The organism is Duganella guangzhouensis, assembly GCF_009674535.1.
Taxonomy (GTDB): domain Bacteria; phylum Pseudomonadota; class Gammaproteobacteria; order Burkholderiales; family Burkholderiaceae_D; genus Rugamonas; species Rugamonas guangzhouensis.
On the sequence record NZ_WKJK01000008.1, the window covers coordinates 230136 to 341483 of the forward strand.

Annotated in this window: 112 protein-coding genes and 1 riboswitch (2 of these 113 running past the window's edge); of the genes, 44 read left to right on the forward strand and 68 right to left on the reverse strand. The window is 62.9% G+C overall.

The window, feature by feature from the left end:
* Positions 1-623 carry the 5' portion of an SURF1 family protein gene (locus tag GJ699_RS17005; RefSeq protein WP_371867588.1) on the reverse strand. It extends 109 nt beyond the left edge of the window, so 623 of the gene's 732 nt are visible here — the first part of the coding sequence; it begins with the start codon at positions 621-623; its stop codon lies beyond the left edge, outside the window.
* A gap of 32 nt (positions 624-655) precedes the next feature.
* Here GJ699_RS17005 and GJ699_RS17010 point away from each other — a divergent pair, with 32 nt between their 5' ends.
* Positions 656-862, forward strand: coding sequence for a twin transmembrane helix small protein (locus GJ699_RS17010; protein WP_154378338.1), 207 nt, complete (start codon positions 656-658; stop codon positions 860-862).
* 46 nt (positions 863-908) lie between these two features.
* Here the strand turns inward: GJ699_RS17010 and GJ699_RS17015 are convergent, their stop codons facing one another.
* The 6 genes from GJ699_RS17015 to GJ699_RS17040 form a co-directional block, all read right to left on the reverse strand.
* Positions 909-1769: a cytochrome c oxidase subunit 3 gene (locus GJ699_RS17015; protein ID WP_154378340.1), complete on the reverse strand. Its 861-nt coding sequence runs from the start codon at positions 1767-1769 to the stop codon at positions 909-911.
* A 16-nt stretch (positions 1770-1785) separates the two neighbouring features.
* Positions 1786-1980, reverse strand: coding sequence for a DUF2970 domain-containing protein (locus tag GJ699_RS17020; protein ID WP_154378342.1), 195 nt, complete (start codon positions 1978-1980; stop codon positions 1786-1788).
* Position 1981: 1 nt separating this feature from the next.
* Entirely contained in the window at positions 1982-2521 is a 540-nt protein-coding gene (locus GJ699_RS17025) for a cytochrome c oxidase assembly protein (protein ID WP_154378344.1), read from the reverse strand.
* A 111-nt stretch (positions 2522-2632) separates the two neighbouring features.
* Positions 2633-4231, reverse strand: coding sequence for a cytochrome c oxidase subunit I (ctaD, locus tag GJ699_RS17030; protein WP_154378346.1), 1599 nt, complete (start codon positions 4229-4231; stop codon positions 2633-2635).
* A gap of 15 nt (positions 4232-4246) precedes the next feature.
* Complete coding sequence (coxB, locus tag GJ699_RS17035; protein WP_154378348.1) at positions 4247-5473, reverse strand: cytochrome c oxidase subunit II; 1227 nt, start codon at positions 5471-5473, stop codon at positions 4247-4249.
* Positions 5474-5745: 272 nt separating this feature from the next.
* The gene (locus tag GJ699_RS17040; protein ID WP_154378350.1) at positions 5746-6672 is read right to left on the reverse strand and encodes a methyltransferase domain-containing protein; all 927 of its coding nucleotides are present in this window, start codon (positions 6670-6672) and stop codon (positions 5746-5748) included.
* A gap of 98 nt (positions 6673-6770) precedes the next feature.
* On the opposite strand from GJ699_RS17040, the gene GJ699_RS17045 reads away from it, so the two are divergent.
* The 3 genes from GJ699_RS17045 to GJ699_RS17055 are packed head-to-tail and all read left to right on the forward strand — an operon-like array spanning position 6771 to position 8928.
* Positions 6771-7586 carry a ComF family protein gene (locus GJ699_RS17045; protein WP_154378352.1) on the forward strand — a complete coding sequence of 272 codons (816 nt, stop codon included), beginning with the start codon at positions 6771-6773 and terminating at the stop codon, positions 7584-7586.
* A 19-nt stretch (positions 7587-7605) separates the two neighbouring features.
* Positions 7606-8076 carry a tRNA (uridine(34)/cytosine(34)/5-carboxymethylaminomethyluridine(34)-2'-O)-methyltransferase TrmL gene (gene trmL, locus GJ699_RS17050; RefSeq protein WP_154378354.1) on the forward strand — a complete coding sequence of 157 codons (471 nt, stop codon included), beginning with the start codon at positions 7606-7608 and terminating at the stop codon, positions 8074-8076.
* Between the two features lie 15 nt (positions 8077-8091).
* On the forward strand, positions 8092-8928 hold the full coding sequence (locus GJ699_RS17055; RefSeq protein WP_154378356.1) for a hypothetical protein: 837 nt from the start codon (positions 8092-8094) through the stop codon (positions 8926-8928).
* Here GJ699_RS17055 and GJ699_RS17060 read toward each other — a convergent pair.
* The 5 genes from GJ699_RS17060 to GJ699_RS17080 form a co-directional block, all read right to left on the reverse strand.
* Positions 8877-9863, reverse strand: coding sequence for a DMT family transporter (locus GJ699_RS17060; RefSeq protein ID WP_154378358.1), 987 nt, complete (start codon positions 9861-9863; stop codon positions 8877-8879). The genes GJ699_RS17055 and GJ699_RS17060 overlap by 52 nt on opposite strands.
* A 59-nt stretch (positions 9864-9922) precedes the next feature.
* Positions 9923-10660, reverse strand: a complete 738-nt coding sequence (locus tag GJ699_RS17065; RefSeq protein ID WP_154378360.1) for an AraC family transcriptional regulator — start codon at positions 10658-10660, stop codon at positions 9923-9925.
* A 92-nt stretch (positions 10661-10752) separates the two neighbouring features.
* Entirely contained in the window at positions 10753-11040 is a 288-nt protein-coding gene (locus GJ699_RS17070; protein ID WP_154378362.1) for a hypothetical protein, read from the reverse strand.
* Positions 11037-11516, reverse strand: a complete 480-nt coding sequence (gene rfaE2, locus GJ699_RS17075; protein ID WP_154378364.1) for a D-glycero-beta-D-manno-heptose 1-phosphate adenylyltransferase — start codon at positions 11514-11516, stop codon at positions 11037-11039. Before rfaE2 ends, GJ699_RS17070 begins: the two co-directional genes overlap by 4 nt.
* A 2-nt stretch (positions 11517-11518) precedes the next feature.
* On the reverse strand, positions 11519-12700 hold the full coding sequence (locus GJ699_RS17080; RefSeq protein ID WP_154378366.1) for a PilT/PilU family type 4a pilus ATPase: 1182 nt from the start codon (positions 12698-12700) through the stop codon (positions 11519-11521).
* A 109-nt stretch (positions 12701-12809) separates the two neighbouring features.
* On the opposite strand from GJ699_RS17080, the gene GJ699_RS17085 reads away from it, so the two are divergent.
* From GJ699_RS17085 to GJ699_RS17095, 3 genes are all read left to right on the forward strand, one after another.
* Positions 12810-13745: a hydrogen peroxide-inducible genes activator gene (locus tag GJ699_RS17085; protein WP_154378368.1), complete on the forward strand. Its 936-nt coding sequence runs from the start codon at positions 12810-12812 to the stop codon at positions 13743-13745.
* A 55-nt stretch (positions 13746-13800) separates the two neighbouring features.
* On the forward strand, positions 13801-14655 hold the full coding sequence (gene ubiA, locus GJ699_RS17090; RefSeq protein WP_154378369.1) for a 4-hydroxybenzoate octaprenyltransferase: 855 nt from the start codon (positions 13801-13803) through the stop codon (positions 14653-14655).
* An 86-nt stretch (positions 14656-14741) separates the two neighbouring features.
* A complete protein-coding gene (locus GJ699_RS17095; protein WP_154378370.1) occupies positions 14742-15095 on the forward strand; it encodes an ElaB/YgaM/YqjD family protein in 354 nt (117 codons plus the stop codon).
* Positions 15096-15107: 12 nt separating this feature from the next.
* Here the strand turns inward: GJ699_RS17095 and prfH are convergent, their stop codons facing one another.
* Positions 15108-15734 (reverse strand): peptide chain release factor H, encoded by a 627-nt coding sequence (prfH, locus tag GJ699_RS17100; RefSeq protein ID WP_154378371.1) that lies wholly within the window; start codon positions 15732-15734, stop codon positions 15108-15110.
* A complete protein-coding gene (locus GJ699_RS17105; RefSeq protein WP_154378372.1) occupies positions 15734-16927 on the reverse strand; it encodes an RNA ligase RtcB family protein in 1194 nt (397 codons plus the stop codon). Before GJ699_RS17105 ends, prfH begins: the two co-directional genes overlap by 1 nt.
* 316 nt (positions 16928-17243) lie before the next feature.
* On the opposite strand from GJ699_RS17105, the gene GJ699_RS17110 reads away from it, so the two are divergent.
* The 3 genes from GJ699_RS17110 (at position 17244) to GJ699_RS17120 (ending at position 20592) form a co-directional block, all read left to right on the forward strand.
* A complete protein-coding gene (locus GJ699_RS17110; RefSeq protein WP_154378373.1) occupies positions 17244-18506 on the forward strand; it encodes a parallel beta-helix domain-containing protein in 1263 nt (420 codons plus the stop codon).
* Positions 18503-19624 (forward strand): SO2930 family diheme c-type cytochrome, encoded by a 1122-nt coding sequence (locus GJ699_RS17115; protein WP_154378374.1) that lies wholly within the window; start codon positions 18503-18505, stop codon positions 19622-19624. The genes GJ699_RS17110 and GJ699_RS17115 overlap by 4 nt, the downstream gene beginning before the upstream one ends.
* A 122-nt stretch (positions 19625-19746) precedes the next feature.
* Positions 19747-20592 (forward strand): hypothetical protein, encoded by an 846-nt coding sequence (locus GJ699_RS17120; protein WP_154378375.1) that lies wholly within the window; start codon positions 19747-19749, stop codon positions 20590-20592.
* Position 20593: 1 nt separating this feature from the next.
* Here the strand turns inward: GJ699_RS17120 and proC are convergent, their stop codons facing one another.
* Together proC and GJ699_RS17130 are read right to left on the reverse strand one after the other, a co-directional pair.
* Complete coding sequence (gene proC / locus GJ699_RS17125; protein ID WP_154378376.1) at positions 20594-21415, reverse strand: pyrroline-5-carboxylate reductase; 822 nt, start codon at positions 21413-21415, stop codon at positions 20594-20596.
* A 2-nt stretch (positions 21416-21417) separates the two neighbouring features.
* Entirely contained in the window at positions 21418-22122 is a 705-nt protein-coding gene (locus GJ699_RS17130; protein ID WP_154378377.1) for a YggS family pyridoxal phosphate-dependent enzyme, read from the reverse strand.
* A gap of 60 nt (positions 22123-22182) precedes the next feature.
* On the opposite strand from GJ699_RS17130, the gene GJ699_RS17135 reads away from it, so the two are divergent.
* The 4 genes from GJ699_RS17135 (at position 22183) to GJ699_RS17150 (ending at position 27544) form a co-directional block, all read left to right on the forward strand.
* Positions 22183-23226: a type IV pilus twitching motility protein PilT gene (locus GJ699_RS17135; RefSeq protein WP_154378378.1), complete on the forward strand. Its 1044-nt coding sequence runs from the start codon at positions 22183-22185 to the stop codon at positions 23224-23226.
* A gap of 129 nt (positions 23227-23355) precedes the next feature.
* Positions 23356-24492, forward strand: a complete 1137-nt coding sequence (locus tag GJ699_RS17140; RefSeq protein ID WP_154378379.1) for a PilT/PilU family type 4a pilus ATPase — start codon at positions 23356-23358, stop codon at positions 24490-24492.
* Entirely contained in the window at positions 24492-24977 is a 486-nt protein-coding gene (locus GJ699_RS17145; protein ID WP_154378380.1) for a glutathione peroxidase, read from the forward strand. The genes GJ699_RS17140 and GJ699_RS17145 overlap by 1 nt, the downstream gene beginning before the upstream one ends.
* Before the next feature lie 62 nt (positions 24978-25039).
* Positions 25040-27544 carry a putative bifunctional diguanylate cyclase/phosphodiesterase gene (locus GJ699_RS17150; protein WP_154378382.1) on the forward strand — a complete coding sequence of 835 codons (2505 nt, stop codon included), beginning with the start codon at positions 25040-25042 and terminating at the stop codon, positions 27542-27544.
* Here GJ699_RS17150 and glcF read toward each other — a convergent pair.
* The 3 genes from glcF to GJ699_RS17165 are packed head-to-tail and all read right to left on the reverse strand — an operon-like array spanning position 27536 to position 31360.
* Entirely contained in the window at positions 27536-28777 is a 1242-nt protein-coding gene (gene glcF, locus GJ699_RS17155) for a glycolate oxidase subunit GlcF (RefSeq protein ID WP_154378383.1), read from the reverse strand. The two genes, GJ699_RS17150 and glcF, sit on opposite strands and share 9 nt — an antisense overlap.
* Positions 28767-29867, reverse strand: coding sequence for a glycolate oxidase subunit GlcE (gene glcE, locus GJ699_RS17160; RefSeq protein ID WP_154378384.1), 1101 nt, complete (start codon positions 29865-29867; stop codon positions 28767-28769). Before glcE ends, glcF begins: the two co-directional genes overlap by 11 nt.
* 2 nt (positions 29868-29869) lie before the next feature.
* Positions 29870-31360, reverse strand: coding sequence for an FAD-linked oxidase C-terminal domain-containing protein (locus GJ699_RS17165; protein WP_154378385.1), 1491 nt, complete (start codon positions 31358-31360; stop codon positions 29870-29872).
* 100 nt (positions 31361-31460) lie between these two features.
* Between GJ699_RS17165 and GJ699_RS17170 the strand changes: the two genes are divergently transcribed.
* The 10 genes from GJ699_RS17170 (at position 31461) to GJ699_RS17210 (ending at position 39184) form a co-directional block, all read left to right on the forward strand.
* On the forward strand, positions 31461-32024 hold the full coding sequence (locus GJ699_RS17170) for a DUF2975 domain-containing protein (protein ID WP_195763569.1): 564 nt from the start codon (positions 31461-31463) through the stop codon (positions 32022-32024).
* Positions 32024-32272 carry a helix-turn-helix domain-containing protein gene (locus GJ699_RS17175; RefSeq protein WP_154378387.1) on the forward strand — a complete coding sequence of 83 codons (249 nt, stop codon included), beginning with the start codon at positions 32024-32026 and terminating at the stop codon, positions 32270-32272. Before GJ699_RS17170 ends, GJ699_RS17175 begins: the two co-directional genes overlap by 1 nt.
* A gap of 243 nt (positions 32273-32515) precedes the next feature.
* The gene (locus GJ699_RS34990; RefSeq protein ID WP_267877724.1) at positions 32516-32647 is read left to right on the forward strand and encodes a hypothetical protein; all 132 of its coding nucleotides are present in this window, start codon (positions 32516-32518) and stop codon (positions 32645-32647) included.
* A gap of 81 nt (positions 32648-32728) precedes the next feature.
* Positions 32729-34855: a hypothetical protein gene (locus GJ699_RS17180; RefSeq protein ID WP_154378388.1), complete on the forward strand. Its 2127-nt coding sequence runs from the start codon at positions 32729-32731 to the stop codon at positions 34853-34855.
* A gap of 2 nt (positions 34856-34857) precedes the next feature.
* Complete coding sequence (locus GJ699_RS17185) at positions 34858-35886, forward strand: lysophospholipid acyltransferase family protein (RefSeq protein ID WP_195763570.1); 1029 nt, start codon at positions 34858-34860, stop codon at positions 35884-35886.
* Positions 35874-36527, forward strand: coding sequence for a DUF2987 domain-containing protein (locus GJ699_RS17190; protein WP_154378390.1), 654 nt, complete (start codon positions 35874-35876; stop codon positions 36525-36527). The genes GJ699_RS17185 and GJ699_RS17190 overlap by 13 nt, the downstream gene beginning before the upstream one ends.
* Positions 36524-37384, forward strand: coding sequence for a CPBP family intramembrane glutamic endopeptidase (locus GJ699_RS17195; protein WP_154378391.1), 861 nt, complete (start codon positions 36524-36526; stop codon positions 37382-37384). The genes GJ699_RS17190 and GJ699_RS17195 overlap by 4 nt, the downstream gene beginning before the upstream one ends.
* Positions 37385-37442: 58 nt before the next feature.
* Positions 37443-37592 carry a hypothetical protein gene (locus tag GJ699_RS17200; RefSeq protein WP_154378393.1) on the forward strand — a complete coding sequence of 50 codons (150 nt, stop codon included), beginning with the start codon at positions 37443-37445 and terminating at the stop codon, positions 37590-37592.
* 81 nt (positions 37593-37673) lie between these two features.
* A complete protein-coding gene (locus tag GJ699_RS17205) occupies positions 37674-38576 on the forward strand; it encodes a hypothetical protein (protein ID WP_154378407.1) in 903 nt (300 codons plus the stop codon).
* A 53-nt stretch (positions 38577-38629) separates the two neighbouring features.
* Positions 38630-39184 (forward strand): cob(I)yrinic acid a,c-diamide adenosyltransferase, encoded by a 555-nt coding sequence (locus GJ699_RS17210; RefSeq protein ID WP_154378409.1) that lies wholly within the window; start codon positions 38630-38632, stop codon positions 39182-39184.
* 9 nt (positions 39185-39193) lie between these two features.
* Here the strand turns inward: GJ699_RS17210 and GJ699_RS17215 are convergent, their stop codons facing one another.
* From GJ699_RS17215 to GJ699_RS17230, 4 genes are all read right to left on the reverse strand, one after another.
* Positions 39194-39943 carry a M48 family metalloprotease gene (locus GJ699_RS17215; RefSeq protein WP_154378411.1) on the reverse strand — a complete coding sequence of 250 codons (750 nt, stop codon included), beginning with the start codon at positions 39941-39943 and terminating at the stop codon, positions 39194-39196.
* Positions 39944-40067: 124 nt separating this feature from the next.
* On the reverse strand, positions 40068-41939 hold the full coding sequence (gene dxs / locus GJ699_RS17220; RefSeq protein WP_154378413.1) for a 1-deoxy-D-xylulose-5-phosphate synthase: 1872 nt from the start codon (positions 41937-41939) through the stop codon (positions 40068-40070).
* A complete protein-coding gene (locus GJ699_RS17225; protein ID WP_154378415.1) occupies positions 41940-42830 on the reverse strand; it encodes a polyprenyl synthetase family protein in 891 nt (296 codons plus the stop codon).
* Entirely contained in the window at positions 42827-43090 is a 264-nt protein-coding gene (locus GJ699_RS17230) for an exodeoxyribonuclease VII small subunit (protein ID WP_154378417.1), read from the reverse strand. The genes GJ699_RS17225 and GJ699_RS17230 overlap by 4 nt, the downstream gene beginning before the upstream one ends.
* Before the next feature lie 324 nt (positions 43091-43414).
* Between GJ699_RS17230 and GJ699_RS17235 the strand changes: the two genes are divergently transcribed.
* Genes GJ699_RS17235 through GJ699_RS17245 form a run of 3 tightly spaced genes read left to right on the forward strand, consistent with a single transcriptional unit; the run spans position 43415 to position 46317 of the window.
* Complete coding sequence (locus tag GJ699_RS17235) at positions 43415-44515, forward strand: aromatic ring-hydroxylating oxygenase subunit alpha (protein ID WP_154378419.1); 1101 nt, start codon at positions 43415-43417, stop codon at positions 44513-44515.
* 12 nt (positions 44516-44527) lie between these two features.
* Entirely contained in the window at positions 44528-45451 is a 924-nt protein-coding gene (locus tag GJ699_RS17240) for a DMT family transporter (RefSeq protein ID WP_154378421.1), read from the forward strand.
* An 11-nt stretch (positions 45452-45462) separates the two neighbouring features.
* Entirely contained in the window at positions 45463-46317 is an 855-nt protein-coding gene (locus GJ699_RS17245) for a sulfurtransferase (RefSeq protein ID WP_154378424.1), read from the forward strand.
* Positions 46318-46453: 136 nt separating this feature from the next.
* On the opposite strand, the gene GJ699_RS35325 is transcribed toward GJ699_RS17245, so the two are convergent.
* From GJ699_RS35325 to polA, 5 genes are all read right to left on the reverse strand, one after another.
* A complete protein-coding gene (locus tag GJ699_RS35325) occupies positions 46454-46768 on the reverse strand; it encodes a type II toxin-antitoxin system RelE/ParE family toxin (RefSeq protein WP_154378426.1) in 315 nt (104 codons plus the stop codon).
* On the reverse strand, positions 46740-47021 hold the full coding sequence (locus tag GJ699_RS17255) for a hypothetical protein (protein WP_154378428.1): 282 nt from the start codon (positions 47019-47021) through the stop codon (positions 46740-46742). Before GJ699_RS17255 ends, GJ699_RS35325 begins: the two co-directional genes overlap by 29 nt.
* A 51-nt stretch (positions 47022-47072) precedes the next feature.
* Positions 47073-47777 (reverse strand): ZIP family metal transporter, encoded by a 705-nt coding sequence (locus GJ699_RS17260; protein ID WP_371867589.1) that lies wholly within the window; start codon positions 47775-47777, stop codon positions 47073-47075.
* 164 nt (positions 47778-47941) lie between these two features.
* On the reverse strand, positions 47942-48826 hold the full coding sequence (locus tag GJ699_RS17265) for a dienelactone hydrolase family protein (protein WP_154378432.1): 885 nt from the start codon (positions 48824-48826) through the stop codon (positions 47942-47944).
* 28 nt (positions 48827-48854) lie between these two features.
* A complete protein-coding gene (gene polA, locus GJ699_RS17270) occupies positions 48855-51620 on the reverse strand; it encodes a DNA polymerase I (RefSeq protein WP_154378434.1) in 2766 nt (921 codons plus the stop codon).
* Between the two features lie 229 nt (positions 51621-51849).
* On the opposite strand from polA, the gene GJ699_RS17275 reads away from it, so the two are divergent.
* From GJ699_RS17275 to GJ699_RS17285, 3 genes are read left to right on the forward strand one after another with little or no spacing between them, the layout of a single operon-like run.
* Entirely contained in the window at positions 51850-52260 is a 411-nt protein-coding gene (locus GJ699_RS17275) for a hypothetical protein (protein WP_154378436.1), read from the forward strand.
* A gap of 54 nt (positions 52261-52314) precedes the next feature.
* Positions 52315-53271 carry a homoserine kinase gene (locus GJ699_RS17280; protein ID WP_154378438.1) on the forward strand — a complete coding sequence of 319 codons (957 nt, stop codon included), beginning with the start codon at positions 52315-52317 and terminating at the stop codon, positions 53269-53271.
* Complete coding sequence (locus tag GJ699_RS17285; protein WP_154378440.1) at positions 53271-54050, forward strand: BPSS1780 family membrane protein; 780 nt, start codon at positions 53271-53273, stop codon at positions 54048-54050. The genes GJ699_RS17280 and GJ699_RS17285 overlap by 1 nt, the downstream gene beginning before the upstream one ends.
* Before the next feature lie 75 nt (positions 54051-54125).
* Here GJ699_RS17285 and GJ699_RS17290 read toward each other — a convergent pair whose 3' ends face one another.
* The 11 genes from GJ699_RS17290 to thiC form a co-directional block, all read right to left on the reverse strand.
* On the reverse strand, positions 54126-56426 hold the full coding sequence (locus tag GJ699_RS17290) for a UvrD-helicase domain-containing protein (protein ID WP_154378442.1): 2301 nt from the start codon (positions 56424-56426) through the stop codon (positions 54126-54128).
* Between the two features lie 113 nt (positions 56427-56539).
* A complete protein-coding gene (locus tag GJ699_RS17295; protein WP_154378445.1) occupies positions 56540-58651 on the reverse strand; it encodes a M56 family metallopeptidase in 2112 nt (703 codons plus the stop codon).
* A gap of 120 nt (positions 58652-58771) precedes the next feature.
* Positions 58772-59878, reverse strand: coding sequence for an S-(hydroxymethyl)glutathione dehydrogenase/class III alcohol dehydrogenase (locus tag GJ699_RS17300; RefSeq protein WP_154378447.1), 1107 nt, complete (start codon positions 59876-59878; stop codon positions 58772-58774).
* A 36-nt stretch (positions 59879-59914) separates the two neighbouring features.
* Positions 59915-60847: a Gfo/Idh/MocA family protein gene (locus tag GJ699_RS17305; RefSeq protein WP_154378449.1), complete on the reverse strand. Its 933-nt coding sequence runs from the start codon at positions 60845-60847 to the stop codon at positions 59915-59917.
* 100 nt (positions 60848-60947) lie between these two features.
* Positions 60948-61400: a response regulator gene (locus GJ699_RS17310; RefSeq protein WP_154378451.1), complete on the reverse strand. Its 453-nt coding sequence runs from the start codon at positions 61398-61400 to the stop codon at positions 60948-60950.
* Between the two features lie 204 nt (positions 61401-61604).
* The gene (locus GJ699_RS17315) at positions 61605-62237 is read right to left on the reverse strand and encodes an ANTAR domain-containing response regulator (protein WP_154378453.1); all 633 of its coding nucleotides are present in this window, start codon (positions 62235-62237) and stop codon (positions 61605-61607) included.
* 70 nt (positions 62238-62307) lie between these two features.
* Positions 62308-62925, reverse strand: coding sequence for a thiamine phosphate synthase (thiE, locus tag GJ699_RS17320; protein WP_154378455.1), 618 nt, complete (start codon positions 62923-62925; stop codon positions 62308-62310).
* Between the two features lie 20 nt (positions 62926-62945).
* Positions 62946-63827 (reverse strand): bifunctional hydroxymethylpyrimidine kinase/phosphomethylpyrimidine kinase, encoded by an 882-nt coding sequence (gene thiD / locus GJ699_RS17325; protein WP_154378457.1) that lies wholly within the window; start codon positions 63825-63827, stop codon positions 62946-62948.
* Positions 63824-64603, reverse strand: coding sequence for a thiazole synthase (locus GJ699_RS17330; RefSeq protein ID WP_154378459.1), 780 nt, complete (start codon positions 64601-64603; stop codon positions 63824-63826). The genes thiD and GJ699_RS17330 overlap by 4 nt, the downstream gene beginning before the upstream one ends.
* A gap of 12 nt (positions 64604-64615) precedes the next feature.
* Positions 64616-64819, reverse strand: a complete 204-nt coding sequence (gene thiS, locus GJ699_RS17335) for a sulfur carrier protein ThiS (protein ID WP_154378461.1) — start codon at positions 64817-64819, stop codon at positions 64616-64618.
* Positions 64820-64822: 3 nt separating this feature from the next.
* Positions 64823-66706: a phosphomethylpyrimidine synthase ThiC gene (gene thiC, locus GJ699_RS17340; protein ID WP_154378463.1), complete on the reverse strand. Its 1884-nt coding sequence runs from the start codon at positions 66704-66706 to the stop codon at positions 64823-64825.
* Between the two features lie 76 nt (positions 66707-66782).
* Positions 66783-66885, reverse strand: a riboswitch (TPP riboswitch).
* Between the two features lie 122 nt (positions 66886-67007).
* Between thiC and GJ699_RS17345 the strand changes: the two genes are divergently transcribed.
* Both GJ699_RS17345 and GJ699_RS17350 read left to right on the forward strand, forming a co-directional pair.
* The gene (locus GJ699_RS17345; RefSeq protein WP_154378465.1) at positions 67008-70055 is read left to right on the forward strand and encodes a ligand-binding sensor domain-containing diguanylate cyclase; all 3048 of its coding nucleotides are present in this window, start codon (positions 67008-67010) and stop codon (positions 70053-70055) included.
* Positions 70056-70154: 99 nt separating this feature from the next.
* Positions 70155-70976: a DUF5672 family protein gene (locus tag GJ699_RS17350; RefSeq protein WP_154378467.1), complete on the forward strand. Its 822-nt coding sequence runs from the start codon at positions 70155-70157 to the stop codon at positions 70974-70976.
* Here the strand turns inward: GJ699_RS17350 and GJ699_RS17355 are convergent.
* On the reverse strand, positions 70966-71784 hold the full coding sequence (locus tag GJ699_RS17355; protein WP_154378469.1) for a crotonase/enoyl-CoA hydratase family protein: 819 nt from the start codon (positions 71782-71784) through the stop codon (positions 70966-70968). The genes GJ699_RS17350 and GJ699_RS17355 overlap by 11 nt on opposite strands.
* A 98-nt stretch (positions 71785-71882) precedes the next feature.
* Here GJ699_RS17355 and GJ699_RS17360 point away from each other — a divergent pair, with 98 nt between their 5' ends.
* The 3 genes from GJ699_RS17360 to GJ699_RS17370 are packed head-to-tail and all read left to right on the forward strand — an operon-like array spanning position 71883 to position 75787.
* The gene (locus GJ699_RS17360) at positions 71883-72347 is read left to right on the forward strand and encodes a (2Fe-2S)-binding protein (protein WP_154378471.1); all 465 of its coding nucleotides are present in this window, start codon (positions 71883-71885) and stop codon (positions 72345-72347) included.
* Positions 72348-72357: 10 nt separating this feature from the next.
* Entirely contained in the window at positions 72358-74460 is a 2103-nt protein-coding gene (locus GJ699_RS17365; RefSeq protein ID WP_154378473.1) for a xanthine dehydrogenase family protein molybdopterin-binding subunit, read from the forward strand.
* A 10-nt stretch (positions 74461-74470) separates the two neighbouring features.
* Positions 74471-75787, forward strand: a complete 1317-nt coding sequence (locus GJ699_RS17370) for an amidohydrolase (protein ID WP_154378475.1) — start codon at positions 74471-74473, stop codon at positions 75785-75787.
* Between the two features lie 101 nt (positions 75788-75888).
* Here GJ699_RS17370 and GJ699_RS17380 read toward each other — a convergent pair whose 3' ends face one another.
* A complete protein-coding gene (locus tag GJ699_RS17380; RefSeq protein ID WP_154378479.1) occupies positions 75889-76110 on the reverse strand; it encodes a CopG family transcriptional regulator in 222 nt (73 codons plus the stop codon).
* Positions 76111-76294: 184 nt separating this feature from the next.
* Here GJ699_RS17380 and GJ699_RS17385 point away from each other — a divergent pair, with 184 nt between their 5' ends.
* Complete coding sequence (locus GJ699_RS17385; protein ID WP_154378481.1) at positions 76295-79090, forward strand: valine--tRNA ligase; 2796 nt, start codon at positions 76295-76297, stop codon at positions 79088-79090.
* A 130-nt stretch (positions 79091-79220) separates the two neighbouring features.
* Positions 79221-79940, forward strand: a complete 720-nt coding sequence (locus tag GJ699_RS34615) for a PEP-CTERM sorting domain-containing protein (protein ID WP_229262136.1) — start codon at positions 79221-79223, stop codon at positions 79938-79940.
* Here the strand turns inward: GJ699_RS34615 and GJ699_RS17395 are convergent.
* Positions 79937-80527 carry an ArsR/SmtB family transcription factor gene (locus tag GJ699_RS17395; protein WP_154378483.1) on the reverse strand — a complete coding sequence of 197 codons (591 nt, stop codon included), beginning with the start codon at positions 80525-80527 and terminating at the stop codon, positions 79937-79939. The two genes, GJ699_RS34615 and GJ699_RS17395, sit on opposite strands and share 4 nt — an antisense overlap.
* Before the next feature lie 62 nt (positions 80528-80589).
* Here GJ699_RS17395 and GJ699_RS17400 point away from each other — a divergent pair, with 62 nt between their 5' ends.
* Positions 80590-81810, forward strand: coding sequence for a S41 family peptidase (locus GJ699_RS17400; RefSeq protein WP_154378485.1), 1221 nt, complete (start codon positions 80590-80592; stop codon positions 81808-81810).
* On the opposite strand, the gene GJ699_RS17405 is transcribed toward GJ699_RS17400, so the two are convergent.
* Positions 81811-82770, reverse strand: a complete 960-nt coding sequence (locus GJ699_RS17405; protein ID WP_154378487.1) for a threo-3-hydroxy-L-aspartate ammonia-lyase — start codon at positions 82768-82770, stop codon at positions 81811-81813. It abuts the gene before it with no gap.
* Positions 82771-82788: 18 nt separating this feature from the next.
* Positions 82789-83415 carry a helix-turn-helix transcriptional regulator gene (locus GJ699_RS17410; protein WP_154378493.1) on the reverse strand — a complete coding sequence of 209 codons (627 nt, stop codon included), beginning with the start codon at positions 83413-83415 and terminating at the stop codon, positions 82789-82791.
* Positions 83416-83537: 122 nt separating this feature from the next.
* On the opposite strand from GJ699_RS17410, the gene GJ699_RS17415 reads away from it, so the two are divergent.
* Positions 83538-83978, forward strand: coding sequence for a DUF2147 domain-containing protein (locus GJ699_RS17415; RefSeq protein ID WP_154378495.1), 441 nt, complete (start codon positions 83538-83540; stop codon positions 83976-83978).
* A gap of 4 nt (positions 83979-83982) precedes the next feature.
* Here GJ699_RS17415 and GJ699_RS17420 read toward each other — a convergent pair whose 3' ends face one another.
* Positions 83983-84750, reverse strand: coding sequence for a ThuA domain-containing protein (locus GJ699_RS17420; protein ID WP_154378498.1), 768 nt, complete (start codon positions 84748-84750; stop codon positions 83983-83985).
* A gap of 71 nt (positions 84751-84821) precedes the next feature.
* Between GJ699_RS17420 and GJ699_RS17425 the strand changes: the two genes are divergently transcribed.
* Positions 84822-85199: a YbaN family protein gene (locus tag GJ699_RS17425; RefSeq protein ID WP_154378500.1), complete on the forward strand. Its 378-nt coding sequence runs from the start codon at positions 84822-84824 to the stop codon at positions 85197-85199.
* A 39-nt stretch (positions 85200-85238) separates the two neighbouring features.
* Positions 85239-85583, forward strand: coding sequence for a winged helix-turn-helix domain-containing protein (locus GJ699_RS17430; RefSeq protein ID WP_154378502.1), 345 nt, complete (start codon positions 85239-85241; stop codon positions 85581-85583).
* On the opposite strand, the gene GJ699_RS17435 is transcribed toward GJ699_RS17430, so the two are convergent.
* Positions 85567-86892 carry a DUF2325 domain-containing protein gene (locus GJ699_RS17435; RefSeq protein ID WP_154378504.1) on the reverse strand — a complete coding sequence of 442 codons (1326 nt, stop codon included), beginning with the start codon at positions 86890-86892 and terminating at the stop codon, positions 85567-85569. The genes GJ699_RS17430 and GJ699_RS17435 overlap by 17 nt on opposite strands.
* Before the next feature lie 118 nt (positions 86893-87010).
* Here GJ699_RS17435 and GJ699_RS17440 point away from each other — a divergent pair, with 118 nt between their 5' ends.
* Positions 87011-87541, forward strand: coding sequence for a molybdopterin-dependent oxidoreductase (locus tag GJ699_RS17440; RefSeq protein ID WP_154378506.1), 531 nt, complete (start codon positions 87011-87013; stop codon positions 87539-87541).
* Between the two features lie 7 nt (positions 87542-87548).
* Positions 87549-88319: a glutamine amidotransferase gene (locus GJ699_RS17445; RefSeq protein ID WP_154378508.1), complete on the forward strand. Its 771-nt coding sequence runs from the start codon at positions 87549-87551 to the stop codon at positions 88317-88319.
* Here the strand turns inward: GJ699_RS17445 and GJ699_RS17450 are convergent, their stop codons facing one another.
* From GJ699_RS17450 to GJ699_RS17525, 16 genes are all read right to left on the reverse strand, one after another.
* Positions 88320-89069, reverse strand: a complete 750-nt coding sequence (locus tag GJ699_RS17450; RefSeq protein ID WP_154378510.1) for an SDR family oxidoreductase — start codon at positions 89067-89069, stop codon at positions 88320-88322. It lies immediately after the preceding gene.
* A 90-nt stretch (positions 89070-89159) separates the two neighbouring features.
* Positions 89160-90086: a LysR family transcriptional regulator gene (locus GJ699_RS17455; RefSeq protein WP_154378512.1), complete on the reverse strand. Its 927-nt coding sequence runs from the start codon at positions 90084-90086 to the stop codon at positions 89160-89162.
* On the reverse strand, positions 90079-90540 hold the full coding sequence (locus GJ699_RS17460) for a YaiI/YqxD family protein (protein ID WP_154378514.1): 462 nt from the start codon (positions 90538-90540) through the stop codon (positions 90079-90081). Before GJ699_RS17460 ends, GJ699_RS17455 begins: the two co-directional genes overlap by 8 nt.
* The gene (gene ruvB, locus GJ699_RS17465) at positions 90540-91598 is read right to left on the reverse strand and encodes a Holliday junction branch migration DNA helicase RuvB (RefSeq protein ID WP_154378516.1); all 1059 of its coding nucleotides are present in this window, start codon (positions 91596-91598) and stop codon (positions 90540-90542) included. Before ruvB ends, GJ699_RS17460 begins: the two co-directional genes overlap by 1 nt.
* A 26-nt stretch (positions 91599-91624) precedes the next feature.
* Positions 91625-92524, reverse strand: a complete 900-nt coding sequence (locus GJ699_RS17470) for a LysR family transcriptional regulator (protein ID WP_154378518.1) — start codon at positions 92522-92524, stop codon at positions 91625-91627.
* A 68-nt stretch (positions 92525-92592) separates the two neighbouring features.
* A complete protein-coding gene (locus GJ699_RS17475; RefSeq protein WP_154378520.1) occupies positions 92593-93846 on the reverse strand; it encodes a DUF3138 family protein in 1254 nt (417 codons plus the stop codon).
* Positions 93843-94766: an ABC transporter permease gene (locus tag GJ699_RS17480; RefSeq protein WP_154378522.1), complete on the reverse strand. Its 924-nt coding sequence runs from the start codon at positions 94764-94766 to the stop codon at positions 93843-93845. Before GJ699_RS17480 ends, GJ699_RS17475 begins: the two co-directional genes overlap by 4 nt.
* On the reverse strand, positions 94763-95644 hold the full coding sequence (locus GJ699_RS17485; protein ID WP_154378524.1) for an ABC transporter permease subunit: 882 nt from the start codon (positions 95642-95644) through the stop codon (positions 94763-94765). Before GJ699_RS17485 ends, GJ699_RS17480 begins: the two co-directional genes overlap by 4 nt.
* 9 nt (positions 95645-95653) lie before the next feature.
* Positions 95654-96775 carry an ABC transporter ATP-binding protein gene (locus GJ699_RS17490; protein ID WP_154378526.1) on the reverse strand — a complete coding sequence of 374 codons (1122 nt, stop codon included), beginning with the start codon at positions 96773-96775 and terminating at the stop codon, positions 95654-95656.
* A gap of 25 nt (positions 96776-96800) precedes the next feature.
* Positions 96801-97940 carry a polyamine ABC transporter substrate-binding protein gene (locus tag GJ699_RS17495; RefSeq protein WP_229262137.1) on the reverse strand — a complete coding sequence of 380 codons (1140 nt, stop codon included), beginning with the start codon at positions 97938-97940 and terminating at the stop codon, positions 96801-96803.
* A 71-nt stretch (positions 97941-98011) separates the two neighbouring features.
* The gene (locus GJ699_RS17500) at positions 98012-98350 is read right to left on the reverse strand and encodes a cupin domain-containing protein (protein ID WP_154378528.1); all 339 of its coding nucleotides are present in this window, start codon (positions 98348-98350) and stop codon (positions 98012-98014) included.
* A gap of 13 nt (positions 98351-98363) precedes the next feature.
* Positions 98364-99866, reverse strand: a complete 1503-nt coding sequence (locus GJ699_RS17505) for an aldehyde dehydrogenase family protein (RefSeq protein ID WP_154378530.1) — start codon at positions 99864-99866, stop codon at positions 98364-98366.
* 4 nt (positions 99867-99870) lie between these two features.
* The gene (gene speB / locus GJ699_RS17510) at positions 99871-100827 is read right to left on the reverse strand and encodes an agmatinase (RefSeq protein ID WP_154378532.1); all 957 of its coding nucleotides are present in this window, start codon (positions 100825-100827) and stop codon (positions 99871-99873) included.
* A 117-nt stretch (positions 100828-100944) separates the two neighbouring features.
* The gene (locus GJ699_RS17515) at positions 100945-102336 is read right to left on the reverse strand and encodes an NAD(P)/FAD-dependent oxidoreductase (protein WP_154378534.1); all 1392 of its coding nucleotides are present in this window, start codon (positions 102334-102336) and stop codon (positions 100945-100947) included.
* Between the two features lie 104 nt (positions 102337-102440).
* Entirely contained in the window at positions 102441-103892 is a 1452-nt protein-coding gene (gene gabD / locus GJ699_RS17520) for an NADP-dependent succinate-semialdehyde dehydrogenase (protein ID WP_154378536.1), read from the reverse strand.
* 10 nt (positions 103893-103902) lie between these two features.
* Positions 103903-105168 (reverse strand): 4-aminobutyrate--2-oxoglutarate transaminase, encoded by a 1266-nt coding sequence (locus tag GJ699_RS17525; RefSeq protein ID WP_154378538.1) that lies wholly within the window; start codon positions 105166-105168, stop codon positions 103903-103905.
* Between the two features lie 96 nt (positions 105169-105264).
* On the opposite strand from GJ699_RS17525, the gene pdxR reads away from it, so the two are divergent.
* Complete coding sequence (gene pdxR / locus GJ699_RS17530) at positions 105265-106875, forward strand: MocR-like pyridoxine biosynthesis transcription factor PdxR (RefSeq protein WP_154378540.1); 1611 nt, start codon at positions 105265-105267, stop codon at positions 106873-106875.
* 115 nt (positions 106876-106990) lie between these two features.
* On the opposite strand, the gene GJ699_RS17535 is transcribed toward pdxR, so the two are convergent.
* The 6 genes from GJ699_RS17535 to dusB form a co-directional block, all read right to left on the reverse strand.
* Positions 106991-107689 (reverse strand): phosphoribosyltransferase, encoded by a 699-nt coding sequence (locus tag GJ699_RS17535; protein WP_154378542.1) that lies wholly within the window; start codon positions 107687-107689, stop codon positions 106991-106993.
* A 68-nt stretch (positions 107690-107757) separates the two neighbouring features.
* Positions 107758-108336, reverse strand: a complete 579-nt coding sequence (ruvA, locus tag GJ699_RS17540) for a Holliday junction branch migration protein RuvA (protein WP_154378544.1) — start codon at positions 108334-108336, stop codon at positions 107758-107760.
* Positions 108337-108355: 19 nt separating this feature from the next.
* Positions 108356-108907, reverse strand: a complete 552-nt coding sequence (ruvC, locus tag GJ699_RS17545; RefSeq protein ID WP_154378546.1) for a crossover junction endodeoxyribonuclease RuvC — start codon at positions 108905-108907, stop codon at positions 108356-108358.
* Positions 108908-108978: 71 nt separating this feature from the next.
* Positions 108979-110565, reverse strand: a complete 1587-nt coding sequence (gene purH, locus GJ699_RS17550) for a bifunctional phosphoribosylaminoimidazolecarboxamide formyltransferase/IMP cyclohydrolase (RefSeq protein ID WP_154378548.1) — start codon at positions 110563-110565, stop codon at positions 108979-108981.
* A gap of 90 nt (positions 110566-110655) precedes the next feature.
* Entirely contained in the window at positions 110656-110889 is a 234-nt protein-coding gene (locus GJ699_RS17555) for a helix-turn-helix domain-containing protein (protein ID WP_135199639.1), read from the reverse strand.
* Positions 110890-111002: 113 nt separating this feature from the next.
* A protein-coding gene (gene dusB, locus GJ699_RS17560) for a tRNA dihydrouridine synthase DusB (RefSeq protein WP_371867586.1) crosses the window boundary here: on the reverse strand, positions 111003-111348 show its 3' portion. The gene runs 671 nt beyond the window's last position; the window shows 346 of its 1017 coding nt (coding positions 672-1017); the start codon falls outside the window, past its right edge; it ends in the stop codon at positions 111003-111005.

Consider the following 111348-nt stretch of genomic DNA (forward strand, 5'->3'; position numbering starts at 1 on the left):
GACGGCGCCGGCCAGTCGCGCACCAATTGCACATCGTCGCCGCCCGGCTGCGCCGGCGCGCTTTGCTCGACCACGAACGGTTGCATGGTCAGGCCGCTGTCCTTGGCCAGTTGCAGCGGATCGGCATTCTGCACGATGGCGTTCGGGGTCAGCGTCGGCGTGGCGGCCAGTTCCATCACATGACCGGCATCATGCCGCGCCACGCCCTGCAGCGTGACGGTGCCCTCAGGCGTTTGCAGCGGCGGCAGCTTGTCGCGCACTTGCGGATCGCGCGGCAACCAGCCACGCGCCACCAGCACATGCATATTGGAGCCGGCGAGTTTAAACGGCATCAGCAGATAGAAACCGGCGCGCCCCTGATACGGCCGATTGTCCAGATATACCGGCCAGCCGCGCACGAATTCGCCGCTCAGCATGACGCGGCGCCACGCCACGGCATCGGCCGCCAGCGGCACGCCGTTCAGCGTCAGCGGCGCCGCCTGCGCGCCCAAGGACAGCTTTTGCTGCAGCGCGATCTTTTGCTCGGCGCGGCGGGTCTGCCAGTTACCCAGCTGTATGCCCAGCGTCACCACCAGCGCCGTGGCGACGAAAGGAATCAATTTAAAGCGGAACGCCATTACAATGGAACCTCGATCAAATCGCCACTCCTGATGCCATGAAAATTGCCGTCGCCATCGCGTTCATCCTGATCCTCGGCAGCCTGGGTTCGGCCTGGTTCTTCCTGATGCGCGACAAGGGCCGCAGCAACAACACCGTGCGCGCGCTGGCGCTGCGGGTAGCGTTGTCGATCACGCTGTTCCTGCTGATTCTGCTGGCCTACCGCATGGGCTATATCCACCCCACCGGCATCCGCGTCGGATAAAAAAAGCCGCACCGGAGTGCGGCTTTTGTGCCTGCCATTATAGCGCTTACAGCCAATACACGACGATGTACAGGCCAAGCCAGACCACGTCCACAAAGTGCCAGTACCAGGCCGCGCCTTCAAACGCGAAGTGGTTATCCGGCGTGAAGTGGCCCTTCAGCACGCGGTACAGCACCACCGACAGCATGATCGCGCCCATGGTCACGTGGAAGCCGTGGAAACCGGTCAGCATGAAGAAAGTGGAGCCATAGATGCCCGAGGTCAGCTTCAGGTTCAGTTCGGTGTAAGCGTGGTGATATTCATACGCCTGGAAGCCCATGAATACCGCCCCCAGCAGGATGGTGGCAAACAGCCAGATCGCGGTCTGTGCGCGATGGCCGGCGCGCAGCGCGTGGTGGGCGATGGTCAGCGTCACGCCCGAGGTCAGCAGCAGCGCGGTGTTGATGGTCGGGATCGGGAACGGGCCCATGGTGTGGAATTCTTCCACCGTGCCGGCCGGGCTGGCGCCACCCCAGTGCGGCGCGTAGTCCGGCCAGATGAATTTGTGATCCATATCGCCCAGCCACGGCATGCTGATGGTGCGCGCATAGAACAGTGCGCCGAAGAAGGCGCCGAAGAACATCACCTCGGAGAAGATAAACCAGCTCATCGACCAGCGATAGGAATGGTCGATGCGCTGGCTGTACAAGCCGCCCTCGGATTCCTTGATGGCGTCGCCAAACCAGAAGTACAGCACGATCAGCGTGCCGACGATGCCCAGCAGGTTGGCCACCGGCCCCCACGACACATCGTTGACCCAGGCCGAGGCGCCGGCCATGGTGATCAGCAGGCACAGGCCCGCCAGCAGCGGCCAGCGCGATGGCCCCGGCACGAAATAGTACGGCGCAGCGGCGTTATTTGAACTCATCTTCATCTCCCCATCACTATTTAGCTACTACGAATTTGACGATTGTTATCAGTAACCCTATGAACAGCGCCACCGCCAGCAGCGCCGCGATGATGATGTGTACCGGATTCAGCCCCTGCTGGTCCGCATCGAAATCGCGCTTGCGGCGCAAGCCCACAAACGACCACAGCACAGCCTTCAGCGCATACAGAAAGCCCGGTTTGTCCGCCATCTCAGTTGGCCGCCGTCTTCACCAGCCCGCCGCCAACCTCGAAGAAGGTGTACGACAGCGTGATGGTCTTGACCTCTTTCGGCAGCTTGGGATCGATGTAAAACACCACCGGCATTTGCCGCGCCTCGTTCGCCTTCAGGGTCTGCTGCTGGAAGCAGAAGCACTCCACTTTCTTGAAATACGGCGTCGCGTTCTGCGGCGCATAACTCGGGATCGCCTGCGCATGCATCTCGCGCTTCTGGGTGTTGACCACTTCATACACCACCGTGGTCAGCTCACCCGGATGCACGCTGATGTTGCTCACTGTCGGACGAAAGCGCCACGGTCCCTGCGCATTGCCGTCCAGCTCAACCGTGACGCTGCGGCTCAGGTCCACCTGCGAGTTGACCGGGCGGTCCACCGTGCCATCCTTCTGCGTCAGCACGTTCAAGCCCAGCGCCTCGCAGATCTGGCGGTAGAACGGATTCAGCGCATAGGCAAAGCCGAACATCGCCACCGCGATGATGATCAGCTTGCCCAGCAGCGCGCGATTGGTGCCCATGTCAGCTCAGCCAGATGCGCTTGACAAACACCGACACAAAGAAGAACAGCACCAGCCCGCCCAGCAGCAGAGCGGTGCGGACATTATTCGGCTTGTTCTGGCCGCTCATGATTATTTGAACTCAGGTGGCGTTTCGAACGTATGGAACGGCGCCGGCGACGGCACGGTCCACTCCAGCCCTTCGGCGCCTTCCCATGGCTTGGCTTCCGCCTTTTTACCGCCGCGTATGGTTGGCAGCACCACGAAGAACAGGAAGAACACCTGCGACAGACCGAAACCGAAAGCACCGATCGAGGCGATCATGTTGAAATCGGTGAACTGCGCCGAATAATCGGCGTAGCGGCGCGGCATGCCGGCCAGGCCGAGGAAGTGCATCGGGAAGAAGGTGACGTTGAAGGTAATCAGCGAGGCCCAGAAGTGGGTCTTGCCCAGGAACTCGTTGTACATATGGCCGGTCCATTTCGGCGACCAGTAGTAGAAACCGGCGAACAGCGCGAACAGCGAGCCAGCCACCAGCACGTAGTGGAAGTGCGCCACCACGTAGTAGGTGTCCTGCAACTGGATGTCGATCGGGGTCACCGCCAGGATCAGGCCGGTGAAGCCGCCGATGGTGAACACGAAGATAAAGCCGACCGCGAACAGCATCGGGGTTTCAAACGTCATCGAGCCGCGCCACATGGTGGCGATCCAGTTGAACACTTTGACGCCGGTCGGCACCGCGATCAGCATGGTGGCGTACATGAAGAACAGCTGCGACGTCACCGGCATGCCGGTGGTGAACATGTGGTGCGCCCAGACGATGAAGGATAGGATCGCGATCGACGCGGTGGCGTACACCATCGATGCGTAGCCGAACAGCTGCTTGCGCGCGAACGCCGGCAGGATCTGCGACACGATGCCGAACGCCGGCAGAATCATGATGTACACCTCGGGGTGGCCGAAGAACCAGAAGATGTGCTGGTACATCACCGGATCGCCACCGGCGGCGGCGTTGAAGAAGGTGGTGCCGAAGTGGCGGTCGGTCAGCGTCATGGTGATGGCGCCGGCCAGCACCGGCATCACGGCGATCAGCAGATAGGCGGTGATCAGCCAGGTCCAGCAGAACATCGGCATTTTCATCAGCGTCATGCCGGGCGCGCGCATATTCAGGATGGTGACGATGATGTTGATCGAACCCATGATCGACGAGGCGCCCATCAAGTGCATCGCGAAGATACCCATGTCCATGCCCATGCCCATCTGGGTCGACAGCGGCGCGTACAGGGTCCAGCCGGCGGCGGTGGCGCCGCCCGGCACGAAGAACGAACCGGCCAGCAGCAGCGCGGCCGGCGGCAGCAGCCAGAACGAGAAGTTGTTCATGCGCGCGAACGCCATGTCGGAAGCGCCGATCTGCAACGGAATCATCCAGTTGGCGAAGCCGACGAAGGCCGGCATGATGGCGCCGAACACCATCACCAGACCGTGCATGGTGGTCAGCTGGTTGAAGAATTCAGGCTGGAAGAATTGCAGGCCGGGCTTGAACAGCTCGGTGCGGATCATCAGCGCCAACACGCCGCCGGACAGCAGCATGATGAACGAGAACCACAGGTACAGCGTGCCGATATCCTTGTGGTTGGTGGCGAACAGCCAGCGCGACGGGCCGTGCGGATGGTCATGGTGCGCATGGTCATGACCATGATCGTGACCGTGGTCCAAAGTAGTTGTGCTCATCTGTAACGCTCCTGATTACTTACGTGCAGCCACAACTTCGGCTGGTTGAACGATGTTTTCCTCTGCCTTGTTCGTCCAGCTATTGCGGGTGTAGGTAATGACAGCCGCGATATCCGTATCCGACAGTTGCTTCCATGCTGGCATTTCGGCGGGGAACTTCCCGCTCTTCTTGCCGTTCAGCAGAACGTGGATCTGCTCCGCTTTAGGACCGTTGACCACCGGCGAGCCGTCCAGCGCCGCGAACATGCCCGGCGTGCCGCGGCCATTGGCCTGGTGGCAGACCGCGCAGTTGGTGTTGTAGACTTTTTCGCCCTTGGTTTTCAGCTCATCGATGGTCCAGGTCTTGGTAGGATCGTCGGCCAGCGCCGCCATTTCCTTCTTCTTGGTGTCGACCCAGGTCTTGTAGTCAGCATCGCTGACCACCCGCACCACGATCGGCATGAAGGCGTGTTCTTTGCCGCACAGTTCCGAGCAATAACCACGGAAGGTGCCGGTGTGCTCGGCCTTGAACCAGGTGTCGCGCACGAAGCCCGGAATCGCATCCTGCTTGACCGCGAAGGCCGGGATCGACCACGAGTGGATCACATCGTTGGCGGTGGTGATCAGGCGGATCTTGCGATGCACCGGCACCACCACCTCGTTATCCACTTCCATCAGATAATTGTCGCCGCGCTTCTCGGTCGGCTCGAAGCCGGGCGCGCCCACTTGCGCGCGCGGGGTCGACAGGTTGGACAAGAAGGAAATGCCCTCGCCCTCGCCCTTCAGATAATCGTAGCCCCACTTCCACTGCATGCCGGTGACCTTGATGGTGATGTCGGCGTTGGAAGTGTCCTTCATGCCGACCACGGTGCGGGTAGCCGGCAGCGCCATGCCGATCACGATCAGGAACGGCACGATGGTCCAGGCGATTTCCACTGCGGTGGATTCGTGGAAGGTGGCCGGCTTGTGGCCCAGCGACTTGCGGTGCTTGAAGATGGAATAAAACATCACGCCGAACACGGCGACGAAGATGACCAGGCACACCACCATCATCCAGTTGTGCAGGTCGTAGACTTGGGAAGCGATTTGGGTGGCGGGAGGTTGCAATGTCAATTCGCCGGCGATCGGTCCGCCGGTGCCGCCGGTGGCCGGGCCATAAGTGCCGGCTGTGGTGGCTGCGGTGTCAGCTGCCCACGCTGGAATGCCCGTGGCCAGCACCGCCAGCCCGAGCATCAACGCTTGAAGTCGCTTCGCAAGTATCATGTTTTCCCCAACTGCCCAAGAAATTAAAATATTTTTTTAACGTCTTACCGGCTATCGGTGAACTGAACCGGCGACGCTCCTTAAACAACATCGCATCGGTGCCCTGATGCGCGATTCTGCTTAATGCAACTGCTCGTTCGTGCTCGATGTAACCTGGATTTGCCTAGGCGGCAAAGTTAGTGATTGATTATATAGAACAAAAACGTGGCACATCAAGCAATTAACTATTTCGTTGCCATACGGCTTTACGCCGCATGGCAACATGAAATCCACTACGAGCGCGGCTTGCGCGGCGGATCGAAACGGATAATCGCCTCGCCCTTGGCGGTGACCTTGGGCGCCGGCCGGAAGGCGTGGCCGTAGATAACTTCAAAGGTCAGGCCCAGTTTGCCGTCGCTGCGGCGGCCGCGTTCCAGCGTGTCCAGCATGCGCTGCCAGGCCGCCTTGCCCATCATGCTGCGACGCAACGTGGTGAGCGGATTACCGCCCAGCGCGCGCACATCGGCCAGCAACGCCTGTGGCGTGTCATAGGTCACCGTGATGGTTTCCATGTCCAGCACCGGCGTCGAAAAGCCGGCCTCGACCAATTGATCGCCGAAATCGTGCATATCGACAAACGGCAACACGTGCGGCGCCAGGTCGGCCTCGGCAAACGCGTGGCGCAGCTCGCGCAGCGAATCCGGGCCGAAGCAGGAAAACATCAGCAGACTGTTCACGCGCAGCACGCGGCGCCACTCGGCAAACACCCGATCCGGCTGAGGATGCCAGTGCAGTGCCAGATTGGACCAGACCAGATCCAGCGAGTTCGGTCCCAGCGGCAAATCGGCAAAATCGCCGCACAGCAGGTCGACCCCGCTTTTCGACGGCAACAGCTTGCTCAACAGCTGATTCAGCGATGATTGCCGGGCGCCCGGCCCCTGCGCCGCGCGCAACATCGGCTCGGCCACATCGATGCCAAGGATCTGCGCCGCCGGATATGATTTTTGCAACAAAGGCAAATCGGCACCGGAGCCGCAACCGGCATCCAAAACGCGCGAAGGCGCTATTTTAATCAATTCCAGCCGATCGAACATGCGGGAAGATATCTCGCGGCGCAGGAAATCGGCGGCGGCGACGCGTTCAGGGCGGGAAAACAGCTTGCGCACGCGCTCCAGATCGATCGGCGCGCTCAGTTTCGGGGGATTAGCGGGGACTTGCATGGGTAAACAGGAGTCGTAATGCGATAATGTCGGCAGTGTACATGGTTGCACGCCATCGCGACGACGACCGGGCCGGTTTTCAGCAGCGGGAGCGTGGCATGAATAGCAAGATAGCGATCGCGACAAGCGCCGGCCGCTGGCTGCTGCGGCACCTGCTGCCAGGCGCCTGCGCCCTGTGCGGCGGTGCCAGCGACGCCGCCGTCTGCCCCGGTTGCATCCACCAATGCCTCGCCACCACACGCCCCCGCTGCCCCCGCTGCGCCAACCCACTGCCCAGCCCGTGTCCACTTTCCGGACCTGACCCCGAAGTGGACATGTCCACTCCGGGGTCAGGTCCGGAAATTGAACACGAGCTCGGCGGTTGGCTGAGTTGGCTGTGCGGCGCGTGTCTGGCGGAGCCGCCGGCGTTCGATCGCACGCTGGTGGCGGCCGATTACGCGCTGCCGGTTGATCAGTTGGTGTTGCAGCTGAAGTTTGGTCATCGGCTGGCGCTGGCGCCGCTGTTTGCCGGTCTGCTGCGCGATGTTGCGCTGCGCACGCCGGATCTGGTCCTGCCCGCGCTGCTGTGCCCGGTACCGCTGGGGCCGCGTCGTTTGGCCGAGCGCGGCTACAACCAGGCGCTGGAGATCGCCCGGCCGCTGGCACGCTGCATGGGCGTGGCGCTGCATGCCCGGCTGGTGCTGCGCGTGCAGGATACCGCCGCCCAGAGCAGCGTCGCGCCCGACCAGCGCCAGCAGAACATCGCCGGCGCCTTCGTGGTGCCGGATGCGGCGCTGGTGGCCGGCCGTCACATCGGCGTCGTCGACGATGTGATGACCAGCGGCCACACGCTGAACGAACTGGCGGCCACATTGAAACGCCATGGCGCCGCGCAGGTGAGCAACTTCGTGTTCGCCCGCACGCCGCCACATTGATTTATACAAGGAGAACGCTTTGTTCCACGTCGTCCTGGTCCATCCAGAAATTCCGCCGAACACCGGCAATGTCATCCGCCTGTGCGCCAACACCGGCGCCCAGTTGCATCTGATCGAACCGCTGGGCTTCCCGCTGGAAGACTCCAAACTGAAACGCGCCGGCCTCGATTACCACGAGTACGCCCGCATGAAAGTACACAAGGACTGGGATGCTTTCCTGGCCGCGCTGCAACCCGATCCAAGCCGCATGTTCGCCATGACCACGCACGGCTCGTCGCCGTTCGCGCAATGCCAGTTCCAGCCGGGCGATGTATTCGTGTTCGGCTCCGAAACCGCCGGCCTGCCGGTGGCGCTGCGCGAAAATTTCGCGCCGGCGCAGCGCATCCGCCTGCCGATGCGTCCGGACAACCGCAGCATGAACCTGTCCAATACGGTGGCGGTGGTGGTATTCGAAGCCTGGCGCCAGAACGGCTATGATGGTGGCTCCTGACACCGGAGTCCGTTCATGCGCCGTCTGCTGTCCCTGCTCTGCCTGCTCACCATCAGTCTGCCGCCGGACGCATACGGCCAGCAGCCCACTTATGTGCTGATCGCCGCACTGGGCGACACGTTTAACGTCGTCATCGAAGAGCAAGGCATCGGCTCGAACATGTCGCCCTATAAGCGCACCGCGCTGCCGGTGGCCGACAATCTGCTCAACAAGCTGGTACTGCGCGATCTCGATGCCATGGTGGAGACGGCCTATCCCGGCAGCCAGCGCATCACCATCGCGATGCGGCCGCCGAACCTGCGCACCACGCCACATGAGCAGCGCGGCCAGGCCAGTCTGGACGCCGTGCTCGACTATCTGAAACAGCAGCCGCAGCGGACCGCGTGGGAGCGCGTCATCGTCGTCACGCCCGCTTACCGCGCGCTTGACAAGGATGATATGGCGGCCAATCTGGAAGGCATGGGCTTGTTGCTCAAGCCGCTATGCCAGTCGGCCGACAGCGCCTGCTCCACCAACGCGCGCTCCACCGCCGGCCCGGAGGTGGCGACGCTGAACCACGATACGGTGTACGCCAACAGCTACGCCGCGCCCTACTCCTACATCACGGTGTGGCAGATCGATCCGGCCACGCTGCAGGTGATTTCGCAGCGCACCACCTACAGCAAGCAGAAGATAGCTGACGAGCGCGGCGAACTGCGCGGCGTCCTGCAGGATGAGAACAAGGGTGCGCTGGCGCAGCAGTTGGTCAAGCTGGTCAGCGTGTCGGTGCACGATGCTCTCAAGCGCACCGAATTCACCGGTCACGTCGAGGTGCGCGACGTGCACGAAGTCCCGGCACCGCCGTCGGATTGATGTGGCGCCGGCCGCGCGTGCAGCCATACCGAGCCGGCCACCCCGGCGATCAGCAACACAATCGCCGTCAGCTCCAGAGGACGCGGCATCTGCTGCTGATAAACAAAACCGTACAGCAGGCCGAACAAGGTCTCAAACAACAGCAGTTGCCCGGACAGCGTAACCGGCACGCGCCGGCTGGCGAGATTCCACAGCTGGTTGCCGATCACCGACGCGCCCAGCGCCACCAGGCTGACCACGCTCCAGAAGCGCAACCAATCGCGCATCACGCCGCCCTCGCCCGGCCCGCCGACACCGCCGACCGCCAGCGCGATCACACCCATCGCCAGCGCCACCAAGCCGGTACTCAAGCCATACAGGCCGGACCACTCGGCGCCGCTGTAATGCGGATTCCGCTTGAGAAAGCGCGCGTTATCGACCGCGTACCAAGTCCAGCACAGCAGCGCACCAAACGCGCCCAGCATGCCCAGCGCCACGCGCGGCCAAGCCATCTGCTGTGATGCCGCATGGTTGAACACATCGACGTTGATGCAGACTATGCCCGCCACCACCAGCGCCAGCGGCCAGACCAGCTGACGCAGCGGCAGCGCGCCATGATCGCGCCGTCCCAGCAAGGTCACGCTCAACGGCAGCAGACCGATAATCAGCGACGCTGGCGCCACACCCGCCAGTTGCACGCCGCCCGACAGCAGCAGGTAGTACACGATGTTGCCGGCCAGCGCGTGGCGCAGCAGCACCGCGCAATCGGCCCGCGTCAACCGGCGTAGCAGGCCGCGCAGACGCGGCAACAGCAACACCAGCGTGATCAGCCCATAGGCCAGATAGCGTCCCAGCGCCAGCTCCATCGGCGAAAACGCCGCCAGCCAGCGCGGCATCACAAAGATCGTGCCCCAGAAGGCTCCGGCCGCAAGGCCGCATAACACGCCATACCACATGCTGATTCTCCTTTTGAACAGCATTGTGGCGGCGCACGGCCGATGAGGATTGTGTGGGACTAGCGGATTTTTGTCTGATTCTGCTTGCGGTAGGCCAGCGGTGTGATGTCCATCGCGCGCCGCATAGCATGCGTCAGCGCGCTCTGATCGGCGTAGCCGGCCAAGGTGGCCAGTTGCGCGATCGGCAGCGAGGATTCCACCAGTTGGCGACAGACGTAGCGCAGGCGCATCGCGTTCAGCCAGGCTTGCGGCGTGGTGTCCAGCTCTTCACGGAATACGCGATGCAGGCTGCTGACGCTCATGCAGGCCAGCTTGGCCATGCTGTCGGTATTCCACGGCTGGCCGGGCTGTGCTTCAAAGCGCGTCAACGCGGCTTGCAGGCGCGAGACGGGACGGATGGTTTGCGCCGTCAACGATTCCAGCAGCAACGGTGTCCAGTTGGCCAGCACACCGGCGCTGGCCGAGCCTTGCGCCTGCAGCATGCCCATGAAGTCGACCAGCTTGCTGGTGGCTTCGCTAATCGGTGTGAACGGCCGCTCGGACAATCGGCCCGCAGTTTCGGGCGAAACGGCGGCCAGGTCGAAATCCAGGATCAGCGAGGCATTCGCTTCGTGCGAAAACTGCGTGTGCACCAGGCCCGGCGCGATATAGGCCGCGCGCAACGGATGCAGCAGGCCGCTGTTGCCGTTGATGTCCAGCGTCAGCCGGCCCTTGAGCGGCAGGACCATCTGGGCGTAGTCATGCGCATCCGAGAACGGCGTGTCGTAACTGCGCAGATCGATTTCGTGAGTGGCCATGCCAGCGAGTGTACCGCTAAAGCCCAGCTCGTGTAGAAATGATGGACCTGACCCCGTCTTTTCGCCGCACCTCGCGGAGCGGCCCCTCTTATTTAACGGCGGGCGCCCCACAGGGCGAGCAGGGCCAGCAGGCCGGCGCCGAGCAGGCCGACCAGCAGCGTGGTGGCGGCCATGATGGCGGCGGGGTTGCGCAGGCCGGAGAATTCGGCGGCAAACGCGAGCGCGACGGCGGCGATCAGCTGCGCCGGCAATACGAAGCGCAGGTTGCGGAAGGCCCAAGGATTGTTGCGCAGCCAGAATTTGCGCGCGACCATCAGCGGCGGCCCCCACAACGCCAGCAGGAAGGCCAGCACCGCCACCAGGATCAGGATGATCCTCATTTGAACGAGCGTACCTTGGCCAGCAGCTTGGTGGTCGAACGGTCGTGCTCAAAATCGATGGCGACCGCTTCGCCGCCGTAGGCGATCACGGCTTTGCCTTCGGGGATGGCGTCCATCTGGTAATCGCCGCCCTTGGCGTAGATTTCGGGACGCGCTTGCTGCACCACTTCCAGCGCGGTGTCTTCGTCAAAGTCCACCACCAGGCTGACCGACTCCAGCGACGCCAGCACCGCCATGCGGTCGGCGCAGTTGTTGAGCGGACGGTCGTCGCCCTTGCCCAGTCGCTTGACGGAAGCGTCGGTATTGGCCGCCACCACCAGCGATGCGCCCAGCGCGCGTGCCTGCGCCAGATAGGTGACGTGGCCGCGGTGCAGGATGTCGAATACGCCGTTGGTCAACACCACCGGCTTGGGCAGTGCGGCAACGCGTGCGGCCAGTTCGGCGCGGGTACAAATCTTGTCTTCAAATTGAGGCATGGTCAGGTCTTGGATTCTTCGTCTTCAGGTTTGTCTTCTTCGATGCTCAGCGCGCCAAACGCGCCGCCACCTTCGCTTGGTTCCGCGCGGCCGCCATGCAGCTTGATCTGCAGCCGCAGGCCATTGGCCGAATCGGCGTTGCGCAGCGCTTCTTCGTAGGCGATATAGCCCTTATTATAAAGTTCGAACAGCGCCTGGTCGAAAGTACACATGCCCAGCTCGCGCGACTTGGCCATGATTTCCTTGATCGACTGGAAATTGCCCTTGAAGATCATCTCGGCGATGGTCGGCGTGTTGAGCAGGATTTCAATCGCGGCCTTGCGGCCCTTGCCGTCCTCGGTGCGTATCAAGCGCTGCGACACGATCGCGCGCAGATTCGACGACAGGTCCATCAGCAACTGCGCGCGCCGCTCCTCGGGGAAGAAGTTGATGATGCGGTCCATGGTCTGGTTGGCGTTGTTGGCGTGCAGCGTGCCCAGACACAGGTGCCCGGTCTCGGCAAACGCGATCGCGTGCTCCATGGTTTCGGTGTCGCGGATCTCGCCGATCAGGATCACGTCCGGCGCCTGGCGCAGCGTGTTCTTCAACGCGTTGTGCCATGACAGCGTGTCGACGCCGACTTCGCGGTGCGTGATCAGACAGCCTTTGTTTTTATGCACATATTCGACCGGATCTTCGACCGTGATGATGTGGCCGGCCGAGTTGGCGTTGCGGTGATCGATCATCGCCGCCAGCGTGGTCGACTTGCCGGAGCCGGTGCCGCCCACCACCAGCACCAGGCCGCGCTTGGTCATGATGATGTCCTTGAGGACTTCAGGCAGTTGAAGTTTTTCCAGCGACGGGATCTCGGAGGCAATCGTGCGTATCACCATTGCCACATTCTGCTGCTGCACGTAGACGTTGACGCGGAAGCGGCACACGTCCGGTAGCGAGATGGCAAAGTTGCATTCCAGTTCAGTCTCGAACTCGCGCTGCTGCTTCTCATTCATGATCGACAGCGCCAGCGCGCGCGTCACGCTACCAGTCAGCTTCTGCTGGCTCAGTGGCTTCATCGCGCCTTGCGATTTCATACTCGGTGGGAAGTCGGCCGAAATGAATAAATCCGAACCGCCGGTGTGGTGCATCACCTTCAGCAGCTTGTGCAAATACGCCTGGGCTTCTTCGGGACCAAATGTGGAGGACATACATCGCCTTTCAAGTTTACGCTGCATTATATCGACAGCATTCCGCTACAATAGCTCAACTTGGCGTTCCTTTATTGCATCCCAGCATCGCCTGTGTTCAAATACATTCATGACACTGACCGAACTGAAATATATTGTTGCCGTGGCAAGGGCTAAACACTTCGGACACGCAGCCGAAGCCTGTTATGTCGCCCAGCCTACGCTGTCGGTCGCCATCAAGAAACTGGAAGATGAATTGGGCGTGGTCCTGTTTGAACGGGGCGGCGCCGAAATCTCGGTCACGCCGCTGGGCGCGCAAATCGTCGCCCAGGCCGAGCGCGTGCTCGAACAAACCGCCGCCATCAAGGAACTGGCCAAGCAGAACAAGGATCCGCTGGCTGGCCCGCTGCGTCTGGGTGTGATCTACACCATCGGCCCTTATCTGCTGCCACCGCTGGTCAAGGGCATGATCGACAAAGTGCCGCAGATGCCTTTAATCCTGCAAGAAAACTTCACCGTCAAGCTGCTGGAGATGCTGCGCCAGGGCGAGCTGGACGCCGCCATCATGGCGCTGCCACTGCCCGAGCACGGCATGGCGATGCAAGTGTTGTACGACGAACCGTTTGTGGTGGCGATGCCATCGCAACATCCCTGGACCAAGCGCCGCACCATCCCCGCCGACGACCTCAAGACCGAGAACATGCTGTTGCTCGGTAACGGCCACTGCTTCCGCGATCAGGTGCTGGAAGTGTGTCCGGAAATGGCGCGCTTCTCGGCGCCGGGCAATGGCATGCAGCGTACTTTTGAAGGTTCGTCGCTGGAGACCATCCGCCACATGGTGGCCAGCGGCATCGGCCTGACCGTGCTGCCGCGCGCCTCGGTGCCGGACATGGAGACGCGCGACGGCATGCTGCAATTCCGCGCCTTCGACGAGCCAGCGCCATCGCGCCGCGTGGTGATCGTGTGGCGTAAAAGCTTCACCCGCAAGGCCGCCATCGACGCCGTCTGCGAGGTGGTCGCATCGTGCAACCTGCCCGGCATCACCACCCTCTGCGCTGATCAATGACAGGCGAGCGCAGGATTTGCGATAATCATCGCTTTCCTGTTATTCAACTTGGCATATGAACAAGCTGCCGTTGTACTTCCGCCTGATCCGCCTGGACAAACCTATCGGTACCGTTTTGCTGCTGTGGCCTACGCTGTATGCGATGTGGCTGGCGGCCGACGGCGTGCCGGACTGGCATTTGCTGCTGATCTTCACGCTCGGCACCTTCCTGATGCGCTCCGCAGGCTGCGCCATCAATGACTATGCGGACCAGGATTTCGACAAGCACGTCAAGCGCACCGCGCAGCGGCCCATCACCAGCGGCCGCGTCAGCGGCAAGGAAGCGCTGGCGATCGCGGCGCTGCTGGCGATTATCGCCTTCTGCCTGATCCTGCCGCTGAACGCGCTGACCAAGCAGATGTCGGTGGCGGCGGTGATCATTGCCGGCACCTATCCATATTTCAAACGCTTCTTCGCGATACCGCAGGCGTATCTGGGGATCGCGTTCGGCTTCGGCATTCCGATGGCGTTTGCCGCGATCCAGAATCAAGTACCACCGCTGGCCTGGCTGCTGCTGGTCGGGAATATCTTCTGGACCCTGGCCTACGATACCGAATACGCCATGGTCGATCGCGATGACGACCTGAAGATCGGCATCAAGACCTCGGCCATCACCTTCGGCCGTTACGATGTGGCGATCGTCATGTTCTGCTACGCCATGCACCTGGTGATCCTGCTGCTGTGCGGCTGGCAGCAGGGATTGCGGCTGTGGTTCGTGGCCGGACTGGCGGTGGCGGCCGGCATCGCCTGCTACCACTACACGCTGATTCGCGACCGCGATCGCGACGGCTGCTTCTACGCCTTCCGTCACAACAACTGGCTGGGCGGCGTGATCTTTGCCGGCGTGGTACTCGACTACGCGCTGCGCTGAGCACAATTGAGCGCGCACAAAAAAGAGTCTTCGCCCATACTTACACTGTTTAGCCCATCCCACCGGACAATACAGACGAGGTCACCATGGAACAAACTCCCTTGAACGGCCAGGCGGCCATCGCCGACAGCCAGGCCGCCAGCGCCACCGCCCGCGACAAGCTGATGAATGAGCTGACGCACACCATCAGCGAAGCCGAGAAATGGCTGACGGATAGTGTCGAACAAGCCGGCGGCATCAGCGCCGAAACCCGCGCCCGTTTTGACGATGCGCTCAGCACCGCCAGGAGCGACCTGCGCAAGCTGGAAGACAGCTTCCTGGCCCACAGCCGCAACGCCGCCGACACGGTCGATAGCTACGTGCGCAACAACCCGTGGCAAGCGGCCGGCATCGGCGCCGCCATCGGCGTCGTCCTAGGCCTGCTGATCGCCCGGAAATAACGCTCCAGCATCTCACGACTCAAGCCGCTCGGCAAAGTGACTGCCCATGAAAATCCGCTGGGCGTTGCCGCGCTCCGCCAGCCTGTGCTGGCGATGCCGGAGCTGTCGCTGGCGTTCACGCTCTCCCTCGACCAGTTCGGCCAGTTTGATAGACAGTAATTGCGCAGCAAGCCGCTTATTGGCATGCTGGCTGCGCTGAGACTGCACCTTGACCGAGATGCCCGTCGCCATATGCGTCGCGCGGATCGCGCTGTCAGTCTTGTTGACGTGTTGCCCACCGGGGCCGGAAGCACGTATCGCCTCATAGCGAATTTCCCCCTCGGTCGGCAGTGCATCGGCGCAGCGGAACACAGAGCCCTGCAGGAACCAATTCTTGCGCTTGTGCTGTATCCGATAAGGACTCTGGCACACCCACAAAATACTCCCGCTCCATCGCTGCGCCAGCACGGATGCCGCCTGGCCCTCCAGTTGCAACAGTACCGAACGCAAGGTACCGTTGACCGGTCCTGGCTCCTGCTCCAGCAATTCGATATGCACAGCGCTGGCCTCCGCCTCCTCAAACAGACGGCGCAACGCATGCTGAACGCCGAGGCAGCATTCCGCCGGGCCAGAATTGGCCGATAATTGGAGTACTATCATCAGCAGCACTCCCCTCGTGTTTTATACGTCAGCACCGGCTTACTGCGATACAGCACCCGCACCAGCCCTGCACCCACCAGGCAGGCCAGCACACTGTCAACACGCTTGTATGCCTGCGCCGCCTCCTCATAGATCAGCGCACGGTCATTGCAGATGACTCGCCCTCCCAACGAAGTACGGCTTAACTGCGACGGCGTAGCGCGCGCAATCAAGCGGTCCTTGCATTCGCTCCGCTGCCATTTGCGCCCCGCGCCATGAGCCAGCGACTGCAAACTCACAGCACAATGGTCAGTCAGAGGTTCCAACATGTAGCTGTAATCGTCGCGCGACCCCGGCAACATGACCAGCCCGCAGTCGGAAGGGGTCGCGCCCTTGCGATGCAGCCAGCCCAGTTGATCGTCGATTCGAGCCGGCGTGACCGTGTTGTGATTGACGTCCAGAACCAGCCTCGCCCGGCAGCGCAAGCGATGCAGTATGCGCGCACCGATCAGCGCCCGGTTCAATTCGGCAAACTGTACAGCGGCGGCATGTTGTTGCAGATATGCCTGTGCCGCGATGCCTTCGGGCGCCAGCCCGGAATGGCCAAACGCCGCGACATGGCTGGACAACACAGCCTGCCCCAACCCGCGCGAGCCGCTGTGCACCAGCAACTGCAAACACTTGTGCTCCACGCCGGCGCCACTAACACTATCTGCACATTCGAGCTGATCTATCATCTGTAACTCGGCAAAGTGGTTGCCCCTGCCGATCGTTCCCAGCGAGCGCAGGTGCTCCTGCCCTAAACCCGCTACCGCTAGTGCTTCCGACAGCGCCTCCCTGCGTTCAAGCAGCGATTGATCGGAACCCACCAGCACGGCCCACTCATCGTCATTGACCGGTTGGTCAAGATTGCCAATCTGCTTGTCCAGCTTATCGAGTTTCCCCCTGCCGGCGGGCAAATCCGTCTGCCATAACGCCATGCCGCAACCGATATCGTTGCCGACCAACGCGGGGTAAAAGCGCCCTACACTAAAAAATGCCGCACCGACCGGATAGCCGCGACCGGGATGCAAATCCGGCAGGCCTGCCACCTTCAGCATCCCCGGCAAGCCAGCCGTCGTTGTCAGTTGTTGTACTGCAGCGTCCTCAAGCCACAGGCGAGCGGATGCAATGACCGTCACACGGTCAGAAATCTGTTGAATAAAATTGCCCATAACGGAGCCTTATCCTGAAATGAAATTGAGGATGGGCGTGGCAACGCACCGGCAAAAGATCGCCGCTACGGGTGCGAGAACTTGCGGATGAATTAAATCAGGAAGTCAGCAGACGCCAAGCCCAAGGGGAAGCGGTGATGGTGACGTTTTGCATTGCTATCTCCTTTCTGAATGGGTTGGCCGTGATTGGAGGGACTATGCTAAACCAGATCCAAAAATGCTACAAGTCTTTTAATCTTGCAATCCCAATAAAACTTACTGATATACTAAATCTCGACTAGCGCCTGAATAACAAAAAGTTGAAGGGGGATAGCAGATGAACGGGGCATTACGCGTATTCGCTGTATGTGGTTTCATCGTCGTCCTGCTGGCCGCCTGTAGCAAGACCGACGGCCCGCCGGTGTCGGCGGAAAAGGCCAGCGCCGATGCGGCGTTCCAGAAGAAGCTGCAGGAGCAACTGCTCGACGCCAAGCCCGGCACCGTCATCGAAATCCCCGCCGGCACCTATCACCTCACCTCCGGCCTGTCGCTGCGCGCCGATGGCGTCACCATCCGTGGTGCCGGCATGGAGCAGACCATCCTCTCGTTCAAAGGCCAGGTCACCGGGCCGGAAGGCATGCTGGTCTACGGTAACGGCTTCACCATCGAAAACCTCACCATCGAAGACTCCAAGGGCGATGGCCTGAAGATCAACGACGGCGACACCATCACCATCCGCAAGGTCAAGGTGCAATGGACCGGCGGCCCTAAAGTCACCAACGGCGCCTACGGCATCTACCCGGTCAAAACCAAAAACGTGCTGATCGAGGACAGCGTGGCGATCGGTGCCTCCGACGCCGGCATCTACGTCGGCCAATCCAATGGCGTGATCGTGCGCCGCTCGCGCGCCGAGGGCAATGTGGCCGGCATCGAGATTGAAAACACCGTCAACGCCGATGTCTACGACAACGTCGCCACCAACAACACCGGCGGCATCCTGGTGTTCAACATGCCCAACCTGTCGCAGCCCGGCCATAGCACGCGCGTCTACAAGAACAAGGTCGACAAGAACAACCTTGGCAACTTCGCCGCGCGCGGCACCGCCGTGGCCAGCGTGCCGGCCGGCTCCGGCATCGTCATCAACTCCAACTCCAAGGTGGAGATCTTCGACAACGACGTCACCGACAACCAGACCGCCAACGTCATCATCTCCAGCTACCACTCGACCGGCTACTACACCGAGAAAGGCGTCGCTGCCAATTACGATCCGTATCCAAAAGCGATCTACGTCTACGGCAACCGCTTCAAGGGCGGCGGCGATTCACCCGATGGCCTCGATCTGAAAGCGCTGAAGATCGCCATGTACGGCCTGGGCGGCCACTTCCCCGACGTGATATGGGATGGCTATGTCGACACCAAACTGCTGGTCAAGGGCGCGCTGCCGCCCGAGCAGCGCATCTGCGTGCAGAAGGATGCCGAGGTGCTGAACGCCGACGGTCCCGGCAAATACAAGAACCCCAGCAAGGACGCCGCGCCGTTCCGCTGCGAACTGGCCAAGCTGCCGCCAGTGACCATCACGCAGCTGGCCGCGCAGTCATGAGGTCGTGGTGGTTTGCGGCTGGCGCGCTCGCACTGGCCGCCTGCACGCAAAGCCAGGCGCCGGTCAGCTTCATCGTCGACGGCAATCCCGCCAAGCTCAGCGACTGGCATCTGATGGCCGCCAGCGGCGGCCAGCTGAATCTGAATCAGGGCGTGGTGCCGTATGACCTCAACACCGCGCTGTTCACCGACTACGCGCACAAGCTGCGCACCATCTGGATGCCGAAAGGCCAGAGCGCTACCTACAACGCCGACGCCGCCTTCGATTTCCCGGTCGGCACCATCATCAGCAAAACTTTCTACTACCCGAAAGCAGGCGATGGCAAAGCGGTGCTGGCCAACTACAGCAACGAAGGCCAGCAACTCGATCTGTCGCGGATGCGGCTGATCGAAACCCGGCTGCTGGTGCGCCGCGCCAGTGGCTGGATCGCCCTGCCCTACGTGTGGAACGCCGAGCAGACCGACGCCGTGCTGGCCCGCACCGGCGAACAGATTCCGCTCGACGTACGTCACGAAGATAACAGCAGCAACAAGATCACCTACGTGGTGCCGAACGTGAACCAGTGCGCCTCCTGCCACGTGGCCGATTTGAAAACACACCAGTTCCAGCCTATCGGCCTCAAGGCGCGTCACCTGAACCGCAGCTATACCTACGACGGTGCCAGCGCCAATCAGCTGGATTACCTGGCGCGCATCGGCTACCTGAGCGGACTACCAGCCGATGGCAGCGCCGCCGCGCCGCGCAACGCCAACTGGCACGACACCGCGCAACCATTGGAAGCGCGTGCCCGCGCCTACCTCGACATCAACTGCGCCCACTGTCATAACGACAAGGGCGCGGCCAACACCACCGCGCTGCATCTGAACATGGGCGCGCCAGCCGACCTGCATCTGGGCCTGTGCAAACCGCCGGTGGCGGCCGGCGCCGGCACCGGTGGCCGCAGTCACGACATCGCGCCCGGCCAACCGGACGACTCGATCATGCTGTACCGCCTGAACTCGGCCGAACCGGGCATCATGATGCCGGAACTGGGCCGCAGCTCGGTGCACCGCGAAGGCGTGGCTTTGATACGCGAGTGGATCGCGGCGATGAAGCAGGGCTGCGGAAACAGCTCGTAACATTCCCGATACATACGCGACGCGAAAGTCCCAACGAATATCGTTTTTATTCAAGGTCAGCGCAGCGCGCTTTGCCTACCATCCTTGTTTTCAGGTACACGTAACAACAAGGACGGAGACAAATGACTGACCAACGCACGATGGCCCTGCGCGCCATGCCTGCAATCGCCCTGGCTTTTTGCATCAACGCACACGCACAACAATCCTGGAACGAGACCACCGTCGGCGCGCGCTACGCCAGCGACTTCTACTTTCCCGGCAGCGACGCCAAAGTGGCGCAGAAGATCGCCACTCTGAACACCACCGGCGGCTTCCAGTACGGCGGCTATATGTTCAATGTGGACTATCTGATCTCGGACAGCAACAACCCCGAGGCCAACGGCAACGCCGGTGCACGCGAGATCTACTCGGTGAGCCGGATCAACTGGAGCGCAGCCAAAATCCTCGGCACCCAGTTCGACAACGGCATCGTGCGCGACGTCGGCCTGATGACCGGCTATGACCTGAATACCAAGAATGACGCCTATGCCGCCGCCGGCCGCACCTGGATGATCGGCCCCAGCGTGCAGCTGGCGGTGCCGCGCGGTTACTGGAGCGTGACGGCGGGCTTGAGCAAGGAAACCAACCACAACGGCATCGTCCACGCCGACGTGCACTACGATACCGCGTGGCGCGCCGAAACCAGCTGGATGACGCCATTCGCCATTGGCCCGGCGTCAGTGGTGTTCAAAGGCTTCGTCACCGTGACCGGGCCGAAGGGACTGGACGGCTTCCACGTCCAGACCAAGACCGAAACGCTGGCGCGCACGTCACTGATGTTCGACGTCGGCGCCCTGATGGGCAAGCCGCATTCCTTCTATCTCGGCCCCGGCTATGAGTACTGGAAGAATATGTTCGGCACGCCGGCGACCGAAGCGCCGGGCACCAAGCGTTCGGCGGCGACGCTCAACGCCGAATTCCACTTCTGATTTAAGCAGCACCCAACTCGTCGCCCAGTTCCTTGCCACGGGCCTGGGCGGCCTTGATGGCGGCCACCACGGCGGCCTTGACGCCGCTGGCTTCCATGCTGGTGATGGCGGCATAGGTGGTGCCGCCTTTCGAGGTGACGCGCTCGCGCAGCACCTGCACCGGCTCGGTCGAGCGCGCCGCCAGCTGCGCCGCGCCGCCAAACGTAGCCTGGGCCAACTGCAGCCCCTGCTCCGCGCTCAAGCCCATTTCCGCCGCCGCCTGCTGCATCGCTTCCATGAAATAGAACACATAGGCCGGGCCGCTGCCCGACACCGCGGTGACGGCGTCGATCTTGCTTTCATCGTCCAGCCACACAGTCTGGCCGACCGCGCTGAGGATATCGTCGGCCTGCTTGCGCTGCGCCTCGCTGACCCCGCCGGTGGCCGCCATGCCGGTGATGCCCATGCCAATCAGCGCCGGCGTATTCGGCATGCAGCGCACGATGGCATCGTATCCACCGAGCCAGCGCGCCAGATCAACGCTGCGGATGCCGGCCGCGATCGACACGATCAGCGGCTGCTTCGCCTGGTCCAGCAACGGCAGCAGCTGCGCCGCCACTTCACGCATATTCTGCGGCTTCACCGCCAGCACGATGACGTCGGCGGCGCCCGCCGCCGCATCGGTCGCGCTCGCGGTGCTGACGCCGTACTGCTGGTGCAAACGCGCCAGCGCCTCGGCATTAGGGTCGACCACGTGGATATTGGCGCCCGCCGTCAGTTTGTTCGCCAGTCCCGCGATCAGGGCGGTGGCCATATTGCCGCCGCCGATAAATGCTATTTTCATGTTCAAGCCTTGTTGTAGTTTCGTGCGCCAAAAATAGCGCTGCCCACGCGCACAATGGTGGCGCCCTCGAAGATCGCCGCCCGCATGTCAGCCGACATGCCCATCGACAGCGTATCGAGCGCCAGCCCGTCGGCAAGCAATTGCTCATATAAAATCCGCAGCCGGGCAAACGCCGCCCGCTGCTGCGCGAATTCCACGGCCGGCTCGGGGATCGCCATCAGGCCGCGCAAGGTCAGATTCGGTAACGCCGCGACCTTATGAGCCAGCGCCGCCACTTCTTCCGGGGCGATGCCGCTCTTGCTGGCTTCACCACTGATATTGACTTGCAAACAAATCTGCAGCGGCGGCAGACCGGCCGGCCGCTGCTCCGACAGCCGCTGCGCGATCTTTTCGCGCTCGACTGTATGCACCCAGGCGAAGTTCTCGGCGATCGGGCGCGTCTTGTTGCTTTGAATCGGGCCGATGAAATGCCAGTCCAGCGCCGGCGCCCCGGCTTCCTGCACGGCGCGGATCTTGTCCAGGCCCTCCTGCAGATAATTCTCGCCAAAGGCGCGCTGGCCGGCCTGTACCGCCTCCAGCACCGCCTCCGGACCGAAGGTCTTGGACACCGCCAACAGCTGCACAGCCGCCGCTTCGCGCCCCGCTTCTTGAGCTGTGGAAATAATTGTCGCGGTGATGGCTTGCAAGTTCTGGCGAATCGGGGACATAATCATCGAGTAAAAAGCGTTAAAACGGACCAAACCAACGTCTGGGCACAGGGATTATAAATGGACATTTCCGAACTACTCGCATTCTCCGTCAAGAACAAAGCCTCGGACCTGCACCTGTCGGCCGGGCTGCCGCCGATGATACGGGTGCACGGCGACGTGCGGCGCATCAACCTGCCGCCGCTGGAGCACAAGGATGTGCACGGCATGATCTATGACATCATGAACGATGGCCAGCGCAAGGTCTACGAGGAAATGCTGGAAATCGACTTCTCGTTCGCCATCCCCGGGCTGGCGCGGTTCCGCGTCAACGCCTACAACCAGGAGCGCGGCGCCTCGGCGGTGCTGCGAACGATTCCATCCAAGATCCTCAGCCTGGAAGAACTGAACGCGCCCAAGATCTTCGCCGAATTCGCCCTCAAGCCGCGCGGGCTGGTGCTGGTGACCGGACCGACCGGCTCCGGCAAATCGACCACCCTGGCGGCAATGGTCAACCACCTCAACGAAAATGAATACGGCCACATCCTGACGATTGAAGACCCGATCGAATTCGTCCACGAATCCAAGAAATGCCTGATCAACCAGCGCGAGGTGGGACCGCACACACTGTCGTTCAACAACGCGCTGCGCTCGGCGCTGCGCGAAGACCCGGACTGCATCCTAGTCGGCGAGCTGCGCGACCTGGAAACGATCCGCCTGGCCTTGTCGGCGGCTGAAACGGGCCACCTGGTATTCGGCACGCTGCACACCTCATCGGCGGCCAAGACCATCGACCGCATCGTCGACGTGTTCCCGGCCGACGAAAAGGAAATGGTGCGCGCCATGCTGTCCGAATCGCTGCAAGCCGTAATCTCGCAAACGCTGCTAAAGACCAAAGACGGCAGCGGCCGCGTCGCCGCGCACGAAATCATGGTGGCCACGCCAGCGATCCGCAATCTGATCCGCGAGGCCAAAGTCGCGCAAATGTACTCCGCGATCCAGACCGGCAGCGGCGTCGGCATGCAGACACTGGACCAGAACCTGACCGACCTACTCCGTCGCAACATCATCAGCAGCGCCGCCGCCCGCAGCGCCGCCAAAACCCCGGACAACTTCCCCGGCTAAAACCGGGGCAAAACCTGGGGTCAATCCTCCCAATCACACACGGCCTCTGCCGTAGTGACCTTATACGGCAGAGGCCGTGTGTGATTGGGAGGATTGACCCCGGATTTGCCCCCGTATTAAGGATCTAGTATGGAACGCGATCAGGCTTCTAAATTCATGTTCGACTTGCTGCGCCTGATGCTGGCTAAAAAGGGCTCGGACTTGTTTATTACCGCCGGCTTTCCACCGGCGATCAAGATCGATGGCAAGATGACGCCGGTGTCGTCGCAGGTGCTGACCGCCGCTCATACGCTGGATCTGGCGCGCTCGATCATGAACGATAAGCAGGCGGCGTCGTTCGAGCTGACCAAGGAGGCCAATTTCGCCATCAGCCCCGGCGATCTGGGCCGCTTCCGCGTTTCGGCGTTTGTGCAGATGAGCTCGGTCGGGATGGTGCTGCGGACTATCACCTCGGAGATTCCCAAGCTGGAAGACCTCGGCCTGCCGGAGGTGCTGAAAGAGGTGGTGATGGCCAAGCGCGGCCTGGTCATCATGGTCGGCGCCACCGGCTCGGGCAAGTCGACCACGCTGGCGGCCATGGTCGGCTATCGCAATGAGAACAGCTATGGCCATATCATCACCATCGAAGACCCGGTCGAATACGTCCACCCGCACAAGAACTGCATCATCACCCAGCGCGAGGTCGGCGTCGATACCGATGACTGGGCGGTGGCGCTGAAAAACACGCTGCGCCAGGCGCCGGATGTGATTCAGATCGGTGAGATCCGCGACCGCGAAACCATGGACCACGCGATCGCTTTCGCGGAAACCGGTCACCTGTGCCTGGCCACGCTGCACGCCAACAGCGCCAATCAGGCGCTGGACCGCATCATCAACTTCTTCCCGGAAGAGCGCCGCCAGCAGCTGCTGATGGATCTGTCGCTGAACCTGAAGGGCATGGTCTCGCAACGCCTGATTCCGAAGAAGGAGGACAAAGGCCGCGTGGTGGCCATCGAAATCATGCTGAATTCTCCGCTGATTTCGGATCTGATCTTCAAGGGCCAGGTCCACGAGATCAAGGAACTGATGAAGAAATCGCGCGAACTGGGCATGCAGACGTTTGACCAGTCGCTGTTCGATCTGCACGAGGCAGACCTGATCACCTACGAAGACGCGTTGCGCAACGCCGATTCGGTCAACGACCTACGACTCGCCATCAAGCTGGAAGGCAAGGCCGCGAAGAACCGCGACCTGTCGGCCGGCACCGAACATTTGGGAATCATTTAATGAGCACTATTTTCGATATCAGCGCCGATAGCCTGTCCGGCCAGCCGGTCAACCTGGGGCAATACAAGGGCAAGGTGCTCTTGATCGTCAACACCGCCAGCAAGTGCGGTTTCACGCCGCAGTACAAGGGACTGGAAGCGGTGTACCAGCAGTTCAAGGATCGCGGCGTGGAGGTGCTGGGCTTCCCCTGCAATCAGTTCGGCGCGCAGGAACCGGGCGACGCCGGTGAAATCGGCGCCTTCTGCGAAAAGAACTACGGCGTCACCTTCCCACTGTTCGCCAAGATCGATGTCAATGGCGACAATGCCCACCCGCTGTTCAAGAAGCTGAAGAAGGACGCGCCGGGCATCCTCGGCACCGAGGGCATCAAGTGGAACTTCACCAAATTCCTGATCCGTAAAGACGGCACGGTCTACAACCGCTACGCGCCGACCACCAAGCCGGAAGAGCTGATGGCCGATATCGAAAAGCTGCTGGCCGAATGACGCGCCGCGCCGATTAGCCGCCTATGTCCTTGATGGGGAAAATACTGTCGCCTTGGCTGCGCATGGGGATGTACTCCCGGCTGTTCCTGCCGATCTTCCTGATCATCGCAGTGGTGGTCGGCGTGCGCTTTCACCTGATGCTGGGCTCCGAGACCGCCCATGCGAGCGCCCGCTACCAGAAGAACGCCGATGAATTGGCCGACCATCTGCAACGCACGCTGCAACCCATCCTCGCCGCTCACGACCGCAACGCCATGGATGCCGTGCTGTCGTCGGTGCTGGTGCTCAACGGCGACGTCGGCGCGGTGCGGCTGGACTATGCCGGCGGCCATCTGGAAGCCTTGCGCGGCGCGCGGATGGAGGCACGGTATCCGGACTGGTTCCCGCGCTTCTGCGCGATCAACGCCGTCAACCGCACCGTCAACATCGGCGACGCGGTGCTGGTGCTGTCGCTGGAACCAACGCGGCCGCTCAACGGCGTGTGGCGCAATGTGCTGCAGCAGGCGGTGGTCTCGGCGGTCAACATCGCCATCATCTACACACTACTGACCATCATTATCTTCGCCAACAAGCGCATGTTGCGCCGCCTGGCCGACGCCACCAACCGCTTCCAGGGCGGCGACCATGATGTGCGGCTGCCGGTCAGCGGCACCCTGGAAGCGCGCATGCTGGCGTCGACCTTCAACAATATGGCGCAGCGGGTACAGGCGCTGGTGCACAAGCTGCAGCAAAGTCAGAACGACTTGAGTGCGCAGCTGACCCGCACCCTGCTGGCGCAACAGCAGCTGCAGGTGGAGAAGGATCGCATCGAGGTCACGTTGGCTTCGATCGGCGATGCTGTCATCACCACCGATCTGACCGGGCGCATCGACACCATCAATGAAGTGGCACAGCAGCTCACCGGCTGGGCCGAGTCGCGCGCGCGCGGCATGCAGCTGCACCAGGTGTTTGTACTGGCGAATAACTTCGGCCAGCATTCGCTGTTGAAGGCGATGAAAGCGATTTACGCCGGCGGCGAGGTGGTCAAGGTTGGTAACCAGAGCCTGCGCAATCGCATGGGCGGCATCTGCACCGTGGAGTACACCGCCAACGCCATCCGCACGCCGGGCGGCGAGGTGCAGGGCTCGGTGCTGGTGTTCCGCGACGTGACCGAACGGCGCCAGTTGATGCAGCAGATTTCATGGCAGAGCAATCACGACATCCTGACCGGCCTGCCCAACCGCGCGGCGCTGGCGCTGCGCTTCGAGCAGGAAGTGACGCGCGCGCGTCAGCACAACTATCTGCTGGCGGTGTGTCTGTTCGATCTGGATCACTTCCAGCGGGTGAACGAAAGCCTGGGCCAGGCGGTGGGCGACGAGATTCTGAAGCAGGCCGCAAGCCGCCTGCACGACTTTGCCGGCCAGCGTCATTACGTGGCGCGCCTGGGCGGCGACGAATTCGTGCTGCTGCTGCCGGAGCTGAACGACCGCACCGCCATCGAGTACGCGATCGGCAAGCTGATGGCGGCGCTGGCGCGCGACTATCAGTGCGATGGCAAGGCGGTCGGCATGTCGGCCAGTGTCGGCATCGCGGTCTACACTGGCAATGACATCAGCGCCGACAGCCTGCTGCGTCACGCCGACCAGGCGCTGTATCAGGCCAAGATCACCGGCCGCAATCGGCATCACTTCTTCGATTCGGATCTGGACGAGCAGGTGCGCACCCACCATAACCGCCGCACCGAGGTGCGGGCGGCGGTGCGCGCCAATGAGCTGGTGCTGTACTACCAACCCAAGCTGGATATGCGCAAGGGCCGCATCATTGGCATGGAGGCGCTGGTGCGCTGGGAACATCCGCTGCGCGGCACGGTGTCGCCGGCCGAGTTCCTGCCCATCGTGGAGCACAGCGATGTGATCGTCGATATCGGTGAATGGGTGCTGCGCGAGGCGCTGCGGCAGTTGCAGCTGTGGCGCGCGTTCGATCCGGATTGGGTTATCAGCGTGAATATCGCGGCGCGGCATTTCCAGCGGCCGGATTTTGTCGAGCGGCTGACGGCGATTCTGGGCGAGTTCCCGGAGGTGCCGCCGCATATGCTGGAGCTGGAGATACTGGAGTCGTCGGCGTTGAGCGATATCGCCCATGTGCGCGCCATCATGCTGGACTGTCAGGCGCTGGGCATCAGCTTTGCGCTGGATGATTTCGGCACTGGCTATTCGTCGATGTCGTATCTGAAACGGCTGCCGGCCGACATACTGAAGATTGATCAGAGCTTTGTGCGCAATATGCTGGTGGATCGCGATGATCTGCACCTGGTGAGCGCGGTGATTGGTCTGGCGCGTTCGTTCGGCCTGGGTGTGATTGCCGAGGGCGTGGAGACTATCGAGCATGGCGCCATGCTGATGCGTCTGGGCTGCGATCTGGTGCAGGGTTACGGTATTGCGCGGCCGATGCCGGCCGATGAGGTGCTGTCGTGGGTGGCGCGCTTCGATACCGCGCCGGTGTGGCAGGCGGCGGCTTCTCTGCCGCCTATCGTCACGCTGCACAACGAGCCACCGGCTGGCGGCACCTCGCAGATGGCTTTAATTTAAGGCGCGGTCTATCAGTTCTATCCAGTGCAGCACCGGGGTGTCGGTGCCGGATTGCAGATGGGCGGTGCAGCCGACGTTGGCCGAGACGATGGTGTCCGCGCCAGTGTCGGACAGATTGGCCAGCTTGCGGTCGCGCAGTTGCAGCGAGATTTCCGGTTGCAGCAGCGAGTAGCTGCCAGCCGAGCCGCAGCACAGGTGACTGTCGGCGCACAGCACGACGTCGATGCCAACGGCGCGCAGCACGCCTTCGACCTTGCCGCGGATCTGCTGGCCGTGTTGTAGCGTGCAGGGAGGATGGTAGGCGACGCGGCCTGCTCCGGCCACCCGCGCGCGGCGTGCCAGCTCTTCCTCGAACTCCGGCATGATCTCGCTCAGGTCGCGCGTTAGCGCGGAGATATGCGCGGCCTTGGCGGCGTAGGCGGGATCGTGCGCCAGCAGATGGCCATAATCCTTGACCGTCGCACCGCAGCCGGATGCCGTCATGACGATGGCCTCAACCGCCGCATCGCCGCCCTGCCCGCCCTGCACATACGGCCACCACGCATCGATATTGCGGCGCATGTCGTCCAGCGCGGCCTCATGGTCGTTGAGGTGATGGCGCAGCGCGCCGCAGCATCCGGCCTTGGGCGCGACGATCAGCTGCACGCCCAGCTTATCCAGCACGCGCGCGGTGGCGGCATTGATGTTGGGCGCCATGGCCGGTTGCGCGCAGCCATCCAGCACCAGCATCTTGCGCGCATGCTCGCGCGATGGCCATACCCCGGCACGCTGACGCTGTGGGATCTTGTCCTGCAACGCAGGCGACAGCAAGGGCCGGAAGATCTGCCCCGCGCGCAATGCCGTGCCAAACAACGCCTTGCGTGGCAAGCCCTCCTTCAATACCTTTCGCTTCAAGCGTTCACCCAGCGGACGTTCCACCCGCTGCTCCACCACCTTGCGGCCGATATCCACCAGCCGCCCATACTTCACGCCGGACGGACAGGTGGTCTCGCAATTGCGGCAAGTCAGGCAGCGGTCCAGATGCAGCTGGGTTTTGTCCGTCACCGGCGCGCCCTCCAGCACCTGCTTGATCAGATAGATGCGGCCACGCGGCCCATCCAGCTCATCGCCCAGCAGTTGATAGGTGGGACAGGTCGCCGTACAAAACCCGCAGTGCACGCACGCGCGCAGGATGGCCTCCGCCTCCTCGCCCTCGCGCGTATGCTTGATGAAATCCGCCAGATTAGTCTGCATACATGCGCCCTGGGTTGAAGATCCCGGCCGGATCGAACGATTGCTTCAAACGCCGGTGTATGCCCGCCACCGCCGGCGCCAGCGGATGGAACACGCCCACGCCCTTGTCGCCACCACGGAACAAGGTCGCATGCCCGCCTGCCGCCGCCACACTACGCCGGATCGCATCCGCGCGCACGGCCGCGCCGCCGTCGCGATCGCCGTCACCGCTGTCGCCACCGGCGGCCAGCTTGAGCCAGCGCTGCGCCCCGCCCCACTCGATCAGCTGTTCGCCGCGCAGCACCAGCGCGCTGGCATGCGAAGGCAGCGACATGCGCCACAACACGCCATCGCTGAAGTAGGCATGCGTCTGATCGCGCAACGAGGTCCAAAACGCCGCGCTCTCCGCATCTTCCAGCACCTGCCCACCCAACCGCCGCTGCGCCGCCACCACCGCCGCATCCGCGCCGGAAAGCCGCAGCGTCAACACGCCCTGATGCCAGCAACTGGCCGATACCGGTAACGGCTGCCCGGCCCATTCGTTGAGCCGCTTGAGCGCATCGATCTCGCTCATCTCAAAGCGCAGACTGGCCTCGCGCAACGGCACCGGTAACACCTTCAGCGACACATCCAATATCAGCCCCAGCGTGCCGAGCGATCCCGCCAGCAGGCGCGAAACGTCATAGCCGGCCACATTCTTCATCACCTGCCCGCCAAAGCGCAACGCTTCGCCGCGACCATCCATCAGCAGCGCGCCCAATACGAAGTCGCGCACCGCGCCGGCATTGGCGCGGCGTGGGCCGGATAGCGCACTGGCCACCACACCGCCTGTCGTCGACGCCTCACCAAAGCGCGGTGGCTCAAACGCCAGCATCTGCTGATGCTGCGCCAGCAGCGCTTCGATCTCCACCAGCGGCGTGCCGCAGCGCGCCGTGATCACCAACTCGGTCGGCTCATAGGAAACGATGCCGCTGCAGGCACGCGTGTCCAGTACTTCTCCCTGCAAAGCCTGGCCGTACCAATCCTTGGTGCCGCCGCCGCAAATGCGGAGCGCAGTGCCAGCGGCGCTGGCGGCGCGAATGCGGTCGGAAAAATCTGCGTAGGAAGTCATCGTTAAAAACGCGGAAGATGGGCAAACGGCAGCGCACCGCCACTGACGCGCATCTTGCCGAATTCGGCGCAACGGTGCAGCGTGGGAATCGCCTTGTCGGGATTGAGCAAACCATGCGGATCGAAGCTGCGCTTGACCGAGAAGAACGCCTCCAGCTCGGCCGGCGCAAACTGCACGCACATCGAATCGATCTTCTCGATGCCGACGCCATGCTCGCCGGTGATGGTGCCGCCCACCGCCACGCATAGCGCCAGAATCTCGGCGCCAAAGGCTTCGGCGCGCTGAAACTCGTCCGGAATATTCGCGTTAAACAGGATCAACGGATGCAGGTTGCCGTCACCAGCGTGGAACACGTTGGCGCAGCGCAGGCCATACTTGAGCTCCATCGCAGCGATCCCCGACAACACCTCGCCCAGCCGCTTGCGCGGAATGGTGCCGTCCATGCAGTAGTAGTCCGGCGAGATGCGGCCGGCGGCGGGAAAGGCGTTCTTGCGGCCGGACCAGAACTTCAGCCGCTCCGCCTCCGACTGCGACACCGCGATCGCAATCGCGCCGGCGTTGTTCAGCACCGCCGACATGCGCGCGATTTCCTCCTCCACCTCTTCCACCGTGCCATCGGCCTCGCACAGCAGGATGGCGGCGGCCTCGGTGTCGTAGCCGGCTTTAACAAAAGGCTCCACCATGCGCGACGAAGTCTGGTCCATCATCTCCAGCCCGGCCGGAATGATGCCCGCCGCGATCAGCGCCGCCACCGCGTGACAGCCTTTCACCACCTCGTCGAACGACGCCATGATGACGCGCGCACAGGCTGGCTTGGGCACCAGCTTCACCGTCACCTCGGTGACGATGCCCAGCATGCCCTCGGAGCCGATAAACACCGACAGCAGATCCAGCCCCGGCGCATCCAGCGCCTCGCTGCCCAACTCCACCACCTCGCCATCGATGGTCACCATGCGCACGCGCAGCACGTTGTGCACCGTCAGTCCGTACTTCAAACAATGCACGCCGCCCGAATTCTCGGCCACATTGCCGCCGATGGTGCAGGCGATCTGCGACGAGGGATCGGGCGCGTAGTACAAGCCATGCTGCGCCGCCGCTTCCGAAATCGCCAGATTGCGCACGCCCGGCTGCACCACCGCCGTACGCGAATAAGCATCCATGCGCACGATGCGGTTCAGGCGCGCGGTGGACAGCACCACGCCATCGGCAATCGGCATCGCGCCGCCGGACAAACCGGTGCCGGCGCCGCGCGGTACCACCGGCACGCCGTGTTCGCGGCAAACCTGCAACACCGCCACCACTTGCTGTTCGTTGTCGGGCAACGCCACAATCATCGGCAGTTGGCGGTAAGCGGCCAGGCCATCGCATTCATAAGGGCGGGTATCTTCGGGTTCGGACAGCACGGCCCGCGCCGGCAAGTGCGCGCGCAGGGCGACGGCCAATTGTGCGCGGCGCGCGGCGATGGCGGCGGGATCGGCGTGAATGCTGTGCATGGGCGCTCTGTCTGGCGATGGAATCAGTGAAAGGATTGTACAGGCGTCCGCACCACATCCGCTAGAATGCTGGAAATACGACACTTTTAACATAAACACCATGGCATTCCCTCATCCCGCCCAGAATCACATCCGCTACCTGTGCATGGTGCTGCAAGTGGTGCTGCAGATTTTTCTGGTGGTGCAGGTCTCGTTCTTCATCCTGGCCTGGAGCGCGCCGGTGCCGCTGCAGCCGTTGGGCTGGCACATGCAGGTGCTGCCGGATGGGATGACCGTCGCCGACATGCAGCAACTGCCATCGCTGCAACGCTTGCTGGGCGTGGTGATCGGCCTGCTGCCGCTGGGCTTCCTGGTGTTCGGCGTGATCCGCCTGCGCCAGACGCTGAATGAATTACAACGTGGCGCTATCTTCGCGGCGCGCACCATCGGCTATCTGCGCACCTTTGCCGGCGCCGTGTTTGCGTCGGTCAGCCTGGCCAGCCTGGAACGGCCGTTGCGCGCGATCGCGCTGAATCTGACCTCGGACCACCCAAGCTTCGAAGTGCGGCTCGACGTCACCTCCAACGAAGTGCTGCTGTTGCTGGTGTGCGGCCTGTTCTATCTGATCGCCGCCATCATGCACGAAGGCCGCCGCCTGGGCGAAGAAAACGAAGGCTTCATCTGATGGCCATCATCGTCAACCTGGATGTGATGCTGGCCAAGCGCAAGGTCAAGTCGAAGGAGCTGGCTGCCTTTGTCGGCATCACCGAGCAGAATCTGTCGTTGCTCAAATCCGGCAAGGTGCGCGGCATCCGCTTCACCACGCTGAGCAAGATCTGCGAACGCCTGGCCTGCCAGCCCGGCGACATCCTCGAATGGCGTCCCGACGCCGATGACGGCGCCGACGAAGGCGCCGGCGGCGACGACTTCTAACCCCTGCATCCCGTTCACAAAGAGCACCGCCCGCGCACGCAGGCGGTGCTTTTTTTATGTCCGCACGTCAAGCCGTATAACAAAAAAACAACGGTAAAAAATATCGTAAAACAATAATTAAATATCGATAGACAAAAAATAATGATCGATTTACTATTGTTTCCAGCTGATACGGAAAACCACTGCTGCAGCCAGGTGTTGATCTCACAGCTATTCCAACCTTCACTTTAAAGGAGCTTCAAAATGCAAAACATGGACATCGCCCAAGTGGAATTCGTTGTAGAAGAACTGGAAGCCCGTTTCGAAATGGAAGCCGTGCCAAGTGGCGTTGAATCGCCAGATTGGACCTGCACCTGCTCGATCTCCGACAAGTAATCGGGCGCTGGAAGCAGGGTGGATGCCCGCCCTGCTTCCCTCTTCCCGGCCGCCCTCTTCCCTCTCTCGCAACAGCGCGCCATGACCGCCATCCCCGCACTCAAAACCGGTATCGTGATCTCGCCCTACCAGCCAGCGCCGGGCAGTCAGCAGGAGCGTTTTCTGCTCGAAGTGGAGCAGCACCATTTTCTGATTTCCGCCAAGTCGCGCGCGCTGATCGTCGCGCTGCAGGCATCTCCGGCCAACGCGGCCGAACTCGAACAACACTATCAACAGCACAGCGGCGCCTCGCTGCCGGCCGCCGATTTGCTGGCCCTGGCCCAGCGCACGCTGCCGCCAGCGCTGTTTGCCGATACCCCATCCACGCCGCGCCGCAACCCGTTCACCGTCAGTATCGACCTGCTGTCGCCACGTCGCGCCGGCGTGCTGACCGAAAAACTGACCTGGCTATTCCAGCCACGCCTGGCGTGGCCGCTGGTCGCGCTATTCCTGATGGTGCACGCCTGCGTGCTGCCGGACGCGCTACGCGCGGCGCACAGCAGCTGGTCGGCCAGCAGCGGCGTCACGCTGATCGCACTGCTGCTGTTGAGCGGCTTGATACACGAATTGGGACACAGCACCGCATGCCGCTATTTCAATTGTCCACACGGCGCCATTGGCTTCGGGCTGTATCTGATTTTCCCCGCCTGGTATGCGGACGTCAGCAAAGCCTGGCGGCTACAGCGGCGCCAGCGCGCCGTGGTCGATCTGGGCGGCGTCTATTTCCAGTCCGTGTCGCTGATCGCGGTCGACCTGTATGCGCTGTACAGCGGCGATCCCGGCGCGCTCAAACTGATCTGGATGGTGACCTTCACCATGCTGTTCACCCTCAACCCGGTGTTCAAGTTTGATGGTTACTGGCTGCTGTCAGACCTGAGCGGCCAGCACAATCTGCACCGCCAGGTGCGCGCCGCCGGCGCCGATCTGCTGATGCCCTTGTTCGGCCGCGCGCGCCGTGCGCCGCCATCGCTGCTGCTGCTCACCTACGGCACGCTGAGCACCGCGTATCTGGCGTACTTCGCCAGCTTCCTGTGGCGTGAGGTGGGCCACATGGCGCAGACCCTGCCCGGCGCGCTGAGCGGCAGCCTGCAACGCCTGCAGGCTGCCGGCACCACGCATCTGATCGATGCCGGCTGGTCGCTATGGAGTTTGCTGGGCCAACTGCTGTGGCCCACCGTGATCGCTTCGGCCTGCGCGATGCTGGTGCTGAAGCTGTGCAAGGCGGTGGGCGAACTGCGTCTCGCCATCCACAGCGCCCGCCTGGCGAGCCGTCCCGGCTCCTACACCGAACGCCAGCAGCGCCAGCGCGTGGATGCCAACACCACCCGGCTGGCGGTGAAGGGCATGCAGCAGATCCTCAAGCTGAGTCAGGACGATGCGCTCAGCCATGCCAATGCCGCAGCTGCCGCCTATCAGCAGCTGTGTGACCAGCGGCCGGCCAGCGGCACCGTGGCCGCCGCGCCAGCGCCACTGCTGCGCGATCTGGAGCACGGCCTGACGCAGCATGCCTGTCTGCTGGCCCTGCCGTTCAACATCCCGGCGCTGCAACTGCTGCGACAACTGGCTGCAAGCGAACTGCGTCTGACGGTCATCGGCAATCCAATGCTGGATCAGGTAATGGCGGGACTCGGGCTGCAGCATGTGTCCACGCTCACCACCGGCCAAGCGGTGCGCGAACTGAAACGCGGCCCGCAGCCGCGGCACACGCTGTATATCAGTTTCCCCGAACTGCACGCCAGCAGCGACGGCACCCGCGCCTGGATGCACTTCAACGGCACCCGCTACAGCCGCTCGGTGCTGGAGGGACTCTTGTGCTGCCTCGGCCTGGGCACCTTGTACACGCTGGGCACGGACAATACGCTGGCATCACTGCCGCTAACGCCACAGCAGCCGCGCGAAGCCGGCCGCGCCATTGCCGACATCACCGGCTGGCTGGCTACGCATCTGCAGCAGGCCGCCGCCGCCCGCCCGGATCTGAGCCTGGCCTGGGCCTGGCTGTACCGCGCCAGCGACCTCTATCTGGCGGTGGAACGCGCCGACCAGTTGAAACAGTTGTCGGCCTATGTCGATGCATGGCAGCGCGCCGGCCTGGCGCCGGCGGTCCACGCCGCAGCGCGCGCGCAACTGGCCGCGTGGAGCGCTTCACCATTCCCTACCCAGCGAGGATAAACATGTCGACCCTGCACGAATGGCCGCTGCAATGGCGTTTGCGTCTGGCCCAGGCGCAGTTGAAACTGAGCTTGCTGACCGATGATGAAGGCCAGCGCCAATTCGAACACGCCATCGCATCAGTATTCCCGGCGCTATCCGCCAGCGAACGGCGGCAGCTATATGGCCGCCACCGGCGTTCGATGCGGGCCTTCCACCTGATCCAGTCGCATCTGACCCAATTCGACGCGGCGCAACTGGAAGACTTCATCACGCGCCACGTCCAGGTGGAAGGCGAGTCCTGCCTGGAGCAACTGCGCGACAACGACAAACCAATCATCTTCGTCACGCCGCACTATGGCACTTTCCAGCTGGGCTGCCTCAAGGTGATCCAGCAAATCGGCCGCCGCAAAACCGTCAACGCCTTCTACAACCCGCCGTCGGTGAACCAAAGTTCGGCCGGCTTCGAAGAACTGTTCCAGCGCCTGGGCTACGGCTTCAACACGCTATTCAACGACGACAGCGCCGTACTGCGCGCGCTGCGCGTCCTGCGCCGCGGCGAAGCGCTGACCATGATGCCGGACGTTTTCGACATCAGCGGCCACGCGCTGTATGTTCCCTTTTTCGGCCGTCTGGTGCCGGCCATGGCGGGCACCGCGCTGTTCGCGCTGAAAAGCGAGGCCACCGTGGTGGTCGGCTACAGCTGCCCCGGCCAAGGGCTGGACAGCACGGTGCGGCTGGGCGCACCGCTGACCATCCAACGCAGCGGCAATCTGGAAACCGACATCGCCACCCTCACCGCCGCCATCTTCCGCGACATCGAAGCCCAGATCCGCCGCGCGCCGGAACACTGGATGTATCTACCCAGCCTGGGCGAACTGCTGCAAACCCGTTTGCCGGTGACGCCCGCCACAGCGCAGGACTGGCTGGCCAGGCTGCAGGTGGCGGCGCCGATCTTCAACGCCGCCGTGCCGGAGCTGCCGCAACTGCTGCAAACGCTGGCTTCCCATACCGACCACACGCTGACCAGGAATGCCCCATGCGCCAATTGATCCCCGCCCTGCTGCTGGCCTGCCTGTGCCTGCACGCCGGCGCAGCCGAACGCGAATTGGCCGACTACGCCACGCTGCTGAAGCTGACCCGCCTGGACCGGGTCTATGAATTTCCGCCCGAGCAGCGTAACCATCTGGTCATCCGCGCCAATATGAAACCGCGCAACGCCGCCATCAAGCCGGAAACCGTGCGGCTGACGGTGGACGGCGTGCGCCTGCCGGTCAGCGCCGATGGCGACTTCGAACTGAACGCCGAACCGCAATGGCTGAAGACCAATCCCGTCATCTACACCAGCCTGACGGCGGATGAGAAATCCGCGCTGTCCTTCAGCGCCCGGCCACTGGTGCCGGAAGGACTGAGCTTCAGCTACGCCAGCCTGATGGTCAGCGTGCGCCAGATGAACACCATGATGCGCGCCAGCGCCGGCGCCATGCGCTTCTTCGTGCCGACCTTTAATGGCGTCGAACTGCAATTCGCCGGCGCGCCGGCGGTTGAGCTGCGCACCCGCGATGGCGTGCGCCAGTTGCGTCCCGACGCCCAGTCGCGCATCCGCATCAAGCTGGACGAGACGTTGATGCAAAGCGAAGCGCTGATCGTGATGGCGGCGCGTCCGCTGTCGGCCGACTTCCTGACCGAATGAGCAGCGCGCCGATGCCACCGGCGCGCGGCGCCGGCATACTGAGACACTGGGGCGGCCAGCTGCTGCAACAGTCGTGGGCGCGCATTGTGCTGGGCTGGTGCCTGGTCGGCGTCGCCGCCTATGTGGTGCCGCCGCTGTGGGGACGCGCACCATCGGCGCCATGGCGCCAGCTACAGCCGCTGGTGTGGACCGCGCTGTCGCTGGCGGTCTACTACGCCTACGTGCGGCTGGTGGAACGGCGCCGCGTCAGCGAGCTGGATCTGCACCGCGCCGGACAGGAATGCGCGGCCGGTCTGCTGCTTGGCACGCTGGCCTTCACGCTGGTGATGATGCTGCTGATTGGCTGCGACGCCTACCGCATCCTGGGCTACCGCGACTGGTCGGCGCTGCCGGCGGAACTGCCGCGCTATCTGCAGGACGCCATCACCGAAGAACTGCTGTTCCGCGCCATCCTGTTCCGCATCCTGGAGCAGCGCTGGGGAAGTCTGACGGCGCTGCTGGTGTCGGCGCTGCTGTTTGGCGCGCTCCATCTTGGCAATCCGGGAGCATCGCTGCTGAGCGCCGCCGCCATCGCCATCGAAGCCGGTCTGCTGCTGGCGGCGGCCTACATGCTGACGCGCCGTCTGTGGCTATGCACCGCCATCCACCTGGCCTGGAACTATGTACAGGGCGCGGTGTACTCGGTGGCGGTGTCCGGCACCACCCAGCATGGGTTGCTGATCGGCCGCATGGACGGGCCGGACTGGCTGACCGGCGGCAGCTTCGGCGCCGAAGCCTCGCTGCCGGCGGTGCTGGTCTGCGGCGCGGCCGGCCTGATTTTACTGAGGATGGCACACCGTACCGCAAACGCAGCTTGAAACCTGCACAGGGACGCCGAAAACTGATCAGAGTAGGCACACAACAGAAGGAAACAGCATGGACCTCGTACTGCACAACGTACCTGAAATGAGCGATTACCTCGAACAGAAACTGGCCCTGGTACGGGAGGTGGTGTTCGACCAGATTGAATCGGCGCCGAAAGCGATCAACTGGACCTGCCCGACCGGCGAGCCGATGGAATACTAAGCAGCACCGCATCTTCCGCTTTTCCGATTGTAGTTCGCCCCTGGTTTGCAAAGGCGCTCCGCCGCCTTTGCTTTTTTTACCATGCAAAAATCCCGCACCGTCATGGCGTTGGCCAATCTGCTCAAGCTGGGCATGGCGCGCAGCACCGCCTATGCCCATCTGCGCAAATGGCTGCGCTATCAGCAAACCTTGCTGGTCCATCCAGACATGGATCTGCGCTACCGCTATCACGGACCGGCGCTGCAGCATTGCGGCGCCACGTTGTACATGTCCTGCCACTATGGCGCCTATCCGGTGTTGATCAAGGCGCTGGCCGACGCCTCGCCCAGGCGCACCATCTACTGCTGCATGAGCACCCAGAGCGACCAGCATGCGCAACTGCTGCAAGGTGTGGCGACACTGCACAACATCACCATTCATTTCATCCTGGGCGGCATGGCCCTGCTGAGGGGACTGCGGCGCGCGCAGGCCGAAGGAGCACCGATCTTCGTGCTGATCGACCTGCCGTGGGGCAGCCCGTCGCCCAGCGATACCCGCCACGCTTTCCTGGATGGCCAGATCCTGGCCAAAACCGCGTTGTTCACACTGGCCGAGCGCATGCGGTTGCCGCACCGGCTGCTGTTTGCCGATATCGAAGCCGATGGCCACGTCATCACCGATCTGGGCGCCCTGCCGCAACGCGACTGCCTGCGCGCGCTGGAGCAGCGCATCGTCGCCCATCCGTACTATTTCGATCGCTTGTTCGACCTGCACAAATTCTTCCGCAACCAGCGCACCCACCACGCCTACCTGATGTTCAAGGTGGGGGCCGCACGCTACATCCTTGACGTTGACCGCGACCGCTGCTTCCAACTGCCGCCGGCGGTGCATGCGTTGCTGCGCCAAAGCCAGCGCCGGGACGGGAATTTCGAACAGTTCGACGAACAGGGAGCCACCGGCCAAAGCGCCATCTTCCAGCAGAACAGCCGCCGCATCGCCTGGTAAGCGCGTTTTGCGGTATTCTTCCAGCCTGCACCGATATACGAAAGGCTGAAAAGATGGGCAACCGACTCTCCAAAATCGCCACCCGCACCGGCGACGGCGGCACCACCGGGCTGGGCGACGGCAGCCGCACCGACAAGGACAGCGTGCGCATCGTCGCCATCGGCGAAGTGGACGAACTGAACTCGCATCTCGGCCTGCTGCTGTGCGAAGACATGCCGGCCGATCTGCGCGAGGAACTGGTCAGCATCCAGCACGATCTGTTCGACCTGGGCGGCGAGTTGTGCATCCCCGGCTACCAGATGATCAAGGAAGAACACGTCGAGCGGCTGGACGCGCTGCTGGCCAAGTACAACGCCACGCTGCCGCCGCTGACCGAATTTATTTTGCCGGCCGGCTCGCGCGCGGCGGCGCAGGCGCATGTATGCCGCACCGTGTGCCGTCGCGCCGAACGCGCCATCGTCACGCTGGGCAAGGCCGAGACCATTCACGAACATCCGCGCCAGTACGTGAACCGGCTGTCGGACCTGCTGTTCGTGTTGTCGCGCGTATTGAACCGCTACGCCGGCGGCAGCGACGTGCTGTGGCAGCACGAGCGCAAACGAGGTTAATCGTTCAGATTAGTCGTCGTTGAACAGCAGCGCCATGCCGCGCGCCATGCTGAGGCGCGAGGCGTTGGCCGGATAGGCGCTGGATACCAGCGCCGCCTGCTCGCCCTCGGCCAGCTTGCGGTAGAAGCTGACGATATCGGCCGCCGACCAGCCGGCGCGATGCGCCAGCAGCATGCCCAGTTGATCGGCCTCTGACTCCTGCAGGCTGGATAGCGCCGACAGGCGGATCTGCAGCGACAGATCGCTATCCAGCCGCGCCATTACCACCTCCAGCGGCACGCTGGGCAGACGGTTCAGCAGCATCGCCTCGGAGAAGGTTTCGCGGTGATGTTCGGCCACCGCATGCGCCACTTCGTGGGCCAGCAGCGTCGCCAGCTCGCCATCCGTCAGCGCCAGCTGGCGCACAAAGGCGCTGCCGACCAGGATTTTACCGCCGGCCATGCAGATCGCGTCCACTTCGGAATCACTGGTGGTATGCACTTCCCAACGCCAGTTCGCCGTCTCCGGCTTCAGCGCGACGGCGGCGCGGATCAATTCCGTGCTGATGTAGCGCAGGCGCGCCAGCAGCACGCGGTCCTCATCCAGCTTGCCTTCCGCCGCCAGATCGACCGTGCGGTCGATATAACGCTCCTCCATGCCGGCATCCACCTCCTCCGCGCTGTAGCGCAATTCCTGCGCGCGGCCGGACTCCGGCACCTGCGCGCAGACCGCGCCACAGGCGAGCAGCAAACCGGCCAACAGGGATGCGGATGCATACATGGCAATATAAACGGCATAAACTGTTTATACCAATGTAGGCCACAAAACCGATACATACAAGAAAAATGTCCACCTTCGGGGTCTGACCCCGAAGGTGGACATTTTTTTAGAGCAATGGGGGGAATCAGCCGTTGTTGACCACCAGGCGTGGTTCGCCGCTGGCAAAACGCTGTTTGATGGAGGCGGTGATGCCGGCGGCGTCCAGGCCGACGCTGGCCAGCAGCTTGGCCGGATCGCCATGGTCGATGAATTTGTCCGGCAGGCCAAGCATCAGTACCGGCTTGACGATGCCCTCGGCGGCCAGCGCCTCGGCCACGGCGGCGCCGGCGCCACCCATGATGCAACCCTCTTCCACGGTCACGAAGTAATCGTGGTCGGCGGCCAGCTGTTTCACCAGTTCGACGTCCAGCGGTTTGACGAAGCGCATATTGGCCACGGTGGCGTTCAGCGTCTCGCCGGCGGCCACCGATGGCGCCACCATGGAGCCAAACGCCAGGATGGCGATGCTCTGGCCCGTGCGCTTGATTTCGCCCTTGCCGATTTCAATCGAGGTCAGTTCCGGCTTGATGGCCGCGCCAATGCCGGCGCCGCGTGGATAGCGGATCGCGGCCGGGCCGTTGTAGTGGTAACCGGTGGTCAGCATCTGACGGCATTCGTTTTCGTCCGAGGCGGCCATCACCACCATGTTCGGGATGCAGCGCAGATAAGCCAGATCGTAGTTGCCGGCGTGGGTGGCGCCGTCCGCGCCCACCAGACCGGCGCGGTCCAGCGCAAAGGTCACGTCCAGGTTTTGCAGCGCCACGTCGTGGATCAGTTGATCGTAGGCGCGCTGCAGGAAGGTGGAGTAGATCGCCACCACCGGCTTCAGACCCTCGCAGGCCAGGCCGGCACCAAACGTCACCGAGTGCTGCTCGGCGATGCCGACGTCGAAGTAACGGTCCGGATACTCGTGATTGAAGCGCACCATGCCCGAGCCTTCGCGCATGGCCGGCGTGATGCCAACCAGCTTCTTGTCGGCGGCGGCCATGTCGCACAGCCAGTCGCCAAACACTTCGGTGTAGGTTTTCTTCGACGGCGCGGCGGCCGGCTTGATGCCTTCGGCCGGATTGAACTTGCCGGTGCCGTGGTACAGGATAGGCTCGGCCTCGGCCAGCTTGTAGCCCTGGCCCTTCTTGGTCACCACGTGCAGGAACTGCGGACCCTTCAGGTTCTTGATGTTCTGCAGGGTCGGGATCAGCGAATCCAGATCATGGCCGTCGATCGGGCCGATGTAGTTGAAGCCGAATTCCTCGAACATCGTGGCCGGCACCACCATGCCTTTCGCATGTTCTTCCAGCTTCTTGGCCAGCTCCAGCACCGGTGCCGGCAGCACCGATTTGCCGACGTTCTTGGCGGCGGCGTAGAACTGTCCGGACATCAGGCGCGCCAGGTAGCGGTTCAGCGCGCCCACCGGCGGCGAGATCGACATGTCATTGTCGTTCAGGATCACCAGCAGGTTGACGTCATCCTGCACGCCGGCGTTGTTCAGCGCTTCGAACGCCATACCGGCCGTCATCGAGCCGTCGCCAATAACGGCGATGGCGTGACGATGCTCGCCCTTGATCTTGGCCGCCTGCGCCATGCCCAGCGCGGCCGAAATCGAAGTTGACGAGTGGGCGGTGCCGAAGGTGTCGTACTCGGATTCGTCGCGCTTGGGGAAGCCGGACAGGCCGCCCAGCTGGCGCAGCGTCGACATCTTGTCGCGGCGGCCGGTGAGGATTTTGTGCGAATAAGTCTGGTGACCGACGTCCCACACGATGCGGTCCTGCGGCGTGTTGAACACGTAATGCAGCGCCACCGTCAGCTCGACGGTGCCGAGGTTGGACGACAGGTGACCGCCGGTCTTGGAGACCGAATCCAGCAGGTAGGCGCGCAGTTCGTGCGCCAGCGGCGTCAGTTGGCTGTACGACAGTTTGCGTACGTCGGCCGGGGAATCTATTTTATCGAGCAAGTTCATTTATGCCTTCCGCTGCACGATCAAATCCGCGAGTTCGCGTAATCGCAAAGCTTTTTCACCAAACGGCGCGAGCGCTGCGTGCGCGTCGAGCCGCAATTTTTCCGCCAGCGCGCGCGACGGTTCCAGACCCAGGATCGAGACATAGGTCGGCTTGTTGTCGGCAGCGTCCTTGCCGGCGGTTTTGCCCAGCGTGGCCGAATCGGCGGTGGCGTCCAGCACATCGTCCACCACCTGGAACGCCAGGCCGATGGCGCGCGCATAGACGTTCAGCGCTTCCAGTTCGGCCGCGTCGAGATCCTTGCCGGCCAGCGCGCCCAGCACCACCGAGGCGCGCAGCAGCGCGCCGGTTTTCAGCTGATGCATCTGTTCCAGCTGTTCCAGCGTCAGGCTGATGCCGATGCTATCCAGGTCGATCGCCTGGCCGCCGCACATGCCGGCCGAGCCGGAGGCGGTGGCCAGCAGGCGCACCATCGCCAGCACGCGCGCCGGCGGCACCCCGGAAGCTTCGGACAGCACGGTAAAGGCTTGCGATTGCAGCGCGTCGCCGACCAGCAGCGCGGTCGCTTCGTCGTAAGCCACGTGCACCGTCGGTTTGCCGCGACGCAGCTCATCATCGTCCATGCACGGCATGTCGTCATGCACCAGCGAATAGGCGTGGATCATTTCCACCGCCGCCGCCGCGCGGCTCAAGGTGGCCGCGTCGACGCCGAACAGCGCGCCGGCCGCGTACACCAGCAGCGGACGCACACGCTTGCCGCCGCCCAGCAGCGCATAGCGCATGGCATCGTGCAGCTTGGTCGGGATTACGTCGGGGGCGGGCAGGAAACCGGATAAATCGTTTTCCGATCCGGCCTGCACGGTTTTCATCCAATCGTCGAAGGCGGCGCTCATTGCTCGCCCTCGCCGCTGGCCACGAACGGTTTCAGCATCTCGCCTTCCAGCACCTTGACCTGGGATTCCACTTTTTCCAGCTGGGCGGCGCAGAATTTCACCAGCTCCGAGCCACGCGCATAGGCGGCCACCGAAGCTTCCAGCGGCAATTGGCCTGCCTCCATTTGCGCGACCAGTTGTGCCAGTTCCGCCATCGCTTCTTCAAACGAAGCGGGAGCGAGGGCGGCGGCGGTCGCGTCGGCAGTTAATTTCTTAGACATAGGCATTCAGTTATCTTAGGCACGCTTTGGCAGCTAACAGGCCCGCGCAGTGTAACCCGGTATTTTAGAACAAACCATCTGATCCGGTTGGAACATTGGCGGCCAACACTGGATTTTATCGCACTCGTCCCCATTTGCTGAGCAAGCATGCTGGAATTACAAGTTTTTGCACAAAAAACGAGCACGCCTGGCTGTCCTCTAAGAGTAAAACACGGTATAATCGCCGGTTCTGTCCTAAATACCACCTCAACGCATACGAAATGCGGGTCGTCTTTACGGATTCTGTCTCTTCTTGGTTTGAAATTTTAATTAAGGGGGGTTTGGATGTCCGATCTGGGTACCCACGCCAAGCTAGCGCGGCCAACCGCGCAACTTCCGGTTAACGTCTATTTTGACGAAGCGCTACTGCAGCGCGAAATGCAGCAACTGTTTAAAGCCGGTCCGCGTTATGTCGGACATGAGCTGATGGTGCCGAATGTCGGCGATTACGCGACCCTCGCCGCCGAGAATGAAGGCCGCATGCTGGTGCGTAACGCCCAGGGCATCGAGCTGGTCTCCAATGTCTGCCGCCATCGTCAGGCGCTGATGCTCAACGGGCGTGGCAATACGAATAACATCGTCTGCCCGCTGCACCGCTGGACTTACGACCTCAAAGGCGATCTGATCGGCGCACCGCATTTCCCTGAAACGCCTTGCCTGAACCTGCCCAAGACCCAGCTGCAAAGCTGGAACGGTCTGCTGTTCGAGCAAAATGGCTACAACGTCATGGAAACGCTGAACCAGCTGTCGGTCACCAAAGACCTTGATTTCAGCGGCTATATGCTGGACCACGTCGAAGTCCACAACTGCGACTACAACTGGAAGACCTTCATCGAGGTCTATCTGGAGGATTACCACGTCGAGCCGTTCCACCCCGGCCTGGGCAACTTCGTCAGCTGCGACGATCTGCGTTGGGAATTCGGCAAGGAATACAGCGTGCAGACGGTGGGCGTGCACAAGGGGCTGCAGAAGTCCGGCTCGGACGTCTACCAGCACTGGCAGGAGCAGGTGCTGAAGTTCCGTGGCGGCGAACCGCCGCCATACGGCGCGATCTGGCTGACGCTGTACCCGAACATCATGGTCGAGTGGTATCCGCACGTGCTGATCGTGTCGACCCTGTGGCCGGAAGGTCCGCAGCGCACCCGCAATGTGGTGGAGTTCTACTATCCCGAGGAAATCGTGCTGTTCGAGCGCGAGTTCATCGAGGCCGAACGCGCCGCCTACATGGAAACCTGTATCGAGGACGATGAAATCGGCCTGCGCATGGACCAGGGCCGCAAAGTCCTGCGCGACCGTGGCGAGACCGACGGCGGCCCCTATCAGTCACCGATGGAAGACGGCATGCAACACTTCCATGAGTGGTACAGTAGAAAAATGGATTTATAAGGTTTAAACACGATGCAGTCACTTTGGATGTTGTTTGCGAGTTTCATGTTTGCGGTAATGGGGGTGTGCGTCAAACTGGCCTCCACCGAGTTCTCAACATCCGAATTGGTCATGTACCGGGGCGTGGTCGGCGTGATCGCGCTCGGCAGCATCATCAAACTGTCCGGCGAAACCTTCCGTACCTCGATGCCCGGCGCCCACCTGTGGCGCGGCGTGATCGGCGTGATCTCGCTGTGGCTGTGGTACTACTCGATCGGCCAGCTGCCGCTGGCCACCGCCATGACCCTCAACTACATGTCGCCGATCTGGATCGCGGTGTGGCTGTTTGCCATGGGCTGGTGGCATGCCAAGGGCGACGTCAAATGGCCGCTGATGCTGGCGGTGGGCTGCAGCTTTATCGGCGTCACGCTGCTGCTGCGGCCAGCCTTCCACGCCAACCAGCTGACCCCGGCGCTGATCGCGCTCAGCTCCAGCATGATCACCGCCATGGCCTATATGCAGGTGCGCAAGCTGGGCCTGGCCGGCGAGCCGGAAAACCGGGTGGTGTTCTACTTCACCGTGATGAATCTGGTGGCTGGTATTGTCGGCGTGTTCCTGACCGGTGGCGCCAACGGGCCAGTGTGGCATCCGATCACCAGCGTGCGCAGTGGTTTGCTGTTGCTGGCGATCGGCGTCTGCGCCACCAGCGCGCAAATCGCCATGACCCGCGCCTACCGTCTCGGCAACACGCTGGTGGTGGCCAATCTGCAATACACCGGGATTGTGTTTTCCAGCGTCTGGGGCGTGTTTGTGTTTGGCGACGTGTTCAGCTGGCATAGCTGGGCCGGCATCGGTATCATTCTCGCGTCCGGTATGGCCGCGACGTTCTACAATACGCGCAATACCGACAAAGGCAAGGCCGTTGCCAATACCGATCCCATCGCCAGCGAAGTCTAAGGAACCCGTACATGCATACCACCCTGATCGACGCCGTAACCCTGTCCCAACATCTGAATGATCCGAAATGGGTCATCCTCGATTGCCGCCACGACTTGATGAACCCGAACGCCGGCATCGACAGCTTTGCCATCGGCCATATCGCCGGCGCGCAGTTTGCCAATGTGGATACGGATTTGTCCGGCGCCAAGGTGGGTGTGGACGGCAAGTTCCTCGGCCGCCATCCGCTGCCGGGCCGTGCCGCCCTGCTGGAAACGCTGCGCGGCTGGGGCATCAGCGACGATAGCCAGGTGGTGGCCTACGATGCGCACGGCGGCATGTTCGCGGCGCGGCTGTGGTGGCTGCTGCGCTGGGTCGGACACCCGGCGGTGGCGGTGCTGGACGGCGGCCTGGTGGCATGGCAGGCGGCTGGCCTGCCGATGGTCACACACGCCGAACGCCGCACGCCCGGCACCATCAGCGAGCGCACCCCGCTGGTATCGACCGTGAGCGCCGACGATGTGGTGGCCAATCTGTCCTCCCAAGCCCGCACCGTGGTGGACGCGCGCGCCAACGACCGCTATCGCGGCGAGAATGAAACCATCGACCCGGTGGGCGGCCACATCCCCGGCGCCAAGAACCGCTTCTTCAAGGACAACCTGAACGCCGACGGCCGCTTCAAGGACGCGGCCCAGTTGAAAACCGAATTCGCGCCGCTGTTCAGCGATGCATCGCAAGCCATCATGCAATGCGGCTCCGGCGTCACCGCCTGTCACAACCTGCTGGCCCTGGAAATCGCCGGCCTGCCCGGCGCCGCGCTGTACCCCGGCTCGTGGAGCGAATGGGTAGGCCACCCAAGCCGCCCGGTGGCGACTGGCGCCAATTAAGATTGACGCCTCGATGTGCGGAATTGTGCGGCCCGCCTTAAAGTTCTTCTGCACTGATATCGATGAGCGCAGCCAAATGCTCAAGACGCAGGTGGTCCGAAGCAGATAGGGCTGCCAACGCGGCAGCTAGTGTGCGCTATGGCCTTGCTGGCGGCAACATTCTCGTTTGCCGTGCCCAGCGGATAATCCGGATCTCGACTTTAGTGACGCGATAGTCGATGACATGGCCGGTTTTCGGGATAGGGAATCGCCTTAACCCGCGTTTTACCAGCGTTCCTATGTCTGGCTGAATTTGGATAAGAGCCAGCGCACTGGCCACACGACCAGTAACAAGATCCGCTGCATGTCGGTCCTGTGCAGCGATATAGCTAAGCGAGTTCGAGTATCCAACTCGCGCACGGGGCGACCAGCGAACTGGCAGGCTACCCTGTTTTGCGTTTTGGTTTGCCATAAGTGGCAACCAATGCGCGGGCTTCCGCCATCACCTCAGCATTGTCAATGCCGGGATTTTCCTTGAAGTATTCCTCTGCCTCAAGATCCGCATCAATGCTGTCTTCGACGTCATCAAAACCGTATTGCCAGACTTCCGGCCAGAGGTCTTCGGGACTCAGCTTCGCCAGCGCGGCCAGCCGTTCAAGACGGGCTCGGTCTTCAGGCGAAAGGGCCGCCAGGGCGGCGGCTTGTTTTTGCAGGCGGGAGTTCATCTTGCCATCATACTCCGCGCGCGGTTGACGGCAAGTTGAGGCGGCGCAGGCTTAGTGGTGGTGGCCGACCAGGAACACGACGATGGCGACGCCGGCGGCGATCAGCAGTACTTGCGGGATCGATTCGCGCAAGGTGGCGCGGCGCTGCATCTGCGGCATCAAATCGCTGACGGCGATGTAGATGAAGCCGGACGACGCAAACACCAGCACATACGGAATCAAACTGCTGGCGCGGTCCAGCGTGTAATAACCCAGCAAACCACCGGCGATCGCCAGCAAGCTACACAGCAGGTTGTACACGTAAGCGCGGGTGCGCGAGAAGCCGGCGTTCAGCAGCACGATGAAGTCGCCGATTTCCTGCGGAATTTCGTGGGCGATGATGGCCAGCCCGGTCACCAGCCCCAGCTCGGGATTGGCCAGGAAGGCGGCCGCGATCAGGATGCCATCGGTGAAATTGTGCATGCCATCGCCCACCAGGATCATCCAGCCAGCCTTGCCCGCCTCCATCTTGTCGTGGCCATGATGATGGTGGTGGCCATCATGCTCGTGATGATGCGAATGTCGCAAGATGGCCAGTTTCTCAAGCAGGAAGAACGCCAACAGCCCGCCCAGCAGCGTGGCGAACAGGCTGTGCGGACTGGCCTGCGATTCAAACGCTTCCGGCAGCGCGTGCAGCAGCGAGGTCGACAGCATGATGCCAACCGACAGGCTGACCATGCGCTCGACCACTTTGGACAGCAGCGTAAACGAGAACACGGCCGCCGCAGTGATGCTCACTACGCCAGCCAGTGTGGTCGCCAATAGGATGGAGATGAGTACGGGATCGATGTTATAGCCTCTGGTACCTGGAGCCGTGCACGCCGCTGCGCAGGCCGGGGCGCTATTTTACCGTCCGGCCCGCTTTTTTGCTGAAAAACCCCTCAGAGCACGCCGTTTTGGCGGAACCACGCCAGAGTACGGCCCCAGCCATCCTTGGCATCGGCCTCGACGTAGCTGGCACGATAGTCGGCGTGGAAGGCATGGCCGGAGTTTGGATAGATGACAAAAGTCGACTTGTTCGGCCCCTTGGCCAGCGCCGCTTTCATGACTTCGATCGATTCCTGCGAGATGCCGGTGTCCTTGCCGCCATACAGGCCCAGCACCGGAACGGTCAGAGTGCCAGCAACATCGATTGGGTGCCTGGGAAAGTTGGGGGTGCTGTCCCCCATCAGCCGGCCATACCAGGCCACGCCGGCCTTGATCGATGGATTGTGCGCGGCGTACAGCCAGGTGATGCGGCCGCCCCAGCAGAAGCCGGTGATGGCGATCTTGTCGGCGTTGCCGCCGTTGGCCTTGGCCCAGGCCACCACCGCGTCGAGGTCGGTGAACACTTGCGCGTCCGGCGTGTTGGCGATGATGCCTTTCTGCAGCTCGGCAATCGAGGTCACCCTGGTCGGGTCGCCCTGGCGGATGAACAGGTCCGGCGCCAGCGCCAGGTAGCCCTGTTTGGCGAAGCGGCGCGCGACGTCGGCAATGTGCTCGTGCAAGCCGAAGATTTCGGAAATCACCAATATCACCGGCAGATTGGTCTTGCCTTCCGGCTGAGCGCGGTACACCGGCACATTCTGGCCGTTGACGTTGATCTGGATGACGCCGGCGGTCAGGCCGGCGGTGTCGGTCTTGATGACGGTCTGCGCCGCCACCGGCAGCGCGGCGGCGGCAAAGCCGGTGCCGATTGCCGCCTTCAGGAAGTCGCGGCGGTCCACGCCTTCCGATACGCCGGTCTTACCCAGCAAACTCTCTGCATCCCGTATCAAATCATCCATGCACATCCTCCTTAGTCTGCCGAGACGCTCAATGCGCCTCTTCCCAATTCTTGCCGACGCCAACTTCCGCCAGCAGCGGCACTTTCAGTTGCGCCACGCCGGCCATCAGTTCCGGCAGCTTTTGCTTGACCAGCTCCAGCTCGGCGTCCGGAACTTCCAGCACCAGCTCGTCGTGCACCTGCATGATCATGCGCGTACCCAACTTTTCCGCCTCCAGCCAACCCTGCACCGCCACCATGGCCAGCTTGATCAGGTCGGCCGCCGTGCCCTGCATCGGCGCGTTGATCGCCGCGCGTTCGGCGCCCTGGCGACGCGGACCGTTCGGCGAATTGATCTCGGGCAGCCACAGGCGGCGGCCGAACACCGTCTCGACATAGCCGCGCGCCTTGGCTTGCAGGCGGGTGTCGTCCATATACTGTTTGACGCCGGCAAAGCGCGCGAAGTAGCGCTCGATATAGCTCTGCGCCGCGCCGCGTTCGATGCCCAGATTGCTGGCCAGGCCAAACGCGCTCATGCCGTAGATCAGGCCGAAGTTGATGACCTTGGCGTAGCGGCGCTGCTCGCTCTCAACCGCCTCCGGCGCCACGCCGAAAATCTCGGACGCGGTGGCGCGGTGAATGTCGACGCCGTCGGCAAACGCGCGCAGCATGGCGGCATCTTCCGAGATGTGCGCCATGATGCGCAGCTCGATCTGCGAATAGTCGGCCGACACAATGTGCGAACCGGCCGGCGCCACAAACGCTTCGCGGATGCGGCGGCCCTCGGCGGTACGCACCGGAATGTTCTGCAAGTTAGGATCGTTGGACGCCAGACGGCCCGTCACCGCCACCGCCTGCGCGTAGTTGGTGTGCACGCGGCCGGTGGTGGCGTTGATCCCTTTCGGCAGCTTGTCGGTATAAGTCGATTTCAGCTTGGACAGGCTGCGGTATTCCAGCAGCACTTTCGGCAGCGGATAATCCTCGGCCAGCTTTTGCAGCACTTCCTCGTCGGTGGATGGCGCGCCGCTTGGGGTTTTCTTCACCACCGGCAGCTTCAGCTTCTCGAAGAAGATTTCGCCGATCTGCTTGGGCGAGCCCAGGTTGAACGGCTGTTCGGCCAGTTCATGCGCCTTGGCTTCCAGCTCGACAATGCGCTTGGCCAGTTCGGACGATTGCTGCTCCAGCAGGCCGGCATCGATCTGCACGCCGTTGCGCTCGATCTTTTGCAGCACCACCGAGGTCGGCAGTTCGATGTGACGGTAGATGTAGTTCAGCTTTTCATCCGGCTCGACTTCACCGATCATGGCCTGGTGCAAGCGCAGCGTGATATCCGCGTCTTCCGCCGCATAAGCGGTGGCACGGTCGATCGCGACCTGGTCGAAGGTAATCATGCTGGCGCCCTTGCCGCACACGTCCACGAAGGGAATCGTGGTGTGGTTCAAGTGGCGCAGCGCCAGGCTGTCCATATCGTGCGTGCGGTGCGATTCAAACACATACGATTCCAGCAGCGTATCGTGATGGATGCCTTGCAGCGACACGCCATGGTTGGCGAAGATGTGGCTGTCGTACTTGAGGTTCTGGCCGACTTTCAGCTTGGTCGCGTCTTCCAGCCAAGGCTTCAGCTTGGCCAGCACATGCTCGCGCTCCAGCTGCTGCGGCACGCCCTGGTAGGCGTGCGCCACCGGGATATAGCACGCCTCGCCAGCCTTGACCGACAGCGAGATGCCAACCAGCTGTGCCGTCATCGGCTCCAGCGAGGTGGTTTCGGTGTCGACGGCGGTCAGCTCGGCGGCGTTGATGCGCGCGATCCACTGGTCCAGCTGCTCATCGGTGAACACGGTTTCGTAATTGGTGGCGACCGGTTCGGCAAACAGGTCGCCGGTGGCGGACACGACGCCGCCGGCCGGCACCTCGGCGGCGGCCTTGGCCGTGGCGGGCGCAGCGCCCGCAGCGTTAGCCGAGCCCAGCTCGCGCAGCAGCGTCTTGAAGCCGTACTTGCCGAAGAAGGCCAGCAACGCTTCCTTGTCCTCGTCGCGCGCGGTCAGCGATTCGTTGATCGACACCATGTGAGCACTCAGATCGCAATCCAGTTTCACGGTAATCAGCTCACGGCCCTTGGGCAGCCATTCCAGCGCATCGCGCAGGTTCTGGCCGACGGCGCCGCTAATCTTGTCGGCGTTGGCGATGACGCCATCCAGCGAGTCATACGCGGTCAGCCATTTGAGCGCCGTCTTCGGACCGCACTTGTTCACGCCCGGCACGTTGTCGACGGTGTCGCCGATCAAGGTCAGGTAATCGATGATGCGGTTAGGCGGCACGCCGAACTTGGCCAGCACGCCAGCCTCGTCCATTTTCTCGTTGGTCATGGTGTTGATCAGCATGACCTGGTTGTTGACCAGCTGCGCCAGATCCTTGTCGCCGGTGGACACCACCACATTCATGCCGGCCTTGGCGGCGTCAACCGACAGCGTGCCGATCACGTCATCCGCCTCCACGCCCTCCACCATCAGAATCGGCCAACCCATGGCCTTGACCGCCTCGTGAATCGGCTCGATCTGCAGGCGCAGGTCGTCCGGCATCGAAGCGCGGGTGGCCTTATATTCCGGGTACATATCATCGCGGAAGGTCTTGCCCTTGGCGTCGAACACACAGGCGATGTAGGCGGCCGGGAAATCCGCGCGCAGGCGGCGCAGCATATTGACCATGCCGTGCATGGCGCCGGTCGGATGGCCATCCGGGCTGCGCAGGTCGGGCAGCGCGTGGAAAGCGCGGTAAAGATAGCTGGAGCCGTCTACTAACAACAGGGTATTTTGCATAGGGTACTGAATATGGAGATGAGGGGCGCCAACAACAATGGCAACTTTGCCACGGGCGCGAATAGCGCATTATCGCAGGTTTTGGCCCGGCTCCGCCTGCCTTGCCACGTTTCCATAATGGCAATGACACGCCTCTATCCAATGGGAAAGCACAGCGATGCGTGTCTGTTTGTTACAATGGACCATACATAAAAATTCTGCGGCTTTTACACTGCTAAGGCGACCCATCATGAAGCGCTCTTCTCTCCTCTGGCCTACCCTCGTCCTGACCCTCAGCGCCCACACGGCGCTGGCCCAGTCGACGCCGAGCCAGGCTCCGCCAAAACTGGAAAAAATCGAGGAAGTGGCGGACGATGGCGTCACCATCAGCTCCAAGCAACAATCCGAGAACAAAATCACCGAACGCCGCGACAACAACGGCAATGTGGTCGAAGCCACCGTCAAAAGCGGTCCCAGCACTTACACCGTGAAGCCGAATCATCCGGTGGGCGCCTCGCTGCCCGGCGACATGACCAGCGGTAACCAGCGCGGCCCGATGTGGACCGTGCTGGAATTCGACCTCGGCAAGAAGAAAAAGAAAACCCCGGAAGAGGAAGCAGCACCGGACGCCAACGTGCCGCCGCCGCCCACGGTCAAATAACACCCCTGCCCGTCGGCACGCGTCGGCGGACTCATCGAACTCATTCATTCTCACATGGCAGTCTTTACTCCGGTATCGCTGGACGATGTCACCCAGTGGATCACCCAATTCCCGCTCGGCAAAGCGCTTGAGCTCAAAGGCATTAGCTCCGGCATTGAAAACAGCAACTTCTTTCTGACGACCGAGCGTGGTGAGTATGTACTCACCATCTTCGAGAACCTGTCGTTCGAACAGCTGCCGTTCTACCTCAACCTGATGCGCCATCTGGCCGATCGCGGCGTGCTGGTGCCGGCGCCGGTCGCCAACCACCAGGGCGAACTGATTACCGCGCTGCACGGCAAGCCGGCCTCCATCGTCAGCAAGCTGGAAGGCAGCTCGCAGATGGAGCCGCAAGCGGTGCACTGCGACGCCGTTGGCGCCATGCTGGCCAATATGCACCTGGCTGGCCGCGATTACCCGCTGCGGCAGCCGAATCTGCGCGGTCTGGAATGGTGGCATGAGACCACGCCGCTGGTACTGCCGTACATCCCGGAAGACAAGGCACAGTTGCTGAAAGCCGAAGTGCACTATCAGGAAACGTTTGCCGCCTGCGATCATTACAAGCAGCTGCAAGTCGGCCCGGTCCACGCCGACCTGTTCCGCAACAACGTGATGTTCGACGGCGAACGCCTGACCGGCTTCTTCGACTTCTACTTCGCCGGCTGCGACACCTGGCTGTTCGACGTCGCCGTCACCGTCAACGACTGGTGCATCGATCTCGACACCGGTGTGCTGGATGAAGTGCGGGTGCGCGCCATGCTGGACGCCTACCACGCCGTGCGGCCGTTCACCGCAGCCGAACAGCACGCCTGGCAGACCATGCTGCGCGCCGGCGCGCTACGCTTCTGGCTGTCGCGCCTGTATGACTTCTACCGTCCGCGCGAAGCCGAGATGCTGACGCCGCACGATCCGGCCCACTTCGAGCGCATTCTGCGCGAACGCATCGCCACGCCGGCGCCAGGACTGTTCTGATGGATAAGCTGCCCGCACGCACCGGCTGGCTCTGGGTCAAACAGGGACTGGACGTATTCCGCAAGCAGCCCGGCGCGCTGATGGCGCTGCTGTTCAGCTGCATGTTCCTGTCGATGATCGCGGCCGTGCTGCCGATCGTGGGCGGCTTGCTGCCATCGCTGCTGGCGCCGCTGTTCAGCGTCGCCCTGCTGCAAGCCTGTGCTGACGTCGACCAGGGCAAGCGCGCGCTGCCCTTCCTGGTCGCGATCGGCTTCAAGAAACCGATGCGGCGACCGCTGCTGCAACTGGGCGGTCTGTACGTGGCGTTGACGGTGGCCACGCTGGTGGTGCTGCGCCTGATGGGCGATGACATCTTCGCGCAGTTGGCCTCCTCCGACCAGGTGGTGCGCCTGGACCGCGACATGCTGGAAAATCTGCGCCTGCCGCTGCTGGTGTCGTCGCTGGTGTATCTGATCGGCTGGATGCTGCTGTGCCTGGCGGCACCGCTGATCTACTGGCAGAAGATGGCGGTGGGTAAAGCGCTGTTCTTCAGCGTGGTGACGGTGGGACGCGAATTCAAAGCCTTCATCACGGCGGCGGTGATGCTGTATCTGTTGTGCCAGGTGCTGACCTTGGTGCCGTTGCTGCTGCTCGGCCTGCCGAGCGTGGCGGTGGCGCTGCTGTTCGGCATTGTGTTGATGATGATGATGCTGGTGCACTGCACGCTGTACGCCAGCTACCGCCAGATCTTCGGCACGCCCCCGGCATCGCCGGAGGCGCTCAACCTGAATAAACCATAATGCCGTCGTCCCGGCGAAAGCCGGGACCCATGGAACGCTTGCTCAGCATGGATCCCGGCTTTCGCCGGGACGACGTCAGATCCGGTCCAGCTTGGCGATGCTGAGGTCCAGCACCTTCATGCCGGCGGCGCCGAAGTTGATCTGAGCGCGGGCATTATTGCCGCTGCCTTCGATATTCACAATCACGCCCTCGCCAAACTTGGCGTGGGCCACCGATTCCCCGATCCGCCAACCACCCCCGGTGGAGATCGCCTTGGCGGCGAACTTCTGCGCAATCGCATTATCCGAACCCACCAGCGGCGCCTCGTCCCAGGCCGACTTGCGGCCGCCGAACCAGCTCTGCTGCACCTTCGGCGTCAGCCACTTCAGCGCATCTTCCGGCAACTCCTCAAAGAAGCGTGACTTCATGTTGTAGCGAGTCTGACCATGCAGCATGCGAGTCTGCGCAAAGCTCAGGTACAGACGCTGGCGCGCGCGCGTAATCGCCACATACATCAGGCGACGCTCCTCTTCCACCCCATCATGCTCGCGCGAGCTGCTCTCGTGCGGGAACAAGCCCTCTTCCAGACCGGTGATGAAGACATTGTTGAACTCCAGCCCCTTGGCCGAGTGCACCGTCATCATCTGCACCGCCTCCTGGCCGATGGTGGCCTGATTGTCGCCCGCCTCCAGCGAAGCATGCGACAGGAAGGCCGACAGCGGCGACATCACCGTCGCCAGCGGCGCATCGGCATCCAGGATCTCAAAGCCATCCTCATTGACCACGGCGGTGCCGGACGACGCCTGCGCCTGCGGTCCCAGATGCGCCGGCGCGCCCTGGCCATAGCCCTCTTCCGACAGGAATTGGGTGGCGGCGCTGACCATCTGCTCCAAGTTTTCGATGCGGTCGGCGCCTTCTTTTTCAGTGGCATAGTGCGACAGCAGCGTCGATTGCTCCAGCACGATGCGCACCAGTTCCGGCAACGCCATCTGCTGCGTCTCGAAACGGGTGCCCTCGATCAGCTTGACGAAGCCGGCCAGCGAAGTGCCAGCCTTGCCGGTGACATACGGCACGGCCGCGTACAGCGACACCCGATACTGATCGGCCGCCGCCTGCAGCGTCTCGATCGAGCGCACACCAATGCCGCGCGCAGGGAAATTCACCACGCGCAGGAAGGCCGAATCGTTGTGCGGATTGTCCATCAGTTGCAGATAGGCGATCGCATGCTTGACCTCGGCGCGCTGGAAGTAGCGCAGGCCGCCATACACATGGTACGGAATGCCGGCCGAGAACAGCGCATGCTCGATCACGCGCGACTGTGCATTGGAGCGGTACAGCACCGCGATCTCGCTGCGCGAGGCGCCATCGTGGATCAGATTCTTGGTTTCCTCGATAATCCACGACGCTTCGGACAGGTCCGAATTGGCTTCGTAGACGCGCAGCTGCTCGCCGTGGCCGGCGTCGGTGCGCAGATTCTTGCCCAGACGCTTGCTGTTATTGGCGATCAGCACGTTGGCGGCGTCCAGGATGTGACCGTGCGAGCGGTAATTCTGCTCCAGCTTGATCAGATTCTTGACGTTGAACTCGCGCTCGAAGGCGCTCATATTGCCCACATTGGCACCACGGAAGGCGTAAATCGACTGGTCATCGTCACCAACCGCGAACAGCACGCCGCCCTGCTGGCCGCCATGACCGGAGAGCAGCTTCAGCCATTTGTACTGCAGATCATTGGTATCCTGGAACTCGTCGACCAGAATGTGCTGGAAGCGCTGCTGATAATGCTCGCGCAGCGGCTGGTTGCGACTCAGCAGCTCATAGGTGCGCAGCAGCAGTTCGGCGAAGTCGACCACGCCTTCGCGCTGGCACTGATCGTCGTACAGCTGGTACAGCTCGACCTTCTTGCGCTCATCCGCGTTGTACGGCTCGATATCGTGCGCACGCAGCCCCTGGTCCTTGGCGCCGTTGATGAAGTACATCACATCCTTGGGCGGGAACTTCTCGTCATCGACGTTCTGCGCCTTCAGCAGGCGCTTGATGGCCGACAGCTGATCCTGCGTATCCAGAATCTGGAACGTCTGCGGCAGCGCGGCATCGCGATGATGGGTGCGCAGCAAACGGTTGCACAGGCCGTGGAAAGTACCGATCCACATGCCACGCGTATTAATCGGCAACATCGCGGACAAGCGGGTCAGCATCTCCTTGGCGGCCTTATTGGTGAAGGTCACCGCCAGGATGCCGGAAGGCGACACTTGGCCGGTCTGAATCAGCCAGGCGATACGGGTCGTCAGAACGCGGGTTTTACCGGAGCCGGCACCGGCCAGAATCAGCGCGCTTTGCGCCGGCAAGGTCACAGCGGCGAGCTGTTCCTCGTTGAGGTTGTGAAGAAGATTTTGCATCCCGTGATTATACCGGCACCCGGGGCCAATCCTCCCAAAGCTACACGGGCTCTACCTTAGCGGAACGCTACGGTAGAGCCCGTGTAGCTTTGGGAGGATTGACCCCGGTTTTTTTAAGCGGATGGCGCGGGAACGGCGCTGCCGTTTTTCAGGCTTTCGTTCATGATGGCGCGGATGGTGCGCTCGGCGTTGCGTACGGCGTCGATATGCTGCATGTTGAGCTTGGCCATTTGCGCGCTCAGCTCGCCCATCGGACGGGCGGCTTCGGCGATGCGTTTGTTCAGCTCATCCAGCGGGTGGTTTTGGGCGCGCAGTTTTTCCATTTTGGCGGACAGTTGGCGTTGTTGCTCAGCCATTTGCTGGCGCAGCGGTTCCATCTGGCGCTGCAGGCTGGCCTGCTTTTCGTGGAAGGCGCGGATTTTCTCCGGGCTGCTGTCGGCACCCAGTTCGCGGCTGGCGGCTTCCTCAATGCGGCGGGCCAGGCTTTCCTGGGTTTGAGCCAGTTGCTCTATCTTGCGGCGGTGTACTTCTGCTTCCTGGTTGGCTTGCTTGCTGAACTCGCCCGCTTCCTTGCCGATCTGGGAGGCGGTGGCGTCCAGGATCTTGCCTTGGGCGTCGAGTTTCTTGCCCTGTTCGTCCATCTGCGCGTCCAGGCGGCTAACGCCTACCCACGCGTCGTCGATGCGGGCCAGTGCCGAGGCGTCGCGCAGCACGTAGGTTTTGTCGCCGTCGCGGAACCATAGGAAGTCGCCTTTGACGCTGTCACGCAGCTGGGCCACTTGTTTGATGTCCTTGCTGGTGGCGGATACCATCATGCTGTCGCGGTTGGCGCGGACGATGGCGTAGCCGCTGCGGGTGCCGTCGAACTGGCTCGGACGTTTGGCATTTTCTTTCGCCAGGGCGGCGCGCACTTCGCTGCTGACCGGATGCGGCGCCGGGGCCGGCGATGGCGCGGCAGCAGGCTCGGGGGCGGCAGCAGGAGCGGCCAAGGCAGCTGGTGCGGCTGGTGCGGCTGGCTCTACCGGGGCAACCGGAGCAACTGGAGCAACGGGCGGTACCGGCGGTACCGGCGCCACCAGATCCGGCACCGGCGGCGCTTCGACAGCGTCCACGGCCGGCGCGGCGTCCGCCGGCGCGGCCGGGATGGCAGGCGGCGCCGGTGGTGCGACAGGATCGGCCAGCGCTGGAATCGCTGGCGGTGCGGGCGGTTCCGGTGGCTGTGGTGCGGCATGAGCATAGAAGACGGCGCCAGCCGCCAGCAAGCCGGCCAGCGGCATGGCGATTTTCCAGCTGACCGGTTCTACATCAGGACGCAGCAGGCGTTTGATACGAGACATGAGATTTCCTCCGTGAGCCGCGTGGGCTAGTTGTGTGGTGTCGAACTGAAATTGATCCAGTTGCGACAGGGCTTGCGCCAGCTTGTGCGGCTGGCCGAGCATACCCACGGCCAGGTCGTCGGCGATTTGTTCCCGCTCGATCCGTATCCTGCGCGATATAGCCCAAACACTAGGGTGATAGAACAGCACGACCTCGATCGCGCTTTGTATGAGGTTGACCAGGTAGTCATGTCGTTTGACGTGCGCCAGCTCGTGCGCCAGCAGCGCTTCCAGCAGATCGGCCGGCATGCCGGTGATCAGCGCCGCCGGCACCAGCACGATCGGCTTCCAGCAGCCGGCGGTGATCGGGCTGTCGAGCTGCTCGGCCACGCCCAGCCGCACATGGAACTCGATGCCGAAGCGGCAGGCCAGCGTCGACAGGCGGCGCTGCCAGTAGGGATTGCTTGTATATTGATCGGCGCGGGTACGCTCTGCCACCCACTTGAGGCCCAGCGCCAGCCGCAAGGCCATCAGCGCCGCGCCCGCCAGCCACAGGCCGACCACCCACGGCAGTTGCCGGCGCAGCAGGTCTTTGAAGCCGTCCAGTACGCTGTCGTTGAAGACGCCGGCAGTGCTGTCGCTGGCGCCGGAAACCGCCACGGTCTGCACGCTGCCGCCGACGTCGGCTGCCACACGCAGATCGGCCAATTGCACGATGATGCTGGACAGCGGCAGCGCCGCGCACAGCAGCATGCCGCCGCAGGCAACGGCGTAACGCGTCTGCGGACGCGCCTTGCGCAGCAGGTGCATGGCGAGCGTGACGCCCCAGCCAATCAGCAGTCCCTGCCAGATAAAGTGCAACAGTGCCCAGCCTACGGCGGACACCATGGCTGGCAGCATGCTATTCATCGCCGCTGCCCACCGTGAAATTGAGAAGAGTAACCATGCCGCCCTCCAAGTCGATGGATGTAGAATAAATTATCTAGATTGCGATGTCTAGAAATTTTTTTCTACATCCATCCCGGTGGCTTAGTAGACCACCACCGAGCGGATCGACTCGCCGGACTTCATCAGGTCGAAGCCTTGGTTGATGTCTTCCAGCTTCAAATGGTGAGTAATCAGATCGTCGATATTCAGCTTGCCTTCCATATACCAGTCGACGATCTTCGGCACATCGGTGCGGCCACGGGCGCCACCAAACGCCGAGCCCTTCCACTCGCGCCCCGTCACCAGCTGGAACGGACGCGTGGAAATCTCCTGCCCGGCCGCCGCCACGCCGATGATGATCGACTTGCCCCAACCCTTGTGGCAGCACTCCAGCGCCTGCCGCATCAGCGTGGTATTGCCGACGCACTCGAAGCTGTAATCAGCGCCGCCATCGGTCAGCTGGATAATATGGTCAACCACATTCTCCACCTGGCTCGGGTTGATGAAATGGGTCATGCCGAACTTGCGCGCCATCTCTTCGCGCGCCGGGTTGATGTCAACGCCAATGATCTTGTCCGCGCCCACCATCTTGGCCGCCTGGATCACATTCAGACCGATGCCGCCCAAGCCGAACACCACCACATTGGCGCCCGCCTCAACTTTGGCGGTGAACAGCACCGCGCCCACGCCAGTCGTGACGCCGCAACCGATGTAGCAAACCTTGTCGAACGGCGCATCCTCACGGATCTTGGCCAGCGCGATTTCCGGCACCACGATGTAATTGGAGAAGGTGGAAGTGCCCATGTAATGAAACACCGGCTTGCCGTCGATGGAGAAACGGCTGGTGGCATCCGGCATCAAGCCGCGCCCTTGAGTGGAGCGGATCGCCTGACACAGATTGGTTTTGCGCGACAAACAGAATTTGCATTGGCGGCATTCCGGCGTGTACAGCGGAATGACGTGATCGTCTTTCTTCAGAGATTTGACGCCGGGACCAACGTCCACCACCACGCCCGCGCCCTCGTGGCCCAGAATGGCCGGGAAGATCCCTTCCGGATCGGCGCCGGACAGGGTGTAGTAATCCGTGTGACAGATGCCGGTGGCCTTGATCTCGACCAGCACCTCGCCCTCGCGCGGGCCACCCAGTTCGACTTCTTCGATCGTCAGGGGCTGGCCCGCTTGCCATGCAACGGCTGCTTTGGTTTTCATGATGCTCCTTTCGTGGTGGAGCACCATGATAGCGCATCAGTCGTGGAAGGCGTCCACCACTTTACGCTGGCCCAGCATGAAGCCATCGGCCACGTGGCGCAGCGGCGAAACATCGACGTCCGACTTGCCGGCGCGGATCAGCGACGAGAAGCGCTGGTACAGCGACGGGTACTCGGCTTCCTTCTCCAGCGCCTGCTCGGCGCCGTTGATCCACAGGCGCGCGCCGCCATCGGCCAGGCGCACTTCGCCCTGGGCGGTAGTGACGATGATGTCCCAGCTTTGCTTGCCGGTCTGGCGCCAGTCGAACTCGGCGTGCACCTTGACGCCATCGGCATCCTGGAAGTGCAGGTCGGCGGCGATCGGCGCGTCGCGGTTTTCAGGGAATTCCAGCGAGGCCTTGGTCAGGAACACGGCCGAAGGCAGGATTTCGGTGACGATGGACAGCGCGTTAATGCCCGGATCGAACACGCCCAGACCACCCGCTTGCCAGATCCAGTCCTGGTTCGGGTGCCACTGGCGCACGTCTTCTTTCCAGATCACGTGCATGGCGGTCGGCTTGTTGGCGGCCAGGTACGCCTTGGCCGGCTGCACACCCGGCGCATAGCGCGAGTGCCAGCTGGCGAACAGGGTCACGCCTTTTTCGGCGGCGAAAGCTTCCAGGTCGGCTACTTCCGACAGCGTGGCGCCCGGCGGTTTTTCCAGGAACACATGCTTGCCGGCGGCCAGCGCCTTGCGCGCGGCGGCGTAGCGGTACTGTGGCGGCATGCACAGCGATACCGCTTCGATGTCGGGACGCGCTTCCAGCATCGCTTCGATGGTCGGGAAGCTGGGGACGTTGTCGATGGTGTTGTTGCGGCTGGCCGTCGCGACCAGCGCGTAGTCGGCCGCCTGGCCGGTGATCGCTGGCAAATGTTGGTCGTAAACGATTTTGCCCACGCCGACGATGGCGAGTTTGATAGGTGACGTCATCTTGGAGAGTCCTGATTGAGTGATCCGGCAGACTATCACCCAGCCAGCCGCTCAACAAGCTCCCACGGACGTCACTCTGTATTTATTATCAATAATCCGATTATTGGGGTTCAACCGGCATCGCAGGACCGATGCCCAGCAGGTCGGATACGGTGCGCCACAGCTGGCGCGGCGAGGTCCACGGCTTGGGCAGGAAGGCGTTGCCGGCGTGGTGCTGCTCCGGATGGCGCGCCGAATACATCAGCACGCGTGCGCCCTGCTGATGCATATTCAAGTCCGGCAGCAGGTCGACGCCGTCGCCGTCCGGCAGGTCCGGATCCATCACGATCAGAGCGAATTTCTCGGATTGCAGCAGTTCCTGCGCCGCCGCGATCGACGGCACATGGGTCACCTGGGTTTCCGGCACCAGCAACGCCGCCAGCACCAGCGCCGAGTCGTGGTCGCTGTCGATGTGCAGCACGCGCGGCGCGGCCGCGAAGATGGAAAAGCCGATGGCACCGCCGCTCTCATCGGTAAATGGGCGATAGGTGCTCGTGGGGAAATCATTGGTCATGACGGTCTCCGCTTGAAAAGCTGAATAAGCGCGGCGGAGTTGGGCCGACAAGAATAAGAGGTAGCGCAGGGAACAGGCGCTGATTGAGGCGGCGGGCGCTGGGTGTGGCCCGGCCGCAATCGAGGCAGGCGGATGAATTATCCGCTGCTCAGGCGATAGTGTATAACAAAAATGACGCAGGGCAAGAAAAATTGCCCTTGCCGTTTACTTTTTCAGACGGTTGTTGAATGCAGAATGCAAGCTATTGAGGGTTTCCTCGGCCGCCAGCAGCTGGTCCGCCACCTCATTGACCTTGCGGCGGTTGGAGCGCGCATGGTCGCGCAGCACCTCGAAGGCGGTATTGCGGTCGGTTTGGAATTTACACATCAACAAGCCCACGGCCAAGCTGGTTTCGCGGCCGGCGGCCAGTGCGGCGTTCAGGTTCAGCTCGGTGCGGCGCAGCTGACGGATTTCGTCGGCGCGCGCCAGGCCGGCGGCGAACGCGGGCATCAGGTGCTTTTCATCGACCGGCTTGACCAGGAAGCCGACCGCGCCATACGAGGCGGCCTGCTTGCCGGCGTCGGCGTCGCCGCGGCCGGACAGGAACATGAACGGCACCGAGCTGGTGGCGTGCAGTTGCTTGGCCAGTTCCAGGCCGTTCATGCCGGGCATGTGGATGTCCAGCAGGGCCAGGTCGGGTTCGCGCTGGGCGATGGCTTGCAGGGCTTGTTCCGCCGATGAAGCCTTGGCGATGTCGTAACCGGCGTGACCCAGTACTTCACCGAGGAAATCGAGCAGCAATGGATCGTCGTCGACGATGAGGATCAGACGCTTGGGGTTGATGTTGGATAAAGGCATAGGGCGGCAACCTTGGGCTATTGCTAACCGCCCCATTATAAAGCCGAAAACCGTCCACACTCCAAGCGTTTTATTGCTTTACGAAAAGCGATTGAAATTCTCTTACGGCGTTCGCCACACTTTCAGCCTGATAGACGCTGCTGATGGCGGCCACCATGTGGGCGCCGCGCTGGATGAGCGGGGCGGCGTTGGCGGGCGTCATGCCGCCGATGACCACGGTTGGGACGCGGATCACCTCGTTGGCCTGGTCGAGGATGGCGGGTGGAGTGGTGACGGCGTACTTCTTCACTCGCGATGGGTAAAAGCCGCCGAAGGCGACATAGCTGGCGCCGGCGTCCTGGGCGTGCAGCGCGCGCGGCAGGTCGCCATAGCAGGAGGCGCCGATGATTTTGTCTTTGCCGAGTTTTGCACGGACCTCTGCTACTTCGTCGTCGGTGCCGCCGAGGTGGATGCCGTCGGCGTCCAGCTGGACGCACAGGTCGACGAAGTCGTTGATGATGAAGGGGACGTTGTGGCGGCGGCACAGGGTTTGCAGTGCGGCGGCTTGTTCGTGGCGCTGCTGCGGGCCGGCTTCTTTGTGGCGGTATTGCAGCAGCGCGATCGGGCCGGCGGCGAGCGCCTGCTCGGTAATGACCAGCAGATGGTCGGTGTCATCCCAGTTGGGGGTGACGAGGTAGAGTCCTTGCATGATGGTTTTCCTGTAAGTGATTAGCGCGATGGGATGCGTTGGCCGGGGGCGATGGCGTAGGCGTCGCGCAGCGCGTGCCAGGTGTAGCGTTGGGCGGCGTCCAGCGCGTCGGTGAGCGGCAGGCCGAGCGCGAGCTGGCCTGCAATCGCCGCCGCCAGCGTGCACCCGCTGCCATGAAATTCGCCCGCCAACCGCGCCCAGCGCCATTCGCGGACCAGCGCCGCGCCACCACCGCCGACGCAGGCCCGCCCGACCGTGCCCGCGTCCGTGCCCAGCGCGGCGGCCGTGGCTGGGGAGGCCGGGGCGGCGGTCGCGGTCGCGGTCGCGGCGGGCGCGTACCAGCGGTTGACCACCTCATCGCCGTCGTCGTGGCCACCGGTGATCAGCACGTGCTGACAGCCGCTTGCGTGCAACGCGGCGGCTTGCGCGTGCGCTTGGGTCGCATCGGTCATCATCCTGGCCTCCACGCCGTTGGGCGTCAGCACCGTCGCCAGCGGCAGCAACGGCGCCAAAGCCTGCACCGCATCATCACGCGACAGCAGATCGCCATGGCCGCTGGCCAGCACCGGGTCCAGCACCACCGGCAGCTCCGGCTGCTGCTCGCGCAAACGCACGATCACCTCCGCGATCGCCCGCGCATTGGCCGCACTGCCGGTAATGCCGATCTTGACCGCGCTGACCGCGATCTTCTGCGTCAGCGCCGCCGCTTGCAACAGCAGCATCGCCGCATCCACCGGCTGCACGCCGTGCACACGATCGTTATCCTGCACCGTCAGCGCCGTGCAGACAGTGAGCGCGTGCGCGCCCTGCCCGGCCACCGCCTGCGCATCCGCCGTCAGCCCCGCCCCACCGGACGGATCCAGCCCGGCAAACACCAACACGCATGGCCGGGACGACGTCATGCCAACCGCCCCGCCATCGGCGACGACGGCGACGCCGCGAACTTGCGCGCAATCCGCCCCGCCAGATAAGCCTCGCGCCCCGCCTGCACGCCCAGCCTCATCGCCCGCGCCATCCGCACCGGATCTTGCGCGCCCGCGATGGCGGTATTCATCAACACCCCATCGCAACCCAGTTCCATCGCAATCGCCGCATCCGACGCCGTGCCCACGCCGGCATCCACCAGCACCGGCACTTTGGCCTGCTCAATAATCAGCGACAGATTCCACGGATTCAAAATCCCCATGCCAGAACCGATCAGCGACGCCAGCGGCATCACCGCCACGCAACCGATATCCTCCAGCATGCGCGCCTGGATAGGATCATCGCTGCAATACACCATCACATCGAAACCATCCTTCACCAGCTCGCGCGCCGCCACCAGCGTTTCCGGCATATTGGGGAACAGCGTCCGCTCATCCCCCAACACCTCCAGCTTCACCAGCTTGTGACCATTCAGCAGCTCGCGCGCCATCTGCAACGTGTACACCGCATCCTTGGCCGTATAGCAGCCGGCGGTATTCGGCAAAATCGTGTACTGCGACGGCGGCAGCACATCCAGCAACGACGGCGCCTTCGGGTCCTGGCCGATGTTCACGCGGCGGATCGCCACCGTAATAATCTCCGCCTCGGCGGCGTCGGTCGCCTCGCGCGTCTGCTGCAAATCCTTGTACTTGCCGCTGCCCACCAGCAGCCGCGATTTGTATTCCTTGCCCGCGATAGTCAATACATCACTCATCTCATTCTCCAATTAGCCGCCGCCGATGGCGCGCACGATATCTACTTTGTCCCGCGCCTGAAGCAGCCGTTCGGGCCACTGCTGGCGCGGCACCACCTGACGGTTGACCGCCAGCGCCAGCGCCTGCCCGCTCAACTCCAGCGCGGCAATCAGCTGATCCAGCGATTGCCGCGCCGGCACGCGGTGCGGCGCGCCGTTCAATTCAATCTCGATCATGATTCAGGCCTTGCTATACAGCTCGGCGCCGCTCTTGATGAACTCCACCGCCTTCACCTGCATGCCGTTCTCCGCATAGGCGCGCACTTCCTGCGTGATCTTCATCGAACAGAAATGCGGACCACACATCGAACAGAAATGCGCGACTTTGGCCGAATCTTTGGGCAAGGTCTCGTCGTGGAACTCGCGCGCCTTGTCCGGATCGAGGCCGAGATTGAACTGGTCGTCCCAGCGGAATTCAAAGCGCGCTTTGGACAGCGCGTTGTCGCGGATCTGCGCGCCCGGATGGCCCTTGGCCAGATCCGCCGCATGGGCCGCGATCTTGTAGGTGATGATGCCGTCCTTGACGTCGTTCTTGTCGGGCAGGCCCAGATGCTCCTTCGGCGTCACATAGCACAGCATCGCCGTGCCGTACCAGCCTATCTGCGCCGCGCCGATGCCGGAGGTGATGTGGTCGTAGCCGGGCGCGATATCGGTGGTCAAAGGCCCCAGCGTGTAAAACGGCGCCTCGTGGCACTGCTCCAGCTGCAGATCCATATTCTCTTTAATCAGCTGCATCGGCACGTGGCCCGGACCTTCGATCATCACCTGCACATCGTGCTTCCAGGCGATCTGGGTCAGCTCGCCCAGCGTTTTCAGCTCGCCCAGTTGGGCCTCGTCGTTGGCGTCGTAAATCGAGCCGGGACGAAGGCCGTCGCCCAGCGAGAACGACACGTCATACGCCTTCATGATCTGACAGATTTCTTCAAAGTGCGTGTACAGGAAGTTCTCCTTGTGATGCGCCAGGCACCACTTGGCCAGAATCGAACCGCCGCGCGACACGATGCCAGTCATGCGCTTGGCCGTCAGCGGCACATAGCGCAGCAACACGCCGGCGTGAATAGTGAAGTAATCGACGCCCTGCTCCGCCTGTTCGATCAGCGTGTCGCGGAAAATCTCCCAAGTCAGGTCTTCGGCCTTGCCGTTGACCTTTTCCAGCGCCTGATAAATCGGCACCGTGCCGATCGGCACCGGGCTGTTACGGATGATCCATTCGCGGGTTTCATGAATATGCTTGCCGGTCGACAGATCCATCACCGTATCGCCACCCCAGCGGATCGCCCAGGTCATCTTTTCCACCTCCTCGCCGATCGACGAGGTCACCGCCGAATTGCCGATGTTGGCGTTGATCTTGACCAGGAAATTACGGCCGATAATCATCGGCTCCACTTCCGGGTGGTTGATGTTGGCGGGGATGATGGCGCGGCCGCGCGCAATCTCGTCGCGCACGAATTCCGGCGTGATCTCAGGCGGAATCGCCGCGCCATATGCCTGGCCTGGATGCTGGCGCCCCATCATCTCGGCCAGCCGCTGGCCGGTCGGGCCTGAGGTTTTCAGGCTCTCGATGTATTCCTTGCGGCGCAGGTTTTCACGAATGGCGACAAACTCCATCTCCGGCGTGATGATGCCCTGGCGCGCGTAATGCATCTGCGTGACATTGCGGCCTTCGCGCGCGCGGCGTGGCAGGCGATGCAAGTTGAAGCGCAGCTCGGCCAGCGCCGCATCGGCCAGTCGCGCCTGGCCATACTCCGAGGTCGGGCCGTCCAGCTCCTCGGTATCGTCGCGCTCCAGTATCCACGGCAGGCGCGGCGTTTCGGCCAGGCCGGAACGGATGTCGATCTGCGCCAGCGGATCGGTGTACGGGCCGGAAGTGTCATACACATACACCGGCGGATTGGCTTCAAAACCGAACGAAGCCGGCGTATCGGCCTGGCTGATTTCGCGCATCGGCACGCGCAGGTCGGCACGGCTGCCTTCGATGTAAATCTTGCGGGAATTGGGTAAAGGCTTGATTGCGGCCTCATCCACCGTAGCGGTGGCGGACACGAATTTCGGATTGGCGTTCATTTGGCTCCTTTGTTAGGCAGGAGCCAGCAAAGGAGGTAGGACGGCGACGCGCGCGCACAGACAACATGGATGGCGGCGGCGATATCCTTGGCTTCCCTTCGCTGGCATTATCCAGATCAGGTTCGGAGGGTATTTCTCACCCGCGCCACTTGCGTGCAGCAGGACCCCTAGCGTGTGCCACCTTGCGGCAGCGCGCCGATTATAACCGCCCGCACGCGTTTCGCCTATCTCTGCCAAAGGTCATCCGCGCAGTAGCAAAAAACCCACATTTTTTGCATGAAGCCTCAGGTATAGTGTCCTCATGCCATACAGCAACGTTCCTTCACTGCCCCGACTGACGCGCCTGTTGCGCGCCGCCGCCGCGCTGTGTCTGCTGTTGAACTTGCTGAACCTGCTGGTCCATGGCCCGGCCAGCGCCGGCAGCGCCCCGCGCTGGGCCGGCCTGGCCCACACCAGCTTCCGCCACCTGCCGCAGCTGGACCTCAGCAGCGGCATGTGCTTCGCCCAGGATGCGCAAGGCTTTGTGTGGATCGGCACCCAGGCTGGCCTGGTGCGCTGGGATGGCAACCGCTACGTCAAATACGTGGCCGACGCCGCGCGCGACGACGCCCTGCCCGACAGCTACCTCACAAGCTTGCATATCGATAGCAATGGTCGGTTGTGGGCTGGCATGAATTCCGGCGGACTGGTGCGTTACGACGCGGCGCGCGACCGCTTCGTGCGCTACAACGGCCTGCGCGACCCGCGCGTGTCGGCCATCACCGACGATGGCCAGGGCGGCCTGTGGATCGCCAACGGCGCCGGACTCGACCACCTGGCCGCCGACGGCAAGTTCAACCGTCTGGGTGACGACTGGGGCGCGGCCGCGCTGCGCGACACCGGCATCGACACCCTGCTGCGCGATGCCGACGGCACGCTATGGGCCGGCACCCGCAGCGGCCTGTTCCAGCTGCGCCAGGGCCAACCGGCGCGTCAGGTCGCGCTGGGCGGCAAGACCGGTCTGGCGGTGGTACAGCTGTTGCGCGATAGCGCGCAACGGCTGTGGATCGGCACCCGCACCAGCGGCGTCTTCCTGCTCGCGGCCGATGGCGCCGGCGCCACTCCGCTGATCGAGAGCGGGCCGGTATCGACGCTGCAGCATGAGTGGATATGGTCGATGATCGAAGCGGCGCCGGGCGAGATCTGGTTCGGCACCAGTGGCGCCAACGGCGGCATCGTGGTCTTGGACGTGCAGAACAATGTCACCCACCGCATCCGTCACCGCTCCGACAGCCCGGACAGTCTGTTCGACAACGACATCATGGCCATGTACCGCGAACGCAGCGGCGTGATCTATGTGTCACACATGACCGGCACCAGCCAGCACAACCCGCAGCCGCGGATGGTCGCGACCATCCGCCACGCCGAGGCCGAGCGCAGCGGCGTGCTCAGTGTGCCGGCCATGATGCAGGCGCCGGACGGCAAGTTGTGGCTGGGTACGCTCAGCAACGGCATCGACATCATCGATCCTTACCGTGGCTACATCGGCCGGGTGGCGGCCGGCGCCAGCCTGCCGCAGGGCCGGGTACTGGCGCTCGCGCCCGGCCCGGACGGCGAAGTCTACATCGGCACCCAGCGCGGTCTGTTCGTCACCTCGGCCGATGGCAGCCACACCCGCCGCGTGCGGCTGCCGCAACGGCGCGATGAGGAAGAAGTGTGGGTGTTAACCATGGTCGGCCGCACGCTGTGGCTGGGCGGCCTGGACGGCGTGTGGGCGCTGGACCTGCCGCCCGGCGGCCAGCCGCGCGTGCTGCGGCATGAAAGTAAAAGCCTGGGCGACAGCCGCGTCAGCGCCATCCTGCCGGCCGGCGACGAGGTCTGGGTCGGCACCCGCAACGGCCTGGCGCGGCTGGGACCGGACGCGGTGGAAGTCATCCCCAGCGAGCTGGCGGCGCCGGACCGGCTGCCGCCCGGTTATGTGTCGTCGCTACTGATCGATGGCCAGGGCCGGCTGTGGATCTCGAACTTCGGCACCGGCCTGGTCGTACTGGAACGCACCGATGCCGACGGCCGACGCCGCTTCCGCCGGCTCGGCATGCAGCAGGGCTTGCCCGACAGCGGCGCCAACAAGCTGCTGCAGGACCGCGACGGCATGATCTGGGCCAGCACCGACAACGGCCTGGCCCGCATCGACCCGCGCACGTTGGCGGTGCGCAGCTTCGGCGGCGCCGAGGGCGTGCACATACAGACCTACTGGACCAATTCCGGCACCATCGGCGCCGATGGCGAGCTGCTGTTTGGCGGCCTGTCCGGCGTCAGCGTGGTCCGCCCGCAATGGCAGAACGCCTGGCAGTACCAGCCACCGGTGGTGGTCACGCGCATCCTGCTGAACGACCAGGACATCCCGAGCGGCATCTACAACACCGGCCTGGGCGCCAAGGCGCCGCCGATCACGGTCAGCACCGCAGCGCGCGAGCGCGGCTTCTCGGTCGAATTCGCCGCGCTCGACTACACGGCGCCGGAGCGCAATCACTATGCCTACCAGCTGAAGGGCTTCGATTCAGGCTGGGTCAACAGCGAGGCCGGGCTGCGTCGCGCCAGCTACAACAACCTGCCGCCGGGCGACTATCTGCTGCAACTGCGCGGCTCCAACCGCAATGGCGACTGGAGCGCGCCGTTGCAAGTGCCGGTGCGGGTGCTGCCGGCCTGGCATCAGCAGCCGCTGACACGGGTGGCGCTGGCGGTGCTGGCGCTGCTGCTGTGCTTTGGGCTGCTGCAGGCGCGCACCGCCTACCTGCGTCGGCGCCAGCGCGAACTGGAAGCCATGGTGCAGGCCCGCACCGCCGAACTGCGCGCCACCCAGGCCCAGCTCGAAACGCTGGCCTACGGCGACCCGCTGACCGGCCTGGCCAACCGCCGCCTGTTCAACGACCAGCTGCGCCATCTGACCGCGCAGGCCGAGCGCGGCGGCCCGGCTTTCACGCTGCTGCTGATCGATCTCGACCGCTTCAAGCCGGTCAATGACACCTTCGGCCACGACGCCGGCGACGCCGTGCTGATCGCCAGCGCCGACCGCCTGCGCACCGCCATCCGCGAGGCCGATCGCCCGTTCCGGCTGGGTGGCGACGAGTTTGCCGTGCTGCTGGCCCAGGCCACCGACGCCGACACCTTGGCGCCGGTGTGCGCCCGCATCCTCGATAGCATGGCCACGCCGCTGCCGCACGGCGAGGCCGTGATCACCATCAGCGCCAGCGTGGGCGCCGCCATCTACCGCCCCGGCGACAGCCATGAACAAGTGTACAAGCGCGCCGACATCGCCCTGTACAACGCCAAGGCGGCCGGCCGCCACACCTGGCGTCTGGCCGAATGAGGCTGCTGGTAAAATGAAGTAAAAACCCCGGCGATTCCGGTCCGGCGCCACATTTCCCGGCTAATATCGGGCGTTTGTGCCTCTTTTTTAAGCTGCTTCGTGACTGCACCCAAAATCGATTTACGCAACGTTAGCCTGGTCTGCGTGGAAACCCGCTATCCGGAGCTGGCGCGCTACGCGCTTGACCGCTGCCTGGCTGCGGCCGAATTCAAGGAATGCCTGCTACTGAGCGCCACCCGCCACGACCTGCCGGACTACATCCAGCAAGTGCCGATTGCGCCCATCGACAGCGTCGAAGCCTATTCCGCCTTCATGCTGCGCGACATCGGCCGCTACTTCAACGGTGAGCACGTACTGATCGTGCAGTGGGACAGCTTTATCCTGCACGGCGAACAGTGGGACCCGGACTTCCTCAATTACGACTACATCGGCGCGCCGTGGGAACACCGGCCGGTGGCGGTCGGCAATGGCGGCTTTTCGCTGCGCTCGCGCCGGCTGGTGGATGCGCTGGCAACCATGCAATTCGATCAGGTGCATCCGGAAGACCACGTCATCTGCGAACTGCGGCGCGACGAGCTGGAAGCGCGCGGCATCATCTTCGCGCCACCGGCATTGGCCGCCCGCTTCGCCTTCGAAGCGCGGCCGCATGCCACGCCCAGCTTCGGCTTCCACGGCTTGTTCAACTTCCACCACGCACTGCCCGACCCGGCGCTGGACGCCTGGCTGGCCATGTGCAGCCAGGCCACCTTGCGCTCCGGCGAAGCGCGCCGGCTGATTCGCGGCCTGTACCACACCGGCCGCCACGCCATGGCGCTACGCCTGCTGCGGCGCCGCTACGGCGGCACCGCCAGCCAGAAAGCCGAAACGCTGCGGCTTGCCGGGCGCTGCCTGTGGCACCGGCTGACCCACCCTAGTCTTTGAACTGCGGCGCCGACTTGCTCATGCCGGCCATCATGGCGGCTTGCAAATCGGCCGACATCAGCATCGCGGCATTCCAGGTGGCGACGTAGTTGAGACCATCGGCCACGGTATGGTCACGCGCATAGTTGACCATCTCCTTCACCCCGCGCACCGACAACGGCGACTTGGCGGCAATGGTAGCGGCAATCTCGCGCACGCCCTCACGCAGCGCTTCCGGCGTCTCGAACACACGGTTGACCAGCCGGATCTCGCGCGCCTCCGCCGCCTCCACCTTGCGCGCCGTGTACGCCAGCTCGCGCGTGATGCCATCGCCTATCAGGCGCGGCAAGCGTTGTAGCGTGCCGACGTCGGCCACCATGCCGACATCGATTTCCTTGACGCTGAACCAGGCATCGGCCGAGCAATAGCGCATATCGGCGCAGCAGATCAGATCAATGCCTCCGCCGACGCAGGCGCCGTGCACCGCCGCCAGCACCGGCTTGCGGCAGCGTTCCAGGCTGGTCAGCGTGTCCTGCAGATCGAGGATCACGCGACGCAGGTTTTCACGCGTGCGGCCATCGCAATCGTCGCGCACCTGCGCGCCCACGCCCAACATCATCTGCAAATCGATGCCCGCCGTGAAAGCGCGGCCCTCGCCCTCCAGAATCGCCACCCGCAGCTCCGGCGTGGCGTCCACATACTGGAAGGCGGTGCGAATGTCATGCCACATGGCAAGATTCATCGCATTCATCTTGTCGGGACGGTTCAGGCGAATGGTGGCGATGTGGCCATCCACCGACAGACTGACCGCTTCAAGCGTTGGAATCATGGTTGTCTCCCCTTTTATAGAAGCCATATCTTAGAGTAAATAAGCTATATTGATCGACGCGGCATGCATATTCCGAATAACAAAACAGGAGGATAGACATGGCAACAAAGTTCAAGCTCAATGGCAAGGAAATCACCGCGCAGGCCGAGGCTGACACCCCGCTACTGTGGGTGATCCGCGATGAAATCGGCCTCACCGGCACCAAGTTCGGTTGCGGCATGGCGCTGTGCGGCGCCTGCACCGTGCACCTGAATGGCGAACCGATACGCTCCTTTCAGACGCCGCTGTCGGCGGTGGCCGGCAAGCAGGTCGCCACCATCGAATCGCTGTCCAGCGATAACTCCCATCCGCTGCAAAAAGCCTGGATCGCGCACGACGTGCCGCAATGCGGCTACTGCCAATCCGGCCAGCTGATGAGTGCCGCCGCCCTGCTGCGCACCAATAAAAATCCCAGCGACACCGACATCGACAACGCCATGAGCGGCAACATCTGTCGCTGTGGTACCTACAACCGCATCCGCGCCGCCATCAAAACCGCCGCCGCAGAAATGCGCAAGGCATAAGGAGACGGCCATGACCACCAATCGCAGGCAATTCCTGAAAACTTCCGCCGGCCTGACGCTGGGCGTGTTCCTGCCGCTGCAGGCCGATGCCGCCGGCACGCTGCACACGCCCAACGCCTGGGTTCACATCGCGGACGACAACACCATCACGCTGCTGTCGGCGCGCTCCGAAATGGGCCAGGGCGTGTACACCGCCATGCCGATGCTGATCGCTGAAGAACTGGGCGTGGACATCCGCAAGATCAAGGTCGAAATCGCGCCGGTGGCACCGGTCTACACCAACGCGCTACTGGGCGGCCAACTGACCGGCGGCTCGACCTCGGTGCGCGAGGGCTGGGACAAGCTGCGCATCGCCGGCGCCCAGGCCCGCACCATGCTGGTCAGCGCCGCCGCCGCGCGCTGGAAGCTCGACGCGGCACAACTGCGCGCGGCCGACGGCAAGGTCACCGGTCCCGGCGGCCGCAGCGCCACCTACGGCGAACTGGCGGCCGACGCCGCCAAACTGCCGGTGCCGGAAAAGGTGACGCTGAAGGAGCCCAAGGACTTCAAGATCATCGGCAAACGCACCAAGCGTCTGGATACCGCACACAAGGTCAATGGCACGGCCGAATACGGCATCGACGTCAAGCTGCCCGGCATGGTGTACGCGTCGCTGGAACAATGCCCGGTCATCGGCGGCAAAGTGGCCAGCTTTGACGGCGCCAAAGCCAAGGCCATGCCCGGCGTGATCGACGTGGTGCAGATCCGCGACGGCGTGGCGGTGGTGGCCGACAGCTACTGGCGCGCCAAGAAAGCGCGCGAAGCGCTGGCCGTGCAGTGGGACGAAGGCGCTGGCGCGCGCATCGACAACGCCGCCATGCGTGACGGCATCCGCAAGGCGGCCGACGCCACCATCCCGATCAAGAAAACCGGCGATGCCGCCGGCGTGCTGAAAAGCGCCAGCAAGAAGCTGCAGGCCGAATACTGGTCGCCTCTGCTGGCGCACGCCACCATGGAGCCGCAGAACTTCACTGCCGACTACCGTAACGGCAAATGCACGGTGATCGGCCCTGCCCAGTTCCAGCAAGGCACGCAGGGCAATGTCGCCGCCGCGCTCGGCATCAAGCCGGAAGATGTGACGGTGAAGACCACCTTCCTCGGCGGCGGTTTCGGCCGTCGTCTGGAATACGACTTCGCGGTGCAGGCGGCCGAGATTTCCAAGGCGGTCGGCAAGCCGGTCAAGCTGCTGTGGACGCGCGAGGACGATACCACCCACGACTTCTACCGGCCGATGGCGCTGCACCGCATGGCCGGCGCGCTGGACGCCAGCGGCAAGCCGGTGGCGCTGACCTTGCAACTGACCTCGCAGTCGGTGACGCAGCGCGCGTTCGGCCTGCCGAAAGGCACGCTCGATCCCTTCATGGCCGAAGCGTCGGTGGTGCCGTATGCGATCCCCAACATGACGCAGGAGCTGATCGAACATGACAGCGGGCTGCGGGTCGGCTACTGGCGTTCGGTCAGCCACGCGCTGAACGCGTTTGCCAACGAAAGCTTCATCGACGAGATGGCGGCGGCGGCCGGCAAAGATCCCTACCAGTTCCGCCTGTCGCTGCTGGGCGAGCAGCCGCGCTTTGCCAAGGTGCTGAAACTGGCGGCGGAAAAATCCGGCTGGGGCAAGCCGCTGCCCAAGGGCCACCATCGCGGCATCGCCCTGATGGAGGGCTATGACACCTACATGGCGCAGGTGGCCGAGATTTCGGTCGACAAGGATAACGCCATCAAGGTACACCACGTGTGGGTGGCGGCGGACCTGGGGCAGATGGTCAATCCGGACACGGTGGAAGCACAGATCCAGTCCAGCATCGCGTTTGGATTATCATCGACGCTGGGCGCGGAAATCACGCTGGACAAGGGACGCGTCCAGCAGACCAACTTCCACGACTACCCGGTGCTGCGCATGAACGAGATGCCGAAGATCGACATCACGCTGGTGCCCAGCGGCGAGAAGCCGGGCGGCATCGGCGAGCCGGCGACGGCGCTGATCGGCCCGGCCGTCGCCAACGCCCTGTTTGCCGCCACCGGCAAGCGGGTGCGCCAATTGCCGCTGTCGGCGGACCATATCAAATCAGCCTGAAAGGATACGCATGAAAAAATCTGTTTGTGGTGTTGCCCTGCTGGGCTTGCTACTGGGGTCCGCCCACGCGGACGATGTCAACAGTCTGGTCCAACTCTACAAACAGATCCATGCGCATCCCGAACTGCCGCACCAGGAGGAAAAAACTTCCGCCCTGGTGGCGGCGGAATTGCGCAAGGCGGGTTACAAGGTCACCGAGCGGGTTGGCGTTTATGAGGATGGCAGCCGCGCTTACGGCGTGGTGGCGGTGCTGGAAAACGGCCCCGGCCCGCGTCTGCTGATCCGCAGCGAACTGGATGCGCTGCCGGTCACCGAGGAAACCGGCGTCGACTACGCCAGCCATGTCCGCAGCAAGAACGCGGCGGGCCAGGAAGTGGGCGTGATGCACGCCTGCGGTCACGACATCCACGCCACCACGCTGGTCGGCACCGCGCGCGCGATGGCGGCCCGGCGCGACCAATGGCATGGCACGCTGATGTTTGTGGCCCAGCCATCTGAAGAAACCGCCGACGGCGCGCGCGCCATGCTGCGCGACCGCCTGTACGAACGCTTCGGCCGTCCCGATTTCGCCATCGCCCTGCATGACACTTCGGATCGCGCCGCCGGCACGGTCGGGGTGATGGGCGGCTTTTCGCAGGCGGGCGTGATTTCGATCGACGTCACGCTGCGCGGCATAGGTGCGCATGGCGCGGCGCCGCAGGATGCCAAAGATCCCATCGTCATGGCCGGCCAGTTCATCACCCAGGTGCAGACCATCGTCAGCCGGGTGCAGGATCCGCGCGATCCGGCGGTGATCAGCATCGGCTCCATCCACGGCGGCGCCAAGCGCAATGTGATTCCCTACGAGGTCAAACTGGAACTGACCGCGCGCGCCTTCAGCGACAAGGCGGTGAAAAACATCACCGAAGGCGTCAAGCGCATAGCCAACGGCGTCGCGCTGGCGGCCGGCGTGCCGGCGGACCGCATGCCCATTGTCACCGTGCTGGAAAGCGAGACGCTGCCATCCGCCTACAACGATCCGGCGCTGAGCACCCGCGTCAAAGCCGCGCTGGTGCAATCGCTGGGCGCGCCGCAAGTGGGCGAGGACGAACCGGTGATGTACAGCGAAGACTTCGGCCTGTTCGGCTTGCCGGGCCGCGCCATTCCGGTAGTGATGTTCAGCCTGGGCGTGGCCGATCCGGCCAAACTGGCAGCCGCTCAAGCCGAAGGCCGCGCACTGCCGGGACCGCACACCAGCCGCTTCGAACCGTTACCCGAGCCCAGCCTGCGCACCGGCGTCCAAGCCATGAGCGCCGTCGCCACCGCCCTGCTGCAACGCCAGCAGTAGCGAACGGACGACACGGGCCGCCGCCGCTGCATTTTTGGTTGCTAAAAAATCCCGGAGCCGGACCAGGTCTGACTGTGCTTTACTGGTCCAGCGAACCCGCACTAGCGAGGTTGCGGGCATGGATGGTTGGCTTCCAGGCTGTCAGCCCAGGCTTTGACATCGTCGTGCTCAACCAACCTGCCGGCATCAACGTCATCCAGCGCTTCCCGGGTCAACTGGTCTTTTTGCGCCGCTGCGCCATCATCCAGCAGCAGCTCCAGCAAATGCTGTTTTTCCTCAGCGCTGAGGAGTCTGATAGCAGCTTCAATCTCTGCAACTGTCATGGGCACGCCCTCCTTGATCGCATTGTAACGCCGCTCGGAAACGCCAGAGTGTGACGGAAACCAAACTTCCAGCCGTCAAAATTATCATATAAGTAACTTAAAACCGAATTTCAGCCCCCAGTCGGCTCAGTGCCGCGCTGCGTCATTTATAATGGTCGTTTCGCAAAATTAAAATCTGCCAATCATGGAATTAGCCAAGTCTTTCGAGCCTGCCGACATTGAACAGTTCTGGCGCAACGAGTGGGAATCGCGCGGTTACTACACCGCCACCCTCGACGCCGGCAAACCTTCTTTCAGCATCCAGCTGCCGCCGCCGAACGTCACCGGCACCCTGCACATGGGCCATGCATTCAATCAGACCATCATGGATGGCCTGACCCGCTACCACCGCATGCTGGGCCATAACACCGCCTGGATCCCCGGCACCGACCACGCCGGCATCGCCACCCAGATCGTGGTGGAACGCCAGCTGGACGCGCAGAAAGTCTCGCGCCATGACCTCGGCCGCGAAAAATTCATCGAAAAAGTCTGGGAGTGGAAAGAGAAATCCGGCTCCACCATCACCGGCCAGATGCGCCGTCTGGGCGCCTCGCCGGACTGGAAGCGCGAATACTTCACCATGGACGCCGAGCGCTCCAAATCGGTGACCGAAGTGTTCGTGCGCCTGCACGAGCAAGGCCTGATCTACCGCGGCAAGCGCCTGGTCAACTGGGACCCGGTGCTGGGCACCGCCGTCTCCGATCTGGAAGTGGTGTCGGAAGAGGAAGATGGCTCGATGTGGTACATCCAGTACCCGCTGGCCGATGGTAGCGGTCACCTGACCGTGGCCACCACCCGTCCGGAAACCATGCTGGGCGACGTCGCCGTCGCGGTGGACCCGACCGATGAACGCTATCAGGCACTGGTCGGCAAGATGCTGAAGCTGCCGCTGGTCGGCCGCGAAATCCCGATCATCGCCGACGAATACGTCGACAAAGCCTTCGGCACCGGCTGCGTGAAGATCACCCCTGCGCACGACTTCAACGACTACGCCGTCGGCCAGCGTCACAAGCTGGACATGCCGTCGATCCTGACCCTGGAAGCCAAGATCGTCGACGACGCACCGGAAGCCTATCGCGGCCTGGACCGTTTTGAAGCGCGTAAAAAAATCGTCGCCGACCTGGAAGCGCTGGGTCTGCTGGAACAAGTCAAACCGCACAAGCTGATGGTGCCGCGCGGCGACCGCACCGGCGTCGTCATCGAACCGATGCTGACCGACCAATGGTTCGTCGCCATGAGCAAGCCGGCGCCGGAAGGCACCTACTTCCCGGGCAAATCGATCGCGGAAACCGCGCTGGAAAAAGTCGCCAACGGCGAAATCAAATTCGTGCCGGAGAACTGGACCACCACCTACAACCAGTGGCTGAACAACATCCAGGACTGGTGCATCTCGCGTCAACTGTGGTGGGGCCATCAGATCCCCGCCTGGTACGACGACGCCGGCAACATCTTCGTCGCCCGCACCGAGGAAGAGGCCAAGGCGCAAGCCGCCGCCAAAGGCATCACCGCGCCGCTGCGCCGTGACAACGACGTGCTGGACACCTGGTTCTCGTCCGCGCTGGTACCGTTCTCGACCCTGGGCTGGCCGGAAGAAACCCCGGACATCAAAGCCTTCCTGCCATCGTCGGTGCTGGTGACCGGCTTCGACATCATCTTCTTCTGGGTGGCGCGGATGGTCATGATGACCGCGCACTTCACCGGCAAAGTGCCGTTCAACACCGTGTACGTGCACGGCCTGGTGCGCGACTCGCAGGGCCAGAAGATGTCCAAGTCCAAGGGCAACACGCTGGACCCGATCGACCTGATCGACGGCATCGGCATCGATGCGCTGGTGGAAAAACGCACCACCGGCCTGATGAACCCGAAAGCGGCCGAGAAGATCGCCAAGGCCACCCGCAAGGAATTCCCGGAAGGTATCGCCGCCTACGGCACCGACGCCGTGCGCTTCACCATGGCCTCGTACGCCTCGCTGGGCCGCAACATCAACTTCGACCTGGGCCGTTGCGAAGGCTACCGCAACTTCTGCAACAAGATGTGGAACGCCACCCGCTTCGTCATGATGAACACCGAAGGCAAGGACTGCTCGGCTTCCGAAGCCGACCTGTCGAACGCCGACAAGTGGATCATCTCGCTGCTGCAAAAGGCCGAGCTGGACGTGGCCAAAGGCTTCGAGGACTACCGCTTCGACAACATCGCCTCCACCATCTACAAGTTCGTGTGGGACGAGTACTGCGACTGGTATCTGGAAGTGGCCAAAGTGCAGGTGCAGAGCGGCACTGAAGGCCAGCAACGCGCCACCCGTCACACCCTGCTGCGCGTGCTGGAAGTGGTGCTGCGCCTGGCGCATCCGGTGATCCCGTTCGTGACCGAAGCACTGTGGCAAGCGGTTGCGCCGCTGGCCGGCAAAACCGGTGATTCGATCATGCTGCAACCATACCCGATCGCCAACACCGCCAACATCGACGAAGCAGCCGAAGCCTGGATGCAACAGCTGAAAGCGCTGACCGATGCTACCCGCAACCTGCGTGGCGAAATGCAGCTGGCGCCATCGCTGCGCGTGCCGCTGATCGTCGAACCGGGCAGCGCCGCCGACAAAACCGCGATGGAAGGTTTCGCGCCGTACGTGCAATCGCTGGCCAAGCTAGCCGAAGTGCAGATCGTCGACGCCCTGCCGGATTCGCCGGCAGCGGTAGCGATCGTCGGCACCACCAAGCTGATGCTGAAAGTGGAAATCGACGTGAAGGCAGAGCGCGAGCGCTTGAGCAAAGAAATCACCCGCCTGGAAGGCGAGATTGCCAAAGCCAGCGGCAAGCTGTCGAACGAAAGCTTCGTCGCCCGCGCCCCGGCCGAGGTGGTCGCGCAAGAGAAAGAACGCGTCGCCAACTTCACCGCCACGCTGAGCAAGATGCGCGAACAAATCGCCAAGCTGCCAGCCGCCTGAGATCGCGCTTGAACGATAAAAGCCGCCCGCCGCAAGCCGGGCGGCTTTTTTATTGCCGCGATCAATTATTTTGTTGTTATTTTTATGATAACGCGATCTACTTGTCATTCCAACAATGACGAGGGATCGGATGATGAAGAAAATTGCCGCTCTAATAGCCGCGCTGTCGCTGGCCTGCTCGGCGCAGGCCGAGGTGCTGACGTTTTCCTACACCGCCAAAATCGACCACATATTGTGGTCTGTCGGCGGCAGTACTCTCCAGCCCTCCACTGCCACGGTCCGCGACCGGACTGTCAGCAACGGCGATGTCGTGACAGGCTATTTCAGCATCGACACCAGCACCGCATTGGTTGGGGAACACACTTTCCCAAACCTGCTATTGCAAGTCTATCTGGATTCCAGCAGCGCCAATGCAGTGACATCCAAGATAGGCAGCGCGGGGCCGGTGACCGACAGCACCTCGCTTCGGACGCTGCAGATTTCAGTGATCCACGCCTCCACTGGCGGTCTTGACGGCCTGGGGGTGAATAGCTATGAATACCAAGCGGGGAATTACTTCGAGGAGGCGAGCATTATTTTCGAGGCGCCTTCCACCGGCCCCGGTAGCGGCATCGATACCTCTCTGATCGCACTCAATCAGAACTCGCGCTACGAGTACTCCTTCGTCGACTACACCGCCAGTAGCTTCACCGCAATGAGCGCCACCGCGCATCTCACCTCGCTGACGTTCCTCAGCTCGGTGCCATCGGCGGCGGTACCGGAAGCGGACACGTACGCCATGCTGCTGGCCGGCCTCGGCGTGCTGGGCTGGGCCAGCCGCCGCCAACGACGGAGCCGAGAAGTTTCTTAGGCATCGCCGCGTCGCTTGGTCTGCGCAATGTGCGGCGCCAGCACAAAGGTGCAGCTGATCAACTGATCCCGCTCCTCGCTGCGGGCATGACTCATCAGCTCGCACAGGCGCTCCAGTAGCTGATTGGCCTCCTTCACTTCATCTGGACTCAGCCAGGCCTTGTTGCGGGCGGCCCAGAGCTGCCGCTCCGCACCTTCCAGCACCACACCCTCGGCCTCCAGCGCATCGCCAAAATCCTTTTCCGCCACTTGCAGCAAACCATGCGCAAACTTGCGCAGCGCGGCCTGATGACGCGCGCCGGTTTTGTACGCGAGCCGCAACGGTAGCGAGACGTCACCGGCCAGACGGTAACGACGCTCGTCGCCATCGCCCTCCATCTCGACAATAAGTCCGGACTTGCCCAGCAATTTCAGGTGGTAGTACAGGCCATCCGCATGCCGGCCCAGCTCGGTCGCCAGCTCAGCCACACTGGCCTCGCCGCCCAACGCCGCCAGCGTATCGACAATTTCCTGACGCACGGGCGAAGCCAGCAGTGTGATCAGATCCGGATCGTCTATCGCGCGGTGATTGATTGCGGTCTTTTTCATGGTCTTTGCACACGTTGAAAAATACATATATTATTTCAACAAACAACTTACCGCAAGCGCCGATGAAAACCCGATCGCTGATACTGATTTTGTCCCTGCTGTGCAACCTCGCACAGGCCCAGACGCCGCTACAGCAGGATGCGGATTTCATCCGCCAGACCATCCGCGAGCAACACCCCAACCTCGGCTTCTCGGCCGATGCCGCTGCTGTGGAGCGGGCGCTGACGACCATTGCCGCTGACGCGCCCGCCTCGCTCAGCCGCGACGAGAGCTGGCAACGCCTGGCCGTCCTGAATGGCTTGTTTGCCGACGCCCATCTATTCATCGGCTCTCCCGACTGGCGCGCCGACACGGCGGCGCACCTGAAGAGCGGCGGCGGCCTGTTCCCGTTTGAAGTCGAGATCGATGGTGATGGCCAGCTCGTGATCCGCGCGGCACTAGGCGACGCCACCACCGAGTTGGCTGGTGCGCGCATCGTCGCCATCAACGGCGTGGCGGCCGGCGCGGCATGCGCGCAACTGCTGCTGCGCACGCACGGCGACACGCCGCGGTTCCGCAGCCATCTGCTGGCACAGCGATGGTGGCTCTATCACTGGAAGATGTATGGCGCCGCGTCGCGCTATCAGCTGGATCTGGCTCGCGAGGATCGCGCGTGGCAAGTGACAGTTGCGGCCAGCACACAAACGCCGGCGATTCTGCTGGCCGAGCGCGATCCCTTCGGATTCGAGCTGAGGCCGGACGGCAGCGCGCTGCTGAAAGTGGACAGCTTCGACCACGAGTTCAAGGAACGCTTCATGGCGCTGACACACGCGGCGTTCACGCAAATGAACGAGCGACACATCAGCACGCTATTCATCGACATCAGTAGCAACGGCGGCGGCGATGACGACCTGTGGCTGGACGGTCTGATGCCCTACCTCGCCACCCGACCTTACCGTACCGGCTCGACCTACACTAAAAAAACCGCAGGCAGCCCGGCCATCGATGGCGAGATCCAGACCTGGCGCCCAGCGCAGCCCGACAATCCCTTACGCTTCAGCGGCAAAGTCGTGGTCGTCATCGGTCCGGCGACATATTCATCGGCGGTGTTGTTCGCCAACGTGATGCAAGACTTCGGCTTCGGCACGCTGGCTGGCGAAGGCAAGGCCGCGCGGCGCGCACAATCGGGTGGCATCCGCAAATTCATCCTGCCGCAGAGCGGACTGGCGCTATGGGTACCACGCTTTGTGCTCGATCCGCCAAACGGCGAAACGCGACGTGACACTTTGCTGGCGCCACGCTGACTACTGGGCCAGCAGTTCAGCGTAGCGGGCGATGTCGACGTTGCCGCCGCTGATGATGATGCCGACACGCTTGCCCTGCAGTTGCTCCTTCATGCCGCGCGCGGCGGCGTAGCCGAGGCAGCCGGTCGGTTCGACCACCATTTTCATGCGCTCGGCGAAGAAGCGCATCGCGGCGCGCAGTTCGTCGTCGCTGGCGGTCAGGATGTCGTCCACGTCGCGCTGGATGATCGGGAAGGTCAGGTTGCCCAGGTGCTGGGTCTGGGCGCCGTCGGCAATGGTCTTCGGCGTGTCGATGTGGACGATGCTGCCGCTGCGGAACGATTGCTGGCCATCGTTGCCGGCTTCCGGCTCCACGCCGTACAGCTTGCTGGTCGGCGACAAGGCGCGCGTGGCCAGCGCGGTGCCGCTCAGCAGGCCGCCGCCACCCAATGGCGCGAACACATAGTCCAGCCGCCCCACTTCTTCAAACAATTCCTTGGCCGCCGTGCCCTGCCCCGCGATCACGTCGGCATGGTCGTAGGGCGGGATCAACGTCAGGCCATGTTTGGCGGCCAGGTCGCGGCCAATCTGCTCGCGGTCTTCCTTGTAGCGGTCGTAGATCACCACCTGCGCGCCATAGCCGCGCGTGGCGGCGACTTTGGCGGCCGGCGCGTCATGCGGCATGACGATGGTGGCAGGTATGCCCAGCAGCTTGGCCGACAAGGCGATCGCCTGCGCGTGATTGCCCGACGAGAAAGCCACCACGCCAGCCTTGCGCTGCTCGGGCGTGAACTTGGCCAGCGAGTTGTAGCCGCCACGGAATTTGAACGCGCCCATGCGCTGGTAGTTTTCGCACTTGAAGAATACTTCGGCGCCCAGTTCGGCGTTGGCGGTGGATGAGGTCAGCACCGGCGTGCGGTGCGCGACGCCGGCAATCCGTTCGGAGGCGGCAACCACGTCTTGAAAAGTAGGCAGTGTCATAGGGTTTCCTGTAGTGAATTAGCGCGCGTCGTTGTAGACGGTGGCGCGGGATACGTTGAGGTAGGCGGCGACGATGTCCATGGCCCGGCGCACGTCGCTCAGGCCGGCTTCTTTCAGCTCGCGCATCAGCGCCTTGCGCTCGTCGGCCTTCAGCGCGCGCGGCGTGGTGCCCAGCCGCGCGGCAAACTGGTCGATGCGCAGGCGGATGGCGTCGGCGCCGGCCGGCGCCATGGTTTCGCTGACGGCAGCGGCGGTGTCGACGCTGCCGAACTGGCTCAGCATGGTGTTCAGGCTGCGGAACACGGTCAGGTCGACGTTCAGGCACAGCGCGGCCACATACTGACCCTGGCTATCCTTGATGCCGACCGAGGTGCTCTTGGCCAGCCGCCCATCGGGAAAGGTGTTGGGATAGTTGGCGATCACCTGTTCATACGCCGGATCGGCCGCCCGCGCCAGCCCCAGCTCGGTCGCGGGGTCGCCCACGGCGCGACCGGACAGGTTGTTGTGGATGGCCAGGATGGCGTGCTCCGGCTCGCTCAGGTCGTGCAGCACCACTTCGCAGAACGGCGCCAGCGTCTTGCCCAGCCCTTCCGCTACCTGTTGCATCTGCACCAAGAGATTCTGATGTTCGGCTGATTTTTTCATCCGAACATATTATCTTATTTTAGACGATTCGTGTAATTTCGGGATTTTGGACGGCGCCCTCTAATTTCGCGGCGGCGCCGGTTCGTATAATCAGCGGACAACGACAACCTGGAGACACAAGCATGAAATTCCTCGCCTTCATCGCCGCCGCCGCGCTGACCATTTCGCCGGCGTTTGCCGACAGCAGCTCGCCAGCCGGCCTGTGGAAAAACATCGATGACGAGACCGGCAAGCCGAAAGCGCTGATCCGCATCACCGAAACCAACGGCGTGCTGACCGGCCAGATCGAAAAGCTGTTCCGCGACGCCAACGAAGAACAAAATCCGAAGTGCGACAAGTGCGACGACGCACGTAAAAACCAGCCCATCGTCGGCATGACCATTCTGTCCAACCTGAAGAAGGATGGCGATGAATACGCCGGCGGCGAGATCCTCGATCCGAACAACGGCAAGGTCTACAAGAGCAAGCTGCACCTGACCGACGGCGGCAAGAAGCTCAGCGTGCGCGGCTACATCGGCGTGCCGATGCTGGGCCGCTCCCAGACCTGGGTGCGTCAGGACTAAGCGTTTATTGCTTGATCCCTTTGCCGGTGGCAGTCCACCAGATGCCACCCATCAAATGCGCCAGGTATTGCGGATCTTTGTACATATTGCCGTCATGCCCCAGCGCGGTCACAAACACGCGGCTCTTGTCGACGTAGTGATACCAGCTGACCGGATGCTCCTTGCCCATGCCGTGTGACACCTGCCCCGGCCAGATTTTGGTCGGGTCATAGCTGCTCTCGTCCACGTTCAGCACCGGGTTGATCTTGATCTGGTACGGATTGTCGAACACATACCATTCATCGCTCCAGATCCAGTGATCCGGCAGGCCGAAGGCGGCGGGGAATTTTTTATCGACCACATCGGCCACGCCGGTCTGCAGCATCGGATGGGTGCCAACATGGCGGCCGATCAGCTTCTCGAACCATGGCCAGGTCTTCTCCGGAATAATCAGCGAACGGTGCACCAGCATGGCGTTGCCGCCGTTCTTCATGTACTCCTCGAATTTGCGACGGCGCGCTTCGTTCAACTCTTCCGGCGGCGTGTTGAGGAACATCACCGCCGCGTACTGGCTCAGGTCGCCATCGAAGACTTCCGGCTTGTTGGTGTAGGTCATCTCAAACGCATGCAGCTTGCCCAGCTTTTCCAGGCTGTCGCGCGCGACCGGGATGTATTCATAGTGGTACTTGCTCGGCATCGCCAGCACCAGGATTTTGTACTGCGTATCGGCCCAGGCCGCTGGCGCCAGCGTGGCGGCGGCAGCGGCAATTGCGGCCAGCACAGTCTTCTTCATCGTCTCCTCCAGAATAAAGTTAGCGCTAACATTTTGGCATAGTCTACCCCAAGGTGATACGATTTGGCCAAATGAAAATAATTCTCAACACCGTAGGCATTCTGGCCGTGATCCTGGGCGTGCTCGGCATCTTCCTGCCGCTGCTGCCGACCACGCCGTTCCTGTTGCTGGCTTCGGCCTGCTTCGCGCGCGCCTCGCCACGCATGCACAACTGGCTGCGCACCAATCCCGTATTCGGCAAATACCTGCGCGATTATGAAAACGGCGCCGGCATCCCCTTGCGCGGCAAGGTGTGGGTATTGATCTTCATGTGGGGCTCGATGAGCTATTCGATCTGGCGCACCGACCTGCTATGGGTGCGCCTGCTGATCGTCTGCATCGGCACTTGCGTGACCATCTACCTGACCCGTTTCGTGCCAACCATGCGCGTGCAGAAAAGCGATCGCTAGACCGGCGCTATAATATTTTTTTCATCGAAAGAACTGCGGATGGCAGCGAAGATCGCGTTGAAACTGCGCCTGTGGCGCGACGATGAAGTGGCCATGGGACCGGGCAAGGCCGACCTGCTGGAAGCCATCGGCCAGACTGGCTCGATCAGCGCGGCGGCGCGGGCGATGGACATGTCCTACCGTCGCGCCTGGTTGCTGGTGGATGTGATGAACCGCAGTTTCCGCGAACCGCTGGTGCAAAGCGCGGTGGGCGGCACGCGCGGTGGCGGCGCTCAGCTAACCGAGGCCGGCGAGCGCGTCCTGAAACAATTCCGCGCGATGGAAGCGGCCGCCGTCAGCGCCGCCGAACGCAAGCTGGCGCCGCTGCTCAAGGAACTGGCGTAGCGGAAGACGCCGCCAATCCGGCCGGTGCTTCGTCGTACAAGCGCTGCATCAGTTCGACAAAGCTGGCGACACTGGCGCTGCGGATCGGATGGCAGGGAATGCCATGACGGGCGCAGGTCTGCTTGGCCACTTGCATGGCGTTGTGGCTGATGAAATCAACCGGGAACACCACCAGCTGCGCGCGCGGCAGCATCGCCGCCAGCAATCCGCGCCTGTCCTCCACACCGCCATCGTGCACCAGCAACTCACCGCCAGCGGCTGCCACCAGCTTGGCGAGCACCGCCGTCGCGCCGGGCCGTCCGCCCACGTACAACACATTCAGGCCATGCAACTGCGGCAGCGCGCTTTGGCCGTCGTCGCCGTCCAGCGTTTGCTGTAGCACCTGCTCCAGCGCGTGCAGCTCGGCACGCGCCGCGCCGGCCGCCTCGTTGGCTTGTTGCAGGGCCGAGTGCAGCACCACATTGCGTTCCTCCCTGGCCTGCAGCTTCTGCTCGGTGTCATTGCGGCGCCCGGTATGCAGCGCCAGCTTTTGCTCGCGGTCGGCCAGCGCGGCGCGCAGCTGCGTCACCTCGGCCGATAAATCGTGGCTGGGTCGCGCGGCCTGGCGTGTCAGTTCGGCCTGTAGCGTTGCCACCTGCTGCACCGCCTCCGCGTGCCGCGCGGCCATGTCGTGCAGGCGAACTTGCTGACTGGCGCTCTGTTCTTTCAAACGTTCGCACTCGTCTTCCAGCGCGGTCAGACGGCGGATGTCAGCGCGGTTCGAGGCGCCCACCAGATGCGACAGCATGTGCACATCGCCAAACGCCAGCGTGCGCACATCAAAGGTACTGGCGGGATGCGTCATCAGCGCCCAGTAAGCACCCGGCACGTCGCCGTTCGACATGGCTTCCTGCCACAACCGCTTCAGATCCTTCTCATCGCGCGCGGCGCGGAATTTGGTGATGGCCAGCGCATGGCGCGCATCCAGCGCTTTGTTGAGCTCCTTGGCGACCACGCTGCCGCCGGTGGTCAGCTCCACCGCCGTATGGTGAATCTGCAAATCGGTCGCCAGTTTGCGATCGAGTTGCGGCGCATGGCGTGGAATCAGCTTGCGCAGCTCGGCCGTGCTCAGGCAGGTGCCGATAATGGAGCAGTGCAGGTTGGGATCGAGATCCGCCAGCTTGCCGCGCCGTGCGGGCGCGGGCGTGGCCACTGCGGATACCGCCGGCGCACAGCAGATGTCCCACTGCGGCGGCGGCACCAGCCGCGCGCCCAGCACTGGTGCTTGCTCGTGTTGAGGTGTGGAGACGGGGGCAAACAGCTGAGGCATGGGCCATCCTTGTGCGATACGCTATGTTTTTAGAAATATAGCGCATCGCAACATAATCCGCCACAACGCAATATAATTTACTATATAACGCTTCTCATCTTTCACTACGGAACCATCCATGAGTTCATTCCTGCCTCGCCTGGTACTGGCCGCCACCCTCGCCTGGGGCGTGAGCGCGCAAGCCCACGACACGCCAGCACCGGCCACGCCGGCGGCCCGGGTGGCGATCGGCGGCGCGGTACAGCAAGCGATATCGCTAAGCGTGGATGATCTGCGCCAGTTCGCGCCGGACCAGATCGTCGAGCTGCGCCTGCCCGGCAAGCAAACCGACGCGCCGGCCAGCGTGCTGAAAGGCGTGCGCCTGCGCGCCGTGCTGGAACGCGCCAAAGTGCTTACGCCGGATCACAACACGGTGAAGAAACTGGCCATCATCGCCAGCGCGAGCGATGGCTACAAGGTGGTCTTCTCGTGGAGCGAATTATTCAACAGTGCGCTGGGCGATGAGGTGCTGGTGTTATTCGAGCGCGATGGCCAGCCGCTGACGGCGGCCGAAGGCCCGCTGGCGCTAATCTCGGGCAAGGACATCCGCACCGGCCCACGCCACGTCAAATGGCTGCAAGCGATCGAAGTGCGGCAAATCGTCGATTAGGAGAACTATGAAAACTGCGCTGGTTTTACGCCATCTGGCTTTTGAAGATCTGGGACTTCTGCAACCAGTCCTGCAACAGGCCGGCTACACCATCCGCTATCTGGAAGCCGGCGTCGATGCGCTGGACGCCGCCCCGCTGGAAGCGGATCTGCTGGTTATCCTGGGCGGGCCGATCTCGGTGTACGACGTCGAGGATTATCCCTGGTTGACCGAAGAAATCCGCTGGATACGCGAACGCCTGCTGGCCGACCGCCCCACCCTCGGCATCTGCCTCGGCGCGCAACTGATGGCCAGGGCGCTGAATGCCAAAGTCTATGGCGGCGGCACCAAGGAAATCGGCTGGGCGCCGTTGCAACGCGGCCGCGAAACCGAAGACACCGCCGGCTTCGACGCCTACCTGGCGCAAACCGGCACCGTGCTGCACTGGCACGGCGACACTTACGACCTGCCGTCCGGCGCCCGTCATATCGCCGCCAGCGCGCTGTATGAAAATCAGGCGTTTGCCTGGGGCGCGCATTGCCTCGCCCTGCAATTCCATCCAGAGTTCGACGCGCGACGACTGGAGCAATGGCTAATCGGACACTGCATGGAAATCGCCGCCACGCCGAACGTCACGCCGGCCAGCCTGCGCACCGACACCGCGCTGCACGCGTCGCAAGCGCGAGCCGCCGCCGAACAATTCTTCTCAACCTGGATCGGCAGCCTGTCTAACTGCCGCTGCAAAACCGCTCCCGCGCAGACGCAGCACGTGATGCAGCGCTGCGCGCGGAATTTTTAGTTACGTGGCTTGCCCGGTCGGCATGACGACCACCTGCTGCAAGTTCACATGCTTGGGCTGGTCCGCCAGGAAGCCCACCACTTCGGCCACGTCCTGCGGTTGCAGGAACGCCATGTTCTCGGCGGCGTTGGCGATCCAGTCCTTGGCGCCCTGGAAGGTCCAGTGGCCCTGCAGCTCGGTCTCGGTGATGCCCGGCTCAATCAGCGACACACGGACATTCTTCGGTCCCAGCTCCGCGCGCAGATGCCGGCTCAAGTGGCTGACATAGGCTTTGGTGCCGCCGTAGACGGCAAAGTAGGGATAGATGTTCTGCGCGGCGATCGACGAGGTATTGACCAGATCCGCTGTGGCGCCCTGCTCCGCGCTCTTGACCAGTTGCGGCACGAAGGCCGAAATCACGCGCATCACGCCGGTGACGTTGAGGTCGATCTGCTGTTCCCAGACTGCGGTTTCGCGCGCCTCGATGGCGCCCGGCAGCATGACGCCAGCGTTATTGAACACCAGATTGGCCGGGCCATAAGCGCTCTCCACCGCAGCGGCGGCCGCATCAACCGATGCCTGGTCGGTGACATCAACCGCCAGCGCCAACGCTTCGCCACCTGCGGCGCGGATTTCATTCACCGCCTGGTCCAGCACCTCTTTACGGCGCGCCAGCAAAGCGACTTTGGCGCCGCGTGCGGCCAGCAGTTTGGCGGTGGCAAGGCCGATGCCGCTCGAAGCACCGGTAATCACAGCAACACGATTGTTCATGGTAGTTCTCCTGTTTGATTAAGCCGGAATATGCCGGCGACAGGTGAACTATAGGCGTGCCCTCACAACCAAAGTAGTGGCAATAAACCGTTACAGTGGCAACTTAAAGTTGATACAGAATTCCTGGCTATTGAGCAGGCGCTCGATGATGAAATCGACAAAGCGCCGCACGCGGCCCGGCATATCGGCCCGCTGCGGGAAGTACAGATAAAAGCCCATGCGCTCGCTGAGGTAGTCCGTCAGCAGCGGTTTCAGCAGTCCGGCGCGGATGGCGGCGCTGGCGTTGATGCTGTCGATCTGGCCGATGCCGATGCCAGCCAGCACGGCATGCATTTCGGTATCGGGATCGTTGCTGAGCAGGACAGGTTGCACGTGATGGAACACCGTCTCACCATCAATCTCAAATTCCCAGGCCATCGGCCGTCCGCTGCCCGGCTGACGATAAGCGGTGCAGCGGTGCGCCACCAAGTCCTGCAAGCTGTCTGGCGCGCCGTGGCGCCGCAGATAGTCCGGCGATGCGCAGACGATTTGCTGGACCGGAAACAGTCGCCGGCTGACGATCTGCGCCTCCGGTGCATTGCCGCCACGGAAGCCGACATCGATGCGGTCATTCACCAGATCGCTGAACGCGTCGTCCTGGATCAGGTCGATCTGGATGCCGGGATACATCAGCTGAAACTCGGCCAGCAACGGCATCAGGATGCGGCGCCCCATGGAGCCGGACGCCGCCACGCGGATCAGGCCCTCATCCTCGCGCGCTGCGCTGCGGACCCGTGCCAATGTGCCGACCACACCGTCCATGCTGGGCTTGATCGATTCCAGCAAGCGCTGCCCCTCTTCGGTCAGTGTGCTGTTGCGTGTGGTGCGGTGGAACAGGCGCACGCCGAGGTGCTGTTCAAACTGGCGAATGGTTTTGCTGACGGCTTGCGGTGTGCTGCCCTGCGCTTCGGCGACCTTGTTGAAGCTGCCCAATTCGGCAGCGCGGATAAAGGTCGAGATCGCGCGCAGTTCATCCATGGCTGCTGCGTTTGTGTCTGGCCAGATGGCGGTCGAGACTGTTGGCGAAGTTCTGGCGGTCGGACTGGCTGAAGGCGGCCGGGCCGCCGGTATCGACGCCGCTGCCGCGCAATTCGTCCATGAAGGCGCGCATGGTCAGCATCTGCGCGATATTGTCGTTGGTGTAGAACTCGCCGCGCGGATTGAGCGCGTGGCCGCCCTTCTTCAACACATCCGACGCCAGCGGGATATCGCCCGTGATCACCAGATCGCCCGGCGCCAGCAGGCGCACGATTTCCTGGTCCGCCACGTCGGCGCCGGACGGCACTTGCACCGAACGGATGAAGCGCGATGGCGGCACGCGTAGCAGTTGGTTGGCCACCAGCGTGACCTGCATCTGCACGCGGTCGGCCACGCGGTAGAGAATTTCCTTGATGACGGCGGGACAGGCGTCGGCGTCCACCCAGATCTGCATTACAGATCGCTCCACAGTTCACCATTGGGATTGGTGCGCGGTGGACTCATGCCAAAGTGCTTGTACGAGGCTGGCGTGGCGACGCGGCCGCGCGGTGTGCGCTGCAGGAAGCCTTGCTGGATCAGATAGGGTTCGAGCACGTCCTCGATGGTGTCGGCGGCTTCGCCGATGGCGGCCGCCAGGTTGCCGATGCCGACCGGGCCGCCGCCGAATTTGTACAGCACCGCTTCCAGCAGCTTGCGGTCCATGACGTCGAAGCCGACGGTGTCGACGTCCAGCATCACCAGCGCGGCGTCGGCCACCGATTTGGTGATGTTGCCATTGCCTTTCACCTCGGCGTAGTCGCGCACACGGCGCAGCAGGCGGTTGGCGATACGCGGCGTGCCACGCGCGCGGCGGGCGATCTCGCGCGCCCCGTCTTCGTCGATTTCAGCTTTGAGCAGCGCGGCGCTACGGCTGACGATCTTGGTCAGCTCTTCGGTGGTGTAGAACTCCAACCGGGCGACGATGCCGAAGCGGTCGCGCAACGGATTGGTCAGCATGCCGGCGCGGGTGGTGGCGCCAACCAGCGTGAACGGCTGCAGATCCAGCTTGACCGAGCGCGCGGCCGGGCCTTCGCCGATCATGATGTCGATCTGGTAGTCTTCCAGCGCCGGATACAGAATCTCTTCGACCACCGGCGACAGGCGGTGGATTTCGTCGATGAACAGGACGTCGTTGGCTTCCAGATTGGTCAGGATCGCCGCCAGGTCGCCGGGACGTTCCAGCACCGGGCCGGAAGTCTGGCGCAGGTTGACGCCCATTTCGCGGGCGATGATGTTGGCCAGCGTGGTTTTACCGAGGCCCGGAGGGCCGAACAGCAGCGTGTGATCCAGCGCCTCCTTGCGCTTGCGGGCGGCGGAGATGAAAATCTCCAGCTGATCGCGGATCTTGGCCTGCCCGACATATTCATCGAGATGCTTGGGCCGCAACGCGCGTTCGATCGCCTCTTCATTGGGAGAGGACGGCGCGGCGTCAATAATGCGCTGCTCGGTAAAATTGTCGGTCTGTATGCTCATACAGCTATTTTACCCTGCCTGCGCGTTCACGCCCCCATGATTGCGCGCAGGTCGGTCATGAAGGCGTCGATGATATCGCTGCGCCGGCTGGAGCGGCGCAAACAGGTATGAATGGTGACCCGGTACGACAGCTCGTCCTCGTTCAGCACCTGCAGCAAGCCTTGCCGCACATACGGCTCGGCGAAGTGCGAAGGCAGGAAGCCGCAATAGCGCCCGGACATGATCAGGATCGCCACCGCCTCCATATTGTCGGCGCGCGCGCCATAGTTTTTCTGGCCGAAGCGACTTTCGAATTCGGGCACCGGATAGCTGCGCCCGATCCACTCATAGTTGCCGACATCCACCGCGCCGATCCGGTCGGCGGTGCCGAACAGCGCATGTCCCTGGCCACAGTAGGCGATCTGGTTTTCCACATACAGCGGCACATACTCCAGTTCCGGCAGCTGGTGCCAGAAATAGCCGATGCCCAGATCCAGCTCGCCGGCCAGCATCTGCTCTTCCAGCTCGTTGGGCGAGCGGTTGAAGATATGGAAGCGCACCGCTTCGTCGCGTTTGCGGAAATGCGCGATCGCCAGTCCCAGCTTGGCGTTGTGGGTCGGGTCGGTGTGGCCGATCAAGCCGATGCGCAGCGAACCACTGAGCTTTTTCTCAATGTTGCGTGCTTCTTCACAAAAATCGGTGACCACATCCAGCATGCGGCGCGCCGCCTGGGCGAAGCGCTCGCCCTTGGGCGTCAGCCGGAAACCGCTGCGGCCGCGCTCACACAGGCGGAAGCCAAGCCGCGCCTCCAGCGTCGACAGCTGGGTGCTGATGGTGGACTGGTTCACATTCAGCACCGCCTGTGCCAGCGACAGGCCGCCAGCGTCGACCACGGCCAGATAGACGCGGATCAGCCGTAAGTCCAGATCGGAGAGGTTGCTCAACATGATGCTCAGTCCAGGAAAGTATTCGCTTGCATTGTCATTCACCGGCAATGCAAGCGTCAAATTTCTGCTTAGAATGTTGCCACTACAGATGCCGCGAGCAAGGTGTTGTTATTGCGGTACTGGTTGTCGCCTGGCTTCAGGAACACGTTCTGGCTGGCGTGATCGTAGCGTCCCTCGAACTTGAACACCACGTTCTCGTTGTAGGCGTAGTTGCCGCCCAAGGTCAGCGCCGAACGGTTGGCGCCGCGCAGCGTGCCGCCGGCATCCGCCACCGCCAGCGCTTCAGGTGATGGTCCCAGACCGTTTCGATAATCGCCGCCATCGTCGCTGAACACGGTGGCGATGGTGCCGCCGCCGTTCTTGTCGTTCTTCAGATAGTCGCCGCGCGCCACCAGTTCCAGTCGCGGCGTGACCTTGTACGCGGCTTGCAGCGACGTGCCGGCCCAGCGCGCATCGCCGCCGTTAAAGGCTTTGTTGCGCCACTGGCCAACGTTGATCTGGCCATTCAACGATACCGCACCGCGCGTGTAAAACGCGTCGCTGGACAGCATGGTCAAGCGCTGGCCCAGGTATTTTCCGAATTGGCCGGTGACGCCAACCCCGCTGAATTCCGAATGCAGATAATCGGTGCGGAACACCACGATCGGGTCATGCTCACGGTCCGACTGGCTGGACTTGTTCATGTTCGCCACCAGCACCTTGGTGGTCCACGCATCCACCACCGCCTCCACACCGGCGCCGACGTAGTAGCTTGGCTGGGTGAAGTCGAACAGCAGATTGTGCGTCACCAGCTTGGTCTGGTGCGCCAGGAAGTATTCGTAGCCGGTGAAGTCGGCAAACTGGCCGGCCAGCATGCGCACGTTCTTGTCTTCCAGCGGAATCGTGACCGTGGCCTCGTGGATGATAGAGCCGAGGTTCATCGACGAACTGGCGCTCTTGTGCGGCACCAGCTGCAAGTGCCACTTGGTGCCGTTTTCGGTTTCCTTGTCGAAGGCCAGCATGGCCATGCCGAAGAAGGAGTTATCGAAGGCGTAGGTCGAATCCTGGCCGGCGCCGCTGCGATCCACGCCATCAAAGTTGTTCAGGAAGTTGAAGCCGGCGCTGCGGCGGTTGCCGCTGGCGATGAAGGTCGGGTCGATCATGCCACTGATTTTCAGACCGGCGAAACCGGCATCGCTGTGCGCCGTTTCCATGCCATCCAGCTTGACCTGCATGCGCGCGATGTCGGCGCGCAGTTCTTCGATTTCACTCTTCTGGTCCTGCGCACAGGCCAGCAGCGGCAGCGCGCACACCACGGCTGCCATCAGTTGATTGCGTTTCATGTCGTCTCCTTGATGAGTTGTTGTTCTTGTGCCGGCCGCGCCGCGCCTACGCCTACGGCGGCGGTCGGGCGGGACGGCTTGGCGGCCGCCCCCGTGGCGGCGTCACGGATGCGCGCCTCGCGCTGGCGCTGACGGCGCAGCCGCGCTTCGTACAGTGCCGACAGCACCACGCAGGCCGTCACCACGAACACGGTGGCAGCCGCCGCCGCGTTGACAGTCGGGTTCAGGCCGAACTTGGCGCGCGAGAAGATCACCACCGGCATGGTGGTCGCGCCGGGACCGGCCAGGAAGGCGGAAATCACCACGTCGTCAAACGACAGCGTGAACGTCAGCAGAAAGGCCGAGACCAGCGACGGCACGATCAGCGGCAGCGTGATATGCCAGAACACCGCCAGCGGCCGCGCGCCCAGATCCTGCGCCGCCTCTTCCAGCGAGATATTCAGCTCGCGCAGGCGCGAGGCCACCACCACCGCCGCATAGGCCATGCCCAGCTGGGTATGGCCGAGCAGGATGGTCTTCATGTCGCGGCCACCGAAACCGGTCAGATCCTGCACCATCACCAGCAGCAGCATCACCGACAGCGCGACGATCACCTCCGGCATCACCAGCGGCATATTCAGCATGCTCTCGAACAGCATGCGGCCACGGAACCGCTTGTAGCGCACCACCACCATCGCCGCCATGGTGCCCAGCACCACCGACAGCAGCGCGCACAGGAAGGCCACTTTCAGCGACAGCAGCAGGCCGTCGATCAACTCCTGGTCGTGCAGCAGCGACTGATACCACTTGATCGAAAACTGCGACCACACTGTCACCAGGGTCGACTCGTTAAACGAAAACACCACCAGCGATACGATGGGCAGATAGAGGAACAGGTACACCAGTCCCATCCAGCCACGGGTCAGATACTTCGTCATCATTTCGCCCTCTGGTATTTGTTGAAGATCGCCATCGGGCCGAGAATCAGCAGGATCATCACGGCGGCAACCGCCGACGCCATGGCCCAGTCGTTATTGCCGAAGAATTCATCCCACAGCACGCGGCCTATCATCAGCGTTTCCGGACCACCCAGCAGCTCGGGAATCACGTATTCACCGATCGACGGGATAAACACCAGCATCGAGCCGGCGACGATGCCGTTCATCGACAGCGGCACGGTGATGCGCCAGAACGCCTGCCACGGCGTGGCGCCCAGATCCAGCGCCGCTTCCAGCAGCCGCAAATCCATCTTCTGCAGCGTGGTGTACAGCGGCAGTATCATGAACGGCAGATAGGTATAGACCATGCCCAAGGTCAGCGAGAATGGCGTGTTCAGCATGTGGATCGGCTCATGGATCAGGCCCATGCTCATCATCACGTTGTTGAATACGCCGTTATTGGCCAGCAGCCCTTTCCACGAGTAGATGCGGATCAGGAACGAGGTCCAGAACGGCAGCATCACCGCCATCAGCAGCGATGGACGCAGCGATTCCGGCGAACGCGCCATGAAGTAAGCGAACGGATAGGCGATCGCCAGGCACAGCACGGTGTTCAGCGTGGCGAACTTCAGCGACGACAGATACGCCTCGATGTACAGCGCATCAGTCAGCAGGAACAGGTATTTGTTCAGATCGACGCGTACATTCAGCACGCCCTGCGCCACCGACCAGGGCGGAATCAGCTTCGCCACATCCATCTGCGAGATACTGAACTGCAGGATGATCAGCGCCGGCACGGCGGTCATCACCAGCAGCCAGACAAAAGGCAGCCCCAGCACCAGCCGGCGTCCGGCCTGGTGCTTCAAACGTTGAGTCAACATACCGCCTCCTTAGCGCGTGACGACGACCATGGCGTCGTCGCTCCAGTGCAGATACACCTGGTCGCCCGGATTGAATCCGAGGTCGTCATGGCGGTAATGGTTCAGGTGCGTGACCTTGAGGCGCTGGCCGTCGTTCAGGCGCACGTGGAACACGGTCAGGTTGCCATAGTAGGACAGCTCCTCCACCGCGCCCGGCACCGTGTTGTAAGGCTTGGCCACCGGCTGGCGCGACAGCGAGATTTTTTCCGGCCGCAGCGCGATGCCGGCTTGCGATCCGCGCGGCGCCGCCACGCCACGGCCGACGTAAATCGGACCGCTGGCGGTGTCGATGATGGTGTGGTCGGCATGGTCTTCCGTCACCGTGCCCTCCAGCAGATTGACGCTGCCGATGAAGTCCGCCACGAAGCGGCAATTCGGCGACTCGTAGATATCCTCCGGCGTGCCGACCTGCAGGAACTGGCCCTCGCTCATGATGGCGATGCGCGATGCCATCGTCATCGCCTCTTCCTGATCGTGGGTCACCATCACGCAGGTGACGCCGACACGGTGGATGATGCTGACCAGTTCGAGCTGCGTTTGCTCGCGCAGCTTTTTGTCCAGCGCTCCCAGTGGTTCATCCAGCAGCAGCAACTGCGGCCGCTTGGCCAGCGAACGCGCCAGCGCCACGCGCTGCTGCTGGCCGCCGGACAGCTGGTGCGGCTTGCGAGTGGCGAACTTCTCCAGCTGCACCAATCGCAGATTATCTTCCACGCGCTCGGTGATTTCCTTGGCCGGCAGGCCATCGCGACGCAGGCCGAAGGCGATGTTGTCCCACACCGTCATGTGCGGGAACAGCGCGTAGGACTGGAACATCATGTTGATCGGCCGGTCATACGGCGGCAGACTGGTGATGTCCTGACCCGCCAGCTGAATCCGGCCGGAGCTCGGCGTTTCAAAGCCGGCCAGCATGCGCAGCAAGGTCGACTTGCCGCAGCCGGAGCTGCCCAGCAGGGCGAAGATCTCGCCCTTTTTCACCTGCAGGCTGATGTTGTTAACCGCCGTGGTGCCGTTATCAAAGACCTTGCTGACGCCTTCAATCGACAGGAATTGTGATTCGTTGGGCAAAGCGCTGCCCTGGCTTGTTGCAGCCATGATGATTCTCCTCGAAAGCGTCAGTTCAGACGCCGGTCTTGAACTTGGTGTACAGGCGGGTCACGGTGCGGCGCACATCGGCGCCAACGGCGTCGGGCACCACCATTTTCTTGGTGTCGTCCGGGGTCAGGAACACGGTCTTGTTCTGTACCAGTTGCGGCTTGACGTACTTCAGCGATTCTTTATTCGCGTTGGCGTACAACACCTTGTTGGTGATGGCCGCGTGCACTTCAGGACGCAGAATGTAGTTCATCCACAGGTGGGCGTTGTGCGGGTGCGGAGCGTCGGCCGGAATCGCCATCGATTCAAAGGTCAGGATGCCGCCGTTGTTGGGGATCAGCGCTTCGATGTGCTGGCCGGTCTTGTTGTCGATGGCACGCTGGCGGGCCACGTTGAAGTCGCCGGACCAGCCGACCGCCACGCAGATCGAGCCATTGGCCATGTCGTTGATGTAGCCGGTGGTGGAGAACAGCGTCACGTAGGGACGAATCGCTTGCAGGTGGGTGTAGGCTTCCTGATAGTCGGCCGGGTTCTTGCTGTAGGGGTTCTTGCCCATGGCGTGCAGGGCGGCGGGGAACAGTTCGGAAGCGGAATCCAGGATCGACACGCCGCAGGACTTCAGCTTGGACGCGTACTCCGGCTTGAACACCAGATCCCAGGCATTCTCCGGCATCGGCGTATTGCCCAGCGCGGCCTTGACCTTGTCGACGTTGATGCCGATGGTGGTGAAGCCCCACAGCCAGCTGACCAGATACTGGTTGCCCGGATCGACCTGCGCCATCTGCGCTTGCAGCACCGGATCGAGGTTCTTCAGATTCGGCAGCTGGCTCTTGTCGATCTTCTGCATCAGGCCACCGGCGATCTGCATCTTGGCCCATGGCGACGATGGCACCACGATGTCATAGCCGGTCTTGCCGCCGACCAGTTTAGCGTGCAGCACCTCGTTGGTGTCGAACACGTCGTAGCGTACCTTGATGCCGTATTCTTTTTCGAAGTTGGTGATGACTTCCGGCGCGATGTATTCCGCGAAGTTGTAGATGTTGAGGACTTTTTCTTCTTCGGCGCGGGCGGTGCCGGTGCCGGTCAGCGCCAGCGCGGTCAGTGCCGCCAGCAGTGGTGCACGCCAGGCGCTACGTCGGGATGTGGTCATGTGGTTCGCTTCCATGTGGGTGTCTCCTGATTGGTTTTTTGTGCAAACAACGTGGCTGCGGCGCCCGCAGGCGCCGCATGGCCGGTTTACTCCAGCGTCACATAGAATTTTTTGGCGTCGGCGATGGTGATCCAGCGGCCGGCGAAACCTTTCGGCAGAATGTAGCCCTGGCCGGCGCCGAATTCCTTGCGGCTGCCCTGCTCGTCGATCAGCGCGACCTGGCCTTCGATGATCCAGCACGCTTCGTCGTACGGCATGGCCGGGAATTCCACCTCGCCCGGCTTGCCTTCCCACAGGCCGACGCCGTAGGCGCTGTTGCTACCGCTGGACGCGCGCCAATCCGCTTCGTCCATGCCGTAATCCAGCTTCTGGAATTGGGCGATGCCGCCGTTGATGGCGATGATGTCTGCTACAGTCTTGCTCATGTTTGCTCCCGATTTAAGCGTTTTTAAGAACTTGTTTCATTTCCTGATAGGCGCGCACACCGGCGACGCCCAGCTCGCGGCCAATGCCGCTGCGTTTGAATCCTCCCCACGAGGTGCCGGGGAAAATGATTTGCGGTGTGTTGATCCACACCAGGCCCGTTTGCAGCGCCTCGGACATGGCGGCCGCCGCCGCGCTGTCCTCGGTCACCACGGTGGCGACCAGACCGTATTCGCTGTCGTTGGCCACATGTACCGCTTCGTCATTGGTGGCGAAACGGCGCACGCAGGCGATCGGGCCAAAGATCTCTTCATTCCACAGCGGATGGCTGCGCGGCACGTCCGCGTACAGATGCGGCGCCACGTAGTAGCCATGGCTGGCGTCATCCGGCAGGCTGCCTTCCGCCACCGGACGCAGGCCATCGGCGCGCGCCTGGGCGATGTAGGACAGCACTTTGTCCTGCTGGCGCGCGCTGATCACCGGCCCCATATTGGCGCCGCCATGCTGCGGGCCGCCGACCTTGAGGTTGGCGATTGCCTCCTTCATGCGCAGGATGAAATCGGTGTAGACACTGTCGTGCACCAGAATGCGCGAAGTGGCGGAGCACATCTGGCCGGCGTTGCAGAACGCGCCGCCTATCGCCAGATCGACCGCCAGTTGCAGGTTGGCGTCGGCGCACACGATCAGCGCCGACTTGCCGCCCAGTTCCAGGCTGACGCGCGCCATGCGATCCGCGCAGTCGCGCATCACGGCGGCGCCAACGGCGGTGCTGCCGGTGAACGATACCTTGGCGACGCCCGGATGCTGGACCAGCGCGCGGCCGGTGTCGGCGGCGCCGAACACCAGATTCAGCACGCCCGGCGGCAGGCCGGCTTCGTGGATCAGACCCGCCAACGCCAGTTCGGCCACCGGCGTCAGCTCGCTCGGCTTGAGGACGATGGTGCAGCCGGCCGCCAGCGCCGCCGCCACTTTCCAGGCGGTGGTCACCATCGGGAAATTCCACGGCACGATCAGACCGGCCACGCCCACGGCTTCGTAATTCATTTGCGCGTGGTAGCCGCTGACGCCGATGTCCAATTCATCCGACTGCAGGTTCTTCATGCCGGCGCACAGATCGCCGTAGTAGCGGAAGACGTTGATCACGTCCAGCACATCCACTTCCGCCTCGCCAGCGGGCTTGCCGTTGTTGGCCACTTGCAGCGCGGCCAGCGTGTCGTGCGCTTCTTCGATGCGGTCGGCGATGGCGCGCAGCACGCGGGCGCGCTCCAGCCGGTTACGCGCTTTCCATGCAGGCAGCGCCTGCTGCGCGGCCTGCACCGCGCGTTCCACCTGAGCGGCGGCGGCGGCGTTGAATTCGGCGATGGCGCCACCGGTGGCAGGATTCAGCACGATCTGCTGCGCGCCCTTGCCGGATTCAAAACTGCCGGCGATCAGCGCGCCGGGTAGCACCAGCGCCGCGCCGGTGGATAAAGCGGCGGCGAGGTCGCCGGCGTTGGTTGGGTAGTCGTAGGTATTCATGGGATTATCGGTATTTCACGCCGGGCAGTACGCACAGCATTTCAAAAGCCAGATTGGCGCCCAGCAGCGCAGTGACACCGGCGTTGTCATAAGGCGGCGCGACTTCCACCACATCGCAGCCGACGATGTTCAGGCCGCGCATGCCGCGCACGATCTCCAGTCCCTGCGAGACGCTCAGGCCACCGATTTCGGGCGTGCCGGTGCCAGGTGCGAAAGCGGGATCGATGCCATCGACGTCAAAGGTCAGGTACACCGGACGGTCGCCAACGCGTTCGCGCACTTCGGCCATCAACGGCACCAGCGAGCGGTTCCAGCACTCTTCCACCTGCACCACGCGGAAGCCCTGGTCGCGGCACCAGTCGAAATCCTCGGCCGCGTAGCCGGTGCCGCGCAGGCCGATCTGGGTCACGTAATGCGGTTGCAGCAAGCCCTCTTCCACCGCGCGGCGGAACGGCGTGCCGTGGGCGATTTTTTCACCGAACATGGTGTCGTTGACGTCGGCGTGGGCGTCGATGTGCACCATCGCCACCGGGCCATGCTTGCGGGCGATGGCGCGCAGGATCGGCAGCGTGACGGTATGGTCGCCGCCCAGCGAGATCGGCACACAATCGTGTTCCAGAATCGCGTCGTAAGCGCGCTCGATGCGGGTGATCGAATCGGCCAGGTTATAGGGATTAATGGCGACGTCGCCGATGTCCGCTACTTGCAGCGAATCGAACGGCGCGGCGCGGGTGGCCATGTTGTATGGACGCAGCAGCGACGATTCGCTGCGCACCTGGCGCGGGCCATAACGCGCGCCGCTGCGGTTGGAGGTGCCAAGGTCAAACGGGATGCCGACAAAGCAGGCATCCAGACCCTGGGCGCTGGCCGCGTGCGGCAGGCGCATCATGGTGGCGATGCCGCCGCTGCGCGGCATGTCATTGCCGCCCAAGGGCTGATTGAAAATAGCTTGCTCTTGCATGATGTATGCACTTTCTTATCGGTATGGAGAAATCTTAATTCGCGGACGCGCCGGCAAAAATACACATCTCGCGAAGTAAACATTGATGCGGCCGAAGCAAAGCCCGGCCGCCGCCGATTACATCGGGAAGCCCAGCTTCTTGATGCCGTCGATCCACATGCGCTTCCAGCCGCCCTGCTCGTCGGCGCCGTCAAAAGCGTGGAAGGTGATCTTGGCGCCGGCCCAGCGCAGCGGCTCTGGCGGGATCCAGTTCGGGCCTTGGGTGGAGATGTCGAGCTTGCGCTCGGGGGTGTCGCGGTCGAACAGAATGTTGAGGCCCATCAGCGCGCCGAAGCGGCTGCCGGCCACGCCGAAACCGGTGTAGCCGGCGACGTAGACCACTTTCTCGTTGAAGTAACGGCGCGCGAACACGGCGCCGCGCGAACAGTAATCGATAGGACCACCCCAGGCGTGCGAAAAACCAACGTCGCGCAACTGCGGGAAGGTTTTGTAGAACACTTCGCCCAGCTTGTAGTAGGTGGATTCCTCACGGTCCGCCGCCGGGTTGTTATTGCCCTTGAAGTGGTAGCTGACCAAACCGCCGAAGATGATGCGGTTGTCCTTGGTCAGGCGATAGTAGTTGAGCTGGGTGCGGGTGTCGTAGATGCCCTGGCGATTCTTCCAGCCGATACGCGACAGCTGTTCGGCGCTCAGCGGCTGCGTGGCCAGCACGTGGTCGCGCACCTGCATCACGCGAGTGCTGATGTCGGGGATGCCAACCGAGGCGGTGCCGGTGCCCAGCAATACGCGCTTGGTTTTGATGCGGCCGGCCTGGGTGTGGACGATCATGTAGTCGCCGCAGTCTTCCCATTTCGTCAGCGGCGTCAGTTCGTACAGCCGCACGCCCAGTTTCAGCGCGGCGGCTTTCAGCCCCCACGCCATCTTGGCCGGATGGACGATGCCGCTGCGGTCGCGCGACCACATGGCGCCGGCGTACAGCGGCGAGCCAAGTTGTTCTTGTGCTTCCTGGCGGTTCAGCAGCACCACATTGTGGCCATGCTGCTTGTGCAGTTCGAAGTCTTCACGCAGATGCGGCAGGTGGCGGTCTTCGACGGCGACCGTCATCTCGCCATTCCATTCGAGGTCGGCGTCGATGCCGTAGCGCGCCACGGTCTCTTTGAAGCCGTCCAGATTGGTGTGGCCGAATTGTTCGAGGATGTCCAGGTCTTTGGGGAACACGCGGGTGGCGTTGGGCAGGCCGTGCATCACCGAGGTGGAGATGATGCCGCCGGCGCGGCCGGAGGCGCCGTAAGCGACTTTGCCGGCTTCGATCACCACCACATCCAGATGTGGCATCAGTTCCTTGGCCTGCACTGCGGCCCACAGGCCGGTGAAGCCACCGCCGACGATCAGCAGGTCGGCGCTGGTGGGGCCGATCAGTTCGCGCTCGACTTCCGGCGCGGCCGGATTGTCCAGCCAGTAGGGGAACAGCTTTACATCCTTGAAACTTTTTTTAATATGGTCCGTCATCACTGCGTCCTTCTTTTTATGTCTCCAGTGATAACAGTCTAGCCGGGCCGCCACCAGAGAAAAATAACGCAGTTGCTATCTTCACTTTGATGGCGGCCAAGGTATTACTGGATGCCGAGGCAGATGTATTTCACCACCAGGTAATCCTCGATACCATACTTCGAACCCTCGCGGCCCAGACCGGACTGCTTGACGCCGCCAAACGGCGCCACCTCATTCGAGATAATGCCCGTATTGACGCCGACCATGCCGCATTCCAGCGCTTCCGCCACCCGCCACACGCGGCCGATGTCGCGCGAATAGAAGTAGCTGGCCAGGCCGAATTCGGTATCGTTGGCCTGCTGGATCACCTCGGTCTCGGTGTGGAAGCGGAACAACGGCGCCAGCGGGCCGAAGGTTTCCTCGCCGGCCACCTGCATCTGCGGCGTGACGTCGGTCAGCACGGTGGGCTGGAAGAACGAGCCGCCCAGCGCATGGCGTTGGCCGCCGGTCAGCACGCGCGCGCCTTTGGCGATGGCGTCGGCCACATGTTCTTCAACTTTCTTAACCGCCTTCTGGTCGATCAGCGGGCCTTGGGTGACGCCTTGCTCCATGCCGTCGCCAACCTTGAGCGCGTCCACCGCGCTGGCCAGCTTGGCGGCGAAGGCGTCGTACACGCCGTCCTGCACGTAGATGCGGTTGGCGCAGACGCAGGTCTGGCCGGCATTGCGGAACTTGGAAGCCAGCGCGCCCTGCACCGCCGCGTCCAGATCGGCATCGTCAAACACAATGAACGGCGCGTTGCCGCCCAGTTCCAGCGAAACCTTCTTCACCGTTGGCGCGCACTGCTGCATCAGCAGCTTGCCGATGGCGGTGGAGCCGGTGAAGCTCAGCTTGCGCACCAGCGGATTGGCGGTCAGCTCGCCGCCGATGGCGCGGGCGTCTCCGGTAACCACGTTCAGCAAACCTGGCGGCAGACCGGCGCGATTGGCCAGCTCGGCCAGCGCCAGCGCGGTGAACGGCGTCAGCTCGGATGGCTTGACGATGATCGGGCAACCCGCCGCCAGCGCCGGGCCGACTTTGCGGGTGATCATCGCGGCTGGGAAGTTCCATGGCGTGATGGCGGCGCAGACGCCGATCGCTTCCTTGGTGACGACGATGCGGCGGTCTTCCCATGGTGATGGCAGCGTGTCGCCGGCCACGCGCTTGGCTTCTTCGGCAAACCATTCGATGAACGAGGCGGCGTAGGCGATTTCGCCTTGCGCCTCGGCCAACGGCTTGCCCTGCTCGGCCGTCATGATGATGGCCAGATCGTCGGCGTTGGCCATGATCAGGTTGTACCAGTTGCGCAGCACGGTGCCGCGCTGCTTGCCGGTTTTGGCTTTCCAGCCGGCCCAGGCACGGTTGGCGGCGACGATGGCGCGGCGCGTGTCGTCAGCCCCCATATTCGGCACCGAGCCGAGGAAGGCGCCGGTGGCCGGGTTGGTGACTTCGATCACGCGGCCATCCTGCGCAGCGCAGAAAGCGCCGTCGATAAAGGCTTGCTGCTTGAGCAGGCTGTTGTCTTTTAATTGCATGTGTTTCTCCTTAGGCTCGCAGTGCCGCGTCCAGAATCGCCAGCGCTTCGGTCATCACGCTGTCTTCGATGGTCAACGGGAACAGGAAACGCACCACGTTGCTGTGCACACCGCAGGTCAGCAACAGCAGACCTTTTTCCAGCGCTACGCGCTGAACTTTTTTGGTGAAGTCCGGGTCCGGCTTGCCGCTGGCCGGGTCGTTGAATTCCACCGCCACCATGGAGCCGAGACCACGCACGTCGGCAATGTGCGGCACGCTGGCGCGGACTTCGTTCAGCATGGCTTGCAGCTGATCGCCCAGACGGTTGGAACGATCCAGCAGCTTTTCGTCGTCGATCACGTCCAGCACGGCGTGGGCCGAGGCCACCGCCAGCGGATTGCCGGCGTAGGTGCCACCCAGACCGCCCGGCGCCGGCGCGTCCATCACTTCGGCGCGGCCGCAGACCGCCGCCAACGGCATGCCGCCGGCCAAGCTCTTGGCCATGGTGGTCAGATCCGGCGCGACGTCGTAGTGCTGCATGGCGAACAGCTTGCCGGTACGGGCGAAGCCGGTCTGCACTTCGTCGGCGATCAGCAGGATGCCGTGGTCGTCGCAGATCTTGCGCAGCGCGCGCATCAGCTCTGGCGGCGTTACGTAGAAACCGCCCTCGCCTTGCACCGGCTCGATAATGATGGCGGCCACGCGTTTGGGGTCGATATCGGCGCGGAACAGCTGGGCGATGGCGTCCAGCGAGTCCTGCACGGTCACGCCATGCAGCTCGACCGGGAACGGTACGTGGTAAGTCTCGCCGGGGAATGGGCCGAAACCGACTTTGTACGGTACTACTTTGCCGGTCAGCGCCATGCCCATCATGGTGCGGCCGTGGAAGCCGCCGCTGAAGGCGATCACACCGCTGCGGCCGGTGTGGGCGCGAGCGATCTTGATGGCGTTTTCGACCGCTTCGGCGCCGGTCGAGAACAGCGCGGTTTTCTTGGCGAAGTCGCCGGCCGCCAGCGCGTTGATGCGCTCGGCCAGCGCGACGTAGCTTTCGTACGGGACGATCTGGTAGGCGGTGTGGGTGAAGTGCTGCAGCTGTTCCTGGATCGCGGCGACCAGGCGTGGGTGGCAGTGGCCGGTGTTCAGCACGGCGATGCCGCTGGCGAAGTCGATGAAGCGGCGGCCTTCGACGTCCCACAGTTCGGCGTTTTTGGCGCGTTGCGCGTAGAAGTCGCACATCACTCCGACGCCGCGCGGGGTGGCGGCGTTTTTGCGGGCTTGCAGGTCGGCGTTTTTCATTTTGGGGTCTCCAGTGGGTTTCTCAGTGGGACCACTGTAAAATAGCGCGGACTCATGGCATAGAGCCATTCCTGATTATTTGATAGAGCCAATCCGATGAGCGAAGTGTCGATTTCCGATTACCTGCTGACGCATTTGCAGCGCGGCGGCCCGGTGCCGATGAACCGGCAGCTATACGCGCTGCTGCGGGATGGCATCCTGAACCGGGCAATCCAGCCCGGCTTGCAGGTGCCGCCCACGCGCGCGCTGGCGGCGGACCTGGGCGTGTCGCGCAATACAGTGACCTATGCCTATGACCAGTTGATCGCTGAAGGCTACCTCGAAGCCCGCACCGGTGACGGCACTTATGTGGCCGACACCGAGCCGAACATGGCGCGCCTGTCCGCCGCCGCGCCAGCCCGGCCCAAGGCGACGCGCAGCGCCGCTGGCACGACGGTGGCGCGCATGGCTTCTGGCACGGTCGCGGGAGGCGTGGCGCGTGGCGCGACGACGGGATCGGCGGCTGACGACGCGGTCGGCGCTGCGATCGATAGCGGCGCGGGCTCGGCGCTGAGTTCGCGCGGCGCGCGGCTGCTGTCGGGGACTGGCGCCAGTTCGGCGCAATGGGGCGCGTTCATGCCGGGCATTCCGGACATCACGCGCTTTCCGCACGCGGTGTGGAGCAAGCTGCAGGCGCGGCACTGGCGCCGCATCGCGCCGGCCTTGCTGACCTATGGCGACGGCGCCGGCTATCCGCCGCTGCGCGAAGCCATCGCCGGCCATCTGCGCACGGCGCGCGCGGTCAACTGCACGGCCGATCAAGTCATCGTTACCTCCGGCACCCACCAGTCGATCCAGCTGGCCGCCACCCTGCTGGGCGAAGCCGGCGACACCGCCTGGGTCGAAGACCCCTGCTACTGGGGCACGCGCAATGTGATCCGCTCCAGCGGCCTGACACCGCTACCGCTGCCGGTCGACGCCGAGGGCATGCAGCTGCCGGAAGAAGCCCTGCGCACGCCGCCACGCTTCATCTTCGTCACGCCATCGCACCAGTATCCGCTGGGACCGGTGATGAGTCTGGCGCGCCGGCGCCTGCTGCTGGAATACGCGGCGCGGCACAACGTCTGGGTGGTGGAGGACGACTACGATTCCGAATTCCGCTACAGCGGGCCACCGCTGGCGTCCCTTCAGGGGCTGGACAGCAACGAGCGTGTGATCTACCTGGGCACGTTCAGCAAAACGCTGTTCCCTGGTTTGCGCATTGGCTTCATGGTGGTACCGGCAGCGCTGGCTCCACGCTTCGCGCGCGCCAACGCGGAACTGTTCCGCGACGGCCAAAGCTTCCTGCACGCGGTGCTGGCGGACTTCATCAACGAAGGCCACTTCTCATCGCATGTGCGCAAGATGCGGCAGTTGTATGCCGAGCGTCTGGCCTGCTTGCAAGCGGCGATCCGCGTCGAGTTGGGCGACACCGCCACCATCTCCGGCAGCGACGCCGGCCTGCACCTGGCGCTCGGCCTGCCGGCCGGCACCAACGACGTCGCCATCAGCCAGGCCGCGCGCGAACGCGGCATCCTGACGCGGCCACTGTCCGCCTACTACGCCGATCCCGCCAACGCCAAGCCCGGCCTGATGCTAGGCTACGCCGCCGTCCCCACTGAAAACATACCCATGCTGTTCGCGGAACTGGCAAAGGACATCCGGGCCCAGGTCAACGTATGTGCCTAATAAGCTACGTGCCCTGGCCCTGTTCTGCAGTTCAACGTCCGTCGGCATAGGATAGGGAATACCAATTAGCTGTGCCGGTGAATCAATGCCCAAAGAAGACAACTTAGCGTGATCCTCATCGTTCAATTGCGACCAGGCTTGCAATAATGCTCTCAGACGAGCGAACCCGGCAGAGATATCTGGCTTCTGACGCAGTGAGGCATTCGAAGCCGAAACCGAATCGTTGTCGCCACCAGTATTCGATGCGTCCATGTCTGCTCCTTAGTTCAGATAATATCGTGCCAGTCAGCGCCAGCTCCGCGTTGCAATCATCGCCGGCTAAAACGGTGGCTCCGATCACGCAACCCTTCTGTTCGAGGATATGACCTCGGAAGTTGGCAAGAGTTCCGCCGTGCTCGATAAATTCATCAACCAACAGATAGTTCAAACCAATCACCACTGGGCCATCATAAATCGCTTGGCGTTGAAGTCGTTCGTATCCAGTATCGCCTACACCACCGCTCCTGATAACTCTGTTCTCACAGGGCCATTGCAGGAAATCGGAAAGTACGGAAGCCAACACCTGGGGCGTTGTGCTAAGACCAGATTTTTCTGCAACCTGCGGACTGACCAACACCGGAGCGAGTGCATCAAAACGCTTCGCTAATTGCTCCAGCATACTGACAGGAATCGCATCAGCGACCAACTTCATTGATGCGCGACTATCGCCTGCCCTGGCGGCCACAAAGGCGTGATGTGTCCTGACAAAGCGCTCGGACGTGTGGAGATAGACCGGGGGAAAGTGGTTCCAGGGGAAGCGTGGGGGATGGTTCATGATGGGCGGCTCCGCTAGGCTCGTTGATCGAGCTTAGGCGCAGCCGCCGGCGATACAATTGAGGCGGATCAGCCTTTGGACAGGGCTTTGAGGGCTTGCTTGATGCCGTCCGAGACCGAGGCGCCAGCGGGCACGGTCTTCAGTGCCAGCAGGGCTTCCTTGTCGGAGTAACCCAGCGCCAGCAGCGCGTTCAGGATGTCGGACTGCGAATCCGGCGCGGCGTGCGCGCCGCCAGCGCCAATGTCGGCGCCCAGCTTGCCCTTCAGCTCCAGCAGCAGACGTTCGGCGGTTTTCTTGCCGATGCCAGGTACTTTGACCAAACGGCCGGCTTCCTGCAGCGTCACCGCCTGCGCCAGATCGGCGATCGACATGCCGGACAGAATCGACAACGCGGTGCGCGCGCCGACGCCGGTGATCTTGATCAGCTGACGGAACACCGCGCGTTCCTCGGCATTACCGAAACCGAACAGCAGATGCGCATCCTCGCGAATAGCCTGATGGGTGAACAGCACCACCTTCTCGCCCACGCCAGGCAGGTTGTAGAAGGTGCTCATCGGCACATCGACTTCATAGCCAACGCCGCCAACGTCCACCAGCAGTTGCGGCGGATTTTTTTCGAGCAGAATACCGGAGAGACGTCCGATCATTGTGTTTTACCTTTAAAAGTTAGCCGACCAGACGGCCACGACGCACGCGCATGCCGGCCAGCGGGCCGGTGGCGGCGGGATTGGTGCCGCCAGCGATCAGCGTCAGCGTTTCGCGGCTGTGGGCATGGCAGATGGCGATACCCAGCGCATCGGCGGCGTCGGTGCCGGGCAGGCCAGGCAGTTGCAGCAGACGCGCGACCATGTCCTGCATCTGCGCTTTCACAGCGCGACCGGTGCCGACCACCGCCTGTTTGATTTGGGTTGGGGAATACTCGGCCACGCTCAGTTCGGCCGACACCAGCGCGCAGATTGCTGCGCCACGGGCCTGGCCCAGCAGCAAGGTCGATTGCGGGTTGACGTTGACGAACACCTGTTCGATGGCCGCGCAATCCGGGCCGTAGGTGCGGGCGACTTCGCCCACGCCGTCCAGAATCACCTTGAGCCGCGTCGGCAGATCGCCCTCGCCACTCTTGATGGTGCCGGAGGCGATGTAACGCAGCTTGCTGCCATGCTTTTGTATGACGCCAAAGCCAGTGGTGCGCAAGCCGGGGTCGATGCCGAGAATTATCATTAACGGATTGTATGCACTAAAGAAAAAGCCCGCAAGCAATGCGGGCTTTTCGGGCCGGGGCCGGGTTCCGATTAATGACGGAAGTGACGGGTGCCGGTGTAAACCATCACTACGCCGCGCTCGTCAGCCGCGTCGATCACTTCCTGGTCGCGCATCGAGCCACCTGGGTGGATCACGCAGGTCGCGCCAGCGTCCACTACCACGTCCAGGCCATCGCGGAACGGGAAGAACGCATCCGACGCCACCACCGAATTGGCCAGCGACAGACCGGCGTTCTGCGCCTTGATCGAAGCGATACGTGCCGAGTCGATACGGCTCATCTGGCCCGCGCCCACACCCAGGGTCATGTTATTGCCGCAGAAGACAATCGCGTTCGACTTGACGTACTTGGCCACGCGCCATGCAAACATCATGTCCTGCAATTCCTGCTGGGTAGGCTGCTTTTTGCTGACCACGCGCACGTCGGCCAGCAGCACGTTTTTCGAGTCAGCCGACTGCACCAGCAGACCGCCGCCCACGCGCTTGAAGTCCATGGCGTTGACACCATCGCCCAGCGGGATTTCCAGCAGACGCACGTTCTGCTTGGCCGACAGGATCTGTTTGGCTTCAGCGCTGAACGACGGCGCGATCAGCACTTCCACGAACAGCTTGGCCAGCTCGGTCGCGGCGGTGGCGTCCACTTCCACGTTGAAGGCGATGATGCCGCCGAACGCCGAGGTCGGGTCGGTTTGCAATGCGCGTTTATAGGCATCGGCAGCGCTGCTGCCCAGGGCCACGCCGCACGGATTGGCGTGCTTGACGATCACGCAGGCGGCCGACTGGTCGAAGCCGCCCATGCTCTTCACGCATTCCCACGCCGCATCGGCGTCAGCGATGTTGTTGAACGACAGTTCCTTGCCTTGCAGCTGCTTGTAGTTGGCCAGCGCACCCGGAGTGGTCACCACGTCGCGGTAGAACGCGGCCGACTGGTGCGGGTTCTCGCCGTAGCGCATGTCCTGCACTTTTTCGAACGCCACGTTCAGCTTGGCTGGATAGGCGCTGCGGCTGGCGTGGGCACGGGTCGCGTCCAGGCTGGTCAGGTAGTTGGCGATGGCGCCGTCATACTGCGCGGTGTGCGAGTAGACCTTGGTGGCCAGCGTGAAACGGGTGTCGTAGCTGACATAGCCTGGGGCGTTGTCGGTGGTTTTCATTTCCGCCAGCACCACGCCGTAGTCGGCCGGATCGCAGATCACCACCACGTCCTTGTGGTTCTTGGCCGCCGAACGCAGCATGGCCGGGCCGCCGATGTCGATGTTCTCGATGGCGTCGTCCAGCGTGCAGGTGTCCTTGGCAACCGTTGCCTGGAACGGGTACAGATTGACCACCACCATGTCGATGGTCGGAATATTGTGCTCTTCCAGCTTGGCCACGTGCTCCGGGAAATCACGACGGGCCAGAATGCCGCCGTGAACTTTTGGATGCAGCGTTTTGACGCGGCCATCCAGCATCTCCGGGAAACCGGTGTAATCGGCAACTTCGGTCACCGGCACGCCGTTATCGGCCAGCAGTTTGGCGGTGCCGCCGGTCGACAGAATGTTGACGCCCATGGCGGACAGCGCGCGCGCGAAGTCCAGCACACCGGTCTTGTCGGATACGGAGATGAGAGCTTGTTTAATCATGGCTATGTATGACTAGGGTGGTTAAATAATTCTGGATGAACGGCATTGCGGCCGTCCCCAGCCACACCATGCCGGATCGAACGGGCGCTATTACAGCAGGCCGTGCTCTTGTAATTTCTTGCGCAAGGTATTGCGGTTGATGCCCAGCATCTGCGCCGCGTGCGACTGATTGCCGTCGGCGCGGGTCATGACCACTTCCAGTATCGGCTTTTCGACGGTCAGCACGACCATGTCGTAGATGTTCGAGGCTTGCTGCTCGCCCAGGTCGTTGAAGTACTCTTCAAGGCTCTTCTGAATGACTTCCTGGATACTTTCTTTGCTCATTTTTTGTCGTTCGGCTAATTAATCTATAACGCTGGCAAATCATTTCGGGCTTGTGGCTGGAAACGTTTGCCGTTCTGATAATGTGACTTTTTTTAGTACTTCTCTCTTGCCGCTCACGCGGCCTGCAAATCTTCGGCAGGGCGGTATTGTAACCGTTCGCCGTACCGCCACTGCGATTCGAAGAACTGGTCGACCGCCAGCAACTGCTCGCCGACCGATTCCAGCAGGTTCATCTTCTGCCGGAATTCCTCGCCGCCCAGGAGGTCGCGCACATACCAGCCGATGTGCTTGCGCGCGGTCCGGACGCCCAGGTAATCGCCGTAGAAGGCATAGTGGGCGCGCAAATGTTCATCCATCAGCGCCCTCACCTCGTCCACGTACGGCGCCGGCAGGTGCTTGCCGGTGCGCAGATAATGGTCGATCTCGCGGAAGATCCACGGCCGGCCCTGCGCGGCGCGG

What these genes read in the sequence shown, in the direction of transcription:
- GJ699_RS17010 (WP_154378338.1), top strand. Translation starts at nt 656, where the DNA reads ATGAAAATTGCCGTCGCCATCGCGTTCATCCTGATCCTCGGCAGCCTG.
- GJ699_RS17015 (WP_154378340.1), bottom strand. Translation starts at nt 1,769, where the DNA reads ATGAGTTCAAATAACGCCGCTGCGCCGTACTATTTCGTGCCGGGGCCA.
- GJ699_RS17020 (WP_154378342.1), bottom strand. Translation starts at nt 1,980, where the DNA reads ATGGCGGACAAACCGGGCTTTCTGTATGCGCTGAAGGCTGTGCTGTGG.
- GJ699_RS17025 (WP_154378344.1), bottom strand. Translation starts at nt 2,521, where the DNA reads ATGGGCACCAATCGCGCGCTGCTGGGCAAGCTGATCATCATCGCGGTG.
- ctaD (WP_154378346.1), bottom strand. Translation starts at nt 4,231, where the DNA reads ATGAGCACAACTACTTTGGACCACGGTCACGATCATGGTCATGACCAT.
- coxB (WP_154378348.1), bottom strand. Translation starts at nt 5,473, where the DNA reads ATGATACTTGCGAAGCGACTTCAAGCGTTGATGCTCGGGCTGGCGGTG.
- GJ699_RS17040 (WP_154378350.1), bottom strand. Translation starts at nt 6,672, where the DNA reads ATGCAAGTCCCCGCTAATCCCCCGAAACTGAGCGCGCCGATCGATCTG.
- GJ699_RS17045 (WP_154378352.1), top strand. Translation starts at nt 6,771, where the DNA reads ATGAATAGCAAGATAGCGATCGCGACAAGCGCCGGCCGCTGGCTGCTG.
- GJ699_RS17055 (WP_154378356.1), top strand. Translation starts at nt 8,092, where the DNA reads ATGCGCCGTCTGCTGTCCCTGCTCTGCCTGCTCACCATCAGTCTGCCG.
- GJ699_RS17060 (WP_154378358.1), bottom strand. Translation starts at nt 9,863, where the DNA reads ATGTGGTATGGCGTGTTATGCGGCCTTGCGGCCGGAGCCTTCTGGGGC.
- GJ699_RS17065 (WP_154378360.1), bottom strand. Translation starts at nt 10,660, where the DNA reads ATGGCCACTCACGAAATCGATCTGCGCAGTTACGACACGCCGTTCTCG.
- GJ699_RS17070 (WP_154378362.1), bottom strand. Translation starts at nt 11,040, where the DNA reads ATGAGGATCATCCTGATCCTGGTGGCGGTGCTGGCCTTCCTGCTGGCG.
- rfaE2 (WP_154378364.1), bottom strand. Translation starts at nt 11,516, where the DNA reads ATGCCTCAATTTGAAGACAAGATTTGTACCCGCGCCGAACTGGCCGCA.
- GJ699_RS17080 (WP_154378366.1), bottom strand. Translation starts at nt 12,700, where the DNA reads ATGTCCTCCACATTTGGTCCCGAAGAAGCCCAGGCGTATTTGCACAAG.
- GJ699_RS17085 (WP_154378368.1), top strand. Translation starts at nt 12,810, where the DNA reads ATGACACTGACCGAACTGAAATATATTGTTGCCGTGGCAAGGGCTAAA.
- ubiA (WP_154378369.1), top strand. Translation starts at nt 13,801, where the DNA reads ATGAACAAGCTGCCGTTGTACTTCCGCCTGATCCGCCTGGACAAACCT.
- GJ699_RS17095 (WP_154378370.1), top strand. Translation starts at nt 14,742, where the DNA reads ATGGAACAAACTCCCTTGAACGGCCAGGCGGCCATCGCCGACAGCCAG.
- prfH (WP_154378371.1), bottom strand. Translation starts at nt 15,734, where the DNA reads ATGATAGTACTCCAATTATCGGCCAATTCTGGCCCGGCGGAATGCTGC.
- GJ699_RS17105 (WP_154378372.1), bottom strand. Translation starts at nt 16,927, where the DNA reads ATGGGCAATTTTATTCAACAGATTTCTGACCGTGTGACGGTCATTGCA.
- GJ699_RS17110 (WP_154378373.1), top strand. Translation starts at nt 17,244, where the DNA reads ATGAACGGGGCATTACGCGTATTCGCTGTATGTGGTTTCATCGTCGTC.
- GJ699_RS17115 (WP_154378374.1), top strand. Translation starts at nt 18,503, where the DNA reads ATGAGGTCGTGGTGGTTTGCGGCTGGCGCGCTCGCACTGGCCGCCTGC.
- GJ699_RS17120 (WP_154378375.1), top strand. Translation starts at nt 19,747, where the DNA reads ATGACTGACCAACGCACGATGGCCCTGCGCGCCATGCCTGCAATCGCC.
- proC (WP_154378376.1), bottom strand. Translation starts at nt 21,415, where the DNA reads ATGAAAATAGCATTTATCGGCGGCGGCAATATGGCCACCGCCCTGATC.
- GJ699_RS17130 (WP_154378377.1), bottom strand. Translation starts at nt 22,122, where the DNA reads ATGTCCCCGATTCGCCAGAACTTGCAAGCCATCACCGCGACAATTATT.
- GJ699_RS17135 (WP_154378378.1), top strand. Translation starts at nt 22,183, where the DNA reads ATGGACATTTCCGAACTACTCGCATTCTCCGTCAAGAACAAAGCCTCG.
- GJ699_RS17140 (WP_154378379.1), top strand. Translation starts at nt 23,356, where the DNA reads ATGGAACGCGATCAGGCTTCTAAATTCATGTTCGACTTGCTGCGCCTG.
- GJ699_RS17145 (WP_154378380.1), top strand. Translation starts at nt 24,492, where the DNA reads ATGAGCACTATTTTCGATATCAGCGCCGATAGCCTGTCCGGCCAGCCG.
- GJ699_RS17150 (WP_154378382.1), top strand. Translation starts at nt 25,040, where the DNA reads ATGGGGATGTACTCCCGGCTGTTCCTGCCGATCTTCCTGATCATCGCA.
- glcF (WP_154378383.1), bottom strand. Translation starts at nt 28,777, where the DNA reads ATGCAGACTAATCTGGCGGATTTCATCAAGCATACGCGCGAGGGCGAG.
- glcE (WP_154378384.1), bottom strand. Translation starts at nt 29,867, where the DNA reads ATGACTTCCTACGCAGATTTTTCCGACCGCATTCGCGCCGCCAGCGCC.
- GJ699_RS17165 (WP_154378385.1), bottom strand. Translation starts at nt 31,360, where the DNA reads ATGCACAGCATTCACGCCGATCCCGCCGCCATCGCCGCGCGCCGCGCA.
- GJ699_RS17170 (WP_195763569.1), top strand. Translation starts at nt 31,461, where the DNA reads ATGGCATTCCCTCATCCCGCCCAGAATCACATCCGCTACCTGTGCATG.
- GJ699_RS17175 (WP_154378387.1), top strand. Translation starts at nt 32,024, where the DNA reads ATGGCCATCATCGTCAACCTGGATGTGATGCTGGCCAAGCGCAAGGTC.
- GJ699_RS34990 (WP_267877724.1), top strand. Translation starts at nt 32,516, where the DNA reads ATGCAAAACATGGACATCGCCCAAGTGGAATTCGTTGTAGAAGAACTG.
- GJ699_RS17180 (WP_154378388.1), top strand. Translation starts at nt 32,729, where the DNA reads ATGACCGCCATCCCCGCACTCAAAACCGGTATCGTGATCTCGCCCTAC.
- GJ699_RS17185 (WP_195763570.1), top strand. Translation starts at nt 34,858, where the DNA reads ATGTCGACCCTGCACGAATGGCCGCTGCAATGGCGTTTGCGTCTGGCC.
- GJ699_RS17190 (WP_154378390.1), top strand. Translation starts at nt 35,874, where the DNA reads ATGCGCCAATTGATCCCCGCCCTGCTGCTGGCCTGCCTGTGCCTGCAC.
- GJ699_RS17195 (WP_154378391.1), top strand. Translation starts at nt 36,524, where the DNA reads ATGAGCAGCGCGCCGATGCCACCGGCGCGCGGCGCCGGCATACTGAGA.
- GJ699_RS17200 (WP_154378393.1), top strand. Translation starts at nt 37,443, where the DNA reads ATGGACCTCGTACTGCACAACGTACCTGAAATGAGCGATTACCTCGAA.
- GJ699_RS17205 (WP_154378407.1), top strand. Translation starts at nt 37,674, where the DNA reads ATGCAAAAATCCCGCACCGTCATGGCGTTGGCCAATCTGCTCAAGCTG.
- GJ699_RS17210 (WP_154378409.1), top strand. Translation starts at nt 38,630, where the DNA reads ATGGGCAACCGACTCTCCAAAATCGCCACCCGCACCGGCGACGGCGGC.
- GJ699_RS17215 (WP_154378411.1), bottom strand. Translation starts at nt 39,943, where the DNA reads ATGTATGCATCCGCATCCCTGTTGGCCGGTTTGCTGCTCGCCTGTGGC.
- dxs (WP_154378413.1), bottom strand. Translation starts at nt 41,939, where the DNA reads ATGAACTTGCTCGATAAAATAGATTCCCCGGCCGACGTACGCAAACTG.
- GJ699_RS17225 (WP_154378415.1), bottom strand. Translation starts at nt 42,830, where the DNA reads ATGAGCGCCGCCTTCGACGATTGGATGAAAACCGTGCAGGCCGGATCG.
- GJ699_RS17230 (WP_154378417.1), bottom strand. Translation starts at nt 43,090, where the DNA reads ATGTCTAAGAAATTAACTGCCGACGCGACCGCCGCCGCCCTCGCTCCC.
- GJ699_RS17235 (WP_154378419.1), top strand. Translation starts at nt 43,415, where the DNA reads ATGTCCGATCTGGGTACCCACGCCAAGCTAGCGCGGCCAACCGCGCAA.
- GJ699_RS17240 (WP_154378421.1), top strand. Translation starts at nt 44,528, where the DNA reads ATGCAGTCACTTTGGATGTTGTTTGCGAGTTTCATGTTTGCGGTAATG.
- GJ699_RS17245 (WP_154378424.1), top strand. Translation starts at nt 45,463, where the DNA reads ATGCATACCACCCTGATCGACGCCGTAACCCTGTCCCAACATCTGAAT.
- GJ699_RS35325 (WP_154378426.1), bottom strand. Translation starts at nt 46,768, where the DNA reads ATGGCAAACCAAAACGCAAAACAGGGTAGCCTGCCAGTTCGCTGGTCG.
- GJ699_RS17255 (WP_154378428.1), bottom strand. Translation starts at nt 47,021, where the DNA reads ATGAACTCCCGCCTGCAAAAACAAGCCGCCGCCCTGGCGGCCCTTTCG.
- GJ699_RS17265 (WP_154378432.1), bottom strand. Translation starts at nt 48,826, where the DNA reads ATGGATGATTTGATACGGGATGCAGAGAGTTTGCTGGGTAAGACCGGC.
- polA (WP_154378434.1), bottom strand. Translation starts at nt 51,620, where the DNA reads ATGCAAAATACCCTGTTGTTAGTAGACGGCTCCAGCTATCTTTACCGC.
- GJ699_RS17275 (WP_154378436.1), top strand. Translation starts at nt 51,850, where the DNA reads ATGAAGCGCTCTTCTCTCCTCTGGCCTACCCTCGTCCTGACCCTCAGC.
- GJ699_RS17280 (WP_154378438.1), top strand. Translation starts at nt 52,315, where the DNA reads ATGGCAGTCTTTACTCCGGTATCGCTGGACGATGTCACCCAGTGGATC.
- GJ699_RS17285 (WP_154378440.1), top strand. Translation starts at nt 53,271, where the DNA reads ATGGATAAGCTGCCCGCACGCACCGGCTGGCTCTGGGTCAAACAGGGA.
- GJ699_RS17290 (WP_154378442.1), bottom strand. Translation starts at nt 56,426, where the DNA reads ATGCAAAATCTTCTTCACAACCTCAACGAGGAACAGCTCGCCGCTGTG.
- GJ699_RS17295 (WP_154378445.1), bottom strand. Translation starts at nt 58,651, where the DNA reads ATGAATAGCATGCTGCCAGCCATGGTGTCCGCCGTAGGCTGGGCACTG.
- GJ699_RS17300 (WP_154378447.1), bottom strand. Translation starts at nt 59,878, where the DNA reads ATGAAAACCAAAGCAGCCGTTGCATGGCAAGCGGGCCAGCCCCTGACG.
- GJ699_RS17305 (WP_154378449.1), bottom strand. Translation starts at nt 60,847, where the DNA reads ATGACGTCACCTATCAAACTCGCCATCGTCGGCGTGGGCAAAATCGTT.
- GJ699_RS17310 (WP_154378451.1), bottom strand. Translation starts at nt 61,400, where the DNA reads ATGACCAATGATTTCCCCACGAGCACCTATCGCCCATTTACCGATGAG.
- GJ699_RS17315 (WP_154378453.1), bottom strand. Translation starts at nt 62,237, where the DNA reads ATGCCTTTATCCAACATCAACCCCAAGCGTCTGATCCTCATCGTCGAC.
- thiE (WP_154378455.1), bottom strand. Translation starts at nt 62,925, where the DNA reads ATGCAAGGACTCTACCTCGTCACCCCCAACTGGGATGACACCGACCAT.
- thiD (WP_154378457.1), bottom strand. Translation starts at nt 63,827, where the DNA reads ATGACGTCGTCCCGGCCATGCGTGTTGGTGTTTGCCGGGCTGGATCCG.
- GJ699_RS17330 (WP_154378459.1), bottom strand. Translation starts at nt 64,603, where the DNA reads ATGAGTGATGTATTGACTATCGCGGGCAAGGAATACAAATCGCGGCTG.
- thiS (WP_154378461.1), bottom strand. Translation starts at nt 64,819, where the DNA reads ATGATCGAGATTGAATTGAACGGCGCGCCGCACCGCGTGCCGGCGCGG.
- thiC (WP_154378463.1), bottom strand. Translation starts at nt 66,706, where the DNA reads ATGAACGCCAATCCGAAATTCGTGTCCGCCACCGCTACGGTGGATGAG.
- GJ699_RS17345 (WP_154378465.1), top strand. Translation starts at nt 67,008, where the DNA reads ATGCCATACAGCAACGTTCCTTCACTGCCCCGACTGACGCGCCTGTTG.
- GJ699_RS17355 (WP_154378469.1), bottom strand. Translation starts at nt 71,784, where the DNA reads ATGATTCCAACGCTTGAAGCGGTCAGTCTGTCGGTGGATGGCCACATC.
- GJ699_RS17360 (WP_154378471.1), top strand. Translation starts at nt 71,883, where the DNA reads ATGGCAACAAAGTTCAAGCTCAATGGCAAGGAAATCACCGCGCAGGCC.
- GJ699_RS17365 (WP_154378473.1), top strand. Translation starts at nt 72,358, where the DNA reads ATGACCACCAATCGCAGGCAATTCCTGAAAACTTCCGCCGGCCTGACG.
- GJ699_RS17370 (WP_154378475.1), top strand. Translation starts at nt 74,471, where the DNA reads ATGAAAAAATCTGTTTGTGGTGTTGCCCTGCTGGGCTTGCTACTGGGG.
- GJ699_RS17380 (WP_154378479.1), bottom strand. Translation starts at nt 76,110, where the DNA reads ATGACAGTTGCAGAGATTGAAGCTGCTATCAGACTCCTCAGCGCTGAG.
- GJ699_RS17385 (WP_154378481.1), top strand. Translation starts at nt 76,295, where the DNA reads ATGGAATTAGCCAAGTCTTTCGAGCCTGCCGACATTGAACAGTTCTGG.
- GJ699_RS34615 (WP_229262136.1), top strand. Translation starts at nt 79,221, where the DNA reads ATGATGAAGAAAATTGCCGCTCTAATAGCCGCGCTGTCGCTGGCCTGC.
- GJ699_RS17395 (WP_154378483.1), bottom strand. Translation starts at nt 80,527, where the DNA reads ATGAAAAAGACCGCAATCAATCACCGCGCGATAGACGATCCGGATCTG.
- GJ699_RS17400 (WP_154378485.1), top strand. Translation starts at nt 80,590, where the DNA reads ATGAAAACCCGATCGCTGATACTGATTTTGTCCCTGCTGTGCAACCTC.
- GJ699_RS17405 (WP_154378487.1), bottom strand. Translation starts at nt 82,770, where the DNA reads ATGACACTGCCTACTTTTCAAGACGTGGTTGCCGCCTCCGAACGGATT.
- GJ699_RS17410 (WP_154378493.1), bottom strand. Translation starts at nt 83,415, where the DNA reads ATGAAAAAATCAGCCGAACATCAGAATCTCTTGGTGCAGATGCAACAG.
- GJ699_RS17415 (WP_154378495.1), top strand. Translation starts at nt 83,538, where the DNA reads ATGAAATTCCTCGCCTTCATCGCCGCCGCCGCGCTGACCATTTCGCCG.
- GJ699_RS17420 (WP_154378498.1), bottom strand. Translation starts at nt 84,750, where the DNA reads ATGAAGAAGACTGTGCTGGCCGCAATTGCCGCTGCCGCCGCCACGCTG.
- GJ699_RS17425 (WP_154378500.1), top strand. Translation starts at nt 84,822, where the DNA reads ATGAAAATAATTCTCAACACCGTAGGCATTCTGGCCGTGATCCTGGGC.
- GJ699_RS17430 (WP_154378502.1), top strand. Translation starts at nt 85,239, where the DNA reads ATGGCAGCGAAGATCGCGTTGAAACTGCGCCTGTGGCGCGACGATGAA.
- GJ699_RS17435 (WP_154378504.1), bottom strand. Translation starts at nt 86,892, where the DNA reads ATGCCTCAGCTGTTTGCCCCCGTCTCCACACCTCAACACGAGCAAGCA.
- GJ699_RS17440 (WP_154378506.1), top strand. Translation starts at nt 87,011, where the DNA reads ATGAGTTCATTCCTGCCTCGCCTGGTACTGGCCGCCACCCTCGCCTGG.
- GJ699_RS17445 (WP_154378508.1), top strand. Translation starts at nt 87,549, where the DNA reads ATGAAAACTGCGCTGGTTTTACGCCATCTGGCTTTTGAAGATCTGGGA.
- GJ699_RS17450 (WP_154378510.1), bottom strand. Translation starts at nt 89,069, where the DNA reads ATGAACAATCGTGTTGCTGTGATTACCGGTGCTTCGAGCGGCATCGGC.
- GJ699_RS17455 (WP_154378512.1), bottom strand. Translation starts at nt 90,086, where the DNA reads ATGGATGAACTGCGCGCGATCTCGACCTTTATCCGCGCTGCCGAATTG.
- GJ699_RS17460 (WP_154378514.1), bottom strand. Translation starts at nt 90,540, where the DNA reads ATGCAGATCTGGGTGGACGCCGACGCCTGTCCCGCCGTCATCAAGGAA.
- ruvB (WP_154378516.1), bottom strand. Translation starts at nt 91,598, where the DNA reads ATGAGCATACAGACCGACAATTTTACCGAGCAGCGCATTATTGACGCC.
- GJ699_RS17470 (WP_154378518.1), bottom strand. Translation starts at nt 92,524, where the DNA reads ATGTTGAGCAACCTCTCCGATCTGGACTTACGGCTGATCCGCGTCTAT.
- GJ699_RS17475 (WP_154378520.1), bottom strand. Translation starts at nt 93,846, where the DNA reads ATGAAACGCAATCAACTGATGGCAGCCGTGGTGTGCGCGCTGCCGCTG.
- GJ699_RS17480 (WP_154378522.1), bottom strand. Translation starts at nt 94,766, where the DNA reads ATGATGACGAAGTATCTGACCCGTGGCTGGATGGGACTGGTGTACCTG.
- GJ699_RS17485 (WP_154378524.1), bottom strand. Translation starts at nt 95,644, where the DNA reads ATGTTGACTCAACGTTTGAAGCACCAGGCCGGACGCCGGCTGGTGCTG.
- GJ699_RS17490 (WP_154378526.1), bottom strand. Translation starts at nt 96,775, where the DNA reads ATGGCTGCAACAAGCCAGGGCAGCGCTTTGCCCAACGAATCACAATTC.
- GJ699_RS17495 (WP_229262137.1), bottom strand. Translation starts at nt 97,940, where the DNA reads ATGGAAGCGAACCACATGACCACATCCCGACGTAGCGCCTGGCGTGCA.
- GJ699_RS17500 (WP_154378528.1), bottom strand. Translation starts at nt 98,350, where the DNA reads ATGAGCAAGACTGTAGCAGACATCATCGCCATCAACGGCGGCATCGCC.
- GJ699_RS17505 (WP_154378530.1), bottom strand. Translation starts at nt 99,866, where the DNA reads ATGAATACCTACGACTACCCAACCAACGCCGGCGACCTCGCCGCCGCT.
- speB (WP_154378532.1), bottom strand. Translation starts at nt 100,827, where the DNA reads ATGCAAGAGCAAGCTATTTTCAATCAGCCCTTGGGCGGCAATGACATG.
- GJ699_RS17515 (WP_154378534.1), bottom strand. Translation starts at nt 102,336, where the DNA reads ATGACGGACCATATTAAAAAAAGTTTCAAGGATGTAAAGCTGTTCCCC.
- gabD (WP_154378536.1), bottom strand. Translation starts at nt 103,892, where the DNA reads ATGCAATTAAAAGACAACAGCCTGCTCAAGCAGCAAGCCTTTATCGAC.
- GJ699_RS17525 (WP_154378538.1), bottom strand. Translation starts at nt 105,168, where the DNA reads ATGAAAAACGCCGACCTGCAAGCCCGCAAAAACGCCGCCACCCCGCGC.
- pdxR (WP_154378540.1), top strand. Translation starts at nt 105,265, where the DNA reads ATGAGCGAAGTGTCGATTTCCGATTACCTGCTGACGCATTTGCAGCGC.
- GJ699_RS17535 (WP_154378542.1), bottom strand. Translation starts at nt 107,689, where the DNA reads ATGAACCATCCCCCACGCTTCCCCTGGAACCACTTTCCCCCGGTCTAT.
- ruvA (WP_154378544.1), bottom strand. Translation starts at nt 108,336, where the DNA reads ATGATCGGACGTCTCTCCGGTATTCTGCTCGAAAAAAATCCGCCGCAA.
- ruvC (WP_154378546.1), bottom strand. Translation starts at nt 108,907, where the DNA reads ATGATAATTCTCGGCATCGACCCCGGCTTGCGCACCACTGGCTTTGGC.
- purH (WP_154378548.1), bottom strand. Translation starts at nt 110,565, where the DNA reads ATGATTAAACAAGCTCTCATCTCCGTATCCGACAAGACCGGTGTGCTG.
- GJ699_RS17555 (WP_135199639.1), bottom strand. Translation starts at nt 110,889, where the DNA reads ATGAGCAAAGAAAGTATCCAGGAAGTCATTCAGAAGAGCCTTGAAGAG.